The following is a 115,343-nucleotide window of genomic DNA, read 5'->3' as shown; positions in this document are numbered from 1 at the left end:
TCACCATCGTGCCCACCACGAGATCCGTGAAGCTCGGATCGACGTAGAACGCCGACGGGTAGATCCACGCCAGCGTGCTCATCGTGGCGGCCATCTCCGGATCCGTCATCACGGGCAGATCGAGCAGCTCCTCGATACGGCGGCCCTTGACGAGATCGCGCACCTTCTGGAGCTCTGCGAGTACCACCTCCTTCTCAGGCTTCGTGCGGAGCTCGACGCCGAAGAGCCCCACGCACTCGACACAAAGGGCGATGCCTTTGTCGTTCTCCCCCCGCGCGAGGCAGAGCTGCATTCGAAGCCGATAGAAGGCCGCCTTGTCGAGCTTGGTCCGGGCACGATCGACGTTCGCGCACTCCCGCTCCGCATCGTCCAGGTTGCCGCTCAGGAACAAACACTCCGCGAGCTCCGTGTGGAGCTCGCACGTGAGCGCGTAGTGGGTGTCCCAGCTCTCCTCCGAGAGGAGCTCGGCCGCGGCGGACAGGTAATTCACTGCCGAGCGGTACGCCGAGGACGCCTTGGCCCTCTTTCCCGCCGTCAAATTGAGCTCGGCGAAGCGGGTCTTCTCCTCCACGCCGCCGACGAGCGAGGCGCCGAGGTTTATCTGGTTGACGATGTCGAAGATCTTCTCCGCGAGCTCCTCCTCCTTCTTTGTCCTCTTGAGGAGCAGCCGCCCGATCTTGAGGTGCACCTCGCCGCGCGTCTCCTCGGGGATGAGCGCATAAGCGGCCTGTTGAACGCGGTCATGCAGGAACTTGTAGCCGTCCCGCCTGCTCAGCAGGAACCCTTCGCTGACGGCGGGCTCGAGGTCGGCGCGCGTCTCCTCCAGCGCCTTGCCGCAGATCATCGCGAGGACGTCGTCGCTGAGCTCGTTGCCGATGCACGCCGCGAGCTTCATCGAGGCCTGCGTCTGCTCGGGCAGGCGCAAGAGCTTGCTCACGAGGAGCTCGACGACGTTGTCCGTGTAGTTCTTCGCGCTGATCGCGTCGACATCCCAGATCCACCCGACCTCCGCGCCCCGGAAGCCGATGAGCCCCTCCCGGTAGAGCTCGCCCAGAAACTGGGTCGCGAAGAACGGATTGCCGGCGGTCTTCCGGTCCAGGAGCTCCGCGAGCTCCGCGGCGCGCGCAGGAGAACAGCGGAAGGTGTCGGCGACAAGCTCGGTCAAGCTCGCGAGCGACAGGGACCCGAGCGAGAACTCGGTGACGCGCGCCTTCGCGCTCCGGATCGCGCCCACCGTCGTCGTCAGGGCATGCGACGGGCTGACCTCGTTATCGCGGTACGCGCCAATGACAAGGAGATGCCGCGTCTCCGGGTGCGTGATGATGTGTTCGAGGAGCTTGAGGCTCGCGAAGTCCGCCCATTGAAGATCATCGAGGAAGAGCGCCAGCGGGTGCTCGCGCTGAGCGAAGACGCCGATGAAGCTCCGGAACACTGCATGGAAGCGGTTCTGCGCCTCCGTGCTCGGCAGCGGCGCGACGTCGGGCTGCTTGCCGATGAGCAGCTCCATCTGCGGGATGATATCGATGATCAGCTTCGCGTTCGCGCCGAGCGCATCGAGGAGCTGCCGCTTCCACGCGCCGAGCTGCGCCTCGTTCGCGCTCAGGATCTGGCGCGTCAGCTCCCGGAACGCCTGGCTGATCGTGAAATAGGGGACGTCCCGCTTGTACTGGTCGAACTTGCCCTCGAGGAAGAAGCCCCGCTCGCGGACGATAGGCCGATGAACCTCATGGACCAGCGACGATTTCCCGATCCCCGAGTACCCGGAGACGAGCGCGAGCTCGGCCACGCCGTCCGCGACCACGCGCTCGAAGGCCGCCAAGAGTCGCGCACAGTCCGCCTCTCTGCCATACAGCTTCGCCGGGAAGCGCAGCTCGTCCCACACGTCCTTCGCCCCGAGGGGAAAGGGCTCGACTGTCGCCTTGGCCTCGAGCTCGGCGAGGCAGTGCTCGAGATCGAGCGCGAGCCCCCGCGCGCTCTGGTAGCGATCATCCGCCTCCTTGGCCAGGAGCTTCATCACGATGGCGGCGATCACCGGCGGCACGTCCGGTGCCGCCTCGGTGAGGGGGCGCGGAGCCCTGGCGACGTGGCAATGAACCCACTCGAGGGCGTCCGTAGCGACCAACGGCAGCTCGCCGGACAGCATCTCGTAGAAGGTGACGCCGATGGAGTAGAGGTCCGCGCGGTGGTCGATCGGCCGGTTCATGCGCCCGGTCTGCTCGGGCGCCATGTACGGGAACATCTCGGCAGAGACGCTGAGATCGTCGCTTCGGCTTCGAAGACCCTTGGCTCGCGCGCCAAACGTCGGCTCGCGCAGCTTCACCGCTCCGCCCTCGCTGCCTCCGACGATGTTCTGAGGGCGGACGTTCTGGTGAATGATGTTTCTCTCGTGGAGCTCTGCGAGCGCGGACGCAAGCTGAATACCGGCATTGACGAATTGCTTAGAGTCCACTTGTCCTCACCGGCACAGAACGACAGCCGACCTGTGCATTCACAAATCACGCCTATGGTTCGACATAGACTATTAGGCGCAACACGAGACCACTGTCAACAGAGGTTTGCGGCTGCGACGATTTTGTGCGCCAGATATCATTCCTCAGCGATTTCGGCTCCCCGACCGGGGAGCCAATAGCTTTCCACAGTGGACATCGTCGGCGTCATCACACCCGGGACGCCTGATCGAGGCACGCCGTCAGCCGCTTGGCGAGGGGTGCGACGTGCGGCGCAAAATGCATGGTGATGTGGTTTCCTTCCGCATCATGGATATCGACCCCCCCAGAGGTGAGATCGATCCACGCGAGCTCCGGGGTGTTGGGGGTCACCGAGTCGCGCTCGCGAGCGCGGAAAAAGTTGATGCGTCCCGAATACGGCCTCGGAGCGTAGGCCCTCATCGCCTTCACGTTCATCTTGAAGAGGTCCAAAAACGGTCGAAGCTCGTCGACGCCGAAGTCCGGCGGCAATCGGACAGCGTGACGGCCGTGCTCGAGGAAGTAACGCATGCGTTCGTCCGGATCGAGCCGCCTCAGATCGTCCGGCGAGACCGTGAGCTTCGCACCTGCGCCGAGGAAGTAGGATAGAATGGCCACTTCATCCTCTTCCATGTCTGGGGATGGCAAATGGCCCGGCCCGCCGGCGTCGAGGAGAGCGAGGAGCGCCACATCGCGGCCCAGGCCGTGGAGCACCTGGGCCATTTCGAACGCCACGACGCCGCCGAACGACGAGCCACCCAGGTAATACGGCCCCTTGGGGTCGAGCGCGCGGACCGCGTCGACATAGCGCGCCGCCATCTCCTCCACGGTGAAGAGGGGGACCGACGCCCCGTCGAGGCCCGACGCCTGAACGCCGTAGACAGGCTGATCCGGCGGGAGGTGCAGAGCTAGCTCACGATAGATATAGACGTGCCCGCCGGCGGGGTGCACGAGGAAGAGCGGCGGCTTCGTGCCGCCGCGCCGGAGCTCGACGAGGTTTTTGGGGAGCTCGCGCGTCGCGCGGGAGGTCGGCCCGGGCGACGTGCTCGCGTCCTCGAGCGACGCGGAGAGCGACGCAATGGTGGGCGACTTCAGCAAGCTGTGTTGGTCGAGCGGCTTCTGGAGAGATTGGCGCAGCCTCGAGATGACCTGGATCGCGATGAGCGAGTCCCCGCCGAGCTCGAAGAAGTTATCGTGAACGCCTGCGCGATCAATGCCCAGCGTATGCTGCCAGACCTCGGCGATCGCGCGCTCCATCTCGGTTCGGGGCGCGACGTACGCCGTCTTCAGCGAGCGCCGAGCGAAGAGGGCCCCCGCACCGCCCTGGCCGCCACGGCCGCTCGGGGTCTCCCCTCGCGCCTCCGCCGGCGCACCTGCGCCCGCGAGCGCCGCGTCGACGGGCTTCTGCGCGACGATCAAGGCATAATCCGAGGCGATCCTCCTCTCGCTGCTCCTAGGATAGGCGTGGACGCCCCGGAAGCCCTGCCGCCGAAAGACGTCTTCCCACCCCGCCGCGTGAAGTAACGGGGAGTGCGCCCTGATGTCCTCATCGGCGAAATACCAGAGCCCCTCCTCGAGCCCCCATATCATCGTATGCCACCGCTCGATCTGCGAGGCTTCGAGGAGGAGCGCTATACCGCCGGGCGCGAGCAGCTCCTTGATGTGCCCGACCGACTCGTCGAGCCTCCTCGTCGCGTGGACGACGTTGAACGCCAGCACGATATCGTAGCTGCTCTGCTCGTACCCCTGCTTCGCCACGTCGGTCGAGATGTCGAGGACGCCGAAGCGCATGAACTCGATCCCCAGCTCGACCGCCCGGCGCCTCGCGTTGACCACGAAGTAGTTCCCGATGTCAGTGAAAGTGTAGTCGATGTCGCGCCCACGCAGGCAGGGGATGAGCGGCCAGGTCAGGTGCCCAGCGCCGCCTCCTAGCTCGAGGATCTTCAGCCTGCGGCCCCCCGCCCTCTCCAGGACGTGGGAGAGCACCTCCCTCGTCAGGGCCTGGTACATGGGCGCGCGCGAGAACCGGAGCCCATTCTTGATCATCGGCGAGAGGAGATCGGCGCCCCCATCGGGGTGGAGCACCTCAATGGGGTTCATGTCGCCCGACAGGGCGCGCCCGTAGCTGCTCACGCAGTAATCAAGGAGCTCGAAGTCGCCCCGGAAATCGGGGTACAAACAGCAGAGCTCCTCCGTCAGCGCGGCCGGGGCCGGCACGTCGCGCTCGCTCACCAAGAACGTGATCGTGTCACCGTTCACGCCCACGATCCCGTCGTCCGCCAGTGTCTTCACGAAGAACGCGAAGAATTTCTCATACTGTGGCGTGATCCTGAGCCGCGTCAACAGATCCCGCCCGTCGTGCTTGCTGCCGCGGCTCGTATCAACGCCGCCTGCGCGGAGGAAGGCGCAGACATGGCTGGCGCATATCCTGTGTGCCAGGTCTCGTAACCCTGCCGGGAGCGCCTCCGGCTTCGCGTCCTGCTCCAGAAAGGTCTCCAGCCGATCGATAGCCGGGGCCTCCTCGTCCATATCGATGGTCGGCCGCACGAGCGCCGCCGCTGCCGCGCCGCTGCGGCGCTCCCGCGGAGGGTCAATCCAGTAGCGCTGCCGCTGGAAAGCATAGGTCGGCAATGGCACTCGACGGCGCCGCTCGCCGCGGTAAACACCCTCCCAATCCACAGGGACTCCCTGGACCCACAGCGCTCCAAGCGCCTCCATGGTGTACGCCGAGCCCTGCGTGGAGGCGCCCGACGAGCTGAGCGAGCTCTGGATGATTTGCCCCGGGGGCACGCCTGGATGGCGCCTCGCGAGGTTGCTCAACGTTGCGCCCGGGCCAACCTCGAGCAGCGCCCGCGTGGGATCGCTGAAGAGCCGCGAGAGCCCGTCGGCGAAGCGCACCGTATGGCGGAGGTGTCTTGCCCAGTAGCCCGGATCCGTGGCCTCCTCCGCGGTTACCCACGCGCCTGTGACACTGGAGAGATAAGGGATCTCGGGCGCCGAGAGCCTCCGCCGCTTCACCTGTTCAAGAAAGGGCGCGAGGACAGGATCCATCATCGACGAATGGAACGCGTGGGAGGTGCGCAGGCGCCGCGCGCCCACGCCTCGCTCGGAGAGCCTCCTCTCGAGCTCCGCCACGGCGCCCATAGGCCCCGAGAGGACGGAGAGAGAGGGGCCGTTCACCGCGGCGAGGGACACACCGTCCGTCGCGAGCGCCTGCGCCTCGGCCTCCGGGAGCGCGACCGCGATCATGGCGCCAGCGGGCAGCTCCTGCATCATGCGTCCTCGCGCGGCGGCGAGCGAGAGGGCGTCCTCCAAGGTGAGCACGCCGGCGACGCACGCCGCCGCGTATTCACCGATGCTATGGCCGATCATCGCCTGGGGGCGCACTCCCCAGCTCATCCAGAGCCGGGCCAGGGCGATCTCGATCGCCACGAGCGCGGGCTGGGTGATGGCGGTCTGATCGAGCCTCCTCGCCGCGCTCTCCGCCTGCGCTTCGCTGGGAAAGAGCACGCTCCGCAGGTCGAGGCCGAGCGCAGGGGCGAGGCTCTCTGCGCATCGATCGATCTGCTCGCGGAAGGCGCCCTCGTCGCGGTAGAGCTCCACCGCCATGCTCACGTGCTGCGCGCCCTGCCCAGGGAACATGAAGACGACCGGCCGCGCCGAAGCCGCCTCCCGGCCCGAGAAGACGCGGGCCGGATCCAGCGTGGATACGGAGAGCGCCGCGTCGCCCGCCTCCTCGCACAGAATAACCCTCCTGTACGCGAACGCCCTCCGGCCGACCGAGAGCGTATAGGCGGCGTCGGCCAGATTGAGATCTGGATCCCGCTTCAGGCGCTCGCCGAGGTTCGCCGTCATCTTCTCGAGCGCGTCGGCCGTCATCGCTGACAACGCGAGCAGCTTCCAGGGCCTGGACACGCCCGACGGCTCCGCGGGCGGAGCCTCCTCGAGGACGACGTGCGCGTTGGTGCCGCCCATGCCGAACGAGCTCACGCCCGCCCTGCGCGGCGCGGGCCCGGCCCTCCAGCTCGAGAGCTTCGCGTTGATATAGAACGGGCTGGCCGCGAAGTCGATCGCCGGGTTCGGCGACTCGAAATGAAGCATCGGCGGGAGCTCTTTATGCTTGAGCGCCTGTATCGCTTTGATGAGGCCCGCCACTCCGGCCGCCGCGTCCAGGTGGCCGACGTTCGGCTTCAAGGAGCCAACGGCGCAGAACCCCTTCCTCTGGGTGCCCGCGCGGAACGCCCTCGTGAGCGCCGCAATTTCAATCGGATCTCCGAGGGCCGTGCCCGTGCCGTGCGCCTCCACGTAGCCAATGGTCTCCGGGGAGACCTCCGCGGCCTCGATCGCCTGCGCGATGGCCTCGGCCTGGCCCTCCACGCTCGGCGCCGTGTAGCCTACCTTCGAGGCTCCATCGTTGTTGATGGCCGAACCCTTGATCACGGCGTGGATGTGATCGCCGGCGTCGATCGCGTCCGAGAGCCGCTTCAATACGACGACCCCAACGCCGCTCCCGCCCACCGTGCCGCGCGCTTTGGCGTCGAACGCACGGCAGTGCCCGTCGGGGGAGAGGATCATCCCCTCCTGATAGAGATACCCCGACCGCTGCGGGACGCTCACCGCGGCTCCTCCGGCGAGCGCCATATCGCATTGATAGGTCAAGAGGCTGTGGCAGGCCATGCAGACGGCGACGAGGGACGTCGAGCACGCGGTCTGGACCGCGACGCTCGGCCCGCGGAGGCCCAGTTTGTACGAGACCCGGGTCGCGAGGAAATCGCCGCCGTTCGCGAGGACGAGCTGGTATTCCGTCACGCGTCCGCGAAACTCCGCGTTCTCATGAATGTTCTTGAGGAAATACGTGCTGCTCCCTCCGCACCCGGCGTAGACGGCGGTCGCGCCGCCGTACCTCTCCGCGGAGTAGCCCGCGCTCTCCATCGCCTCGAAGGCGTGCTCCAGGAACAGGCGGTGTTGTGGGTCCATCATCTGCGCCTCCGTCGGGCTCACCCCGAAGAGAGCCGCGTCGAAGAGCTCGATATCCGAGAGGACGCCCTTCGCTCTTACATAGCCCGGATCGCGTAGCAAGGCGGCATCGACCCCCGCCGCGAGGAGCTCCTCGTCCGAAAAGAACGAGATGGACTCCACCCCGTCCCGCACGTTCCTCCAGAGCTCGTCCACGTCGTTCGCGCCCGGGAATCGACCGGACATTCCGATGACGGCGATGCCATCATTCATTGGGCTCTGTTCAACGTCTCTACTCATGATCCTTTGCCTCCTTGCGCAGGGGCCGCCGGAGCCGCTTTGCCGCAGCTTTTTGCTGCATGACCCGCTCGCGGAGGTTCGTGAAACAATGTGCCTCGCACGAGGTTTGGGCCAGGTGCCTCGATAGAGCGCTCACGGTGGGGTAGGTGAAGAGATCGACCATCGGAATATCTCGCCCGAGCGAGGTCGCGAGCCTGTCGTGGACCTGCGCTAGCCGCAGAGAGTGGCCTCCAAGGTCGAAGAAATTGGCGTGGAGGCCGACCTCGTCGACGCGGAGGACATCGCGCCATATCGACGCGACGAGCCGCTCCAACTCGGTCGCCGGCCCAGCGCCGTCCGAAGCCGCGCGCGGCTCCGCGGGTTCTGGAGGAGGCAGCGCGCGGCGATCGATCTTGCCGCTCGGGTTGATGGGCAGCTCGCTCATCCGGACGAAGGTCGCCGGTATCATGTGCTCGGGCAGGTACTCTTTGAGGTGGTCTTTGAGCCTTCGCGGGGCGTCGTCGTCCTCGCCGTCCGCGAGGACGAGATACACCACGAGGCGTTTTTCGCGCACCGTGTCCTCGTGGACCGTGACGACGGCCTCCTTCACCGCGCGGTGCTGCCGGAGGATGGCCTCGATCTCCCCGAGCTCGACGCGGAATCCTCGAATCTTGACTTGAACGTCGATGCGGCCGAGAAACTCGATGTTCCCGTCGGGCAGGTACCGCGCGAGATCGCCCGTTTTGTACAGGCGACCGCTCGGCTCTACCCAGGGAGGGCTCTCGATGAAGCGCTCGGCGGTGAGGTCGGGGTGATTGAGGTACCCCCGGGCGAGCCCCTCTCCGCCGACATAGACCTCGCCGACGACGCCGATGGGAACCTGGCGCAGATGACCGTCGAGCAGAAAGACGCGGATGTTATCGATGGGCCTCCCGATCGGCGGCGGCGGGGCGTCGGTGCGCCGCTTCGAGGGGATGAGCCCCGTCGTGCTGTAGACGGAGTTCTCCGTCGGGCCGTACGCATTGAAGAGCGCGAAAGGCAGCGACGGCGGGGGATAGTCGTGTAGCCTGTCGCCGCCGGTCACCATCGCGCGGAGCGCGCCGCCTGCCGGCCATTCGAGCGGGAGGACGCTCTCGGCCAGCGGCGTCGGCAGGAAGGTGACGGTTATGGAGCTCGCCACGAGAAAGGAGCGGAGCGCGGAGGGCGCGATGCGCGTGTGATCGTCGGGGATATGGATGCTGGCTCCGGCGGCGAGGAATGGATAGATCTCCCCTATCGAGGCGTCGAACGCGGGCCCCGCGACCAGCGTGCCCCGGTCAGAGTCTGAGAGGCCGAAGAACCGGCGATACCAGGCGATGAAGTTGATGAGGCCGCGGTGCTCGATCTTCACTCCCTTCGGCCGGCCTGTCGAGCCGGACGTATAGATAATGTACGCGAGAGCGTCCCGCGCGACCTCGCCGGGCGGTTCCTCCGCGCTATGAGCCTCGATCTCCGCCCAGCCGTCGTCGAGGCAGACGACGTTCGCCGCGTGCTCGGGGAGAGCGTCGGCCAGGTGCCTCTGCGTGAGCACGGCTCTCGCGCTAGCGTCCCGCAGGGTGAAGGCCGTCCGCTCCCTGGGAAACGATGGATCCAGAGGCACGCAGGCGCCGCCCGCCTTCAGGATCCCGAGGAGCCCGACGATGAGCTCGGGGGATCGCTCGGCGCATATCGCGACCGTCACCTCGGGGCCGACGCCCAGGCTTCGCAGATGGTGGGCGAGCTGGTTGGCGCGCCGGTTCAGCTCGCCGTAGGTGAGCGTCGCCTGGGGCGATCGTGATTCATACGATACGACCGCGATAGCGTCCGGAGAGCGCGCCGCCTGCATCTCGAACATATGATGAATGCAGACCTCGCGCGAGCGGTCCACGAGCGTCTCGTTCCACAATGCCAGCTGGCGAGTCTCCGCCTCGGTCATGATCGGCAGCTCGGACAGGCGCCGATCCGGATCGGCGACGATACCCTCGAGCAGGACGCCGAAATGGTCGGCCATGCGAGCGATCGTCGAGGCGTCGAACAGGTCGGTCCGGTACTCAAAGCGGCCGATGAGGCCCTCGGGTCGTTCGTCGAGCTCGAGCGTCAGCTCGAATTTGGCCGTGAGCGTGTCCACCTCGAGCTGGCTCACGCTCCAACCCGTGGCGAGCGTCGGCATGAGCGGCTCCAGGACGAAAGCCACCTGGAAGAGGGGGTTCTGCCCGGGCGCCCGCGACGGCTGGAGCTCCTCGACCAAGCGCTCGAACGGCACGTCCTGGTTCGAATACGCGCTGAGGCTCGCGTCCGCCACGCGCGCGAGGAGCTCGCGGAAGGTCGGGTCGCCGCGCAGGCTCGTGCGCAAGACGATCGTATTGAGAAAGAAGCCTATCAGATTCTCGATCTCCGGCCGGCTGCGGCTCGCCGTCACGGTACCCACGAGGATGTCCTCTTGCCCTGAGGTGCGGCAAAGGAGGATGTTGAACGCCGTGAGCAGCGTCATGAAGAGCGTGGCGCCCTCGCGCTGCCCGAGCGCCTTGAGCGCGCGGGTGAGATCGCTCGAAATGGCGATGAGGTGCCTCGATCCGCGCGACGACTGGACCTTCCGCCGCGGCCGATCCGTGGCCAGCTCGAGCACGGGGAGCTCGCCGCCGAGCTCCCGCTTCCACCACGCGAGCTGCGCTTCAAGCCCGCTTCCGCGCAGCCATTGCCGCTCCCACACAGCGTAGTCGGCATACTGCACGGGCAGGGCGGGGAGCGTGGGGGGCCTCCCGGTCGAGAACGCCGAGTAGAGCGCCGAGAGCTCGGGGAGGAATACGCTGTACACGGAGACCGCGTCCGCGATGATATGATGTAGCGTGAGGTAAAGCCGGTGCTCGTCATCGCTCATCTTGACGAGCACGCCGCGCAGCATGGGGCCGGTAATGAAATCAAATGGGCGCAGGGCATCTCGAAGGGCGATCCTCTGCGCCTCGGCCTCTCGTTCGTCGGGAGTGAGGCCGGCAAGATCCATCACCGGGAGCTCGATCGTCGCCTCCGGGTGGATGATCTGCACCGCCTCGCCGCCCTCGACGCCGAAGGTCGTCCTCCACGCCTCGTGGCGTCGGATGATCTCGTTCAGGCTGCGCTCGAGCGCCTCCACGTCGAGCGCACCTTTGATGTGGAGGGTGGCAGGCTCGTTATACACGGGCGAGCTTGGATCGAGCCTCGCGAGGAACCAGAGCCTTCGCTGCGCGGAGGACAGCGGGAAGCTCCGACCCCGCGGGACCGGCACCACGGGCGCGGCCTCTCGGCCCGCCTCCTCGCCGCGGCGCGCCTCGATGATCTTGGCCATTTCAACGATCGTCGGCGCCTCGAACAGGGCCCGGAGCGGGAGGTTCACCTGGAACCGATCCCGCACCCTCGAAAGGATCCGGGTGGCCAGGATAGAGTGCCCGCCGAGCTCGAAGAAGTTATCCGAAGCGCCGACAGCCAGAAGCCCGAGCGCGTCGGCCCACAGAGCCGCGAGCGCCGCTTCCATGGGCGTGTGAGGCGCGACGAAGCCCGGATCGAGGTCGGACCTCGTCCTGTCAGGCGCGGGGAGCGCGCGACGGTCGACCTTGCCGTTCGACGTGAGCGGCATCACATCGAGCAGAACGAAGCTCGACGGCACCATGTAATCGGGGAGGCGGCTCTTCAGGAAGCCGCGCAGCTCCGCGGAGAGTCCGCGCCGAAGCGTCCCCTCGGAGCTCGGCGCGTGAGGGCCGGAGCTGCGATGGTCCACGACATAAGCGACGAGGTTTTTATCACCGTGGGTATCGCCTAGCGCGATGACGACGACCTCGCGCACGGAGGGGTGCTGCGCGAGGGCGGCCTCGATCTCGCCGAGCTCGATGCGGAAGCCCCTGATCTTCACCTGATGGTCGATGCGGCCGAGGTATTCGAGTTCGCCGTCGGGCCTCCGGCGCGCGAGGTCGCCCGTTTTGTAAAGGCGAGCGGAGGTACCCGTACGGAACGGATCAACGATGAACCGCTCACGGGTGAGCTCCGGCCGGTTGAGATAGCCGCGCGAGACGCCGGCGCCTCCGACGTACATCTCACCCGGGACGCCGAGGGGCACAGGCTGCATGGCCTCGTCGAGAATGTAGATCGACAAGTCCGGGATCGGAGCGCCGATCACACTCCCAGGGTTATCGAGATCGGCCAAGGACAGCGGGCGGTAGGTGACGTGCACCGTCGTCTCCGTGATGCCGTACATATTGACGAGCGCCGGCCGCGAGTCGCCGTGCCGGTCGAACCAGGGCCGGAGGCTCTGGAGCTCGAGCGCCTCTCCGCCGAAGATGACCAGGCGGAGAGCGAGCTCTCGGGCGCCGCAGGACGCCTCCTCCGCCAGGATGAGCTGGCGGAACGCGGATGGCGTCTGGTTGAGCACGGTCACGCCCTCCGCAGCGAGGAGCTCGTAGAACGCCTCGGGCGAGCGGCTCACGCAGAAGGGGACGACCACGAGGCGCCCGCCGTGGAGGAGCGCACCCCACATCTCCCATACCGAGAAGTCGAAGGCATAGGAGTGGAAGAGCGTCCAGACGTCGCGCTCGTCGAAGCGGGACCACGACCGCGTCGAGCTGAACAACCGCGTCACATTCGCGTGACTGACGACGACGCCCTTGGGCCTCCCGGTCGAGCCGGACGTGTAGATCACGTAGGCCGCATCGAAGGCGGACGCCCCGCCTTCGAGGTTATCTTCGTCCGCCTTCGGCGCGGCGGCCCAGCCCGCGTCAATGCACAACGTGCGAGCGCCGTGCGGCGGGAGCGAGCCGAGGAGCGCCTCCTGCGTTATCAGGACGGGCACCTTCGCGTCGTCGAGCATGAAAGCGAGGCGATCCGGCGGATACGCCGGATCGAGCGGCACATAGGCGCCGCCCGCCTTGAGGACGCCGAGGAGTGCGACGACCATATCGAGCGAGCGCTCCAGGCATAGCGCGACGAGGACCTCCGGCCCCACGCCGAGCGCTCGGAGGCGGCGCGCGAGCCTGTTCGCGCGCCGATTCAGCTCGTCATAGGTCATCTCCGCGCCGTTACACCGGAGCGCGACGGCGTCGGGCGAGCTCTCCGCGTGCGCCTCGAAGAGGCGATGGATGCACGGCCCTGGCGCGAGATCCGGCAAAGCGATGGGCGCCGCGAGGAGGCTCCTCCGCTCGACGTCCGTCAAGATCGGCAGCTGCTCTATCTTCCGTTCGGGCGCGGCGGTGATCCCCTCCAGGAGGATCCGATAATGGTCCGCCATCCTCGCGATCGTATCGGCGTCGAAGAGATCGATGCTGTATTCAAGGAGCCCGACGAGGCCCTCCGGCCTCTCGTCGAGCTCGAGGGATAGATCGCAGCGCGAGGTCCCGTTATCGATGTCCATGCGTGTCATCGTCCACCCCGAGTCCATGACGGGCATGGGAGGATCGAGAAGGAACATGACCTGGAAGAGGGGGTTCTGCCCGAGGCTCCGCTCCGGCGAGAGCTCTCTCACGAGCTCCTCGAACGGCAACTCCTGGTTGGCGTACGCCCCGAGCGTCACCTCGCGCACCTGATCGAGCAGTCCCCGGAACGTCAAGCTACCGGAAACGCTGGTACGCAAAACGAGCGTGTTGACGAAGCATCCGATCAGCGAGCGAAGATCCGGCCGGCCATGATCCGAGACGACCGTCGCGACGGGGATGTCTTCCTGCCCCGTATAGCGGAAGAGGAGGGCCTTGTACGCCGCGAGGAGCGTCATGAAGAGCGTCGCGCCCGCGCGGCGCGAGAGCGCCTTCAGCGCCTCGGTCAGCTCCTTTGACAGCGAGAAGTAATGGCGCGCGCCTCGGAATGTGCCGATCGCGGGGCGCGGCCGATTGGCGGGGAGGCTGAGCTTGGCGACGCCGGCCAGTTTTCGCCTCCAGTATTCCGCCTGGCGAAGGAGACCCTCCCCGCGCAGCCATTGCCGCTGCCAGGCGGCAAAGTCGGCGTATTGCAGGTGGAGAGGTGGGAGCGGTGAGACCACGCCTGCGGCGAACGCCGCATAGAGCACCCGGAGCTCTGCCAAGAAAGCGTTATAGAGCGAGACGCCGTCATAGAGGATATGGTGCAGCGCCAGGTAGAGCCTGTGGTCAGCCTCTCCCAGGCGCATCAGGGTCGCGCGGATCAGCGGCCCCTTCGCGAGATCGAACGGACGCCTGAGCTCCTCGGTCGCGAGCGTTCGCGCCTTGCCCTCCCGCTCGCCCTCGGGGAGGCTCCGGAGGTCGATCTGGGAGAGGGTGAACGCCACATCGTCGTGAATGACCTGAACCGGTCGTCCTTCCTTGAGCGCATACGTGGTCCGCCACGCCTCGTGGCGCCGGATTATCTCGCGGAGGCTCGAGGACAGAGCGGACGTGTCGACATGGCCCGGCATTCGAAGGGTGAACGGGTCATTATAGACGGGTGCGTTCGGCTCGAGCTCGGCAAGGAGCCACATCTGCTGCTGGGAGAAGGAGAGCGGAAGGTCCTCGTCCCGCGACGCGCTCGTGACCGGGGGAGGCTTCGACCTGCTCTCGTCGGAGGTGCGCGCCTCCACGCGCTTCGCGAACCGAGCGACGGTCGGCTCGTCGAGCAAGGAGCGGAGCGGCAGATCCACCTGAAGCGCGGCGCGGACGCGGGAGATGATCTGAACCGCCAGGAGCGAGTGGCCGCCGAGCTCGAAAAAGTCGTCGTGAATACCCACGCGCGCGAGCCCGAACACCTCAGCGAAGATGCCGCTCAACACCTCTTCAACAGGCGTGCGGGGCGCGATGAAGCCCTGTGCGAGCGCGGACGTGCTCCGGTTTGGAGCGGGCAGCGCGCGGCGATCGACCTTTCCGTTCGCCGTGAGCGGGAGCGCGTTCATGAGAACGAACTCGGAAGGTATCATGAAGTCGGGCAGCTTCTGCTGCAGGAAGTCGCGGAGCCGCGCGACGAGCTTGCCGGCGATCATCCCCCGGAGCGGACTGTTGCCGTAGGTTCGCCAATGCCTCCGAGAACGCGGAGGCTCGCTCCTGGCCCGCGCGCTCGCCGAGCGCGTCGCCGCGGCACCTATGCGCCGGAACACGACATCGATGAGACCTGGCGCGCCGGGCGTCGTTCGGAGGGTATGCACGTCGTAGCCGAGCTCTGCCGCGAGCTCCCATAGCTCTTCAGGATCCACCCCGCAGGCCGGCTGGCTCTTCAGAGCGAGGCGATGCTCTCCGGCCGTCTCGACGCTGCCATCGCCAGCGCTCGCGAGCCATTCCACCGTCTTCATCGCCGCCGCGACGCGCTGATCCGGGAGCCGGCAAAAGCCCACCGTATCCGGCGCGCCGCTGCCCAGCGCCTGGCGCATCTCCGGCAGCGACAGCTCCGGCTCCGATGCGTCCATCCACATCACGTCCGAGAGGGGGTTCGACGCGCTCCCCACCTCGATGATGGCGTCGTAGCGGAACATCGTTATTTCATTGTGGTGGCGCCCGCGCTTGTTCAGGATGCGCACGCCGCTCACCTGTGGGAGCCTCGCCTGGATCGCGTCGAAGAGCTCGGGGCTGACGAGCAGCTCCTCTTCCCGCTCCGCGCGCGACCACACGCGCTCGGCGAGGTCTTTGCGGGAGAGCGCGTCGGGCGCCTGGTAGAGCTGCACGGACGCGTGATAGGCAGAGAGCAGCGGGAGACTCCGCACGTCCCCGATGAAGACACGGCCGCCCGGCGCCACAGCCGCGACGGCCCCCTCGATGACACGCAAGAAATATTCGATACTCGGGAAATACTGAGAGACCGAGTTGAGGATAACAGTGTCCATCGACGCCGGCTCGATGCCGGCAAAATCATCGGCGCCTCTGTGATCGAGAGTCACGTGCGGCAGCGAGGGCGCCCTGCCTCCCGCGTTGAGCCGCTCGCGGAGGCGGGAGAGCACGCTCCGAGAGAAATCGGTGCCTGTATACCTGGTGCACGCGGGAGCGAGCCGCAAGAGGAGCAGGCCCGTCCCGCAACCGATCTCGAGCACGCGCGAGGGCTTCGTGGCGAGGATCCGAGACACCGTCCCGTCCACGAACTCCCTCATCTGTTCCTCGGCTATCGGCAGGCCCGTATAACTGCTGTTCCAGCCGACGGTATCGAACGCCGGATCCCGCGACTCGTCGTCGACTGTATATGTGTCCTCGTAGAGCGCCTGCCATTGCGACACAACCTCGCCGTCCAGGCCGCGGGGCTCATCGTCCTTCCATGTCTCGGGGTGCAGGTTCTCGACGACGTACGCGACGAGGCGCCTCGGGTCGGGCCCGTCCTCGCGGGCGATGACGACGGCTTCCTTGACGGCGGGGTGCCGCCGGAGGACCGCCTCGACCTCGCCCGGCTCGATCCGATAGCCACGGATCTTCACCTGCTGATCGATTCGGCCGAGGAACTCGATGGCGCCGTCCTCCCGGCGGCGCGCCAGATCGCCCGTCCTGTAGAGCATGTCGCTCGGATCATCGCTGAACGGGCTCGGGATGAAGCGCGCCTCGGTCAGGTCAGGCCTGTTCAGGTATCCTCGCGCGACGCCCGCCCCGCCCGCATAGAGCTCTCCGGGCGATCCTTCCGGAACCGGAGCGAGGCGCTCGTCCAGCAGATAGACCTGCGTGCCGGCGATTGGATAGCCAATAGGGACGGAGTCCCCCACGCCGGCGAGGTCACCGATCGTATAGCAGCACGTGAACGTCGTGTTCTCTGTCGGGCCATAGCCGTTGATGATCCGGCACCCATCGAGCGCCGCGGCGGCGCGTCGGACGTGGGGCACGGAGAGCACATCGCCGCCGGCGAGCAGCTGGCGCAGGCCGCGGAGATCCTCGAGCCGCTCGTCGACCATCAAATGGAACAGGCCGGCGGTCAGCCATAGCGTCGTCACGCCATGGCACCGAAGCGCCTGCCCCAGCTCCTCGAGGGACGGCTGGTGAGGAGGCATGACGACGAGCCGCCCGCCGTTCAAGAGGCAACCCCAGATCTCAAAGGTCGAAGCGTCGAACGAGAGGGGAGCGAGCGCGAGGAACACGTCCTCCGCGGTGAGCGTCACGTAGTCGGGGCCTCGGCAGAGTCGGACGACCCCTTGATGTAGGACCATGACGCCCTTCGGCTGACCCGTCGACCCCGACGTGTACATCACATAGGCGAGGTCGCCCGGCGAGACATCGATCCCTGGTCTCTCGGTGCTCTCCTGTGCGATTGTCTCCCAATCTGTGTCCAGACGGACGAGTCGGCCTGCCAGGCGGCCGACGCTCCCTTGGAGGAGGCGCTCTTGGGTCAGGACGACCGACGCCCCCGTGTCCTCCACGATGAGGGAGAGGCGGTGCTTCGGGTGGCTCGGGTCCAGCGGGACATAGGCGCCCCCGGCCTTGAGCACACCGAGGAGCGCCACGATCATCTCGATGGATCGCTCGAGGCAGACAGCGACCGGGATGTCCGCGCCGACACCCAGGCTCTGCAAGTACCGCGCGAGTTGATTGGCCTTGCGATCGAGCTGATGGTATGTGACGCATTCATTCCCGAAGACCACAGCTACGGCGTGGGGTGTGCGCTCCACCTGGTTCTCAAAGACCTCATGGATGGAATGGTGGTTGCGCTCGTCGCTCATACGCCTCCCTTCATCGATGTCCGCACCAACTGTGAGGGAAACTCGAACGCGTCAGGGGCGGTCTGGGCGCTCGCCAGTGCGCCTGCGTGTCAGCAGGCGTGAACACCCGCGGCATCAAACCGCGCCATGTTGCGTCGGACACGCTCGCGGCTATCGGGGCTGGCCGACGTCGTCACCATACCCTCTGGCGAGCATGATACTCTGGATGCCGTGCGAAACCCATTCCCGCCCTTGACCGAAGACTTCGTGGAAGCGACCACCAGGATACCACAGTGCAGCGGCACAAGGGACGGAACTTCTTGAAGATTCCGCGCAAGTGGGTGGATGTGGTGTGGGGCGCTTGTCGCGCCGCGCCGCGCCGCGTCGGAGACGAGGGGAGCGTGCTCGTCCTCGTCATTCAGCGAACAGCGACAAGGTGATTCTGGACACACGACCGCAGCGAATACGGGCGAAGCTCAGGGGCAGCACGGTCACGCCGCAATGACCACTGTGCGACCACCGTAGACGTGCTTCAGAGGGCCGTAGAGTGTTGTGGATCACCGTAGAGGGTCGTGCGCCACCCTCATAACTTCAGGAAACATGCCCCATGCGCCGAAGTAGGGGCAGGTAGGGCAGGACAGCTCCCGAGTCGAGAGCCAGGCCTGAACGTCAGGTCGTGAAGTCCGTCGCTCGGCCTCGCCCGACTCCGCGCACTGTCAGTATCGATGTCGAGGAGGCGCCTTTTCGGCTCACGGCAGGTCAACGTCTGCGTAGAACGGGACGCGGCCATACGAGCGCTCGCAGGACTCGTAGCCCCGACGGGCGTCTTCATCGCTCTCATTGAGGTAGGTTCTGCGCATTTCAGGAGAAATGCAGTCTCTGGTGGCGGCGCGAAGGGCCTGCCGAAGAGCCTGGGCAGAGATCGCCCACACCCGAGCCGCCTTGTCCGAAGCGGTGACCACGCGCTGCCCGTCGGCGCTGAACGCCGCGGAGAGAAGCGAGCCCTCATGGCCCCGGAGCACGACGGGCGCGCCGCTGCCGTCCGCGTTCCACACCCGCGCCGTCCTGTCGTGCGAGGCCGTCACCACCCGCTGCCCGTCGGCGCTGAACGCCGCGAAGCTGACCCCCGCCTCGTGGTCACGGAGCACGATGGGCGCGCCGCTGCCGTCCGCGTTCCACACCCGCGCCGTCTTGTCGTGCGAGGCCGTCACCACCCGCTGCCCATCGGCGCTGAACGCCGCGGAGAGCAGCGAGCTCTCATGGCCCCGGAGCACGACGGGCGCGCCGCTGCCGTCCGCGTTCCACACCCGCGCCGTCCTGTCGTGCGAGGCCGTCACCACCCGCTGCCCGTCGGCGCTGAGGGCCGCGGACCAGACCGGGGCCTCGTGCCCCCGGAGCACGACGGGCGTGCCGCTGCCGTCGGCGTTCCACACCCGCGCCGTCCTGTCGTGCGAGATGGTGATCACCCGCTGCCCGTCGGCGCTGAACGCTGCGGATCTGACCCAGTCCTCGTGGCCCCGGAGCACGACAGGCGCGCCGCTGCCGTCGGCGTTCCACACGCGCGCCGTCTTGTCGTTCGAGGCCGTGACCACCCGCTGCCCATCGATGCTGAACGCCGCGAAACCGACCCCTGCCTCGTGGCCCCGGAGCACGACGGGCGCGCCGCTGCCGTCCGCATTCCACACACGCGCCGTCTTGTCGTGCGAGGCCGTGACCACCCGCCGCCCATCGATGCTGAACGCCGCCGACCAGACCGGGGCCTCGTGGCCCCGGAGCACGACAGGCATGCTGCTGCCGTCCGCGCTCCACACACGCGCCGTCTTGTCGTTCGAGGCCGTGACCACCCGCTGCCCATCGATGCTGAACGCCGCCGACCAGACCGGGGCCTCGTGGCCCCGGAGCACGACAGGCATGCTGCTGCCGTCCGCGCTCCACACCCGCGCCGTCCTGTCGTGCGAGGCCGTGATCACCCGCTGCCCATCGGCGCTGAACGCCGCGTACCCGACCTCTGCGTCGTGGCCACGGAGCACGATGGGCACGCCGCTGCCGTCCGCGTTCCACACCCGCGCCGTCATGTCGTGCGAGGCGGTGATCACCCGCTGCCCATCGGCGCTGAACGCCGCGTACCCGACCCCTGCGTCGTGGCCGCGGAGCACGACAGGCGTGCCTCCGTCATTCCCATGGTCGTGGTCGCAACCGGTTTCTGCGTGCTCGGACTCATCGGCGTGAACAGGGCCACTCCCCGCGTTCCACACCCGCGCCGTCTTGTCGTTCGAGGCCGTGACCACCCGCTGCCCGTCAGCGCTGAACTCCGCGGAGTTCACCTCGCCCTCGTGGCCCCGGAGCACCAGCGGTGCTCCGCTGCCGTCCGCGTTCCACACCCGCGCCGTCCTGTCGTGCGAGGCCGTGACCACCCGCTGCCCGTCGGCGCTGAAGGCTGCGGAGCTCACCGCGCCCTCGTGGCCCCGTAGCACCACCGGCGCTCCGCTGCCGTCTGCGTTCCACACCCGCGCCGTCTTGTCGTTCGAGGCCGTGACCACCCGCTGCCCGTCGGCGCTGAAGGCTGCGGAGCTCACCGCGCCCTCGTGACCCCGGAGCACCACCGGCGCTCCGCTGCTGTCTGCGTTCCACACCCGCGCCGTCTTGTCGTTCGAGGCCGTGACCACCCGCTGCCCGTCGGCGCTGAACGCCGCGAGCACAACCGAGCCCTCATGGCCCCGGAGCACCACGGGCGTACCGCTGCCGTCTGCGTTCCACACCCGCGCCGTCTTGTCGTTCGAGGCCGTGACCACCCGCTGCCCGTCGGCGCTGAACGCCGCGAACACGACCGAGCCCTCGTGGCCCCGGAGCACCGTGGGCGTGCCGCTGCCATCCGCGTTCCACACCCGCGCCGTCGTGTCGCTCGAGGCGGTGACGATGCGCCGCCCATCGGGGCTGAAGTCAGCAAGCAACACGTCGCCCCGATGGCCGCGCATCGTGAGCATCGAAGGAGCCGAGGCCAGCACATCGCGTGTCAGATCGGTCCAGCCACGTACGCCGTCCGCGTCCCTCACCTCGAGCAGCAGCTGCACCGCTGACTCCGGCTGGTTTCGCGCCAGGAGCTCACGGGCGCCGGCCATCAGCGAGGAAGCTCGCGCTAGCGCCGCCTGGGCCGCCGCCTCTCGCTGCGCATCCTCCGCCCTTCGCGCGGCAGCTTCCGCACTCCATGCCGCGCCCCGCTGCTCCAGCGCCCAGACGAGGATCGTCGCCATCACCACCGCGGCTGCAACGGCCGCAATCGCCACCAGCCTCCGCCGCGACACACGCTCCTGGGCCGCCCGCCGCACCTCTTCCACTCCCTGCGTCAACTTGGCCTCTTCCCGCTCCCGTTCCTGCCGTCGCTCGCCTCGAGCACGACGGTAGCAGGACGCAACCTGGTACGCGCCCCGGTTCCGCCACCCCGGGGAGCGCCCCGCGCTCCGCCGAGCAGAGGTCTGGCACTGCTGCGCACGCACCGCCTTGCGACGCGAGGGGTCCCGACCGCCTGCCGGCGCTCTGTGTTGGGTGAAGGGGGAATTCCCCCGCCCTGCTGGAAAGATGGAACGACCGGCGGGAGGCACAGGCCGGGCGCGGCGTGCGCCGGTCGCCGCTGCTGCCAGAAACCACCGATGTCCCTCCCTCGGTGGTCGCATGACGACGCTGCATCGCGCTCGTGTCATCCGGCGCGGGCGCTTGCTGTGCGGTCCGCGCTCGACGTACGACGCCACGATCGCCCCCGGGAGCAAGCCCATGTCCAGACCGTCGATTCCAGCGCTCGTCACCCGCCGCGGCTGCGCCGCCGCCGCCTTCTCCGCCATCGCCCTCACCGCCGCCCCCGGCTCGGCGGCCTCGAGCCGCACGAGTTATGTCGTCGCCGAGATCACGAGCGCCAACGCGGGCCTGTCCTCGAGCGCTCGGTCCGAGAAATACGCCGAAATGAAGGCGTCCCCGTTCACGTTCTTCCGCGGCTCGAACCACCTTTACTGGAAGGATCTCGGCAGCTCGCCCCAGCTCGTCACGTATGGCGGCGCGAGCTCCACCAGGACGTGGCTGGGCGGCGACATGCACGTCAACAACATGGGCTCGTTCGATGACGACCAGGCCGACGTCGTTTATGCCGCCAACGACTTCGACGAGGCGGTCATCGGCGACTACCAGCTCGACGTCTGGCGGCTCGCCGCGAGCCTCGCCCTGGTCGCGCGCGAGAACGGCGGCTACAGCCTCGCCGACCAGAGCTCGCTCCTCGACGCGTTCACCGAGGCGTACCTCGACGCGATCGCGAGCTACGCCGGGAACAGCCAGGAGACCACACGGAAGTTCACGGCGAGCGACACCTATGGCCTGCTCGACGACTTCCTCGACGACGTCGAGGCGTCGAACAGCCGGGCCGAGATGCTCGATGATTTCACGATCAAGGTCGGCGTCGTCCGCACGCTCGACACGGGGGGCAACCCGGATCTCGCCCCGGTGACCGCGGCCGTCGACACCGACGTCCGGGGCCACATGTCGGCCTATCGCGCCACCCTGAGCGGCGGCGGCGCCGGGCTGCCGGCCGCCTACTTCGCGGTGAAGGGCGTGGCGACGATGACCCGCTTCACCCACCTCGCAGAGCAGTGGGGCGAGATCCTGGCGACGCAGCACGCGCGCGCCGACGAGGACTGGGACGCGGCGGTGTTCCCGGACTCGGTCGACGGGGAGATCGACGCGCTCACCGACGGGGATCACGCAGGATTCCGCGCCAAGGTCCGCGCGATCGCGCTCGACTACGCTGACCAGGTGGCGCTGGATTACGCGAGCTTCTGCGCCAGCTTCTGACCGGCGCGCAGACGGGATCCGGCTGGACTCAGGCGGACCGCCGCCGCCGGGGAGCCTCCTGCACGAGCGGCTCGAGACGGCCCGCGCCGGCGAGCCGGACGATGCTGCGAAAGCGCGGACACTCCATGTGGCTCGGCGCGGAGCACGCCGCCGCGTGGCGCAGGCCGTCGCGCAGGGCGACCAGGCGCTGGATGGTCCGGTCCAGCTCCTCGGCCTTGGCCGTCAGCCGCTCTCGCTCGATGCGCGGCCGGCCGTCGGGCGAGAACATCCGGGCGATCTCGTCCAGCGAGAACCCCGCCACCTGGCCGAGCGCGATCAGCGCCAGGCGCTCCAGCACCCCGGGGTCGAACAGGCGCCGCAAGCCCCGCCGCCCGGTGGACGCGATCAGCCCCTTCTCCTCGTAAAACCGCAGGGTGGAGGCGGGCACGCCGGAGCGCCGAGCCACCTCCGCGATGTCCAGCTGCTTCACGCTTGACCTCAAGTTGACTTGAACTTGCAGACTACGGCACATGAGTTCCGACTGCAAACCCAAGGAGACACCTATGTCAGAAGCCCATCAGCCGAATCGCGACCAGGCCACGCTGTGGAACGAGGCCAGCGGGCGCACCTGGGTGGAATTGCAGGAAGTGCTCGATGGCATGCTGGCGCCGCTCGCGGCGCCGCTCATCGACCAGGGCTTCCCCGGCGACGGCGGGCGCGTCCTCGACGTCGGCTGCGGCGCGGGCGCCACGTCCCTCGCGATGGCCCGGCGCCTCGGGCCAGCGGGCCTCTGCCTCGGCGTGGATATCTCCGGGCCGCTCGTGGCGGCCGCCAGGGCACGCGCCGCCGCCGAGGGGCTGGCGTCCGCCGCGTTCGTCCAGGCGGACGCGCAGACCCATGCGTTCGAGCAGGGCACGTTCGACGCGGTGATCTCGCGCTTCGGCGTGATGTTCTTCGACGATCCCGCGGCGGCGTTCGCCAACATCCGGCGCGCCGCCCGGCGCAAGGCGAAGCTCTCGTTCGTGGCATGGCGCAGCGCGGACGAGAATCCGTTCATGACCGAGGCCGCGCGCGCTGCGGCCCCGCTCCTGCCGAGCTTGCGCGTCCCGGACCCCGACGCACCCGGCCCGTTCGCCTTCGCGGACAGAGAGCGGGTGCAGCGGATCCTGGACGCGAGCGGCTGGACCGACGTCGACATTCGCCCGATCGACGTGCCGAGCGGCGTCGCGGAGAAGGACCTGCTCGCCTACGTCACCAGGCTCGGACCGGTGGGTCAGGCGCTGCGGGACGCGGACGAGCCGACGCGCGCCCGGACGGCCCAGGCGGTTCGCGCTGCCTTCGACGCGTACGTCCAGGAGGGCGCGGCCCGCTTCACCGCAGCCTGCTGGCTCGTGAGCGCGCGCGCCTAGAGAAATCCTGCCAGAGCAGCCGGTCGATGACGAGCCGTCGCCCGGCGCGCCGCGCCCGGCGACGGGCCGAGACCGACATGCCGCGCGTCGCGAGGCGCCGGGCCGCACCTCAACCAAGATCGCCGGTGAAGCGGATCGGCACGCGAAACGCCGCGAACATGGCCTTCACGTGCCTGGGTGAGAAGAGCGCGCCGAGCGTCGTGTCCTCGACCCCGCGGCGCTGCACCAGCTCGTGGAGCTCGAGCAGCGAGTACGCGCAGAAGAGCTCGAGGCGCTTTCCGATGTGCTTCAGGATTCTGCCGCGATTCCTGTAATACGGCGCGTAGTCGCCCTTGTACCGAAGATCGAGCGCTTCGATGCGGACCTCGTACTGCACGTAGGAGCGCTCCCCGAGCGCGCGATTGCAGAGGAGCTCGGCTTCGACGTGCGCGCCGGTGTCGTCCACCACAACCCCGGGCCCATCCCCGAAGACCCAGAGCCCGTCGAAATGGGGCGCTTCGGCCTCTCGCGGCTCCTCGTGCGTCTTCGGGTGTCCGGGCGACACGGAGAAGCACGCTCGAAACTCGTCGCGTATCTCGGCGCTGCGCGCGCAGAGCGCCTCCATCTGCCGCTCTTTCGGAACCGAAAACAGTTTGGCCGTTTTGCCCATGAGCAGTGCTCCTCAGAGTTGTCTCGCCCGCAGCCCGAGAGTGCCCGATTCAGAACCTCCCATTCTACCCGATCGCAGAGGGCTGCGAGCGCCGAGCCAACGCGTCCCTGGCCGCTCCTCGTCCAGGCTACGGGCGGATCAGGTCACCGCGCCGCGCCGGTGGAATTCCGGCTTGTCCCAGGCGCCGCTCTCCAGAAGGTCGCGCATCGCTTCCACCGCATCCCAGACGTCGACGAAGCGGGTATACAGCGGGGTGAAGCCGAAGCGCATGATGCGCGGCTCCCGGTAGTCGCCGATCACGCCACGGGCGATCAGCGCCTGCATCACCGCGTAGCCCTGCGGGTGCTCGAAGCTGACCTGGCTGCCGCGGCGGGCGGCGTCGCGCGGGGTGACCAGGGTGAGCGGATGCTGGCCGCAGCGGGCTTCCACCAGCTGGATGAACAGCTCCGTCAGCGCCAGCGACTTGGCGCGCAGCGCGGCCATGTCGGTATGGCGGAAGATGGCAAGCCCGCACTCCACCAGCGAAAGCGCCGTGATCGGCTGGGTGCCGCACAGGAAGCGGCCGATGCCGTCGGCGGGGGTGTAGGCGGGTTCCATCGCGAACTGCCGGGCATGGCCGAACCAGCCGGACAGCGGCTGCCCGAAGCGGCTCTGATGACGCGGCGCCACCCACAGGAAGGCCGGCGCGCCGGGTCCGCCGTTCAGGTACTTATAGGTGCAGCCGACGGCGAAGTCGGCCCGGGCGCCGTGGAGGTCCACCGGCACGGCGCCCGCGGAATGCGCCAGGTCCCACACGGTCAGCGCGCCGGCTGCGTGCGCGAGCGCCGTGACGGCGGCCATGTCGTGCATGTAGCCGGACTTGTAGTTGACGTGGGTGAGCATCAGCACCGCCACGTCGCCGCTGATCGCCTGCGGCAATTCCTTGGGCGAGTCGATCAGGCGTAACTCGTAGGCTGCGCCGCCCATCTTCAGCAGCTCGGTCAGGCCCTCGGCGATGTACAGGTCGGTAGGGAAATTGTCGCGTTCCGACACGAGCACCCGGCGCTCGGGCGCGGTGCTCTGCTGATGGCGCAGGGCGGTGGCCAGCACCTTGAACAGGTTGATGGACGTGGTGTCGGTGACCACCACTTCGCCGCTGCCGGCGCCGATCAGCGGCGCCAGGAGGTCGCCCAGGCGGCGGGACAGGTGCACCCAGCCGGCCGTGTTCCAGCTACGGATCAAGCCGTCACCCCATTCCGCTTCGATCACTTCCCTGACACGGGCCAGCGACGCCTTGGGGAGGGCGCCCAGCGAGTTGCCGTCCAGGTAGATCACATCGCCCGGTAGCGCGAACTCGTCACGCAGGTGGCGCAGCGGGTCGCTTGCATCGCGGGCAAGGCAGGTGTCGCGGGTGGTTCGCAGGCTCATGTCAGGCGTCCTTCGGTTCCGCGGGGCAGGGTTGCGCAGCATGGCACGGACCGGACTGGCGCCCAGGTGGCCAGTTGGAGCGGCAGGGCGATCCGTCCGTGGTCGCGAAACTACCGTTCGCCGAGGCGGGCGGCGAGCGCCTCGGCGAGCGCGGGGAGCCGCGCCGGCGGCGACGCCGAGGCCGCTGGTCGTCGCTCATCCAAGGTCAGGGTTGGATGGTGACCTTGGTCCCGACCGGCACGAGCGCATAGAGCACATCGACATCCTCGTTGGTCAGGCCGATGCAGCCGTCGGTGGGCCCCCAGAGCTTCTGAAGACCGGCGGCGTTGGCGAGACGGATCCAGGCGCGCGCCAGGCCGGCGAGGCGGGGGTCGCTGCCGTGGATGCCGATCGCGCCTCCCGGCTTCTCGATGCCCTTCGCGCGGGCGCGATTCAGGTCATCCACGTTCGGGTACGAGACGCCAAGGAAACGATAAAACCGCTTGCTCTCGCGCTTGCCCGTACTGGAGCAGCGCGACCACGGCCGCGCGCCCGCACGTGAACGAGCTGGTAACGGCGCGCTCACCTCGTCCGCTTCAGCGCCGCCTTGAGCACGTGCTCCGCGATGAGGTAGCCGAACCCCTCGCCCTCGATGCGCCGGATCAGCTGGTCGCGCGTGGTCCGGAGCGCCGACGCCGTGGCGTTCAGGTTCCACCCGTGCGCCGCGAGCTGCTGGAGGAGCCGGGCGCGCCTCACCTGCCCCGCCGCGAGCCGGTACGTCTTCGCGTACTCCAGCGTGCCGTCCTCGCGCACGATCGCCTCGCCGATGTGGTTGTCCAGCGACGGATCGAGCTCGGTCATGAACCGCTGCAGCGAGAACGGCCCCGCCCGGTACACGCGCTCCGCCGCGATCGGCCGGCCGAGGAGCCCCGCGGCCGTGTCCACGTGCAGCGCGCCGGCCTCCGCCCGCGCCCGGCCGAGCGCGGCCCGCAGGTCGTCGAGCGAGCCGATCTGCGCGGCGTCGAAGGTGTGCTCGAGCGCCTGGCTGTCGCCGTTGTGGCGGGCCGCGTAGAGCAGCGTCTGCTCGTAGAAGTCCTCGATCAGCGTGCGGTGCAGCGCGCGGTAGTCGTCGGGGTGCGACACAACGAACACCGACGCGAGCAGCTCGCCGACGAAGAGCAGGACGCCGCACTGGCCCTCGTGGATCTCGAAGACGCGCAGCGCGTCCTCCAGGCTCGGGATCGCCCGGCCGGAGAGCGATACCTCGGTGCGCGGGTCGAGGCCGCGGGAGATGGCCCGCCGCGAGTACTCGGACCAGGCGATCTCGGGGGCGTTGAAGTGCAGCGCGAGGAAGCCCTCCATCGCGAGGTGCAACGGCAAGAGGCGCAGGCGGTTCCGCTCGGCCGGGTCCTCGCCGCGCGCCTCGCGCCGGGCCATGCGGTGGAGCAGCTGGACGCCGCAGCCCCACCTGCTGAGCGGGTTTCGGACCTCCGGCCCCGCGAGCGCCGCGCCGTAGGACGCGACCGGCGAGCCGTCCTCGGTCCACCCGATCACGAGCGCGTGCGGCACGTAGGAGCAGTAGGCCGTGCCGTCACCGAGATCGACGATCGACCAGGCGTCCTCGTGTCTGCGGCCGGCGATGCGCAGGTCGTCCCGCGGCGCGTCCCGGAGGAGCGGGACCAGGCGCACGCCCGCGAAGACCTGGGCGTGCGTCGCGGAGAGGCCCCGGAGCGAGAGCGATCGGAGCAGGGCCGGCGCCTTGGCCATCAGGGCACCTCGAGCGCCGCGGCGGGCGCCTCTTCTGCGGGCTCGGCGGCTGCTGCCGGCTCCACGGCGTCTGCCGGCTCCACGGCGTCTGCCGGCTCCACGGCGTCTGCCGGCTCCACGGCGTCTGCCGGCTCCACGGCGTCTGCCGGCCCCGCATCCGCAGCTGGCTCCGCGGCGCCCGGCGTCCGGGCGTGCCGCGAGAGCAGCGTGGCCGCGCGCTGCGCGAGGTAGCGCTCGAGCTCCGCGAGCGGCGCCGTGCCCTCGGCAAAGCGGGCGAAACCGAGGACCGTCGGCAGGTCCTCGGCGTCGCGCAGGCCGACCGTCGGGATCGACGGGCCGAGCGCGCGGGGCGCGTAGCGCTCGCTGTCGAACACGGGGTTGATGTGGACGATCGACGTGCGCTGCCCCGGATCGAGCCGCGCCCGGAAGCAGCGGGCGACCTCGGCGGCGGCGCCGGGCGGGTCGTTCTCGAAGCCGTCCGAGAGGACGACCACCACGTCGGGTCGCCAGGCGAGCGCGTCGAGCAGCGGCGTCGCGAGATCGGTCTGGCCGCGCGCGCCGACGAGGATCTCGTCGGGCGTGGGCGCGGTCCAGAAGGCGCGGTACTCGCGGGCGGCGGCGCGGAGCAGGTAGCTCACGCCGAGCGCGACGGCGAGCGGGCGGCGGCGCTTCTCGCTCGATCCGGACGCCGAGTAGCTCCGGTCGAGCACGGCGGCGACGCGCCCGAGCGCCGCTGGGCTCTTCCTGAGCGCGCGGGCGGCGGCGCGCTCGAGCGCCGCGTGGAGCTCGTCGCGGCGCTCGCGCCGGACCTTCTCGGGCAGCGAGAGCGCATAGAGCGCGACGCGCGTGAGCGGGGCGCGGCCGAGGTCGACGGCGAGGTCGACGTCCTCGCGCCCGGCGGCGCGCTGGAGCCGGAGGCGCTCGCCCTCGGTCATGCGCGGCGCGGCGCGGCGCAGGAGCTCTTCGCGAGAGACGCCGCGGGCGGCGGCGAGCCCCTCGGCGACGGTCAGCGGCAGGTCGAAGATCGCCTCTTTCGCGTAACGCGCCTGCCGCGCGCGCTCGAGGAGCGGCGTCTCGAAAGGCGCGCGACGCCCGGGCTCGAACAGGAAGGGCCCGACCTCGCCGGGGAGCTGGAGGTGGGCGTGCACCGCGAGCGCGCGGAGGTGGGCGCGGTACTTGACGGCGTCGAACGCCGGGTCGGGCCGGCCGGCGAGGTAGCCGCGGATGACGGCGCGCGCGCGGCGGTTGTTCACGCGGCGCTCCCGGAGCTCGCGCAGCGCCCGGAGCGCGCGCTGCGGCGGGAGCTCCCGGAGGGCCGCCGCGATGAGCGAGCCCTCCTCGCCCCGGTCGGGAGCGGGCGTCTCGGCGCCGGTCGCGAGGAGGTTCACGGCGATGCGCGCCTGGTTGAAGTGGTTGATGCCGGCGGCGAGCGTGCGCGCGTAGAGGCGGCGGTAATTGCCGAGGATGTACTCGTGGAGGAACTCGATGGAGACGGCCTGGCCTCCGGAGGTGCCATAGAACTCGGCCTGCCCGGTGCACGCGAAGCAGGCGTTGATGAACATGACGAGGTCCTCGCGCTCGACGCGCTCGGTGTGGAAGCGTGCGGGGGGCGCGGTGGGGGCGGGGGGCATGGCAAAGAGCCGCCCGGGGAATGGTGGGGCGATCAACCTACGACAGTTTCCAGACTGGGATCGGAAATCGCCCCGGAGTCCCACGGGCGGCAACCGGCAGCATACACCTGGAGGGGCACCTCGAAGGACAAGATCTCCCTTGACGACAAGATCATCGCTGGCAGCGCTGAACGTCTCCACCCTGCCTGCCATGTCTTCGTCCCCCGCTCCGAATTCAGTCAGGGCAAGGGTGGCGAAAAACGGACAGACATCCACCTCACGAAGCAGGCCCTCATCGCCTGGGAGGGCACGAAGCCTGTGGTTGCGACCTTGATGTCCCGCGGACTCCTTGTCCCTTGATCGCTTTCCCCGAGGGAGGCAACGCGGCGTGTGGGGCGCGAGCCGCCCCTGGCACGCGTGCCCGCACGGAAAAGTTCTTGGTACAGCGTCACTTTTCCAAGAGGAGGCGAATCGAAGATTTCCTATGTCAACAGGCACGTGCGGCGTGGCTGTACGATGAGAACGTTCACACGGGGCGCTTGACATTCGGATCGCATTTGGATTCTCTAGCCCTTCGGATCGAGTTTGGATTTCCTCGCCCTGTTGCTCCTCGGAACGCCTGAGGCGTAGTTTTGCATGCCAGCTGCTGCGTGGTGCGCGACCCGTGCGTCGGCACGTGCCGCTTGCTTGGGACACCACGGTGACAATGCCAAATGCGCCAAAGCGCTTGTAGCGCGGTCCATGGAACTAGCGCGGGCCATGGAACTCGAGTTTGACTTTTACGCACGTTGGAGGTCCTCATGCCCTCAAAGAACTGGCCTGCCGTCCTTTCGCTCTCGGTCATCTCTGTCCTCCCCGCCGCGGCGTATGCCAGCGACCCCGCTGACCTTCCCCTTCCGCCCAGGGGCTTCGATGCCAGGGACGCGAGCATTCCCCATGGGAAGGTGGACGTCTCCGTCAGCTATCCGACCCGAAATTACGGAATGCGGAAGGTGACGGTTTATATGCCGCCGGGGTATTCGACGAACCAGAAATACCCTGTCGTTTACCTGCATCATGGAATCGGCGGCAATGAGGTTTCCTGGATCGGCCAGGGGAGCAACGAAGGCAATGCCGACAATATCATGGACTATCTGTACTCGAAGCAGATGGCCAAACCCATGATCGTCGTGATGCCCAGCGGCAAGATGGACGGAGCGGACGATTTCGCGCGCTTCGCAAACTTCGGGGACGTCCTGCTCAACGACCTGATCCCCTGGGTCGAGAAGACTTATTCCGCTGCCACCGATGCCGATTTGCGGGCCATCTCCGGCCTGTCAATGGGCGGGGGGCAGACCTTCAACTTCGGGTTCCCCAATACCGATGTCTTCCATTACATCGGACCGTACTCGGCTGCGCCCAATACCCAGCAGCCAAGTCAGACCATCAAGGATGTGGCTGCGGTCAAGAACAACGTGAAGCTCATCTTCATCTCTTGCGGCAGCACAGACGGCCTGATCGGCAATAGCAGAAATTATCACGACTTCCTGGATCAGAACAACATCGAGCATATTTACCAGATCGAGCCGAACGAAGGCCATACCAAGACCGTCTGGAACCGCAGCTTTTACAACTTCGCCCAACGCATTTTCCTCGACGGGGGCGCGACGGGCGCCGGTGGGGCGGGCGGGGCCGGTGGGGCCGGTGGGGCGGGTGAGACCGCGGGCAACGGCGGTAGCGCAGGGGACGGAAGCGGAAACGGCGGTAGCGCAGGGGACGGGAGCGGAAGCGGCGCAGGCGCAGGGGACGGAAGCGGAAACGGCGGGGGCGTGCCCGCAGGTGGTGCCGTCACGACAGGCGGTTCTGCAACGACTGGCGGGCAGGTTTCGAGCAGCGCGAGCGGCGGCACCGACCAGGGTACGCCTGCGACGGAGGACTCTAGCTGCAGCGTCTCGGTCCCCGGGTCCGAACCCGGAACGCCGCCTTGGCGCTTCGGGATCCATCTTGCGGCGATCGGAGCCATGCTCTTCGGAGCGCGAGCAAGACGGAATCGAGGCTGAGCGGCCGAGCGTCGCTTCGAAGTCGATCTCGCCTTCGTCGGGCCAGGGTCCTGCGGTCCGAGATAGGCCGGACACGCGGGATGCAATCGGATCTCGTCCGAGAGCTTGTTCGAAGCGTCCTCGCTTGGACGAGCTCAGCGTGGCGTGTAGAGGATCTCGGCGACCCACGAGAATTCGGTGAAGTTCACCGGTGGAATCCGCAGCCGATGCTGGTGAAGCATGGCAAGGAGCGCCCGGGGAATGGTGGGGCGATCAACTACGACAGTTTCCAGACTGGGCTCGGAAATCGCCCCGGAGTCCCACGGGCGGCACGGGCAGATTACGTTGGGAAGGGCGCCTCGCAGAACTGGCTCGAGGGGGCGCCTCGCAGAACTGGCTGGAGCGCCCGCGCGATGCGGCGCGCGGAGCCAGTTTCCGACGTCGGCGTGAGACCATCGGAAGCGCGCCCACATGATACCCTCGCGCCGGCCAGTGCGCGGTCGGGGCTCCCTCTCTCTGCTCGCAGCATTCCTCCTCCACGCGGGCGGCGTCATCGCGGCTCGTGTGCTCGTGCCGGAGGGCCTCGAGGCGCCGGCGCGGGCCGGCGCGAGCGACCAGCTCGAACCGCTCCTGGTGCTGGACACCGATGTCTTGCTGGACGAACGCAGGACGCCGGAAGCCCGTGCGACGGAGCCCCGCCAGGTCCTCGCCCGGGCAACGGGCGTCGATCCCGGCTTCTCGCATGCCGCGCCGAGAGAGCGCGGCCGAGCGCTGTCCGAGGCGCCTCCTGCGCGAGCATCGCGCTCCGGCGCGGCGACCCACGATCACGCGCCGCCGGACGCGGCTCACGCGCTGCCGGACGCCGCCCACGCGCCGCCGGAGGCTGCCCACGCGCCGCCGGACGCCGCCCACACGTCCCCGGGCGCGCCCGACGCGCCTCCCCCCGCCGCGGCACCTCCAGGCCTCGGCGGCGCGCCGATCTGGGCATTGCCAGGTGTCTTACCGGTGGAGCCTCCGGTGCGTCCCCGCGCTGCCGAGCGCCCCCTCGCCCCGGTGCGCCCCGTCCCGGAGCGCTCCGCACGGAGCGACGCGGCCAAGGACGGGCGACAGCCGGTCCTGGTCTTCCCCGCGGCGGGCGTGCTCGCCTCTGCTGTCGCGGAGGAGGTGTCGTCGTCCGCCGTGCCGCCGGACTCCGAGAGCTCGTTCGAGCTCACGCTGGACGCGAAGGGACGGCTGGTCTCGGTGCGCTTCCTGGAGGCGAACACGGGGAACGGCGACGACTTCCGGCGCGTCGCCCAGGCCGTGTTGAAGCGCTTCTCCGCGCGTGCGCTGGCGATGAACGGCGACTTTACCGCCGGGAGCAGGGTGACGGTCCACGTGACCAGCCGGGTCGTCATGCCGGATGGGACGTCGCACGGGATCCCGACGCCGACGAAGAAACCTGGAGACGGCAGGTCGATCATCCGCGAAGACTCGCTGGACGATCGCTTCAGGTCGCCTCATCTCGCGCCGTCGCCCGGCGTGAAGCTGCCCAAGCTGACGTTTCTCTTCGATCTCGCGAACATCGGCGCGCAGCGCCGGAGGGTCGTCAGCACGCGGGTCGAAGCGGTGCCCGCCGCGCCGCCCTAGCGCGAGCAGGCGTCTACTCCGGCCAGACCTCGATCCAGACGAACAGCACCTGCCCGGCGGCCTGGTTCTCGACCGCCACCGGATAGACCGTGCGCGCTCGGAGCGCCTCGACGAGGTGACCGTGGTGGATCGCGAATCGCCCGATGAAGTCGTCGTTCACGAGATCCCTGTCGATGAGCTCACCGCTCAGGTGGACATCCGGCGTGAGCGGCACGCGGTACCAGGTGGGCGGGCCTTTCCAACCCGGCGTGCAGGTGTCGCGTTGCCCCGGGCGATCGAGCGCGCGCCTCCCGAGCGACCGGCCGCCCGCGAACAGCTCCGCCGAGCCGAAGGGCTCCGGCGGCTCGGTCCCCGCCCCTGCCGCCTCCGCCGCGAAGCCGGCCACGCTGGCGGCCGCCGCGACAGGGTGCTTCGTGCGGAGCAGGCCGCCGATGGCGGTGAGCGCCTCCGCCGGGACCGCGCCCATGCCGTCCCACTGACGGCCGTCCGCCTTGGCCGGGCTGACGACGGCGCCGTCGATGGAGATGCGGACATGCGCCGGCAGCGGCGGCGCCGCCGGCTTGCACGCCGCGCAGCCAAGGGCGATCCCGCACAGCGCGGCCGCTCCGAGAGGACGTGACGCCATGCCTCGAGAACCTATCCCGGCGGCCGCGCCGCACCAACACCGAAGCGCGCGCGGGGGCGCGGCCGGGTGCGCTGGTCGCGCCGCGGCATCTCGCGGCGAGCCTGCATCCTCCTGAACCGGCGACGTGGCGCGCCCCTGCAATCACGACGCCCTGGGCTTGCCGCATCGACGGGCGCCCCCGCGGACCGTATGCTGTTCGAGCTCACGGAGGCGTTGATGCAAGCCCAATGCGTCAGAATACCGTTGTTCGCCGGAAAGACCCAGCGCTTCGTCGACTGGATGCGGGAAGCAAAGAGCAGGAAGCGAGAGATGCTGGAGTCGATGAGCATCGAGGGCGTTTGCGCGGAAGCCATCTTCCTCGAGGGGGGCGAGACCGAGGACTCGATCGTGTTCTATATGCGCGCACACGACCTGGCTCGCGCACAGCAGGCATTTGCGTCGTCGGAGCTCGCGATCGACAAGGCCACCAGGGACATCATCGCGGAGTGTTGGGACGTCGCACGCGCCCGACCTCTCGACGTATTGCTCGAGCTCGAAGCCCCCGAAGGGTCGGGGCCCGGCTCTTCATAACCGGCTTCTGGAGAGAGGGAGCCTCGGCGCGGTCTGGACGTCAACCGCGCTGGAGCCGGAGGAGGCGCTCCAGCGCCTCGACATCAGCGCGATCCTGAGGTCGATCTGCGGCGCGGGCGGCCATGCACGCCGACGGCGTAGGCCCCGATTACCAAGAACTTCGCGTCAGCGGCGCACAGGGCGGAAATCAGATCGAGGAAGCCTTCGTTCATGGGCGGATCCCGGGAAGGCCAGCTCGAACAGCTCCTGACTTAGCTTCCAGGTGACCTCGGCACGCTGGCGGATGGGGATGGAGCTCCAGAAGAGGGCGTCCGCTTCCGCTTGCGCCTCGTCCTCTCCCTGCCGAAAGACGCGCATCATCCAGCCCGCGCGAGCCAACCGCCGCGCTTCCGCAGCCTCATCACCTGCGCTCATGGCCACACTGTACCATGCCGCTTGGCGCAGCCGATGGACAGGCCAGCGCAGCTGCGACCGCATCGACCAGGCAGACGTCCACAGCGCCGTCCACGCAGCTTCCGCCCGATGGACACGGCTCTCTTCCGCACAGCATCTGGGTGCCGCCCGGCGCAAGCGCGGCTCACCCGCGGCTCATCCGCACGATCGCCTCCGCCAGCGCGCCGTCGTCCGCGCCCTCCGCGTCGCCCGAGAGCGCCTCCTCCGCGGCGGCGAGCGCCGCGTCGCGGAGAAGGTAGAGCTCGGGCTCGGGGATGCGCTCGCGCGCGGCGAGGACGCCCGGCGGGACGCCGCGCAGCATCTCCAGGACCAGGCCGAGGCGGCGGCGGGCCTCGGGCGGCGGCGGCGCGCCGAGGCCGAGCCGCCGCCGCGTGGCCCGCGGCGCTTCGGCGAGGCGGCGCGCGGCAGCCTCGGCGACCTCCGCGGCGAGCGCGCTGTACGCCGGCGGCGACGGGAGCCGCGCCTCCATCCAGACGAGCAGCCGCACGAACTCGCGCGCCCCCTCGAACGCCCGCCGCCCGTGCAGCATGCGCCGGTTGTCGACGACCAGGATGTCCGCCGGGCCGAGCGACAGCTCGATCACCTCGCGTCGCGACGCCTCGACGAACCGCGCGAGGCGCGCGGCGATCACGTCCCCCGGCGGCACGACCGGCGCGTGCGTGAGCGCGAGCGCGCCGCCGCGGAGCGACACGGTGGGCCCGAAGAAGTCGCCGAAGACGAACGGGATGCGCCTGTACACCGTGAAGAGCGCGCGGAAGAGCTCGGGATCGGCGCGCTCGATCGCCGAGAGCAGCGGCCAGCCGTCGAGCAGGAGGCAGCCGCCGCCGCGCTCCGCCGGCCTGACGCAGGCCATGATCTGCACCGCCGGAGGCGCGCCCGCGAAGCACTGGCTGTCGGTGTGGAGCGGCGCCGCCGCGGAGCTCGCGGCGAACGACCTGCCGCCCGGCACGGCCTTGATCGGCTGCCGCTCCACAAGGAGCGGCCTTGCCCCGAGGAGCCGCTCGGCGAAGCTCCACGGCGCCCGCGCGGCCTCCTCCGGCGCCAGCGCCGCGTCGCCCCGGAGGACCGAGAAGCCGCGCGCCGCGAGCTCGTCGAAGAGCCTCGCCGGACCGCCCTCCGGCCCGGGCCAGATCCATCGCTCGCTCATGGGCGCGCTCCGCGAGGGGGCTCGAAGGGCAAAATCAGACTATCTATCCAGCACAACCAGGCCCGCTGGCGGCGCCGTCCACCCCGCTCACGCATCGAGGAAGCGAGCCTCCCGGAAGCCGGCCCGGAGCAGATCGCGCGGGATGGGCACGATCCGGAGCAACGGCGCGCCCTCGGGCACCTCGATCGGCGCCCCGAGCCGGCGCACGTGGAACACCGCCGGGGTCGCGAAGAAGGCGTCGGTGGCGACCACGCCGCGCATCACGTCGTAGCCATCGCCGTGGACGCCGTCGAGCAGGCTCGACCAGCCCGGCGGCGTCCGGGTGAAGGCCCACGGCTTCACGAAGAAGTGCGGCTCGCCCGGCGGATGCGGCGTGAAGTACTTCGTCAGATACCAGAGCGCCCCGCGGTTCGCGGCGAGGAAATCGTCGCCGAAGGTCCGCGCGAACGCGCGCTCCACCGCGGCCGCCCCGTCGGCGAGGCGCGGCGCCTCCGGCGCGACGGCGAGCGTGTGCCCGTCGAACGTCGCGCGGAACGGGACGGCGTTCCTCACCACGATCGACGCGAGCCGCCGAGCACCCCCGCGCCAGGGGACCGGATCCGGCCCGGCCGCGGTCGTGACCTCGGTCACCTCGGTGATCTCCGGCGCCGCCGGCCCGGCGACGACCAGCCGCACGCGCGCCGGCCCGGCGCTCCCCTCGTCCGCGCTCCCCTCGCGCGTGCTCCCCTCGCGCGCGCTCTCCCTGCCCGCGCTCCCCTCGCCCGCGCTCGCGTTCCGCCCACCCGCCGTGCCCCCGACGAGCCGCCGGTACTTGCGGGTCACCTGGCCCTTCTTCACCGCGAAGTACTTCGCGTCGTAGAACTCCGCGTGCGCCCGCCCCACCTCGGGCGCGTCCGCGAGCGAGCACGCCTCGATCTGCACGTCGGGGAGCACGGGCGCGATGCAGCCGATCTCCCCCTCGAGCTGCAGGCGCTGCGGGGCCTCGTCGCGGACGCGCAGCTCGACCACCAGCGGGACGAACGCGCCGTCGTCGGCGAGGTACGCCTCGCTCACCTCGATCAGCGCGTTCCGGCGGTTGGCTGCCCCCGCGACGCGCAGCCACAGGCCCGGGTCCGGGCGCACCAGCAGCCCGGTCCACAGGCGCAGGCGGGGCGGGCCCAGCCCCTTCCGGCACGTCCAGGCGAGGCCGCCGCGCAGCGCCCGGTGCCATGCCCCTTCCGGCGCCAGGAAGCCCTGCGAGACCAGCCGGGTCAGCGCGGCGCGGTGGGCGCGGGCGAGCGCCTCGCGGTGCTCGCCCGCCGGCTCGGCGCGGAGCGACCCAAGGCGCCGCCGCACCTCGATCGGCCGCGCCAGCGTGATCTGGAGCCCGAACGCGTTGCCCTCGAGCAGCGGCACACACGCCTTCGCCACCCGGAGCGGCACCGCGCCGTCGAGATCGCCGGTGCGCCGGGTGAGCCGGCACAGGCCGAGGGCGTCGAGCACCTCGAAGCGGGCGTCACCCGCCGCAGCCACCACCACCGCCGCAGCCGCCGCCACCGCCGCAGCCGCCGCCGCCACCGCAGCTCGACGAGCTGCAGCTCGATCCGCCGGACGAGCCGCCCCCCGTCGAGACCGGGGGGGGCGGGGTCATCGCGTAGACCATCGGCCCGAAGAGCGGCGACATCGCGAGCGCCGCCGTGCCGCTCGCGGCGACCGTCAAGCCGATGTCCACCGCCTCCCGGCGGCGGCCGCTCGCGACGTCGGAGCGGAGCGAGACGGTCGAGTCGTCGAGCCACCTCAGGTAGTCCGACTTCATGGTGCTGTAGGCGCTCGCGGTCCGCGCCACGATCCACGTGGCGACGAGCAGCGCGATCATCTCCACCACCAGGAACGAGTAGGGCCGGTCGAGCTCCTCCGCGCGGATGGCGCGGATCAGCCCCACGCCGAGCAGGCCGACGCCGACCGCCCACACCACGGCCGAGAGGGCCGTCATCGTCCCCCGCGGGCGGAGCATCCCCGCGGCGGCGAGCTCGCCGCGGAGCTCCTGCTCGAAGCGGGCCGCGATCTGGTCGGCGGAGGCGCGCACCTGATCGAGCGAGAGCGTCACCGTCTGCTGGCCGTGCGCGCCCCTCGACGAGAGCGAGCTGAAGAACGACGCGAGCACCCGGTCCGGCGGGGGCGAGCCGACCACGAGGTGGAGCGCCTGCGGCGCGTCCTTCGCGTCCCCCGCGGGGACGAGCCAGCCCGCGCCCATCGCGACCGCGATCAGCGTGGCGGCGACGCCCTTGTTCCCGTCGCGGAGGTACGCGATCGCCCAGTACTCGTCCGGCTGCGGGATCCAGCCCGCCGAGAGCCGCTGCCGCCACGCCGGTGAGCGGTACGACGCGCCCCCCGCGGGGACGCTCGCCTGCCCCGCTCGATCCAGGGAGGCGCCGACGGCGCTGCGCACCACGATGGCGATGATGAGGCCAGAGACCGAGAGCGCCAGATAGAAGAGCAGGAACGCCGGCCCCGACGCCATGTTGAACGGGAAGAAGTCGAAGATCTCGTGGATCATCGCGCCGCCTCCGGGTGCTCCAGCCGGTCGACGTCGTCGACCGCGCGCGCGAGCAGCTCCGCCAGCGCCGCGTAGGCCGGGCCCGGCGCCTCGTGGACGCGCTTCAGCGGGGCCACGTCGACGCCGAGCAGCTTGCCCGCTCCGGCGAGCACCGTGCCCAGATCGTCGCCGCCCTCGATCCCGTGCAGGCCGAGCAGGGCGTGGAGCGGGCCGCGGATCTGCTTCACCTTGCGGGAGACCGCGCCCTTCAAGGCGTCGTCCGCGCCCATCCCGTCCACCACCGCGCGCCGGAGGCGGATCTGCGCCTCGCGCAGCTCCTGCTCGACGCGCAGGCGGCGGTTCTTGCCGTCGATCACGAGCGCCGAGAAGGGGTCGCGGCCGGAGAGGAGCACGTGGCACCGGCGGATGTCGTCGTAGAGCAGCGGGAACACGTCCGCGGCCCGCGGGATCTCGGCGGCGGTGAGGATCATCGCCTCGATGCGGGCCGCGTAGCGCGCGATCTGGAGCGCGTTGGCGATCGCGTCGAGGCTCTGGCGGGAGGCCTCCTGGAGCACCACCATCAGATCGACGTCGCTCTGCCCGTCGCGGTAGCCGCCCCGCGCCGCGCTCCCGTACACGAGCAGGCACGAAAGCTCGTCGCCGAGCGTCCGCTCCAGGCTCTCCTTGAGCTCGACGAGCCGCGCCTGCACCGGCGCCGGCAACCTGGAGACAGCGCTCCCCGTGGCGATGGATCCCTCGTTCATGGTCTACCTTCGCGGCTCGATGAGCCGGACCTCGGCGCTCGAGCCAATCCCCTTGATCGCCCAGACTACCCGACCTCCCGGCAGCCGCTCTCGTCGAATGAACGGCAGGAGCCTGGGCCTGACGCTCCCGTCGCCCGAGGGCCCGACGAAGCGGGCGCGGAGCAGCAGGCGGTCGACGATCGCCTCGGGCGCGAGCCGGGCGTCGTCCACCGCCGCCGCGGCGATGCGGAGCGCGTCCGCGACCGCCGTGAGGCTCGGGGCCCGCGGCGACGCCTCGACACACCGGGCCCCGAGGCGCGCGGCCGCCTCGCGGTGAGACGAGAGCCGCGGCAAGAGCGGGAGCGCGTCGTCGACACGCTTGCGCTGGAGGATCGCGCGCGACCGGGCGACGTCCTCGGCGTCGAACGGAGCCACGGCCTCCGGCGGAGGATCGACGGGTGAGGTGAGCAGCTCGGCCACGCGGGCCTGGACCTCGGCGAGCGCCGACGCCTCGGAGCGTGAAGCGTCAGGAGAATTTTGCAGCAAGATGGCGCGAGAGGCGGGCAACCCCGGTCGGGTCGGCGCCAACCTGGGTTCGGCCGGTGTGGGCCCGGCCAACCTGGGTCGGGTCAACGCCAACCTGGGTTCGGCCGGTGTGGGCCCGGCCAACCTGGGTCGGGTCAACGTGGGTCGGGACGGCGCGGACCGGGCGATCGCCCTCGCGGTGGCGATCTCGGCCGCGAGCGCGGCAAAGGGCGGGAAGTCACCGTCGCGCTCGAGGAGGATCGGGAGCGGCCCGCTGCGAGCAACAACCTGGGCCAGCAGATCGAACACCGGCGCGGGGACCGGATGGGCATGCGTGTCGAAGTAGAAGCCGTGCTCCACGACGCCGCCGGCGATGTGGATCATCGCCACGCGCTCGAGCGGGTAGGAACCGACGAGCTCCGCGGGATCGACGCCGGCGTTGACGGCGTTCGCATAGACGTTGCCGACGTCGAGGAGCAGATCGCACCCGGTGCGGGCAACGACCTCGGCATAGAAGTCCCCCTCCCCGAGGGCGTCGCCCGGGAACCGCAGCATGCACGCCGCGTTCTCGAGCAGCAGGGGGATGTCCGGGAGCGCCCGCCGGGCGGCGGCGACGTTCCGCGCGACAGCGCGCGCCGCCTCGAGCGTGTACGGCAGGGCGGTGAGGTGGCCGATCTCCCGGCCGCCGCCGCGCACGAACGCGACGTGCTCGCTCACGACCGGGGCCGAGAGCTCCCGGCAGAGCGCCCCGAGGCGCCGCGCGCGATCCATGTCGATGCCCGAGGCGCTGCCGAGCGAGAGCTTCACGCCGTGGGGAACCACCGGCCAGATGCGCGCGATGGCCGAGGCCTCGCGCCGCGCGGCCGGGCTCGCGAAGCAGGCCTCGGCGACGACCTCGACGAAGTCCACCGCGCCGGGCGCGGACAGCAGATCGGCGGCGAGCTCGGGGCGGAATCCAACGCCGACGGCGCCGGCGCCGGAGAGGGGCGATCTGGGGGCGGGCACGATCACGCGGGGACCTGCCTCAGTCTGCCCTCGCGGAGGGATCCGGAACAGAGGCCATCGGGATCGGCTAGAAGTCGAGCTCACCCGAGATGCGAGAGGCAGCACCCATGCGCGTGGCGATCCTCGACGACTACCAGGGCGTGGCGCTCGGGATGGCCGACTGGCGAAGCCTCCACCCGGCGGCAGAGGTGCAGGCCTTCACCGACCACCTCGACGACCTCGAGGCCCTGGCCGCGCGGCTGCGCGCCTTCCAGGCCGTGGTGCTGATGCGCGAGCGCACGCCGTTCCCGCGCGCGCTGTTCGAGAGGCTCGACGGCCTCCGGCTGCTGGTCACGGCGGGCATGCGCAACGCCTCGATCGACCTCGCGGCCGCGACCGAGCGCCGCGTCCAGGTCTCGGGCACCGACATGCTGCCCTACCCGACGGCGGAGCTCACCTGGGGGCTCATCCTCGCGCTCTTCCGGCACATCCCGGCCGAGGACCGCGCCGCGCGGGAGGGCCGCTGGCAGACGACGCTCGGGCTCGGCCTCAAGGGCAAGACGCTCGGGCTCGTCGGGCTCGGCAAGCTCGGCGGCCAGGTCGCGCAGGTGGGCCGCGCCTTCGGCATGGAGGTGATCGCCTGGAGCCAGAACCTCACCGCCGAGCGCGCCGCCGAGGTGGGCGCCCGGCTCGTCCCGAAGGACGACCTCTTCGCCGGCGCGGATGTCGTCAGCGTCCACCTCGTGCTGAGCCCGCGCACCCGCGGGCTGGTGGGCGCGGCCGAGCTCGGGCGGATGAAGCCGACCGCGTTCCTCGTCAACACCTCGCGCGCCCCCCTCGTCGACGAGGCGGCGCTGCTCGCCGCCCTGCGCGCCCGGCGCATCGCCGGCGCGGCGCTCGACGTCTTCGAGCCCGAGCCGCTGCCCGCGGATCACCCGCTGCTCGCGCTCGACAACACGGTGATCACGCCGCACCTCGGCTATGTCACCGAGGAGGGCTATCGCCTGGTCTATGGCCAGGCGGTCGAGGACATCCGCGCCTTCCTCGATGGCAAGGTGCTGCGGCCCTTGAACCAGCTCCCGGTCGATCCGGCCCCGCTCGGATAGGCTCCGCCGCCGCGCCCCGCGCGTCAGAGGAACTGGCTGCTCCACTTGCGGAACGTCATGATGCCTTTCTCCCCGGCGCACAGGACGGGCTGAGCTCGGTAGATCTTGTTCTCCCAGATCGGGATGTCCTCCTCGACCTGCCGGCAGATCTCCGCGGCGAGGGCCTGGCCGAGGCGCTGCGCGCCGTCGTTGCGCAGCCAGAACGCGAAGCGGATGTCGACGAGCTCGTCGTCGATCGGGGTGACGGTGTTCACGAAGAGGAGCTCGACGATCCCGGTGAAGCGGATCGTCCCGTACCCCATGCCGTGGCCTTCCCATGTGATCGTGCCGTCGACCACCCGCCCTCCCGGGCCCTTCTGCTTCACCACCGACCGCGATCGGAGGATGTGGCCCTCGATCTCGATCTCGGTCCGGGGCGGCTCGAGCATGGCGTGCACGGCGACGAAGTGGGCCGGATCCACGATGTTCTCGAGGGTCTCCTGGACGTGCGTCCGGACCCTCCAGCGCTTGATCAGGCCCAGGGACCACTCCGTCGAGCGCGCCTCGGCGAGCGGCGGGATCTCGAAGGCGGCGGGCTCGCCGCCGAGCGCGTGGTGGACCAGGATCAGGCCGTCGAGCTCCCGTACCTCCCAGGCGCGGGTCCTCGCTTTCGGCGGGATCGTGTCCGCATAAGGGATGTGCACGCACTTCCCTTCGCCGGAGATCACCCATCCGTGGAACGGGCACCGGATGCCGCCCTGCTCGACGCGGCCCCCCACCCCGAGGTGCGCGCCCATGTGAGGGCAGTGGGCGTCGAGGACCCGGGCCTGTCCGTCCTGCGTCCGGAACAGCACCAGATCCTGCCCGAAGCAGCGGAGCGACATGGGCCCGCCCGTGGACAGCTCGTCCGAGGCGGCGACCTGGAACCAGCCTCGGGGGAAGGGCTGCAGAGGGATTCGAGCGCTCATGTGGGTCTCCTCGGCTCAGCGTCTGTCGGGGTCGCCCGCGCGCTCATGCAGCGCGGGGCGGAGGGGCTTCATCGTGCCGGTGATCGCGGCATGAGCTCGTCACTCTACCAGCAAACCTCGCAGGCGTGAGTGCGCCGAGGCACTGGCACGCTCCCGCGCCGCGCGCTGCGCGCCTGGCGAGCGGCCGTGCTCCGGCGGACACTGCGGCTCTCCGCGGCGTGTCCGCCGGCCGCCCGGAGGCGAGCTGCTGCGCATCACGGGCGAGCTGCGCTCGCGCCGGAAACTGCCGAGCGCAGTACGCGGATGGCCCCCATGCTCGGCGCGCGGTAGGCTCGTGGGCGTGTCAGGAGCGCGTTGGGCTCGCCGCGCGAGGAGGGCGACGCAGGCCGTCGTCGCGGCGACGGGGCTCGCGCTGCTCGCGCTGCGCTACGTGATCCCCGCCCTGATGATGCAGGCGCATCCCATCGGGTCGACGCCGTCGCCCTACGGATATGTCGAGTACGTGCCGCCGGAGCCGGGGCCGCGCCCGCTCCTGCTCGTGCTGCACGGCGGGAGCAGCCGCGGTGACGGTAGGCACCCGCGCGCCATCATCCACCGCCTGCCGCCGCTCCGTTATCTGGCGCGCGCGCGCCTGTTCGGCACATCGTCCCCGCTCGTCGACGCCGGCGTGCTGATCGCCGCACCGCAGTCGCCCGGCGAATGGGACCCGGCGACGATCGATGCCTTCCTCGACTACCTGCTCGCAGCGCACGAGATCGATCGCGACCGCATCTATGTCACCGGTCCGAGCATGGGTGGATGCGGAACCTGGCGTTACGCCGCTGTCCATCCGGAGCGGCTGGCGGCGGCGCTGCCCATCTGCGGCGCTTGCCCGCAGACGGGTGAGCTCGCGGCGGGTCTGCGCACGCTGCCGGTCCGCGCGTTCCACGCCTTCGACGACGAGGTCGTGCCGAACACCATGTCCGCGACCTGGGTGTCCGCCATCGCCGCGCTGCGGGGTACCCGGAGCGGCAATCCGATGCTGAGCTATCCGCCGGGGTCCGATTCGACCGCGGTGTTCTATGGCGGCGGGGTCGTCTGGCGTCCCGGCACCGGCGCGTCCGCGGACGAGGCGCTCACGCTCACGGAGTTCGCGCGCGGCGGGCACGCCGTGTTCGTCGACGTCTACGCCGAGGACGCGACCTGGCGCTGGCTGTTTGCGCAGCGCCGCGGCGCTCGTGCGCAATGAACGCGCCTGTCAGCGCCCCGCCGAGAGCTGCTCCAGCCCCTCTTCCACGCCGATGATGGGCGCATACCCGAGCTCGGCGCGGGCGCGGTCGGTCTTCACCGTCACCGAATGCGACATCATGGCGACGGCGAAGCGAGTCATCGGCGGCGCCCGGCGGACGCCGAGGAGGCGCCATGCGCCCTCGATCACGGCCGCGAGCGGGAGGGCGACGGCGCTCGGGACGCTGCGCCCGGGCAGCACCACCCCTTGCGTCCGCGCCAGCGCCGTCAGGAAATCGCGAAACGTGCGCGTGCCGTCGTCGGCGACGAAGTAGGCGCGCCCGCCCTGACCGCGCTCCAGGGCGAGCAGCAGCGCGTGCACGAGGTTCGCGACGTGCGTCGTCGACGTGCGCGCGCCGCCGCCGTCGAGCCAGGCGAAGCTCCCCTCCCGCGCCATGCGCAGCACGATGGGCAGCACCGTCGCGTCCCTTGGCCCCCAGACGAGGCGCGGGCGAATGGAGACGGTGGTCATGCCGCCGGGTTCGTTCGCGGCGAGCACGCGCCGCTCCGCCTCTGCCTTCGTCTCCGAGTACAGGAAGCGTTGCCTCTCGGGATAAGGGTGCGTCTCGTCGATATCGATGAGATCGTGGCCATCGAAGAGCGCCGCCTCGGTGCCGACGTGGACGAACCGGCGCACACCGGCGGCGCGCGCCGCGTCGAGCACCCGCGCCGTCCCCTCCACGTTGCCCTCCCAGAACTGCGCGCGCGTCCCCCACTCCTCGACATACGCGGCGCAGTGCACTGCGGCCTCGGCGCCCGCGAGGTCCTCGCCCTTCAGCGTCCCGAGGTCGGCCGCGACCGGCGCCGCGCCATGACGTCGCACGACGTCGGCGCTCCTCGGCGAGCGCGCCAGCGCGCTCACCTCGTGACCGGCGCGCACGAGCCCCTCGATGAGATGGCCTCCGATGAACCCCGAGCCCCCTGTAACGAAGACCTTCATGGCCGCCACGATGCGCGCTCTCTCCCCGGATGTCCAACGCGGCCAGCGGCGGCGCCGGGACGGGCGCAGTGGTACACCAGCTCGAACTGCCGGGGAGGAGTTGACTGGATCGCTGTGCCCGCGGTCAATCGGCTGGCTGGACCGCCCAGTTGTACGAATGTACATCTCTGGAATGGCGCGTCGCTACTCCGTCGCAGAAGCTCGGGCCCATCTCCCCTCCATCATCGAGCAAGCGCAAGCGGGTGAAGTCGTCGAGCTCACCCGGCGAGGTCGCCCCGTGGCGGTCGTCCTGTCCCGGGCGGAGTTCGAGCGGCTGCGCTCGGATCGACCCAGCTTCGGCGACGCGTACCGTGTGTTCCGGAAGAGGCACGACCTCGAGGAGGTGGGCATCGCGCACGACTTCGCCGCGTCCGTTCGCGACCGTTCGCCGGGTCGACAGGTGAAGCTGTGAGCTCGCGCTTCTTGCTCGACACCTCCACGATCTCGGAGCCGATGAAAAGCCGCTCGAGCAGAAAGAAGAAGTAGGCGCCGAGTCATCGTATCGACAGCGAAGCCAGGTATCGCCGCGCAGCCCCGCGCGGCAGCCGCTCAAGGGCAGCGCAGCTCAGCCGAGGAAGTCGAGGACATCCTCGTTGAACTTCTCGGGGTTCTCGAGCCACATGAAGTGGCTGCCCCCCTCGTCCGCGCCGAAGAGGATGAGCTCGGCGCCGGGGATCTGGTCGGCGACCCACTGCTGGGAGATGGGGTTGAAGATGCTCGCCTCTCCGCCGACGACGAGCGTGGGCACGTCGATCCGCGGGATCACGTCCCTCCAGTCCTGCTCGGCTTGGTCCACGAGCAGCTTGGCGGCGTACGCGCGCGGGAGCTTCAGGTTCTGCTCGACGACCAGGGCGAGCTGATCCGCCGGGTAGCCGGGGGTGAACATGGTGGCCACGAGCCCGTAGGTCGTGGCGATCCCGTCGGGCCCGCGAAGCGCGGCGGCCGTCTCGTGGAGCGTCTGCGGGGTGAACAGGGCCCCCGCCTCGGCCGCCTCTTCCGCGGACCAGTCGGGCCAGGCCGTCATCGCCGGGCCCACGTCGACAAGGATCAGACGGTCCAGGGAGTGCCCCCCATAGTTATCCCAGTAGCTGTAGAGCGCGCCGCAGCCCATCGAGTGCCCGAGGACGGCGAGGTGCTTGAACCTCATCCCGCAGATGAATTCGTGAAGATCCCTGCTGAAGCGCGCGATGCGGTAGCCGTGCTCGGGCTTCTCCGACTCGCCATGTCCGCGCCAGTCGAGCGCGAAGACATGGTGGTGCCGCGCGAAGGCGAGGATCTGCGCCCTGTACAGCGCGGCCGACTGGGACCACCCGTGCAGGAGCAGCAGCGGCCTCCCCCTCCCCGCCTCCAGGTAGTTGAGGGCGACCCCGTCGCTCGTCGTGAAGGTCCCGGAGCGGATGCGCGGCGCCGCCGACGCCTCGCCACCAAGCAAGCGCGTGGCGGCCAGCCCCGCGCCGAGGCCCACCGCCTGCTTCAGCACCTGGCGGCGGGTAGGGGTCGAGCTGGACGAAGGTGCTCCTTGCTTCTTGTCGGTCATGGCTCTTGATCTCCACTGCCGGCCGCGCGCGCGAGGCTGCCCCTCGATCACGCGCTGTCACGGCCAAAAGGAAGAGTTCGACGCGACCGCGGCGATCGCCGGGATTGACGTTCATCTCGGCCGCGCCGTCGAGCTGATTGTTCACAAACGGACCAGGGCCGCAAGTAAATACTAATTATAAACGACCTGAGCAAATCCCCGACGCCGGCGTGTGTCTACGCAGGAGACAGGCCGCGCGGCGCCGCGATCGCGACGGCGCGCGCCGTGTCATGCCAGGAAGCGGATTGACCGGCGCTTCCACGGTATTCTGAGCCATGCAGCACGACCTCCTATCCAGTCTCGCGGCGCGCGCCGTGCCATTCTTCTTCTCCCTCTCGGCCCTCTCGGCGAGCTGCTCTCGCGGCGCGCCGGAGCCTCCGAGCGTCGACGGCACCGGCGGCACCGGCGGACATCCGGCAACCACTGACCCGACTCAAGGCAGCACGCACGCGTCCGGGACTGCAGGCGAGGCGACGACCGGCGCCAGCGTCCCGGGTGACGCTGGCCCGGACGCTCCCCCTGATGCGCCTGAAGATCCAGGCGACAGCACCTGGAGGGCCACGCGTTGGCTCGAAAGGTGCCAGATCGACGTCGCCGACGAGCCCAGCAAGGCGCTGCCGCTCTTGCGCTGGGAGCAGTGCCCGGGGAACGCTCCGGGCTGCACGTCGCTCGTCGTCGACTGGGACGCTGGCAAGTATCCACGAACCGCCTCGCCGAGCGTCGTTCGATGGGGCGACGGCTACCGCGTCGGGCTGTATCTCGAGTACCGGGGTGAGCGACGGACCGGCGTCTATGACGCCGACGGGACACCGCTCGCCGCATGGCGCTTCAAGGACCTCGAGCCGACGGTGCCCGAGGCCGACCCGAGACAGGAGTACTGCATACCGACGGTGCCCAACGTCGGTCATGAGCGGGTCTGGCTCGGCGCGCAGAGGGTGAGCGTCGAGGCGCCCGGCTCGGCCTACCTCGTCTCCGGCTACGACGCGCTCGCCACCGCGAGCCAACCCATCCCGGTCGACGCGCTGAGCCAGGGCCTCCACACGACCGACGACACCTTCGCGCTATCGGGGCCCGGGCCCGGCACGGTCAACATCTACGACAGGATCAGCGACCAGGCCAAGAGGTTCGGTCGCCAGCCAGGCAACGACGCGCCATCGTTCGACCAGATGTATCCAGTCGGCGATCATGCGCTCGGCCTGGCGGTCCTCGAAGACGCTACCTCCGAGGGGTGGATCTGGAACCGCCAGACCCACACCATCGAACCGCTGCTCCGGGCGGAGTCGCCTCGGGTCATCGCCGACATCAAGAGCGACGGGCAGACGCTCGTGTGGCTGGAGGCGGAGCCCTACTCCGACGACGGGCTCTACGGGGCGTCCAGCCTCTGGACAAGCCCCTTCGCGGCGACGAAGGCGGATCTCGCTCCGAAGGAGCGCCGGCCGGGCCCTATCATCGGATACCCCATCTCGGCCGCCGGGGAAGGCTTCTATGCCGTCTACGCGATCGGCGAGAAGGTGATCCACGTCTACCGCCTGTCCGACGCCCATCACTGGTCGTTCAAGACGCCCCCCGAGCTCTTCGACATCCAGGACATCGCTCACGTGGACTCCCGCGAGGTCTGGGTCTGGGTCCGGGGCGGCATCGTGCGCCAGGCGATCTCGGAGCTCGGCGCCGGCGATCCCGCCCCGTGATGTTCGACCCCCACCCCCGGGGCGAGCCTGGACGATAACGCGGCAAGTCCCAGGCGCGGTCCGCCTGCCCGTGCCAGGGCGCACCACCCTGGCGCCTGCGGCCGCGCAAGCGGCGGTACGGGTCCAGGGATCGCGCGCTCCCGCGACACCTGGCTGGCGGGAAGCCTGCCTGGCTGGTAGTAGCCTCGAGCTGGTAGCAACCTCGTGAGCCCCCTCCTCTCCGCCGCGGCGTCGTGGGAATGCGCATCACGCCGCCCGCTGGCTCGAGCGGAGAGGGGCTATTGCCTTGGAGAGCAGACATGTTGAAGGTGGCGATCATCCTGGGGAGCACGCGGCCGGGCCGCAACGGCGAGGCTGTCGCGAAGTGGGTGCACGACGTGGCGACGAAGAAGGGCGGCGCCGACTACGAGCTCGTCGATATCAAGGATTTCGACCTGCCGTTGCTCGACGAGCCGGCGCCCCCGTCGATGGGACAGTACACGAAGCCTCACACCAAGGCGTGGGCAGCGAAGATCGATTCGTTCGACGCCTTCGTGTTCGTCACGCCGGAGTACAACCACGGCACCTCGGGCGCGCTCAAGAACGCGATCGATTACCTGTACAAGGAGTGGAACAACAAGGCGGCTGGCTTCGTGAGCTACGGCAGCGCGGGAGGCTCACGCGCCGTCGAGCACCTCCGGCTCGTGATGGCCGAGCTCCAGATCGCGGACGTGCGCGCGCAGGTCATGCTCTCTCTGTTCGACGACTTCGAAAATTTCAGCGTGTTCAAGCCCCGCCCCCGCCACGAGAAGTCCGCCTTCGCCTTGCTCGATCAGCTGCTCGCGTGGGCCGGAGCGATGAAGACGCTGCGTACCGGGTGAGCAAGGCGCGCTCGCGGAGCCTCGAGGGCCCGACGACGCCGATCCGCAGCGGTTCTCGTGGCGTTCGCCGATTCTACCGCGGACGTTGCAGGAGGGTACCAGGAGAACCCCGTGGAGGGGAAATCGACGCCTGAGACCGCCGAGAGGAAACCAGCGCCGACCTCGATTGTGTAGGGTGTCAGATGGCGCAACTCTTGGTCGGCTCGTGGGGCTTCACGGCGGACGGGACCCTCGCTCGGAGGCGCCGGTGAACCTCGCCGCGCGACCTCATTTCGAGGGCCAGACCCGGGCGGAGGAGCTGCTCCCCCCTCCGGGGGACGGAGGCCGGAGCGCTCCGCCGGACGACATCGCCGTGCCTTCGGAGCGGAAGCTCCCACCCGCCGTGACGCAGCGCTCCGGCGAAGAGGCGCACGATATCGGCGCGCTCTACCGCAACCACCATCGCCTGGTGTACCGCCTCGCGCTCCGCTACGGCCGCGGCAATGTGGCCTGGGCAGAGGACGTGACGCAGGACGTCTTCCTCGACCTGATGAAGGCGCTCGAGACCCTGACCGAGCGAGACAACCTCGAGGGGTGGCTGTACCGGACGACCTCGAATCGCTGCCTGAACCGCCTGCGCCGAGACCGATTCCTGGCGCTCCCGCCCATCTGCTGGCTGCTCGGGCAAGGCGAGGGCGAGCGCAGCCCCCTCGATGAAGTGACGATCGCGCGCGACGATCTGCGCCGCGCGCTCGAGACGCTGGGCACGCTGCCTCCCAAAGAACAGGTCGCTTTTTCGATGTTCTATCTCGACGGCAAGGAGCAGGAGGAGATCGGGAAGATACTCGGCCACTCCAAGGGATACGTCTGCAAGCTGATTCAAAAGGCGGTTGCGCAGCTCCGCGACGCCGGATGGGAGGTGGGCCATGACGCGAAACCGTGATCTGCTCGCGTTGCTGCGCGAGGTGGACGAGCAGCTCGCCTCGGTGAAGCCGTCCCCTCGGCTCGAGGCGCGCCTCGTCGCGGAGCTCGACCGGCGCGGGCGGCGGCCTTTCATGGGCGGGAGCGGGGGGCGCTCGCTCGTGCTGGCGCTGGGCGCCAGCGCCAGCATCGTCGCCCTCGGCACCGCGCTCCAGGGCCTCACACCCGGCTCGATCTTCACAGAGCGCCCCGTCGAGCCAGCGATCGAGCTCGTGGGCGATCCGCCTCCCGCGGACGGCGGGCTCCTGGAGCGCACGCCGGCCCACGGCCCGACAGCGCCGCCTCCCCGGATCCGCGCCCCGCTCCTCCAGGAACCTCCCCGCCGGCTCGCTCCGGCGCCGCCCGTGCCGCGCAGCGCCGTGCCGCCGCGGGACGCGAACGACACCCCAGGGCTCCTGGACGACAGCCGGCTCCCTGTCGACCGCGCCTCGCCTCCGCCGGCGCGCGTGCGCGTCGAGCCGCTGACCCCCCCGCAGACGCTGGGCCGGAGATGGGTTGATGGCCCGGAAGGGCTATCTCCTCTCGCGCAGCGCGGCCCTCACGCCGCGCTGCGCCGAGGCTCCGGAGGCGTCCCCGCGGAAGCGGCCGCGCACGTGGGCGAGAGCGGAGAAGGTAACCGAGCCACGGACGCCGAAGGACCCGCGATCGAGGATCCGGCGGCCCCGCGGGACGAGGCGCTCTGCCAGACGGCGGACGCGTTGCGGCACGAGGCCAGGGCGCAGTGCGAGGCGCAGGGCCTCATCGTCGCGGACTTGACGCTGCTCGATCCCTGCGATCACGGGAGCTACCTCGACGCCGAGTACACGTGCGGGAGGATGGCGCTGACCACGTGCTGGAAAGGGGTGCTCGGCGACGGCGTCACGTGCTTCGACACGACGTATGTCAAGGACGAGGTCTACATGATGTGCAGGGAAAGGGACACGGAGCTCCGCTCCCTCGATCAGGAGCAGCCCGACGGGGACTGCGGTGACCACGAGACGACCAGGGTCTACTACGAGTGCTGCCCCTCGGGGGATCCGCTGCCTTCGCCGTCGTGCTGGACGAGCGAGATCGACTTCGGTGAGGCATGCCAGCCGTACGAGAGGCTGGATGCCGAGGCCGCGGCGCTCTGCAGGGGCAATGGCCACTATCTCTTCCGTCGCGTGTTCGGGGACAAACACGTCGCCTGCACCGACGCCACGGCCACGAGCCTGAGCTACACCTGCTGCCCCTTCTGATCGCGAAATCGCCCGCCCGAGGAAACCGCCGGCCTCGTCGCGGTTGATAGATGGAGAGCGGCACGACGGAGAGGGCGCGCTGACCCGAGCACGAGCGGCGCGCGCTCGCAGCTGTCCGGCGCAACGCCGGCTTTCACGGAGGATCACGATGCGGACTTCCCTTGCGATAGGTCTATTGCTCAGCGTCTCGATATCCAGTCTCCTCGTCGGCTCGGGGTGCACCATCACCCTGGCGCCGGATCCCGATCCACCAGCGGGCTCGACGGGCGGGGAAGGCGGGGACGCCAATCCTGGGACGGGCGGCGGCGAGGACCCGGGGTCGGAGGGCGGCGGGGGAACCTTGCCTCCCCCGCCGTCGGCGTGCTGGCTCGGGGACATGGGCGATGGGTTCACGTGCCACGACACGGCCACGCTCCGGGATCACGCCCAGGCGAGGTGCGCGAGGATGGGCGCGGAGCTCGCGAGCTTCGTGAGCGACACCCTCAACCCGAGCTGCGCCGAGCACGAGAGCAGCGAGGTGGTCTTCGAGTGCTGCGGCGGCGATCCGCCGCCTCCGCCGCCGCCGAACTCGTGCTGGAAGGGCGAGCTGGGCGACGGGTCCTCCTGCATCGACCTGGGCGCCATCAAGGATCGGGCTTACGCGATGTGCGAGAGCGCGGGCGCCCGGCTCACCTGGCTCGACGCCCTGCCGGACCCCGGGCGCTGCGGCCCGAACGAGGCCACCAAGGCCACCTTCGAGTGCTGCGGCTCCACGCCGCCGCCCCCTCCGCCGCGCGCGTGCTGGAAGGGCGAGCTGGGCGATCGCAGATCCTGCGTCGACCCCTCTGTCCTCAAGGACCAGGCCTATGCGGCGTGCTCGCGCACGGAGGGAGACCTCACCGTCTTCGATTACGAGCGGAACAACCCGAGCTGCGCGGCCCACGAGACCACCTGGGGCTACTTCGAGTGCTGCGGTAACGAGCCGCCGCCTCCTCCGCCGCCTCCTCCGTCCGGCGCGTGCTGGAAGGGCGAGCTGGGCGATGGCCTCTCCTGCGTCGACCGCTCGGTCATGAAGGATCGGGCCTATGCGACGTGCGTGAGCGCAGGCGCCAGGTTCACCTCCTTCACCTACGAGGAGGAAAACCCGCGTTGCACCGGCTACGAGACCAGCAAGGCCTTCTTCGAGTGCTGCGGTAACGAGCCGCCTCCTCCGCCGAGCACGTGCTGGAAGGGCGAGCTGGGCGATGGCCTCTCCTGCGTCGACCGCTCGGCCATGAAGGATCGGGCCTATGCGACGTGCGTGAGCGCAGGCGCCGAGTTCACCTCCTTCTCTTACGAGGAGGACAACCCGCGTTGCACCGGCTACGAGACCAGCAAGGCCTTCTTCGAGTGCTGCGGCGCCGAGCCTCCTCCTCCGCCGGAGGCCTGCTGGAGTGGTTCTCTGGGCGACGGCTCCTCGTGCATCGACATGGCCGCCCTCAAGGAACGGGCCTACGCCACGTGCGCGAGCGACGGCGCGGAGCTCGCGGCGTTCGACTCCGGGTACGATGGTCGCTGCGCCGCCCACGAGTCGAGCTACGCAAAGTTCACTTGCTGCGCCTCGAAGACGCCGCCCCCTCGGTAGCGCCGGCGCGACCGCGCGGAACCCCGGGCGAGCGTTCTCGATCCTCGAGCGCTCGCCGCTGCCATCGACAGGTTGTGTAACCCGCCGGCTCCGCCGGTGAGCGTACCGAGCGAGCCCATCGAGACGCGCGTACATCCCAGGGTCGTACGGCCGACAGCGGCCGCTCGGGATCGCGTCGCTGGAGGAGGCATGAGCAGCCCGCGACATGCGCTGGGCGCAGCAGGGCCGGGGCGCGAGCGGCACATCGCACCTGCACCGCACAGCTCGCCCGGCGCGGCCAGCGCGCAACGTGTTTGCACATCGGCGCGGCATCGGCTCTGATGGTCGAACTTCTTCCGAGGTTCTCATGGCCGTGGCACCGCCCCTCATCCGCGCACGACTCACGATCGATGGACTCAAGACCTCGCTCGAGGTGAAGGAGCTCTCAGGCGCGGAGGCGATGTCGGAGCTCTACGCCTTCGATATCACCGTCGAGTGCGCCGACACCGACCTCGACCTCGACGCGCTCGTCGCCGAGTCGGCCGTGCTGACGCTCGATCACGGCGCCGGCGCCCGCCACCTGCACGGGATCGTCAGCCGGTTCGAGCAGGTCCACACCTCGGAGCACCACGCCGCCTACCGCGCCACGCTGGTGCCGGAGGTCTGGCTCCTCGACCAGCGGTACGATTGCCGCATCTTCCAGGGCGTCACCACGGCCGAGGTCATCGAGCGCGTGCTGAAGCTCGGCGGCGTCCGGCGTTACCAGATCGTGCTCCAGCGCGGCTACGAGGCGCGCGACGTCTGCGTCCAGTACCGCGAATCGGACTGGGCGTTCCTCGGCCGCCTCATGGAGGAAGAAGGCATCTTCTATTACTTCGAGCACGCCGACGCTGGCGCGACCCTGATGATCTCCGACACGGCGCAGGTCCACTCGCCCATCTCCCCGAAGGAGCTCCGGTATCGGCCGGTGACGGGGGCGATCCACACCGGAGAAGGCATCGATTCGTTCCGCTTCGCGCAGCGGGTCCGGCCGGGGAAGGTCACGACGCGCGACGTGCCGTTCGAGAACCCCGCCTCGGTCGTGGACACGGCGGCCGAGAAGGGGCGGCACACGGACCTCGCCGTGTTCGCGTACCCGGCCAGCCCCGGCGCGGAGGTCCGCCTCGACGCGCTCCAGGCGACCGCCGCCGTGGGGCAGGGCGAGGCCTTCTCCGTGCGGCTCGCGCCCGGCGCGCGGTTCCGGCTCGAGGATCACCCGAGGGAGAGCTTCAACGCGGAGTACCTCATCACCCGGCTCCAGCACGCGGCCCGGTTCGACAGCAAGGAGGGGTACCGCTGCACGTTCGAGTGCGTCCCTGCCGGCGTCGCCTTCCGGCCCCCGTGCAGGACGCCAAAGCCGCGCATCGCCGGCCCGCAGGCCGCGACCGTCGTCGGGACGCAGGGGGCCGAGATCGAGACGGACAGCGACGGGCGCGTGAGGGTCAGGCTGCACTGGGATCGCAACGGCAGCGCCTCGGAGAACGCGTGCTGGGTCCACGTCGCTCAGATGGCGTCGGGGGCCGGCTACGGGGCGATGCACATCCCGCGCGTCGGGAGCGCGGTGCTCGTCGAGTTCCTCGACGGCGATCCGGACCGGCCGATCGTGACCGGGCGGGTGTACACGGTCGTGAGCCCCTATCCGTACGCGCTCCCTGCCGAGAAGACCAAGTCGGCCTTGCGGACCCAGACCACCCCGGGAGGCGGCGGGTACAACGAGCTCCGCTTCGAGGACCAGTCAGGCCGGGAAGAGGTCTACCTCCGCGCCCAGCGCGACCTCAAGGTCGAGGCCCTGAACGACGCGCGCCGCAACGTCGGCGGCGACGACGCGCTCGCGGTGACGGGCGACCGCACGAAGACCGTCGGCGGCGCGGAGACGGTGACGGTCGCGGGCGCGCGCACCGTGACCGTGGGCGCGGCCGAGACCAGAACGGTAACAGCGGATCAGACCACCTCGGTCGGCGCCGACAGCTGGCTCTCGGTCGCGGGCGATCACACGGCGAGCGTCGTCGGGGACCGCCGCGACATCGTCGCCGGGGACCGGAGCGCGTGCGTCGGCGGGGACGAGTCGGTCAAGGTGAGCGGCGATCGGACGGTCATCGTCACCGGGGCGCACGCGATCTCGTCCCTGGACGACGAGTCGAGGCGTGTGACGGGCAACCTCACCCTCTCGGTCGGCGGCACGATGCAGCAGGTCGTCGACGGGCACTGCACGCTCAGCGCGGGCTCGCTGGAGTGGGCGGTGACCGACGGCGCGCTGGAGATGACATGCGCCGGAGAGGTGCGCGTCGAGTCCGAGCAGGAGGTCCAGATCGGCGGACCCGATCTCGCCCTGTTCGCCGACTCGACGATCCGGATCCGGGCCCAGAAGAAGATCGTCCTCGAGATCGGCAATTCGACCGACGCCGAGGGCAAGTCCGCGAAGATCGAGATCACCTCGGACGGGATCTACGTGACCAACGGGAGCGCCACGGAGAAGCTCGACGGCGGCACCGTGCGCCTGAACTGCTGAGCGCGGCGCCGCGGCGGAGAGGGCTCGATCCGTGAAGCTTCGCAACGAGACAAGGCACCCGGCGGTGCTCCTCAGGACGGCGTCGGCGCGCAGCGACGACCACATGCTGGGCTGCGCGATCGCGCGGCCCACCTTCCGGGTCGCCGGCGGCGCGCTCGTCGCCACGCCCGATGAGCCGTGGCCGATCTCGGGCGAGCCCGTCGCGACGGCGCTCGGCAAGATGCCGGGGGACAAGCCGTTCTACATGGGCGGGATCGACGTGCTGCTCGGCGGGAAGGTGCGCCAGCCCGGCGGCGCGGCGAGGCCGCGCCTCGACGTCGAGCTCGAGGTGGGCCGGACCTTCCGGCGGCGGATCACCGTCTTCGGCGATCGCTCCTGGGTGCCCGGGGCCGGCGGCGCCCTGGTCCCGAGCGAGCCGGAGGCGTTCGTCTCGATGGAGCTCGACTACGGGCGCGCCTTCGGCGGGACCTGCCCCACCGACTACGGGCTCGACATGCCCTTCACGCCCAACCCGGCGGGGCGAGGGTTCTACCTCGACGCGAAGAGCGCGCTCGGGAAGCCGCTGCCCAACCTCGAGGACCCGAACCGGCTGCTCCGCTCGTTCGGCGACGCCCCCGATCCCGTCGGCCTGGGTTATTACCCGAGCGAGGGCGCGCTCCGCGTGAAGGCCGCGACGAGCGCTGCCGCGCCGGACCCGAGCCGGCTCACGCCCGACAGGGCGCCCGAATTCAAGGTGGGGCACAGGGACATCCTCCCCACGTTCTTCAACATGGGGCACCCGGGCATGATGATCGAGGCAGGCGGCGAGCCGAGGCCGGGCGACGGGATCCGGCTCACGCACGGCCTGCGCGGCGGGGATCTCGCGTTCGCGATGCCCGACCTGCGGATGCACATCCACGTGCAGCTCGAGGAGCGGGAGGTTGTCTTTCCCATGCACCTCGATCAGATAGGGATCGTCGCGGGGGAAGGGCGGGTTTTCTTCTCCCTCCGCTGCGTGTTCGAGTACCACGTCCGCAAGGAGGAGCGGCGCACGGCGACGCTGTACGACGGGCCGCCGCCGGCGGTGATCCCGGGGAGCTACCGGATCGCGCACGACCGGTGAGGCCGGCGGTCGAGGCTCGTCTCGAGGCTCCAGAGGTGGACGGTGTCACGGCGCAGCCTGGCATGTGCGTTCGGGTCCGCTTCAGGACCCGACTCGATGATCACCAACGTCGCTCACGGCGGGGCCCCGCAGGGTCCGGGGCCGAGGTGCACGGCGATCGCGGCCATGGGCCATTTCGCCCCGATGCAACCTCGTTGTTCGCCGGCCGCCTGCGGTCGGCGGCACGCTCAGCGACGGAAGACCGAACGGCGCGCTTGCGGACGGCGATGCACCGGGCTAGGATGCCCCCCTCACGATCGTCCCTGGCCCTCTATAACGACGCTTTCCCTCTTCCCTCGCCCGTGAGGGAGATTGCAGCTCGCTCGGACGACTGGACGACGCACCGTGTGATCGCGCGGGAGTTCCGCGCCGCACGTCTCCGTTCGATCCGTCACGGCTTCGTCGGATGGCAGGCCGGGTCCGCCGCAGAGCGCACCAGAAGGCCGTAAAAGAGCAGGATGGCATGGGAAATCGTCTCTACGTAGGAAATCTTTCGTTCAACACCACCCGCGAGACCCTCGAGTCCGCGTTCGCCGCGGCCGGCGAGGTCCGTGAGATCGCGATGCCGACCGACCGCGAGACGGGGCAGCCGCGCGGCTTCGCGTTCGTGACCATGGGCACGGCCCAGGCCGTGAACAGCGCCATCTCGCAGCTGAACGGCGCCATGCTCGATGGCCGCGCGCTGAAGGTCAACGAAGCGCAGGAGCGTCCGGCGCGCGGCTTCGGCGGCGGCGGTCGCGACCGGTACTGATCACGGGCGCGGCGTGGCGGCGCTCGTGCGCCGCCACGCCTGCGCTTTCAGGACGCACCATGAGGTGCTGAAGAACGCGCCTGGAGGCGCCGAAAGGCCGGTTCGGCATGCAGAGACAGGGAGCATTGAAGCGGCAAAAGGAACGCGAAAGGCAAGAGAAGCAGCGCGAGAAAGACGCGAACCGTCTCGCGCGCCGCACGGGAAAGGGCTCCGCCGTCAGCGGGACGCCGGGAGAGGATCCGGACATCGCAGGGATCGTCCCGGGGCCTCAGCCTGCGGTCACCGAGTGAAGCGCGCAGCGCCGAGCCAGGGCGCCGAGCGCGCCCCGTCAGAGCCAGCAACCGACCAGAACGGCTCGGCGCTGGCGGCCGTACGGCAACGATTCATCGAGCAGAGCGCAAACGCGCTGGGCCAGGCGTGGGCCAGGCGTTGGCGTCAAGACCTCCATCGAGAAGGCCGCCCCGCCGCCGGCGGATGGCCCGGCACGCTGCGTGAAGCACGAACTCAGGTGGAGATCACCCTTCCCGGGGAGCTGTGCCATCGCAAGATGCCCGCCATCACCGGCGTGGAGCGCGAGCTCGCCGCCCGGACCGCCTACTCAAGCGCGCGGGACGAGTGGCGAAGGCACACCGAGCCCGAAATCCCCTAGTCGGGTAGGCCGGGGTCGACTACCCCCCGGCCCCCCACAGATCCGGACGTGCGGAATTCGCGCATCCGGATCTTCGGGTGGTGGGCGTCAATTGTCTTCGTCGGAACCATCGATATCCCGGCCGACGACACCACGGTAGCCACAAGCGCCCTCTTGGTCTACGACATGGCCACAGCCATGATGTCCCCCCTCGTGCTCGCCGAGCCCGGCACCTACATAGATAGCGTGACGATCGCTCCCGACGCGACGTCCCTCGTCTACTGCCTGCGCCATGACGACGTGACGGATCTCCACGCCATCGACCTCACGGAGGCCGAGCCCGAGGACAGGCCGATCACCACCGACGGCAAGCGCTGCTCCCCGGCCTTCTGAAGCGTCGCTGGCGACCTCGACCTCTGTCCGCGACCGATACCGGCTCGCGCATCGCGCGGCGAGCCGGCTTCTTTTACTTGCGCGCCGGGATGCGGAAGACGAATCCGCTCGTGCTCGGTGACGCGACGGGGCCCGAGCCGACGTCGATGGAACCGTAGAAGGTGCCGGCGACCCAGAGCGTACCGCCGGAGGTGAGCGCCATGCCCTCGGAGGAGCCGGCGCTCGACGCGTAGCGCTGGAGCGCCGTGACCTCCGAGGACGCGCTCGCGCGCAGCGCGAACGGGGTGTAGTCGAAGGTGACGAGATCGTCGTAGCGACCCGCCGCGTAGACGCCGCCGGCCATGTCGGGCGCGAGGCCGTACATCGTGCCGCTCGGCTCCGGCGTGATCACCCACTCGGCCGTCCCGCTCTCCGTGAGCTTCGCGACGAACGGCGTGCCCTCGAGGTCCGCGTCCACCGTCGTCCCGAGCACATCGCTCTCGCCGCTCACCGTGCCAGCGAGGAACGTGCCCTCACCGACGGCGATCTCGTTGCCCATGTCGAACACGGGCCCGCCGAAGCGCAGCGCGAACCGGCCCTCCCCCGCGCTCGAGAAGCGGGCGACGAAGCCCATCATCGTCGAGCCTGCAGGCAGCGACAGCGCTGTGCCGTCGATGGTCAGCGCCCCGTCGGCGTAGCCCGTGATCGACACGTCGCCGCCCTCGTGGACGGCGATGCCGGCCACGGCGCTGCCGGCGCCGCCGGGGTTGTTGAACACCTTGGCCCAGGCGACGTCGCCGTCCGGCGTGAGCTTCAGGAGGAACGGGGACTCGCCATCCACCGCCAGGAGGCCGTCGCCAAAGTCGATGTCGTCGTCGACATAGCCACCCACGTACACATTGCCCGTGGCGTCGGTCGCGATCGCAAAGCAGCGATCCGCGGCCGTGGAGGCGAAGCGTTTCGCCCAGAGCACGCTGCCGTCGGCGTCGAGCTTGGCCACCATGGCGTCGGGATCATCCGTCGCGCCGGACAGCTTCGTGCCCCCGATCGTGACCTCGCCATAGAGCTCGCCCGCGATGAGCACATTGCCCGCTCGGTCGACGGTCACGGCCGTCGCCGAGGATTGCTGCGCCGTGACGATGGGCGCCGACCAGAGGAGATCGCCCTCGGGATCGAGGCGGACGAGGAACGCTCCCAGCTTGGTGATCGTCTGGTCGCCCAGCTTGATCTCGCCGAACCCCTCGCCGCTCACGTAGGCGCCGCCGTCGTCGGCTCCGGCGATCGCGATGTGAAACACCATATTGGTCGTCTCCCCCGCCGGGTGGAGGAAGATGGCGTCAGGCGCGGCGAGATCGACGCCGACGCCCGCCCCTCCACCGGTCGCGTCGCCCCCGGCCCCCGCGCCGCCGCCGGTGCCGGCGGCATCGCCGCCGCCGCCGCCGCCCGCACCGCCGCCGCCGCCGCCGCCCGCACCGCCGCCGCTGCCCGCGGTCGCCGCGGCGGCGCCCCCGGCTCCGCCTCCTCCCGGGCCGGACGGATCGCCGTTGTCACCACACGCCGCGCACAGGAGCCCCAGAGTCAACCAGGTCAAGATTCTCATCCACGCACCGTAGACGAGCGGAGCCCGCCCTCGCGCGTCCGTTGCGCTCCGGCGCTCGACAGAGCACGTTCGCCGCGCCAGACATCGCTGGAATTTATCAGCGAGGGTAAAAACCAGGGACAGACGCGCGCCAGTGCTCGATCCGTAGCTCCCCGCGGCAGCGAGGCGAGCCATCGCGCCGAGGCGCTCCTCGACGGCCGAGAGAACGCCTCAGGCGAACGTGCTCGCGTGATCGCGCGGGGTGCCGTCCACGGGACCCGGATCGAACGCGAACGGCGGGTACTGGTCGACCGGCGACGCATGATAGGCGGCGCAGGCAGGAGAGCCCGTCTTCTAGCGATCTCCGGCGCTGTGGGTCACGTCGATGCCTCGCAGCGCCTGCTGGGCGATGCTCAGGAAATCGGTCTCGGTGATGATCCCGATGAGCTGCTCCTCGTCGCCGACCACGGGCAGACAGCCGATCTTGTGATCGAGGAGGATCTGGGCTGCGTCGGCGGCCGGGGTCGTCGATCGCACGGTGCGGACACGCCGGGTCATGATCGACTCGATCGGGATGGGCTTGCCGTCGAGGCGGCTCACGTGGCGGAGCAAATCGCGATCGGAGACGATCCCGACGACGCGCCCCTTCGCGTCGACGACGGGAATATGCCGGATCTCCGCGAGCTTCATCTCGAGATTTGCGGCGCTGATCGTGTCGGCCTCCTTCAGCGTGATGACCGCGGTGCTCATGTAATCCTCGACCCTGCGATTCTTCTTGAGCTTCATCGAACAGACTCCTTGCGCTCTCGGCACGCATGAGTACGCCTGCCGTCGTTGCGAGCTCCGCTCCCCTGCGCCCGCTCGACGGAGCATGCAAGAGGCCGACCAGCGCGCGCCCGCGCCCGGAGCCGCTGCGCCGCCGGGGCGCTCGCGCAAGGCCTGCGGACGCGGTGAAATTGCTGCGCCTCGCGCCTCACCGGGCGCGCCGTCCGCCGGGACTCGGCCAAAGAGCGAGCGCTCGTGGAGATTATCGAACGGTCACCCTGAGCGGCCTGCTCTTCTCCGTGAAGACGACTCGAAGTTTTTCGAACGTTGGCATCCCGGAAAAGACTCCAAGCGTGAATCCGTTCGAGAATCCCAGCGGTTCAGCGGGCAAACCAAGAAGATTGTGCTCGATGCGTCCGTTGTCATTTTCGTCGTGGTGTACCACCAGCGCGTAGGCGTCATATGCGAGATCGGGAACCTTGAAATGCGCCTCCTTGGAAACGATTGGCATCCGAATCGAGCGCCAAGGCGGATCGGTGATCTTGTCATGGCGACGATAGACGCGGACGTAGGCATGGCCATTGTCGTTGCGAAAGCCGTTGGCAATGACTTCCATGGTTCCAGAGTTGTTCGTCGCCGCGGCATCGGTGCCAGGGACGATGGCAAATGTCGCGCCAACGATGGCGGTGCCCATCGTGACGAACCAGCGTTTCTTCATCCCAACACGATAGTCGTCGGGCAGCGTTCCTACCATGGAAGAACAGCAGGATAGGGCTCAGTTCTGGACAAAGACGCTCAACTGTCCGGAAACGGGCGCCCGTACGGCATCGGGAGTTTGCTGGGCGCGCTTCGGGGTCGGCCTCGCCTTCGATATCCGGTAGTGGTCGCATTTGCCCGGAGAGAGTTCACACGAAGGCGGGAAGGCGGGAAGATCATTGATCTCTTCTTCCCGCCTTCCCGCCTTCCCGCCTTCATGTTCAAACACGACCACTACCCGATATCCCCGCCGGCGCAGGTACCGAGCTCGTCACGCTCAGCGTGCCTGCCTGCGCTTCGACCCAGCCGCCGTGGGGGCTAGGGGCTGCCGCGCTCGACGCTCGACAGCACCCCTTCGGTGAGCCTCCGGAATACCGCAGCAAGCGCGTGGCTGTCGAGCCGCGCGGGGCGATCGAGCCACGTCATGAGCAGTTCGAGAAATCCACCGCTCACGTACTGCGCAATGAGCGGGCGCTCTTGTTGCGCCACCCCGAGGGCTTCGAGTTCGGCCTCTACCAGGCGGGTGAACACGTCGCGAAAGCGGCGCTGCATCCCGGGGCCGCTGCGATGGCCCACGATGGCGCGGAACAGCTTCACGTTGTCGCGCGCGTGTTGCACCATGGGCTCGACGAAGCCGAATGAGCCGGCGTGCTCCTCGCGCGTGGTCGCGAGCGCCGCGTGCAGCTCGTCGAAGCCGCTGAAGAGCAGCTCTTCCTTGTCGGCGAAGTGCGCGTAGAAGGTCGAGCGGCCGACGTCGGCGCGCGCGCACACGTCGCTCACGCTCACCGCGTCCCAGCCGCGCTCGAGGATCAGGTTGATGAGCGCGGTGCGCAGCTGACGGTGGGTGCGGCGCACGCGCCGGTCGGGGGCCGCATCGCGCGCACGAGGGGGCTTGGTGGCCATAGCAGAGCGGTTTCCGGACACTTCGGGCGCGGTGTCTCGTTTGGAGCGGGACGCGGCCCAGTGTCGATGGCGAGCGCGCGCCGTGCGCCCGATGGTAGGCGCCATGGCAGACCAAGAGCAACCTCGGCCTCTCATCGAACTGCGCGCCGTCACGCGCGCCTACGCCTCGCCCGCCGGCACCTTCCGCGCCCTCGACGCCGTCTCGTTGTCGCTGCCCGCGGGCGCGTTCGTCGCCGTCGTGGGCCGCTCGGGCAGCGGCAAGTCCACGCTCGTGAACCTGGTGGCGGGGCTCGACCGCTGCTCGGCGGGCAGCATCGACGTGGCCGGCACCGCCGTGCACGCGCTCGACGAGAGCGCGCTCGCGGCATGGCGCGGGCGCACCGTGGGCGTGGTGTTTCAGTCGTTCCAGCTCTTGCCCACGCTCACCGTGGCCGAGAACGTGGCGCTGCCGATGGACCTCTGCGGCACGTACCCGCCGCGCGAAGCGCGCGCCCGCGCCCTCGCGCTCTTGGCGCAGGTGGGCATCGCCGACCAGGCCGACAAGCTGCCTGCGGCGCTGTCGGGCGGCCAGCAGCAGCGCGCCGCCGTGGCGCGCGCGCTGGCCAACGATCCTCCCCTCATCGTGGCCGACGAGCCCACGGGCAACCTCGACGTGCACACGGCCGAGCTGGTGCTCGGCCTGCTCGCCGACCTGGCCCGGGGCCAGCGCACCGTGGTCCTGGTCACGCACGAGCGCGACGTGGCGCGCCGGGTCGACCTGGTGGTGAGCCTGAGCGACGGGCGCGTCGTCGACACCGTCGTGACCGGCAGGGCCGGCGGCGCCGGCGCGGGCCGTACCGGCAGCACCGCACGCGAGGCGTGCCATGCGTAGGCCCTGGTTGGGGGCGCGCTGGCGCAAGCTCTGGGCCGACGTGCGGCTGGAACGCGGGCGCATCGCGCTCATGGTGGGGGCGGTGGCGCTCAGCCTGACGGCGCTCGGCGCCGTGTTCGGCACCTACGCCGTGCTCGCCCGCGAGATGGCGCGCAACTACCTCGGCACCCGCCCGGCCGAGGCCACGCTCGAGATGCCGGCGGGCGTCGACCCCGCGCTGCTGGCCGAGGTGCGCGCCGATCCGCGCGTCGCCGAGGCCGAGGCGCGCGAGGTGGTGCTCGCCCGCGTGCGCGTCGGCTTTGATTTCCGGCCGCTCCTCCTGTTCGTGGTGGCGGACTTCGACGACCTGCGCCTGAACACCTTCCGCCGCGAGGGCGGCGCGTGGCCGCCGCCCCGTGGTACCGTGCTGCTCGAGCGCAGCGCGCTGGGCATGGCCGCCTTGCCCGAAGCGGCCGGAACGCCCGAGGGCGCCGAGCTGTGGGTCAAGACGCCGCACGGCTCGCTGCGCCCGGTGCGCGTGAGCGGCATCGTGCACGACCCGGGCTTGGCTCCGGCTTGGCAGGAGCGCGCGGTGTACGCCTACGCCACCGCCGAGACCGCGCAAACCCTCGGCGAAGAGCCCGCGCTGCACGAGCTGCGCGTGGCGTTCCGCGCCGCCCCCGGCACGACGGCCGAGGCCGAGGAGCTCGCCCACGCCCTCGCCCGCGACCTGGAGGCGCGCGGGCACGCCGTGCACGAGCTGCGCGTGCCGCCGCCGCGCCAGCACCCGCACCAGCGGCAGATGATAACGGTGTTGGCGCTGCTGTCGACCTTCGCTGCCTTGGCGTTGGTCTTGAGCGCGGTGCTCGTGGCCAGCTCGCTCGCGGCGCTCCTGGCGCGCCAGGTGCGCGAGATCGGGGTCATGAAGGCGTTCGGCGCGCGTGGTGCCCAGGTGGCCGCGCTCTACGCGGTGCTCGTCGGCGGCGTTGGCGCTGTGGCTACGGCGCTGGCCGTGCCGGCGGGCATTGCGGGCGGGCGCGCGTTCGCAACTGCCGTGGCCAGGATGCTCAACCTCACCCTGGTCTCGGAGGCGGTGCCGCTCTGGGTGTTCGCGGTGCAGGCGGGAGCCGGGCTCGTCGTGCCGCTCGTGGCCGCAGCGCTGCCCATCGCGCGCGCCGCGCGGGGCACGGTGCGCGCCGCGCTCGATGATCACGGCGTGCGCCTCGGCGGGCCGGGCTGGGTGCAGGCTCGGCTGCCCGTTCCGGTGCGCAACCTGCTGCGCAAGCCCGGGCGCCTGGCGCTCACGCTGGCGCTCTTGGCCACGGGCGGGGCGCTGTTCGTCACGGCGCTGTCCGTCTCGCGCGCGTGGGAGCGAAACCTGGACAAGATCTACGAGGCGCGGCACTACGACGTGGAGATCCGGTTCTTGCAGCCGCAGGGGGCCGACATCGCTTCGCGCCTTGCGGCCGTGCCCGGGGTGCGCGCGGTCGAGCGCTGGGGCTACGCGCCGGCGGCGCTCTCGGAGCCGGGGCGCATCGACGTCGTGCGCACCTATCCCGACCAGGGCCACGGTAGCTTGTCGGTGCAGGCGCCTCCGGTCGACACGACCCTGGTCACGCTGCCAATCTTGGCGGGCCGATGGCTGCGCGCGGACGACACCGACGCCGTGGTGCTCAACCACATGGCGGCGGCGCAGCTGCGCGGAGCCCAGCTCGGCCGCGTAATCGAGCTCTCGGTCGACGGTGTGGGGCGGCGGCGCGTGCACCTGGTCGGGATCGTGGAGGAGGTGGGCTCGCCCGCGGTGGCGTACGTGACCGCTGTGGCCCACAGGACCGGCGAAGGCACGCGCATGGTGCGGTTGAGCACGACGGCCAGCTCTCCCGCCGAGCGCACGCGCATCCTGCGGGCGCTCGAAGCCGAGCTCGAGGCGGCGCGCGTCGGCGTCGAAGTGGTGATGCCATTCTCCGAGCTGCGTACGGCGGTCGGCGATCACGTGGTCATCTTCATTCGCGCGCTCTTGGCGCTCGCCGTCATCTTCGCCGCAGTCGGGCTGCTCGGCCTCGCCACCGCCATGGGCACGAGCGTGGTCGAACGCACGGCCGAGATTGGCATCATGAAAGCGCTCGGCGCCACGCCGGCGCGCATCCGCCGGCTGCTGCTCGCCGAGGCCCTCGTGACGAGCGGGGCGAGCTGGGCGCTCGCCATGGCGCTGTCGGTGCCGGTCACGGCCGCCGTGGAGGCGTTCATCGGTCGGCTCGGGTTTCTTGCCCCGTTGCCCTTCGCGCTGTCGGTGCGCGGGATGGGCAGCTGGCTTCTGCTGCTCGCCGTCACCACGCTGCTAGCCGCCCTTCTGCCCATTCGGCGCGCCAACGCCCTGTCGGCGCGCGAAGCGATGACGGCGACCTGAGCGGGCCTCCTGCTCGAAGAGAGAAGAGCGACGCGCATCCTGGGGTGCTACGAGCTAGCCTGAAGGCTCGTGTTCGCGCCCCGGCTGCTCGTCGATCACGCCACCGACGCCGCGCCGGTCGACATCTGGCTGCTCGACGCGCCTCTGGATCGCCTCCTCGCGTGCGCGACGCACCGGATCGAGCGTCGCATCGGGCGCGTGCGTGAGGAGCGGGAGCGGATCGAGCCCTTGCAGCGCCGGGAAGTAGGACGCGCCGCGTCCCACGACGAGCAGCTTGAAGACCGAGTTCCCGACGAGCTCGGCGAACGGGCGCTGATCGGTGGACGCGAGGACCCGAGGAAACTCGCGGCCGGCGATCGCGCGCTCAGGACCGAAGTAGACGTGCTCGAGCCCGGCCTCGCGAGCCGCCAGCGAGAGATCGGTGAAGTTGACGTCGGCCGTCAGGTCCTGCGCGCCCGGACGCGAGTACGGGGTGTTGGGGCGCGGAAGATAGCTCCCTTCATCGCAGTAGATCCGGAAAGGAAACTGGCCCTGCCTGGCCCCCTGGATCAGGCCCCAGGTCGTGTCGCCGTAATCGATGGTGAGGACCTGGCCCAGGCGCAGGACCCTGGCGAGCTCGCCGATGAAGCGAGTCGCGTGAACGTTCACATAGATGATGACCCCGGACGGCTCAGCGGCCAGGGCTCGAGCCATTTCGGACGCGCCACGCCGCAGGACCTCCGCGAGCGAGCCAAAGCAGGCGGCCGGTACGAGCGCCTCGTCGAACCAGACCTGGTCGACCAGCGGCTCGCGCTGGGCCGCGGGGAGCTGGTAGAGGGCGGTCATCAGATCTCCCAGACAGCTCCGATCGAGCAGGAGCTCACCGCCGTGGCGGTTCTCGCCGAGGAGCTGGCGAAGACGCGCGTCGGCCTGGCGGCAGGCGTCCCGGAGCTCTGGGCGGAGCGCTTCGAGGAGCCGTGACTCGATGCGCGGGACGACCAGGACCGCCTCGGCGTCCCCGTTCGCCGAGAGACGGACCTTGTGGACTCCGAAGGCGTCCGGCAGCTCGTTGGTGACGACGAGCCCCACGAGCCCCTCAGGGAAGTCGCGGCGCAGGCAGTCTGCCGGCGCCCGCGCGTCTCCCACGAGCACGCGGGCGTCGGCGCCGAGCAGAGCCTGCTGCTTCTTGCGCAGGGAATCCGAGATCTCGTAGATGCGAACCTCGAGGACCTCCCTGAAGCGACGCCAGTCGTCGCTCGATCCGCTCAGGCTCCGGACCGCATCCAGGACGTCGCGGGCAAGGCGTCCGTTGCCCGCGCCGAACTCGACGAGCGAGAAGGGCTCATCCCGCCGCAGCTTGTCGCTCGCGCAAAGCTCTCTCCACACCTCGAAGGCCCAGGCGGCCACCCAGCGGCCATAGTGCGGCGTCAGGTTCTCGGGATGGGTCGAGAAGTGACCTTCTTGTCCGATGACGACGCGGTTGGCGTAGTAGCCCCAGCGCGGGTCGTGGAGGGCGTCGTCCATGAAGGCCTCGAAGCTGGGCAGGAGCGACACGGCCGTGGCGAGGGCGTCCGGCGCCAGGCGCCGTCCTCCGAAGAGCTCCGGATTGGCCAGCTCGCGGGCGGGGCGAGCGCGGGGCCAGCGATCGAGAGCGGCGAGCGTGCCCTCCTCCTCGGCGGGCGCGACGCCTGGGCACAGAAGCCGGCTCGGCGGCAAGGCGGCGAGGCACGGCAGGCGCGCTTCGAGCTCGGCGCGACTCCGGTAGGGCCAGCACTCGAACCAGGTGTCGGCAGCGGACGCGCGCGCATCGGCCCTGACGCCAGCGCTCTCGAGCAGGTCGAGCACCTCCCTGCGATCGACGTCGTTGACCGAGGGCGCCGTGCCGGCGTCCGCGGGCTCCGCGACGCCGACCACCCCGAGCAAACGTTCGATGAGGGTGCTGAGCGGCGCGGCACCTTCCTCGCCGCGCTCGAGCCGCAATCGGTCGCGGCGTTGTCGCAGCTCGACCAGGTTCCACCAGGGTCGCCGCGGATCATCGGACGCCAAGGCCTGTGAGGAATGGGGATCGCGGTAGCGCTCGACCCAGGGGCGATAGGCCCTGCCTTCTCGAGAACGAGCAAAGGTATCGAGGAGCGCCCGAGCCTGCGCGACGCCGCGCGCGGGATCCTCGCCGAGGTCCAAGCAACGCAGGCTCCTGCCCCGCGTGAAGCCGGCGAACGCCGCCTCGGGATCGGTGAGCGGAACGGGCAGCCCGAGCAGATCGCCGTCGACCTCCCAGTCCTCGTACGCCATGAGCTGCATGAGATAGAGCAAGAACCGATCGGGGCCGACGCCGCTCTCCAGGGTGCGCGCCGTCGTCCAGCGGAGCGCGAAGCTGCCGTCGCGATCCCGCTTCGCCAGGAAGTCGCCGTCGTTGATCACGACGTCGGCGATCATCGTCCCGCTCTCGAGGTCGTAATGGTAAGCCATGGCCGCGCAGAGCTCGACGAGGATCTCTCGAGTCGAGCGTGCCCCGAGGCTGATCCCCCAGGCACCGTCCTCGCTGATGACGTCGACTCGGGCGCGACCCAGACCGAAGGTCAGAGGGAGATAGCCGCTCGGCAGCCGAAAGCAGGCACCCGCTCCGGCGCCCCGGGCTTCGACGAGCTGATCGGGAGCCAGGAGATAGCGATCCAGCCGGCGCTCGGTAAAGGTGCGCGCGTGCTCGAAGCAGGCCTGAGGCACGCGCGCCTTGCTGCGTCCGCCGACGCCCGCCTGGTCGATGCCGAGCGGCAGGACCAGGTGGACGGGGCCGCGCCGATCCCGGCCGCGGACGTTCCAGGACAGGACACCGAGGTTCGCCTCCTCCACCTCGAAGTCTCCGAGCACCGAGGTCAGCGCGTCGACCTGCTCCTGCAGCTGCTCGACGCCGACGCGTACCGAGAAGGGCCCGGTGTAGAGACGAGACGGATCGGGGGTGATGAGGTTATCCCGCGACCAGCGGCTCGAGAGGAGGGCCGAGGGAACCAGGGGCACGAGCCCTTCGCCGGGTTGAGCCACGGAGGCGATTCTACCGAGATCGCCCGGCGCGGGCGAGCGCCTGGATGTTCGAGGTCCGGGATCGAGAGGGCTCAGTGTGCGTGTAAGATGCCTGAATCATTGGAGTCTCGGAGTCGCGAGCGTGGAGCCAGAATCAAGCTCCAACGAACAGGCGTTTGCGGCACTGCGCCCGAGCCGCAGCGGGGGCGAGGTCCCGGCGCAGTCCCGCAAACGCCTGTTCGTTCTGCCAACCCGGAGCAGGTCCCGCGATTGGGGCTTGACGTCTCCGAAACGTTTGGATTTCCTTCTCCCGGATGGATATGACGACGCTCTCCCTCCCTCGGACGACGCTCGCCGATTCCGTGGATCAGGTCCTCCTCCGCGGCGCCCGCGCGGTCCTCGAACAGCAGCGGACCGACGGGACCTGGCAGGGTTTCAACGACGCGGGCGTCGTCTTCACGAGCGTCGCCCTCGTGCACGAGCGCTGGCTCGGCGCGCTCGACGAGGAGGACGCCGCGCTCGGCGTGAAGCGCCTCCGCGCCGAGCAGCGCGACGACGGCTCCGTGCCGCCCTGGCCCAGAGCGCGCGCGGGCCAGCTCGACGCGACGTGCATGTGGTACGCGGGGATGCACGCGGCCGGCGTCGATCCGGCGGATCCCGCGTTGAGCCGCGCGCGCTCGTTCATCACCTCCGAAGGCGGCTTTGGCCGGGCGAGCCTCTCGGCGCGCATCACCCTGGCGCTCGCGGGCGTGATCCCCGCAGACACGCTCCCCGATCCCGGCCTCGCGTTTCGCTTGTTGCCCGGCAGCGAGCGTTTGCTGGCCAAGGCCCTCGGTGTGAACACGCTCGTGTGGATCCACCTGGCGACGGCGGTCTTCGACCTCTTGCACCACGGCCCTGGCGAGGCAAAGGGGCACCCGATCCGAGCGCGCGGGCGGAGGAGCGCAATCGAGTACTTCACGAAGAGGCAAGATCCATCGTTTGCGCTCATGGGCGTGGGCCCAGCCACGCTCACCGCGGCCATCGTCCTCGCGGGCTTCGGCGTCCCGCGAGACGACCAGCGCATCCGCGGCGCGCTCGCCTACTGCGATCAGCTCAAGCGGAGGACCGAGGCGGGGCTCGAGGTGAGCCCGTTCCTCAGTGATCACTGGGATACGGCGCAGCTCGTCCACGCGCTCGTGAAGAGCGGTATTCCTGCGTCGCACCCCGCGATCACCTCGGCGATCGGCTTTTTGGTGCGCGGGCGCGCGACGCAGCCCGGGCCCACGGACTGGCAGACACCTCCGCGCGGCGCGCCCGGGACGGGCGGTTGGGCGTACCAGCGAGGCAACGGGCGCAATCCCGATCTCGACAGCACGGCAGAGGTGCTCGCCGCGCTCGCGCTCGCGTCACCACGCCAGATGTTCGGAGACGTCATCCACGCAGGCGAGGCGTGGCTCGTGGCCATGCAGAACCCCGACGGCGGGTGGGGCTCGTTCTCGACCGGCCGCCCGGCAGCGCCGCCCGGCCCGCTCTACATCGATCCCGCGTCGCTCCCCGCGTCGCTGCGCCCGCGCACGCCGGTCGGCCGCGCGCTGCGCCGCGCATGGATGCTGCAGGCCGAGGCGGGCGATCCCTCGAACGCCGACATCACGGGGCGCGTGCTCCGCGCCCTCGGCGCGCTTGGCCACGACGCGACGAGCCCGCCCGTCGCGCGGGCCATCGCGTTCCTGCGACGCCACCAGGTGCCGGAGCTCGGCGCGTTCTGGGGGCGGTGGGCCTGCAACTACCTCGCGGGTACGGCGTACGTCCTCGCCGGGCTCGGCGCCGTGGGGATCGATCACCGCGCGCCGTGGGTCGCGCGCGCCGTCCAGTTCGCGCTGTCGCGACAGAACGCGGATGGCGGCTGGGGAGAGGACATCGCGAGCTACGCGGATCCCGCCGAGGCGGGCCGCGGCCCGTCGATGCCCACGCTCACAGGCAACGTCCTTCGCGGGCTCCTCGCGGTCGGTCTCCCGCGAACGCCGGAGCTCGATCGCGCGGCGAGCTTCCTCGTCGATCGCCAGGAGGCCGACGGCCTCTGGGTCGACGACAGCTGTTACACCGTGCTGTTCCCGCACATCGCGTACGGCCGGAATCCGACGCTCCCGCTCTGCTTCGCCCTCGAAGGGCTGAGCGCGTGGCGGGGTGCTCGATAGGCCCGGATCACCGGAGAGTTGGGGGGGAGTCGACCGCGCGCGCCTGCGCGGAGAGGAGGAGTGTGCATTCATGACGACGAACCCGAGGCCGATCGCGCGGCCGGCGGACTGGCCTGCTCCCGGGCCCATCGATCTCGACGTGCACGACCGGCCGCACGCCTCATCGGATGTCGAGTGGTGGTACGTGAACTGCCATCTGGAGACGGAGGGCGGCCGTCGCCTCGGCGTCTTCGCGGCGTTCTTCCGGCACCGCGTCGCGGACTCACGGCACGCGCACTTCGTGACCTGGGCCCTGACGGAAGGAAACGGAGGGTACGCTCCCACGGTCCGCGTCGATGACGCCACCCGCGAGCTCGCGCTCCTGAAGGTCGATCAAGCGAGGTCGCTCGACGAGCGGAGTCGCCGGGCGCTGCGCGAAATCCTCGCGCGCGGCGCCGTCCCTCTGCCGACACGCCGCATCGATGGCGCCGCGCGCGTGGACGACGGCTCGCTCTCCTTGTCGTATGGCACTGACACCTTCAGGAAACGGGCCGACGGCGACTACGAGCTGACGCTGCGCGACGACCAGACGGATCTCCGCGTCGATCTCGTCTTCCACCCCGAAAAGCCCCCTGCACGGCAGGGCGATGACGGGGTGATCCGCGGAGCTGGCTCGGAGCAGATGTTCTATTACTTCATCCCGAGGTGCGCGGTCCGCGGGACGATCGCCGCGTCCGGGCGCGAGGAGGCCGTGGCGCGCGGGAGCGGCTGGTACGATCACGAGCTCGGCTTCGTCCCGGAGGGCTCGGCCGCCGGCGGCGAGAACGCGTGGACGTGGGCGTCGCTCCAGCTCGAGGACGGCACCGACGTGAGCATCTATCTGATCCGCCCGGCCGAGCGCGGGGGGTTCGTCGAGGATTGGGTGGTGGTGAGCGACGCGGCGGGGCGCGTGCGCCGCTCCCGGCGCGTGTCGATGCGCGTGGAGTCCGCGTGGCGGAGCTTGCGGACCTTCGTCGAGTATCCCGTTCAGATGACCTTCACCTGCGAGGAGCTCGATCTCGAGATCAGCGTCCGAGCGGTGCACGCGGATCAGGAGGTCGTCACCATCCTCTCCGAACCGTCGTTCTGGGAAGGGCAGGTGGTCGCCGCCGGCTCGCTGCGCGGCGCCGCCGTCCGCGGGCGTGGCTGGGTCGAGCTCCGCGGGTACGGCGCCCGGGATCTCGACGCATTCCTCCGCTCGGTGGGCGACGAGGTGCGGCGCGTGCTCGCCGAGACCATCCCCTCGCGCCCCGCGGAGGACCGCCTGCGAGCGCTCGTGACCGGCTCGCACGCGCGCCCGCGCGACGGCTTCGATCGCGCGACCTTCGAGGCGAAGCTGATCGCGCCCATCCGCGAGATCCTGGACCGCGGCGGCAAGACGTGGCGCTCGTTCGCGATCCTCGCGTGCGTCGAGCTCGTCGGCGGCGACGCGCGCCGCTTCCGTCACTGGCTGGCGGTGCCGGAGCTCATCCATACGGGCTCGCTCATCGTGGACGACGCCGAAGATCGCTCCGTCGTCCGGCGCGGCGGCCCGACCTGCCACCTGATGCACGGCGACGCGACGGCGATCAACGCGGGGACCGCCGCCTATTTTTTGGGCGAGCCGCCGGTCCATCGCGACGCCATCCCGGATCGCGACAAGCTGCGCGTCTACGCGCTCTACTTCGAGGCGATGCGCGCGGGGCACGCCGGACAGGCCCTGGATCTCGCCGGCCTCGCCCCGACGACGCTCGACGACGACGAGCTGGCGCGGCTCTCGAATCGCCTCCTCTCGATTCATCACCTGAAGAGCGCGGTGCCTCCGGCGTCGATGGCGCGGATCGGGGCGATCCTCGGCGGCGGATCGGACGCGCAGGTCGACGCCGTGGGCCGCTTCTTCGAGGCGCTCGGCCTCGCCTTCCAGATCGTCGACGACGTGCTGAACCTGCGCGGCTTCGCGGGCGACTTGAAGACCCGCGGCGAGGACGTGATGCACGGCAAGCTCACGCTCCCGATCCTCGACGCGCTCGGCTCGCTCCCGCGCGCCGATCGCGCGGCGCTCGCTGGTGCGATCCTCGTGCGCCCGACCGAGGGCGACGAGGTTGGTCGTATCCTCTCGATCGTCGAGGCGGCAGGGGCCAACGAACGCTGCATGGCGCGCGCGCGCGCCATGGTCGAGGTGGCGTGGGCGGAGCTCGATCCGCTCGTTCCGGATTCCCAGGCGAAGATCGCCGTGCGCGCGTTCGCCTGGTACCTGCTGGAGCGGCACTACTGAGCGTGTGCGGCTCGGCTCACGCGACCCGGGCTCGACGCCGGCCGGTGTTCTGGGGTGAGTCGCCCGGGGGAAGGCGATGTGGGCGTCGACGGCGTGAAGCTCGACGTGGACGCAACCGGTGAGAGGGGCTTACGCGTCCAGGCGCCGCCCTTCTTCACGTCCCTCTTCCGTCCCTTCTCATATCCCGTGCCACGCGCCTCGCCGCCGCACGTCAGCCGCGCAGCGGCACTGGCAGAGAAACTTACCGGGGCGAGAAGAAGGATGTCTCTGCTACCAGAAGGTTTGTTACGCTGGCGAGCACGATGGCCCGTGTTCTCCTCGCATGGATCGGGAAGACAGACCTCAGGGCGGCGTCGGGCGACGCCGCGGTCGGCGCAGGCCCCATCGCGCACGCCGTCGCCGAGCGCGAGTTCGACCACCTCGTCCTGCTGAACAACCATCCAGGAGAGGAGGTCGCGCCGTTCACGCGATGGCTCAGGAAGAAGACGAAGGCGAGCATCGTCCTCCGGCAGGAGACGCTCTCCACCCCGACGCACCACGCGGACATCTACCGCGCCGTCATGGAGGCTGTGGCCTGGTCGATCGAGCAGTACGGGAAGAGGGCCAAGCGGACCTTCCACCTGAGCGCGGGCACGCCGGCGATGGCGGCCATCTGGATCCTCGTCGCGAAGACGCGCTTCGAGGCGGAGCTCATCGAGTCATCGCCCCAGACCGGCGTCCAGACCGCCGACGTGCCCTTCGAGCTCGCCGCGGAGCTGATCCCTGCCGCGGTCCGCCGCACCGAGGAAGACCTGGCCCGCCTCTCGGGCGGCTTCCGGCCCGATGAGCCGGGGTTCTCGGACATCGTCCACCGGAGCGAGGCGATGAAGCGGCTGCTCCACCGCGCGCGGCAGGCCGCCGGCACCACGGCGCCCGTCCTCATCCAGGGCGAGTCCGGGACCGGAAAGGAGCTCCTCGCCCGCGCCATCCACCAGGCGAGCCCACGCGCCGCGGGCCCGTTCGTGGCCGTCAACTGCGGCGCCCTGCCCCGGGAGCTCGTGGACTCCGAGCTCTTCGGGCACACCCGGGGCGCCTTCCCGGGCGCCGCCGCCGACCACCAGGGGCACCTCGGGCGCGCGACCGGCGGGACGCTCTTCCTCGACGAGGTCGGCGAGCTGCCGCCCGATGCGCAGGTGAAGCTGCTCCGCGCCCTCCAGGAGAAGAAGATCCGCCCCGTCGGCGGCAGGCAGGAGGTCCCCGTCGACGTGCGCATCATCGCCGCGACCAACAGAGATCTGATGCGTGAGGTCGGCCAGGGTCGATTCCACGAGGATCTCTTCTACCGGCTGGCCATCCTGGTCCTGCACACGCCGCCCCTCCGCGAACGCGAGGGCGACGTGGGCCTGCTGACCGACCAGTTCCTCGCCCGCCTCAACAACGAGGCGCGCCCCGGAGGCATCCCGAAGAAGCTCTCTCCCGCCGCAAGGAACCACCTGCTCCGTCACCCCTGGCCGGGGAACGTCCGGGAGCTCGAGGGGACCCTCTGGCGCGCCTTCGTCTGGGCGCACGGGCCGGTGATCGATGTCGTCGAGGTCCGCGAGGCGCTGTTCGTCCGCGAAGACACGCCGCGGGACGCGGTGCTGGGCCAGCCGCTCGGCGACGGCTTCAGCCTCGAGGAGACCATTGCCCACGTCGTCCGGCACTACCTGGAGCGGGCCATGAAGGAAGCGAACCACAACAAGACGCGCGCGGCGGCGCTCATCGGCTTCAGGAGCTACCAGCGCCTGAAACAGTGGCTGGACAAGTACGGGGTGGAGGCGTGATGGGACGGGCCGCGCTCGGCCGAAGGGCGTGGTCTCCGCGATGGTGGGCGGAGGATTGGACGCTCTTCTGACTGTTTGCCGCTCTAGCCGTAGGTCGCGACGCCATTGGCGTAGGTGATCGTCCCTTTATCCCCGAATTTGCGCCCATGGTTCGCGGCGTAGCCGGCATGATCGGCCGTGATGGTCACCGTGATCGTGCGGTTAGCGGACTGGTCGAGGAAGAGCTGATGGCAATCGTGGTGCCGCTCGCCCGTGCACGGCCAACCGTTCATTTCCACGTCGAGGTTCCCTTGACGCTTGACGGAAGCGAACATGACCTCTTCCGCGTGGTAATGACCGTCGCTCTCGTACGTCTTGCCTTTGACTGTCACTGAAATCGGCATGTTACCCCTCCAGGATGCTTTCGCATTCGAAACGATGCCCTTGTCGTGCATTGTTTCGTCGCAGTGCATAGCATCTCAGGCTGGGTTGCGAGGGTAAAGCAAATTCGAACCATGGTCTGTTCGGCGCAAGGCTCGTGCGCTTGGGCGCTGGTTCCGGCCCGCTTGGTGTTGACGATCACCATCGTCGATGCCGACAGCGCACCTGGATCCAGCTCTTCGATGGTGGGCGGTCGGCTTGCCGCGGAGCGCCATCGTCGACACGTATTCTGCCCCACATCGACGGTTCCTGGGGCGGAAATTTCTGTGGGTTGATGTCTTGTTCCAGCTCGCAGTCTCATGGGGCGGCCTGACGGTCGTCTGGCAGGCGAGCGCCTCTCTCGGCGCGGAGCCCTCCGCCGCAGGCCATCCCTGCTCGCGCTGGTTCTCCAGGGGAACAGGTGTCTCCTTCAGAGAGACAGGGAGCGCGGCGGCCCCGTGCTCTTCTCCGGAGATCACGGGAGCGATGAGCCTCGTTTTCGGCGCGAACACGGGGGCTCGTCGGGGGGTGCGCGACCCGCTCGCCGTGGCATGACGCTTGCGAAACCTGTCGCTGTACGCCGCGCTTCTCGGCGACAACGCCGCTTCGACCACCGAGCCATGCACGTCGTGCGTGGGCCGATTTCACCCAACGGAGATGAACATGACGTTCAATCGAACGATCGAGTCTGCTCGCGCCAAAGATCATGCGACCGGCAAATCGCTCCTCGTTTCTCGGCGCACGATCCTGGGCCTGCCGCTGCTGGCCGCGCCGGCGCTGCTCACAGGCTGCACCGCCGAGACGCTCCTCAGCGCCGGGTTCACCCAGGACACCGCATCTCAGCCGCCGAACGCACAGCAAGCGGTCGGCACCGTCGCGACGGCGCTCGGCAACGGCAACGTGACGGTGGCCGCTTCTCCGGCTGGTGAGGCCAACGATCAGTGGGTGCTCATTCAGCACCCGAACTTCAACGACGTGACGTCGATCCAGGGTCGCTTCAGCGCCTTTCGCGGAGATGGTCAATACATGGCGACCGCCAGGCTCTTCATTCCAGGCGCGGACGGCGGAGTCCCGACGCTGCAGTTCGAGGGCTTCAACCAGCCGCTGAGCGACTTGAACAGCTTCTTGCACCTCGACTTTCTCACGAACGGAACGGTGCGCGTCAACGACGATAGCAACTTGATCTTTGGGACGTATCAGCGCGGGCAGGTGTTCAGCGTACAGGTGACGTTCAACATCGGCGCGAGCGCGGCGACGGCGACCATCACCCTCCTGGGGGCGGCATCCGGCAGCCTCGACGTCGCGATCCCGAGCTACTTTCTCAACCAGGCGCGGAACTTCGGCGCGGTCAGAGCCTGGATGGGCGCGAACTCCACGGGCGCCTTCTACGTGGATGATCTCTCGGTCATCTTCGTGACACCGTAGGCGTGCCGTGAGGGACGCGTGAAGAGCGCGACGCCGAGCGCTCCTTCGAGCGCTCGAAGGTGGCGCCCCTCGGCAGGGAGCAGCGGGCACCCCGTCGGTACGGCCGGATGACGCTGGCCGGACTCCTGGTGGGTGGAGCTACGCGCCGGAGGTGGCGGCGTCGCTCATGATCCAGGCAAAGCGGTCGTCCACACCCGCGCTCCCGCCGCTCTCCTCGCGCTGATCGGACCACGAGAAGCGCTCGCTCACGCGCGCCTTCGCGCTCGCGTCGCCCCTCCAGGCGAACCGATCGCCAACCACGGTCTTGCTGGTCTCGTCATCATCATCATCGTTGTCGCCCGTGTCCCCCACGGGGTCCCCGAGGTCGTCGTAAACGCCGCTCCTGCTCCCGAGCGCGAACGGCCCGAAGCTGTACCCGTCCGAGCCCGCGTCGAGATCCCCGAGGTCGTGGTACTGCGCGTCGATGGAGCTGTAGACCTTGCCGCCGATCTTCTTCGAGTATTTGAACCCGTTCGCCAGGGCCGTGTACTTCAGGATGCTGCTCACCTTCCGCGACTGCAGGAGGTTCTGCTCGGTCACCTTCTTCCACGTCTTCACGGCGATGATCGTGTCCTTCACCGACTTCGCCGCGGCGCCAAGGCTCTTCCCGAGCTTCTTCATGCGATCGGCGGCGCTCTCGCCGAGCTCCGCGGCGCCCTGCTTGAACGACCTCCACACGCTGCCGTCAGCGGCCTCCGCGAGCTCCTCGAGCAGCTCGTCGCTCTGCGATCGCAGCCGGCTGAGCGAGTCCGAGAAGCTCTCCGCCGCCTGCTTGCCCACCTTCGACGCGACGTCGTCGGCCGCCTCCTCGGCGGACTCCTTGAGGATCTTCGCGAGCGTCTCCTCGGCGCTCTCCCGCGCGAGGGCCTTGCCGGCCCGCTTGAAGAACGGCTGCGCGAGGTCCGCGCTCCTGGCGGCGGCCATCTTCGCGCCCTTCACCAGCCCCTTCCCCGCGGCCTTCGCGCCCTTCCACAGCTTGCCCGCGATCTGGCCGCCGAACTTCATCAGGATGTCCATCGCGATCTCGATCGCGATGTCGACGAGGCACGCGATGAAGTCGGTCCAGGTGAAGCCGGCCTTGGCGGTGCCCCAGACGATGGTGAAATCGAGCGGCAGGCTGACCGGGCTGTTGCACGCGAGGTGGAGCGAGAACGGCACGGTCTTGAACGGCGAGCACGCGAGATCACAGGTCGTCTCGCCGAAAATAGGGTTATCGCATCCGATCGTGACCCCGCTCGTCCCCCAGACCGAGATGGAGCTCCCGAAGAGGATGGTCCAGGGCAGGAGCGGATTCCACCCCTGGACCACGTCCACGTGCGGGACGACGAGGCTCGCGTCGCTCCCCCGCCCCATCCAGTGCACGCCGTCGAGCTGTATCTCGTGCTTGTTCTGCTCCGACCAGAACGAGAAGAGGTGCGTGCCGCTGACAAGCCCCGTCTGGAAATGAGGCCAGTACTTCTGGGGCACGTAGGCCCCGGGCGGCGGCATCGGCCACCAGAACAGGGCCTCGTGCCACGAGAGGCCGAGGAACACGTTCCACCGCGTGACGGTCAGGCAGCCGTACGACATTGTTCGCGCTCCTTCATCGAGTCGATCGAGCCGCCGAGGTCCAGCGCACCTCGCGCCGCAGGTTCATCATCTGCTCCTCGGTGAGATCCAGGGCCACGGGGGCCCGGGCGCTCCAGACCACCACGACCTCGCCCGGGACCGGCCGCACGACCACCGAGCAGAGGTGGGACTCCGCCTCGGTGAGCGCCCGGCCGGGCGCGAGCTCCAGCATCACCCGGGGCACCTCGCCGGGCAGGTGGAAGGAGTAGACTTGCCGGTTCGGGTGCACGTGATGCAGCTCGAAGTACTCGTCCGGCGCGAGGTCGGAGACGCTCATCCCGGGCGACGCGACCTGCGCGTACTCCGGCCGGAGCGGGCCGCCGGGGTCCTGATAAAGCGGCGGGATCGAGAGGACATCCCGGGCGGCCCAGCCGCGCTCGACCTCGGCGGGGAGCTTGCCGTCGCTCTGGCAGGTCGGGGCAAGCCCGAGGTAAGCGAGCCGGGGAAACCAGGCCATGGACTGGTAATCCCAGCCTGCCGGCAGCGGCGCATGGATCCACCGGTATGGCTTGCCCACGGCGAGGCGCTGCGGCGTCAGCGGGTCGAACGGGAACTCGAGGTTGGGGATCGGCCGCCCCGCGAAGCCCTCGGCGTCGATCTCCATCAAGTACCCGTAACCACAAGGATTTCTCGGGTAGTGGTACACCGTGTCGGCGAGCCGATCGATGCCTCGGCGGGCATCCTGGACGAGCTGGCCGAGGAGGTCGCCGTTCCGGCCGAGCGCCGTCAGATCGACGCCGCCGTAGGCGTAGTCGTAGCGGATCGGGACCACCTCGATCGGCGCAGGCTCGGAGAAGCGCGGCCGGCCCGCGCGGTCGATCTCACCCACGCGGTCGCCGTGGACCACGATCTCGCGGTGGTGCTTGCCGAACCGGACGCTCGCGGTGAGCGTGCGGGTGTCGGGCTTGTAGGCGTGGGCGAAGGCCTGGATGACGACGTCGGTCGCGCGCCGAAAAGGGAGCATCTCGTCGACGGCGATCGGCGGAGAGACCCGCGGCGGCTTGCGATCCTCGCTGTACGGGATCTCGTCGTCGTGCAGGACCTCCTGCTGCGCGGGGGCATCGAGCTCGCAGCGCCCGTTGTGGATCCGGTAGGTGCGCTTCGAGATCCAGGCGATCCACCGCCGCCCGTCGGGCTCGCCTTGCAGGAGCAGCTCGGTCTTGCGGCGCGGTCTGCGCGCCGGGGCGCGCGCGGCGGGCGGCGTCGGGTCGTTGCTCACGGCCGCTGCTCCGCGCTCACTCTGCCTCGTAGATGCGCCACCGGCCCCGCCAGAAGTTCTTCTCCGGCTCCTCCGCGTCGCCTGGCTGGCGCCGCGTGTCGGTGAGCAGGGGCTCCATCTGATCCCAGAAGCCCTGACCCACCGCGGGGCCGAAGATCGCCATCACCGTGTCGCGCATGAGCTCGTGGCGCTGCGCCTCCGGCAGCACGTGAAAAGGGTCGGTGAGCCGCTTCATGCGGTCATGGTACTTGGCGCGCGCGGGCGGCCACTCGGTATTTTGTTTTGATCTCCCGCCGCCGGCGCACACCCCTGGCCGAGCTCGTCGGCCAGGTTCCGAAGCCATCCGCGCACCGCCACACACCGGCGACGACTCCAAGGGTCGTTGCGGCCCGCGATCGCTGGATGAGCCCTTGACCTCGGGAGGCGCGGTTGCGACCGTGCACGACGGGGACATGAGCGAGCCGAAGGGGACACTCCCGGTCGACGACGCGCAGGCCGCGCAGTTCGCGGCGCGCGCCTTGCCGTTCTTGCCAGGCACCGCGGGCGGCGTCGCGTGCGCGTCGCTCACGCCGGCGGCGTCGGCGACGGCGGCGCAGGCGACCGTGGACACGGTCCCGTGGCGCCACGAGGGCAAGCTCCGGTTGACGGTCGTCGTGAAGGCCAGCTTCTCGCTCGACGCATCGCCGATGCGGCCGGCGGAGGTGGCGGCGCCGTTCCAGGCGAAGGATGTCCACGACCGCCGCGGCCCGATGACCCACGTGACCGCGGCGAGCGATCGGGTGCCGTACCGCCAGTACGTGGACGTGACCGCCCTCGGGCACGCCGCCGCGCCGGGCGGCCGCGCTGTCGCCGAGATGAGCGCGCGGTTCGCGCTCGTCCAGCGCGAGGCGCCGGGCCTCGACAAGACGGTGCGCGTCGTCGGCCGCCGCAAGGAGGCCGGGGCGGCGCCGGAGCCGTTCGTCCGGATGCCGATCGTGTACGAGCGCGCCGCCGGCGGCGTCGGCGTGCCCGAGAACCCCCTGGGGTGCAGCGAGCGCGACGGCGAGCTGCCGAACGTGCTCGACCCCGTCGATCCGCAGAGGCCCGCCGGCTTCGGTCCGCTCGCGGCGGCGTGGCCGGCGCGCAGCCGCCGCCTCCCGGCCGGCGCCCGCGCCAGGCTCGACGCCGAGGTGATGGAGGTGCCGGGCGCCTTCGACTGGTCGTACTTCCAGTGCGCCCCGCGCGACCAGTGGGTCTCCGCGCTGCAGCCGGACACGGTCGTCGTGCTCGAGGGCTTCCACCCGGATCGCCCGCGCATCCAGAGCGCGCTGCCGGACGCGCGCGTCGCCGGCGCGGTGTACGGCCTCGACGACGCCGATCCCGACGCCCCGGCGCGGCTCGCGTTCCACGCCGACGGCCTCCACGTCGACGCGGATCGGCTGCTCTGCACGATCACCTGGCGCGCCCACGTCGAGCTGCGCGACCCGGCGCAGCGGGAGCGACTGGTGGCCGTCGCCGGCGTGGGCATCGGGAGCGCGCCAGCGGTCCCGCCGCGGCGCCCGCCGGTCCAGCGCCCCGCGGCGGCCGCGCCAGCCGCGCCGTCGCGCTCCGGCGAGCCGCGGCGGCGGGAGGGGTCCGGGGGCGGCACGCTGGCGCTCGACGGGCCCGGCAGCGCGCCGGGGTCGGGCACCTTGCCCGCCGCCCGCCACTCCGCCGCCCGCGGCCACGACGCCCGGCCCAGCGGCGGGAGCGGTGCTCGCCGCGCTCGACTTCGATGGAGCCCCATCGCAGCCGCCCGCCCTCGCGGACGCGGCCCCGCGCGCCCCGGCCCCCGCGCCGGCGCCGCAACCGCCGGCCCCGCTGAAGGAACCGCCGGCGCCGAGCGCAGCGCGCCCGGAAGAGCCGGTCACGATCGAGCGGTACGCCACCGTCTGCGCGGAGCTCGCCGAGCGGGGCGCGCTGCGCGGCGAGGTGCTCTCCGCGCACGACCTCGACGAGGGCACCTGGCGGAAGGCCGAGCGGCGCTGGCGCGACGAGCTCGAGCGCGCGCTGAAGCACGGGGACCGCGCGCTGCGCGAGCGCTTCGACGACGCCTACGTGACCGCCTGGGAGCGGCGCCACCCGGACCGATTCGGGGCCGAGCAGTACGCCCGCCTCGTCAGGGCCGAGCGGCGGGGCAAGCTCGCGCTCGAGATCGCGGAGCAGGGGCTCGACGCGCCGCTCGGCCTGCGGCTGAAGCGCGTGTGGCAGCGGCGCGTCGCCGCGCAGGCCGCGCTGGCGGGGCAGGTCGAGCGCGCGCTCTCGGCCCTCTGATGCGCGGTCGACCCGCGCGCGGCACGCCGCACGCAACGCTCAGCAGTTCAGCTTGATCCGCTCGCCGAGCAGCTGCACGTCATCGTTCGCCGCGATCTGCACGTCGCCGCGCGTGGCCTCGAGGTTCACCTGACGGGCCTCGGCGCGCAGCTCGCCGCGCGCCCGCGTCGTCACGTCGCCGGCGACCGTCTGCGCGAGGTCGCCGCCGGTCTCGTGCACGATCCCGTGCTCGGCGCGCACATGGAAACGATCGCAGTCGACGCGCACCGCGCCCGGCGACTCGAGCTCGAGCTCCGCCGCCCGGATCCGCAGCACCGGCCCGCGCTCGGTGAGGCGCACGTCGAGCTCGATCTCCCCGGACGCGCTCCGGATCGTCACCCGCTCCTCGTCCCCTGCCGCGGATCGCACCTCGACGACGCGCCCCGACGGCAGCTCCACCCGCCGGCCCTCGGCGTCGCGCCGCGTCTGCTCCGCGATCCGCTCGATCAGCGCCGGCAGCTGGTCGACCTGCTCGGGCTCCGTCACGATCTCTGGTGCACGAGCTTCGTACGAGGGCTTCATCGCGGCGCGCTCGCGGGAGAGTCTCCCGCTTCCTGGATCGAAGGAGAGCGCACCCGGGCGCGCCGGGCAATCGCAATCTGAGCGTCCCGGGGTGCGACCGCGGACACCACGGCGCAGGACCCGTCCACCGCCTTGCGGCTCCCGGCATGGTCAATCGCTGGCACACAGCACGTGGAGGATGACGAAGCGTCGTTCGGTGCGGCGCATGCCCACGAGCCTGGACCGCCGCGGCTTCCAATTTGTCCAATACGGCGGCGCGCGCGGGCAACAGAATCGGCGCATGAAGATCATCCACAAGATCATCCTCATCCTGGTCATTCTCTCTCTCGGAGGTTGCATGCCCCATACCACCCAATCGACCTCGGCCATGGAAGGCCCCAATGCCACCTCGGCCGTCGTCCGCTACCAGGTCACGGACGTCGATCGCGCCGTTCGCTTCTACACCGAGCGACTCGGCTTCACGCTCGACCTGCAGGCCGGCACGGCGTTCGCGACGGTCTCCCGCGGTGACTTGCGCTTGCTCCTGAGCGGCCCCGGCAGCTCCGGAGCGCGCCCCATGCCCGATGGCCGCGCTCAGGTCGCGGGCGGCTGGAACCGCATCGTCCTCTACGTCGACGACCTCGCCGCGATCATCGAAGCACTCCGCGCGGCCGGCACACCCTTCCGAAACGACATCGAACGCGGCGTGGGGGGCGCGCAGATTCAACTCGAAGATCCCGACGGCAACCCGATCGAGCTTCACGAGGCGCCGGAGGAATCGACCTCGGCCGCGGGAGGCCCCGATGCCACCTCGGCAGTGGTCCGCTACCAGAACACGGACGTCGATCGCGCCGTTCGCTTCTACACCGAGCGACTCGGCTTCACGCTCGACCTGCAGGCCGGCACGGCGTTCGCGACGGTCTCCCGCGGTGACTTGCGCTTGCTCCTGAGCGGCCCCGGCAGCTCCGGCGCGCGCCCCATGCCCGACGGCCGCGCTCAGGTCGCGGGCGGCTGGAACCGCGTCGTCCTCTACGTCGACGACCTCGCCGCGATCATCGAAGGACTCCGCGCGGCCGGCACACCCTTCCGAAACGACATCGAACGCGGCGTGGGGGGCGCGCAGATTCAGCTCGAAGATCCCGACGGCAACCCGATCGAGCTTCACGAGCCATCGGCGGGTTAGCTATGCGCCGATCGCGCTGCGGCGCATCCCGACACCGCGCTGATCCTTCGCGGTCATCGGGTCAGGACGCCTCCGGCTCGCGCGTGTTGCCGGTCCCTTCCGCGCGCCCCATCCGGCGCGGCTGGCCCGGCGATGGCGATGTGGTGCAACTTGACGCGTTCGCGGGATGACTGGGCGATGAGCGCGGTCGGCGAATTGCCGGAGAGGGCCACGAACTCGCGGATCAGGTGCGACTGATCGCAGAACCCCGACACGGCAGCGAGCCGGGCCCAGTCCGGCTCGCGCTCCCTCTCGGCCTGCGAGAGCGCCCGCCGAAAGCGTGTGATCCGGGCGAAGGCCTTCGGGGCGAGGCCGGTCTCGGCGGTGAACACGTCGACGAGCCGGCGGTGGCTGATGCCGAGCGTGGCCGCGACGTCCGCGACGCGCCTTTCGCCTCCCTCGAGCGCCGCGATCGCGTGCGGCACCAGGGGATGACCGGGGCGCGCGTTCGAAAGGCGGTCGAGCAGCGCACGCTCCAGCAGCGCGAAGCGCGCGCGCGGCTCAGGCGCCGCGCACAGGCGTTCGCGGAGCTCCGCCGCTCGCCGCCCCCAGAGCTCCGCCAGGTCGGCGTGCGTGTCGATCAGCGCGCCGGGCGGCGCGCCGAGGAACGGCCACGCGCCGCCGGGGCGGAAGTGGACCCCGACCATCGACGCGTGCTCACGCGTGTCCACGCCGAAGGCGGACTGGTACGCGCCCGACACGACGGCACCGGAGTAGCGTCGAATGGCGGGGCCGTCGTAGATGCGAACCTCGTCCTCGTCGAGGTTGACGACCAGCTGGAGGGTACCGGAGGGCAGGATGCGCTCGGCCGCGTGAGGCGGAGCAGCCGAAAGGTACCAGAGCTCGGCGACGTGCGCCGAGAGCGGCGGACCCGGCACGTGGCGGACATACAACACGTGGACACTATGGTCGACAATCACGTCGCCGGCCACATCGCCGCGCGGCGATCGCGAAGCCCGGGGACTCCCGTCGCACCTTCGCCTATGCTGGCGTGAGTTCCGGGTGAGCCTCCGGAAGATCCACCTCCACACTCCTCGACAAGGGCTGGAACGAAATGATGAAACACCTGCGCAAGATGCTCGACTCCCAGGCGCCTGCGGCGACGCTCCTTGTCCGCCTCTCGGTCGGGGCCGTGTTCTTGTCCGAAGGGATCCAGAAGTTCATCTATCCAGCGGAGCTCGGCGCCGGACGGTTCGTCAAGATCGGCATCCCCTGGCCGGAAGCCATGGGACCTTTCGTAGGGGTTGTCGAGATCGTCTGCGGGGCGCTCGTGCTCGCGGGGCTCCTGACCCGGTTCGCCGCCGCTCTGCTCGTCATCGACATGGTCGTGGCGCTGGTCTCGACCAAGCTTCCGATCCTGCTCGGCCGAGACATCCTCGGCTTCCACGTGCGCAAGCTGCCGCAATACGGCTTCTGGAGCATGGCCCACGAGGCGAGGACGGACTGGGCGATGCTGCTGGGCGCGCTCTTTCTCGTCGTCGTCGGCGCGGGGCGCTGGTCCGTCGACGCGCGCCTGGCACGACGCCGAAACGCGCCGTGAATGAATCAACCACCTCTCCCACGTCGGTCCGGCGCTGGACGGGGCTGATCTGTACGAGCTCGTGTGGCTGATTCTACGCCTCGGCGTGACGGCGTTCGGGTGCCTGCCGGCACGAGCGCGCGTTGACGTCCGCGAGCACCGGATCCAAGCCCACTGGAACAACAGTGAAGCTGTTGACGCGACGTCCCGGACATTCACAGCGCCAGGGAAGATCGGTGTCTGGACACGGCGAGCTCGGTTTCGCAGGTTGACGACCGCACCATCGTGCCTCTCTGATAAGACACCGCTTGAAATCGAGGCGGAGGAGGAGAAGAAACGATGAAGAACATCGTTGGTTGGCTCTGTCTCGCCGCGCTGACGGCGCTCGGCTGCCGCAACGCACCCCCGGCGCCCTCCGCGGAGCCGCCGGCGGTCGCACGCCCAACCGCTCCGCCTGCGGCGGAGCCCGCCGGTCATCCAGCGCCGGCCGTCCCGGCGGCGCTGGATCCCGCGGTCGTCGAGGCGTCCACCGGAGGCAAGGCGGAGGTCACCGAAGGTGTCGTGAAGGTCTCGTTCCCCAGGAACGACGTCAAGGTCGAGGTGGATGGCTGGGCCATGCCGCCGTTCATGGGGCTCACCTCATGGGCTGGGTTCACCCCCGGCCAGAAGGCGGGCATCGAGGCGATGGTGATGGGCGATCTCGTCCTGTTCGAGGACGAGGTCAGCGACGCCATGAGCGCCGCCCTCGACGCCGGGCTCGAGGTCACAGCGCTCCACAACCACTTCTTCTACGACCGGCCCAAGGTCTACTTCATGCACATCGGCGGCGAGGGCAAGCTGGACGCGCTCGGCAAGGGCGTGCGCGCCGCCCTCGACGCGACGCGGGCCATCCGGCAGAAGATGCAGAAGCCGCGCGAGCGCCTCGACGGGCAGCCCATTCCGGCGAAGAGCGCCATCGATCCGGCCAAGGTGGAGGCGGCGCTCGGCGTGAAAGGCACCGTGAAAGACGGGATGGTCAAGGCCGTGATCGGCCGGCCGGCTGCCGTCGCCGACTGCGGCTGTAAGATCGGCAAGGCGATGGGCGTGAACACATGGGCCGCGTTCGCAGGCACGGACGACAACGCCGTCGTGGATGGCGACTTCGCGGTCACGGAAGACGAGCTCCAGCCCGTCCTGAAGGCGCTCCGCGCGGGCAAGATCCATATCGTGGCGATCCACCAGCACATGGTCGGCGAGGAGCCGCGCATCCTCTTCTTCCATTACTGGGGGCGTGGCCCCGTCGCCGAGCTGGGCAAGGTGTTGAAGGGCGCGCTCGGTTTGACCAAGAGCCAACCATGAATGCGGGCTGACGGGCTCATGTTCGAGCGGGACGTCCAGCTCCCGGCCAATCATGAGCAGCACGAGCCGCCTAGGGTGCGCCGCTGCCCCCGGTCGTCACGCCGGCGACCTGGGCTGAGGCGGCGTTCCGGGCTGCTGTTCGCGCTGCGTTCGGCGCCGCGAAGCGCGCGAACAGAGGTGGAATCACGATGAGGTTGAGCAGCGTCGAGCTCGTCAAGCCGCCGAGGATGACCGCGGACATGGGGGCCTGAATCTCGTTACCCGGCTCGCCGGCCGCGAGGACGATCGGAACGAGCGCCAGCGCCGCCGTCAGCGCCGTCATCAAGATCGGTACGAGTCGATCGACGCTCCCCTGGATCACCGCATCGCGCAGCGGGAGCCCCTCCACCGTCAGCAGGTGCCGGTAGTGGGTCACCATCATGATGCCGTTCCGGGTGGCGATCCCGAAGAGGGTGATGAACCCGACGAGCGAGGCGATGCTCAGCACGCCGCCCTCGAGCCAGACCGCGACCGCGCCCCCGACGAGCGCCAGCGGCAAGTTGAACAGGACGAGCGCCGCGTCCCTGGCCGATCGGAAGGCCATGAGCAGGAGCGCCGTCATCCCGACGATCGCCAGCGCCGAGAGGGCCAGGATCGTGCGGCTCGCCGACGCCTCGCTCTCGAACGCCCCGCCGAGCTCGACGCGGTAGCCAGGCGGCAGCTTCACCCCTCCGCGCACGGCCGCGAGGACGTCCTCGGCGGCCCCCCGGAGATCGCGCCGGGCCACGTTCGCCGTCACGATGATCCGGCGCTGCACGTTCTCGTGGTTGATGAGGTTGGGCCCCATGGTCTTGTCGAGCGCGGCAATGCCCGCGAGCTCGGTGAAGCGCTCGCCGCGGACGTCGACCGGCGTGGCGGCCATCAAGGCGAAATCCGACCGGTAGGAGCTCGGGAGCTTCGCGACCACATCGTAGACGCGCTCGTGCTCCCAGAAGAGGCCGACCTTGCTGCCGACGAAGGCCATCTCCACGAAGCGCGAGAGCTCCCCAGGGCTCTTGCCGAAGGCGGCGAGCTCGGTCGCCTTGGGACGGATGACGAGCTGGGGGATCTCGGTCTGCTGCTCGACCGCGAGGTCGACGACCCCGGGGACGCCCTTCATGGCCGCCTCGGCCCCGCGCGCGAGGGCGCGGAGCTGATCGAGGTCGTCGCCGTAAATCTTGAGGGCGAGGCTCGCGCGCACGCCGCTCACGAGGTGCTCGATGCGATGGCTGATCGGCTGGCCCACCGTCACGGCAAGGCCCGGGATCGCGGCGGCCTGCTCGCGGATCTGCGCCAGGATCTCCTCGCGCTCGCCCTTGGAGATATCGAGCCCGACCTCGAGCTCCGAGAAGTTGACGTCGAGCGCGTGCTCGTCCCGCTCGGCACGCCCGGTGCTCCGGATGACGGAGGTGACCGCCGGGTGGGAGAGCAAGAGCCGCTCGAGCCGGCCGACGATCTGGTCCGATGTCTCCAGCGAGGTGCCGGGCGCGGTCGCGGCGGCGATGTTCAGCGAGCCCTCATTGAACTCGGGGAGGAAGCTCCTGCCAAACGAGGCCAGGGCGACGACGGCCGCGACCGCGCCGGCGAGCGAGGCGAGGCCGATGGGCACGGGGACGCGCAGCGCGGCGGTGACGACCGGGCGGTAGCGCGCCTTGAGGAATCGCACCAGCCACCCTTCCCGGTGCGCCGCGGCGCCGTCCGTTCGGCCGAGCAGGAGCATGCAGAGCACCGGCGTGATCGTCAGTGCCACGAACAGCGAGGCGCCGATGCTGGTCACGTAAGCGACGCCGAGCGGGCGCAGGAGGCGCCCCTCGATGCCGCTCAGGAAGAAGAGCGGGGCGAAGACGAGCAGGATGATGAGCGTCGCGAAGACGACCGAGCTCCGGATCTCACGCGACGCCTCGTACACCACGTCGACGACAGGCCGCCGCTCTCCCGGCGGCAAGAGCGCGTTCTCCCGCAGGCGCCGGTAGACGTTCTCGACGTCGATGATCGCGTCGTCCACGAGCTCGCCGATGGCGATCGCGAACCCGCCGAGCGTCATCGTGTTGATGGACGCGCCCGTGGCCCGGAGGACGAGCAGCCCCGCGAGCAGCGAGAGCGGCAGGGCGAGCAGCGAGATGAGCGTGGTCCGCCAGCTCATGAGGAAGAGGGTGAGGATGATCGCGACGAGGATCGCCCCGTCGCGGAGCACGGTCGTCACGTTGCCGAGCGCGACGCGGATGAAGTCCGCCTGGCGAAACCCCTTGCGGTAGAGGGACATGCCCTCCGGCAGCGAGGCCGCGATCTCGTCGAGCGCCTGGTCGACCCGATCGGTGAGCTCGAGCGTGTTCGCCTGGGGCTGCTTCTGGACCTTGAGCACGACGGCATGCCGGCCGTCGACGGCCGCCTCGCCGCGCCGGATCGCCTCGCCCATGGCGACCGTCGCGATGTCGGCCAGGTGGAGCGGGACGCCGTCGCGCTCGGCGATGACCACCTGGCCGAGCGCGTCGATCGAGCTCGGCCGGCCGAGCCCGCGGATCAGGTACTCCTGCGCGCCCGCGACGTAGAAGCCCCCGGACGTGCTCTCGGAGACCCCCTGCAGCGCCTCGAGGACCTGCTCTGTCCCCACGCGGTGCTGCATGAGCAGCTCCGGGGCGAGCGTGATCTCCACCTGCTTCAGCGCACCGCCGATCGGGACCACCTGCGCGATCCCCGGCACCGCCAAGAGGCGCCGCCGGACGAACCACTCGGCCGTGTCCCGCAGGTCGCCGCCCGAGATCTTCCCCTCGTCGCCGACCAGACCCACGAACATGATCTCACCCATGATGGACGAGGCGGGCGCCATCAGCGGTTCGATGCCCTCGGGGAGCGAAGAGCGGGCGGACGAGAGCTTCTCGGCGACGACCTGCCGCGCCACGACGGGCGAGACATCCCACTCGAACTCGATCCAGAGCAACGCGATCCCGACCGCGGAAGACGAGCGGATCCGGCGCACGCCCGACGCGCCGTTCAGCGCCTGCTCGAGCGGCGTGGTGACGAGCTTCTCCACCTCCTCCGGGGCGAGCCCTCCGGCCTCGACGACGACCGTGACCGAGGGCGCCGAGAGCTCGGGGAGGACGTCGAGCGGCAGGGTGGCGGTGGCATAGGCGCCGGCGCCGACGAGCACGAGCGCAGCGGCGATCACGAGCCAGGCGTGGCGGAGCGAGCCGCGGATGATGGCGTCGAACATGGCGGGGAGCTCCTCAGCTAGTGGCGGTGGGACTCGACGGTCCCCATCAGCGAGGCCAGGTGAACGTCAAAGCCGCCTCGGGTCACGATGCGCTCGCCCTTCGCGACGCCCGAGCGCACCTCCACGAAGGCGCCGTCGGCGTCGCCGAGCGTGACGCGACGCTTCTCGAAGTGCTCTCCGTCGGCCTGGACGAACACGTACGGGCGGGTGTCGATCTCGACCACGGCCGCCCTGGGGACCGCGAGCGCCGTCCGGGGAGCGCCGAGCCGGGCCGCGAGCACCACGCTGGCGCCGGGCCGTAGATCGTCCTGGGGTGGGGCCGCTGCCTGGGCCGGGGTTCCCCCTCCGGCCGGCGCGCCTGCGCTCCGGAGCGGCGGCACGTCGGCGATCCAGGTCGCGATGCGGGAGCCTGCGTCGATGACCGGCAGCAACGACAGGAACCGAGCGCCTCGCTCCTCGATGTCGAGGCGCTCGCCGCTCGGCAGGCGCACGGCCGTGGGCCTCGCCTGCTCGAACGTCGACGCAGGGCGGGCGACGAAGCGCGCGCGGATCCACAGGTGATCCGTCCCGCCGATGCGCACGAGCGGCGCTCCGGCCTCGACCGGCTCGCCGTTCGGAACGAGGACCTGCGACACGATGCCGTCGAGGGTCGACTTGATCGTGATGCCGCCTGCGCCTCCCGGCGACAGGACCCGCCCAATCCGGCCCTGCGCCGAGCGCAGCCTGGCTTGCGCAGCGTCGAGCTGGTTCCTGAGCTCGATGAGCCGTCGCTCGGGCACGAGGCCGTCCTTCGCGAGCGGCTCGATGCGGGCGATCTCTCGCTCGATCTGCTCCTTCTCCAGCCTGGACTCCTCGGTGGCGAACTGGAGCCGCGTGTAGTCGTCGCCGGCCACGGTGGGCGCGATCGCGCCGAGCACGTCCCCCTTGGCGACGCGGAGCCCCTCCGCGAGGGCGCGCTTCGGGTCATGGAAGAAGCGCCCGCCCGTCGGAGCGCCGATCGTGAGCTGGTCCGAGGCGGCCGGCTCCACGGTGGCGGCGATCTCGATCTCCTTGGACATCGGACGCGCGTCGGCCCACGCGGTCCCGAAGGGGATCTTCCATTGCGATTCCTTGAGGAAGGTGATCGCGCCGCCCCCTGCATCCGGCTCCGGCGACGGCGGCGCGGCGGCGACCGTGATGGGACCGCAGTCGAAGACGTCTGTCTTCCCTGCGTACTCGTACGCCATCTCGAGGGTGTACGAGCCCGCCGCGGGCGCCGGCCCCTCGGGCGTGAAGATGCCCGGCCGCTTGACGCCCTGGATGCTCGTCTCTGCTGCCACGCCCGCGGACGTCTTGAAGCGCACATGGAAGGTCCCCTCGGTGACCGCCTGGAATCCGTCGAGCCGGGTGACGTGCGCGTGGTAGGGCACGGGCTTCCCGGGGACGGGCGGCGGGAACTCCACGAAGAGCTCGTGGAGATCGGTCCACTTCGTGATGGCGAGCGGCTCCGGCTCGCTCTCCTCGACCCCGTGGCCATGGCTGTGGCCGTGGTCATCGTGGCTGTGCCCGTGCTCACCGCGATGGCATCCGATCGCGCCAGGAATGAGCGCGCAGAGGGCGAGCGCTGTCGCGCGGGTGTAGCGCCCAGGGTTCATCGTGTACCTCCCGCGGCGTCGCCGCATGCGTGATCCAGCGTTGCGTCCAGCATCGTGCCCGTGGCGCGCATCCAGGCGAGCCGCGTGAGCGCGATCTCTTCCATCAGATCGATGCGCGCGAGCTGCGCCTCCTCGGCCGCGCGCAGGGCGTCCAGGAGCTCGGCGATCGACGCCTCGCCTGCTGCGTAAAGCCTGCCTGCCTGGCTCTCGAGCGCCGCGGCCTCCGCGACGGCGCGCTCGATCTCCGCGACGCCGGCCTCGAGGATGCCGAGGCGTGCGGCGGCCGCCTTGGCGCGGGCGGCGCTCTCGCGTTTCAGGCCGGCGGCCGTGGCCTGGGCGACGGCCTGTTCCGCGTCGGCTCGCGCCGCGTCACCCTGGCCGTGATCGAAGAGCGTCAGCGGGACGGTGAGCCCGAGGGACAGCCCGTGCCCCGTCTCCTGCGCCGCGCCGGAGAGCGCGCGGTAGCCGACGAAGACCTCGATGTCCGGAACCCAGCGCCGTCGCGCGGCCTCTGCTTCCAGTCCACGCGCGCGCGCGGCGGCCTCCAGGCCCCGGATCCGGGGCGGCGCCGGGGTGGCCCCGCCCTGCGCGGCGGCGGCGGCCTGCACCGCTGGCCCGCCGGCGATCGTCGCGAGGCCTTCGGGCGGGAGCGTCACCTCCTCGCCGGTCCACGCCTCCAGGAGCGCCCGGGACGCGGCGGTCCGGGCGCGCGCCGACGCGAGGAGCCGCCCGTGCACGCGGGCCTGGGTCCGTTGCCGCAGCAGATCGTAGCTCGCGCTCTCGCCTCCCCGGGCGAGCCGCTCGATGGTCCCGGACAGGGCGTCGAGCGCCGCCTGCTGCCGCGCGAGGACGCCGAGCCGCGCCTCATCGACGGCGGCCGATACATGGGCCTCCCTGAAGGCCAGCGCCGCGTCGAAGCGCGTCGCGTGAGCCTCGGAGAGCGCCTGCTCGCGGAGGGCGCGCGCCGCGTCCTGCAGCACGAAGCGCTGGCCGCCGAGCCCGAGCGGGACGGAGAGCCCGACGACCGTCTCGCTCTCACCCGGCCCGCGCAGCGTGCGCTGGTGCTGGAGGGAGAGGGACGGGTTCGGCAGCACGCCGGCCGCGGTGACGGCAGCCTCACCTCGGAGGCGCTCCGCGCTGGCCAGCGCGGCGCTCGGGCCCTCGCGACAGATCCGGCGCGTCGCTTCGGTCTCGTCGAGCGGAGGAGCTGCCTTGGTCTGGGACGAGCTCAGGCCCAGCGACAGCGTGACGGCGCAGGTGACCGCAAATCTACTACGACTTGTAGTTTTTGAAGGTGTGCTGAGAGCGAACCGCGTGCGCATGGGCACGACCTCCTAGTGAACGAGCCAGCCGAGGAGCGTCTCCACGGCGTGGTGGACCAGGTCACCCGGCCACACGGCAGCCAGGAGTGCAGCAGCGAGCGCGCCGGCGCCGACCGCCACCGTGTCATTGCCGAGCCGGGGCGGTGTCTTGTCCTCCCCCTCGCCTGCGTCGAGCAGGGCGTGCACGCGCTGCTCCAGCGCGGCGCCGGCGGGCGCACCGAGGGCGAGCACAGGTGGCACCACGTCGAGTGCGCCGGATGCCCATCGTTCCCTCTCCACGGCGACGAGCGCGGCGGCGACAGCGCCGGGGTCGCCGAGCTGCGACGCGGCGTGGGCATCGCACGCGCGCTCGGCCGCGTCCCGCCAGGCATCGATGAGCTGGCGTGCGCCCGGCATGGGGAAGAGCGCGGCGGCGAGCCGAAGCGCAAGCAGGGTCAGCGTGTCGCGCCGCGCGGCATGACCGGCCTCGTGGTGGGCGATGGCCTGGCGCGCCTCCTCGTTCAGGGTGCCGAGCAGGCCCCGGTCGATGACGATGACGGGCAGGAGCGCTCCCACCGTGAAGGCGCTCGGGGCGCCGCAATCAGCGGTCCGGATCGGGACGCCGGCGATATGCGAGGCGGGCAGCTTGCGAATGGCGCGAGCCAGCCGGGCTGCTGTCACAGCCTCGCGGAGGACGCGGATCACGCGTGGCGCCGTGAGCGCGAGCCAGGTCGCTACCAGGAGTGCGGCCGGGGCAGCCAGGGGCTGCGCGAAGTCGGGGTGGCGCAGGCACAGGTGCGGATGGTGCAGTCCGTGCGCAGCGCAGTGGCAGGCCGCGGAGAACGGCGCCGGGAAGGCAAGGGCGATACAGCCGACGAAGGCGACGAGCGGCGGGGCGAGCACCGCTGCCGCGTGGACCGCCGGGGATCCGGCGCGCTCGGCCGGCGCGAGGCTGCGCAGGACCCGCGCAGCGCCCCCCACCACGAGGGCGCCCACGAGGCCGAGCGCAGCAAAGACGACCGCGAACAGGGCGAGGAGCGAGAGCGCGCTCATGTCGAGCGTCCCTGCCGCCGTCGGGCGATGAGCGCGGAGAGCTGATCGAGGAGCGTCGGATCCGCGCGCTCCGCCGAGTCGAGAAAGGCCATCAGCACGGCGTCGCTCGGCTGCGTGCTCGCGGCCGTGAGCGCGCCAGCCGCTTGCTCGCCCAGCCAGACCTCTCGCGAGACGCTGGGACGGTACAGGAACGCCTTGCCCTCCTTCTCGCGCACCACCAGCTCCTTGTCGTGGAGCCGGTCCAGCACCGTGAGGACCGTGGTGTACGCGAGCGGGGGACGCCGCTGGATACGGCCGAGCACGTCACGCACGGAGAGAGGCGCGGAGCTGCTCCAGAGCACGGACAGCACCGTGGCCTCCAGCTCGCCCAGCGATCGGGTGGTCGAAGCGGGCACGTGCGGAACCTACTACGGTGCGTCGTTGATGTCGACGGGACGGCTCAGGGGCGGTGGGTGCGCGGCGCACAGGGCGTCCGTGTCGGGGAATCAGGTCAGACCCAGGGGCTCCGGTTTCCCTACGAGCAGGAACGCACCGGAATATTGATCTTCGTCGCGGTTCTCGGCCAGGCGCTGCGCTCAGCCAACACATGGGATTGAGTGTGTTCAACTTCGAGCTGGCGATCTCGGCATCGACAAGAGCAATGTCACCCGGCTGATACAGCGCCTTCGCGAGGACGGCCGGGTGGAAGCGAGGAAGACGGGCGGGTCCGCCGCCTGCGGCTCACCTCGGCCGGGCTTCTTCTCGAAGCACCACCACGGCGTCTTCACGCACATCGGGTCAAACACGCACTTTCACGTCGTCCTGCCGGAGCGACCGCTGATGGGCCACGTGGACGGCGTGACGCTCGCTCGCGGCGCGCGGGTCCTCCTGCCGGCGCCTTGAGGGTTCCGGCAGAGCAGACGCCCTATCCTCGATGACGGGAGGCATGCATCGCGACGGCAATGCCGTCCTGGAGCGTGCCCTTCGTGACGATGCCTTGCAGCGGTGCGTCGAGTTGCACGAGCGTTCGGGCCACCTCCGAGCCTATCCCGGTGATCACCGTGCGCGTCCCCAGGAGCCGCAGGCCGCTGGCCGCGACGAGGAGCATGGTGGCGACGCGCTCGTCCACGTGTTTGAGGCCGGTGATATCGATGATGACGAACTCGGCGCCTCGGCTGCTCGCGCCGTGGAGCATCGCATGGTTCGCCTGCTGAGCCCGGTCGCTGTCCATCGTACCGATGAGCGGCATGACCAGGATGCGATCCGTGATCGGAATGAGCGGCGTGGAAAGCTCGAGGAGCCGGCCGCGCTGCGCGGCGATGATCTGCTCGTGCAGCGCGGTCCTCTCCGCGTTCGCGTGCCCCTTCTCGACGAGCTCGCGCTCGAGCCCCTCCTTGGCCTCGCGCAGCTCGTCCGTACGGGTCATGAGCTCGACGAGGAGCGCCTCGCGCGCGGCCTCGACGGCGACGCGCTGCCGAACCTCCGACTCCAGGCTGGCATTCTTCTCCTGCAACGCTCGCGTCATGCGCCGGACGGCGATGTGCGGGCGTATCCGCGCAAGGAGCTCCTCCGTATCGAAGGGCTTGCTTATGTAATCCACGGCGCCCGCCTTCAACCCTTGCAACCGGTGCTCCCGATTGTTCAAGGCGGTCATGAACACGATCTGAGTGTCGGCGGTCTGCGGGTTGGCCTTCAGGCGCCTGCACACCCCGAAGCCGTCGATATCTGGCAACATGACGTCGAGGAGCACGAGATCCGGCTGCTCGCGCTCGATCAAGCTGATCGCCATGTTGCCATCCGTGGCGACGGCGAGGTCCAGATGCTCGCCCGACAGTACGTCGAGGAGCGTGTCGAGGTTGGCGGGGTTGTCGTCGACCGCGACCACGAAACCATTGAATTGCGTCAAAACCTTCCCCCAAGTGCCTGAAAAACGCAGCGTGGACGCTATCAAGGAGCGTGACGACTGTAAAGGGCCAAGCATGCAGCGTCGCTCCGAGTAGCGCGGCTCCGACGATCCCTGCAGGTGCTGACACGACGTATCTGTAACTTGCTTCACGTCGACAATGCCAGGACAGATCGAACTGTACGTGTGCCAACGTATACGGCCTCGCGTAACGCTGGTCACGACCTGGAAACGCTGTAGTCAGCGTGCGCCCGCGCACGTGCGTGGGGTGCGCAAGTGTGGCAGTCGCGAAGCGTCTTTCAAAATTGCATTGACTTGTGTTGCCGTGCCCAGGCTAGTTTAGCGCGCACTCGGCTATCGTGCCGCGGTGCAGATGCAGGGGAGGGGTTCGGGCATGGAACTGACGGAGTATGCGCTGGGGGATATCGCTTACGAGGGAAGCGAGACGCGCGTCTGTCGCGCGGTGCACCTCCCCTCGGGCGCGCAGGTGGCGATCAAGTTTCCGCTCGCCGAGGTACCCAACCCGCGCGTCATGGGGCGACTGGTCCACGAGCATCAAGTGCTCCAGCAGCTCGCGGCTGTGCCAGGCGTGGCACGCGTGCATGCGTTCGAGCAGCGGAACGGCACGGCGGCGCTGGTCCTCGAGAACCCTGGAGCGAGCTCGCTCGATCAGGTGCTCGCCAGGCACGGTCGCCTGCCGGTGGCGGCCGGGCTGCGGTTCGGGCAACGCCTTGCTCAGGTGCTCGAGGGCGTGCATGCCGCCGGCGTGATGCACAAGGACGTCAAACCGCAGAACCTGCTCGTGGATGACACGTACGAGCAGGTCACCCTGCTCGACTTCGGCATCGCCTCGCTGCTGTCCCAGGAAGCGACCGAGGCGAGCATCCCCGAAGCGCTGGAAGGTACCCTGGCGTATATCTCGCCGGAGCAGACGGGGCGCACGGCGCGCGCGCTCGATACGCGCACGGATCTCTATTCGCTGGGCGTGACGCTCTTCGAGGTGCTCTCGGGGCGGCGGCCCTTCACGGACCGCGATCCGCTCTCGCTGGTGCACGCGCATCTGGCCAAGAGCCCGCCTCCGCTCGACACGATCGCGCCGGAGGTGCCGAGCGGCGTGTCGGCGATCATAGCGAAGCTCCTGGCGAAGGATCCCGAGCGGCGGTACCAGACAGCCAGAGGCGCGGCCGAGGATCTGGAGGAGGCGCTCCGCGCGCTCCACCAGCGCGGTACGGCGGCGCCCTTCTCGCTTGGAAAGAAGGACTTCTCACGGAAGCTGCGGTTGCCGCAGGTGCTCGTGGGGCGGGAGCAGGACGTCGAGCGGGTAGGCGAATCGTTTGCCCGCGCCGAGCGGGGCGCGGCGGAGCTCTTGCTCGTCGGCGGACCGTCGGGCATCGGCAAGACGGCGCTGGTGCGCACGGTCTACCACGACATCGCGAAGGCGGGGCGCGGCCTCTTGATTGCAGGCAAGCACGACCAGCTCGCGCGGTCGACGCCGTACGCCGCGATAGCGCAGGCATTCGGGGGGCTGATGCGTCAATGGATCTCGAGCCCGAAGGCGGTCCTGGAGACCTGGCGGGATCGGATCCGGAACGAGGTCGGGGACAACGCGCGGTTGATCGCAGACGTGGTGCCGGAGCTCGACCTCGTCATGGGCAAGCTGCCGCCGGTGCCGCCGGCCGAGGGCGAGCAGGTGCTCAACCGGCAGAAGCTGACGTGGTTGAACTTCGTTCGAACCGTCACGACACCGAACCCGCCGCTCGTCATGTTCCTGGACGACATGCAGTGGGCAGACAGCGCCACGCTGATCATCCTGCAGACGCTGCTGACGGACGTGGAGCGGAGGTCGCTGCTGGTGATCGCAGCCTACCGTGACAACGAGACGCCGCCCGAGCATCCGCTGTGGAAGCTCGTGGAGGCAGTGGAGGCGAGCGAGGCCAAGGTATCGAGGCTGACGGTGGGCCCCCTGTCGGAAGAGCAGGTGCAAAAGTGGCTTTCGCGCACGCTCGAGAGCGAGCCGAAGCGCGTGGAGCCGCTCGCGCGTGTGCAGTGGCAGAAGACGCGTGGAAACCCGTTCTTCCTGGAGCAGCTGCTGTTCTCCCTGCACCGGCAGAAGCTCCTTGTGAGGGACGCGGAGAGCGGGGAATGGCAGTGGAACCAAGCGGACCTGGAGCGAGCGCAGATCACCGACAACGTGGTGTCGTTGCTGACGGACAAAGTACGAGAAATGCCGGACGCGACACAGCAGCTCATGGGGCTCGCGGCGTGCGCGGGGCACACCTTCCATCTCCACGATCTGGAGCGATTGAGCGGGTGGGAGCCCGCCCGGGTGACGGGAGCGTTATGGCCGGCGCTGCAGGAGGAGCTGGTCGTGCCGGTCGACGGGGCTTATCGCCCCGCGCAGGCGCTCGGAGGGGTGGGCGACGGAGCGCTGGACGCTTCGTACCGGTTCTTGCACGACCGCGTGCAGCAGGCGAGCTACGAGCGGATCTCGCCGGAGCAGCGCGTCCTCGCGCACCTCGAGATCGGCCGTCGGCTCTGGGCGCGGTACCGCGCGGAGGGGGGCACGGCTCAGCAGCTCCTGGAGCTCGCGCGGCACATGAACCAGGGTTCGGCGCGGCTCACGTCCGTGGAGGAGCTCAATGACGTCGCGCGGATGAACCTGGAGGCCGCTCGCGTCGCGAAGGCCGCGAGCTCCCACCGCCTGATGGCCAGCCTCCTGGAGAACGCGCAGGCGCTCCTCGGCGAGCGGGCCGCCAACGAAGAGCTGGCGCTGTCGGTGGAGATAGCGCTGGAGCGGCTGGAGGCGGCCTATCTGCTGCGAGATTTCGAGGACGTCGAGGCACGCGCGCTCGACTTGCTCGCGAGGCCTCTCGGGGCGGTGCCCTGGCTGTCGGCGCAGGAGATCCGCGTCCGCTGCTGCCTGGCGACGGGCCAGTACGCGCGGGGAATCGGGCTTGGTATCGCGGCGCTCGCGGAGCGGGGCTTCGCCTTCCCCGAGACGGACGAGGCGTGTCAGCCGGCGCTCCTCGACGAGTCCGCCGCGCTGGATCGATGGTTGGAGCAGGACCTCGGCGCGTTCGATCGAATGCCGCCGGAGCAGTCCCCGGAGCACCGGCTCATCGACGCCCTGATGACGCAGACGCAGCTCTGCTCCATCTACGGCGGCCGGCCGATGCTCTACACGCTCATCATTGTTCGCCTGGTCTCCGAGGCGGTGCGACGGGGGGCCCTCACGCCAGCGGCCACCCTCATGCTCTGCAGCTTCGCCAACGTGTGGTCGGTGGCCACGGGCATGTATCGCCGGGTCTTGCGGTGGGTCGAGCCCGGGGTGCGCGCCGCGGAGCGGGTGGGGTCCCCGATGCTCCCCGAGTGCCTGGTGCTTCATGGTATCTACATGGTCTATTCCAGACCTGTCGACGAGACGGCTGCCCTCTATGAGCGAGGCATGGCGACCGGCCTGAAGCTCGGTTCGTTCCAGGGCACGAGCTGGGGCCTCCTCGCCGAGCTGTTCTATCACCGCGTCTGGCGTGGCCTGCCGCTCGGCCAGGTCGACGCGCAGGTCAAGGCTCGCTGGGATCTCGTGCAGCGCGCGGGCGACGCCGTGGGGAGGCACCACTTCGAGGCGATCGCGTCCTATTGTGACGTGCTGATGACCCCTGACGGCGCCCCGAAGCTCCTGGACGACGAGCCGCTCTCGCGAGGTTCGCGCTCCCTCCTGGCCGACGGGGACGGGTTCACGGGAGGGCTCGCTCGCACTCTGGAAGTCTATCTGTTCTGCGTCACCGGCAGGTGGGAGCGAGCGTTATCGCGGGCGCGGGAGGCAGACCAGTCTCGAGCCGACATCCTCGGCATGCCGCCGGTCACGGATATCCCGTTCTTCCTCGCCCTCTCGGCGGCGAAGTGCTGGCATGACGCCGCGGGCGCCGAGGAGCAGGCGAGGCTGCGGGAGCACATCGACCACGGCCTCGAGCGGCTGCGGTACTTCGCGGAAGGTTGCGCGCCGAACTTCCTCCACAAGCTGCGCCTCGTCGAGGCCGAATACGCCCGCGTCCGCGGCGAGACCGAGGAGGCCATCGCCAGGTACGACGAGGCCATCGAGCTCGCGCGCGAGCACCGCTTCCTGCACATCGAGGCGCTTTCGATCCAGCTCGCCGCCGAGTTCCGGCTGCAAACGGGCAAGAGGCACATCGGCGCCATGTACCTGCGCGAGGCGCGCGACGCCCATGCGCGCTGGGGCGCGGCCAACGTGGTCGCCCATCTGAACGCGAAATACCCTGCTCTGCTCAGGGCGGCCATGCAGGGGGCGCCTGTCGAGCGCGCGATGGTGGCGGCGGCGACCACGGCGACCACGGGCGCCTCCACGGGCGCGAGCCTCGACGTGAACACCGCGGTGCGCGCGGCGCAGGCGCTCTCGAGCGAGCGCGACCCGGAGCGCGTCGTGGGCCGGCTGATGGAGCTTTTGCTGGCGAACGCGGGGGCGCAGCGCGGCGCCCTCGTCCTCCGCGAAGGGGAAGCGCTCTCCGTCGTGGCGCGGCTGTCGGTGGAGGGGGCTCGCATCGAGACGGGGCTGTCGGAGCCGCTCGGGCAAAGCCACGACGTGCCGGCGACCATGGTGCAGTATGCAGCCCGCACGGGCGAGCCGGTGGTGACAGGCGACGCGACGAGCGAGGCGCGCTTCGCCGTCGACCCTTACCTCGCGTCGCGCGCGGTGCTCTCGCTGCTGGCCCTGCCCTTGACACACAGGGGCCATCTCGTGGGCGTGCTGTACCTCGAGCACCGCGACGTGCCGTCGGCGTTCCCTCCTGCGCGCGTGGAGTTCCTGTCGGTGCTGGCCTCGCAGGCGGCCATTGCCGTCGAGAACGCCGTCCTGTACCGGGACCTGGAGGCCAAGATCAAGGAGCGCACGGCCGAGCTCCAGATCGCCAAGGAGGCGGCCGATCGGGCGAACCGGGCGAAGAGCGATTTCCTCTCGAGCATGAGCCACGAGCTGCGCACGCCGCTCAACGGCATCCTCGGTTATGCCCAGGTCCTCTCTCGCGCGCCCGAGCTCTCCCTGAAGAGCCGTGATGGGGTGCAGGTCATCAAGAAATCGGGCGAGCATCTCCTCTCCTTGCTGGAAGACGTGCTGGACCTCGCGAAGATCGAGGCCGGCAAGATGGATCTCGTCGCGACGAAGTTCGATTTCCAGGCCCTGGTGCGCACGGTGGTGGATCTGTGTCGCGTGCGCGCGGACCAGAAGGGCATCGCCTTCACCCATGAGATACGCGGCGGAACGACGTCCGCGTTCTACGGCGACGAGAAGCGCCTGACGCAGGTGCTGTTGAACCTCCTGAGCAACGCCATCAAGTTCACCGAGCGAGGAAGCATCACCCTCGTCGTCGACGAGCTGAAGCGCGGCCCCGGTGAAGGGAGCACGTTGCGGTTCCGGGTCGAGGATACGGGCCCCGGGATCGCCGCGGAGCACGTCTCGCGCATCTTCGATCCCTTCGAGCAGCTCGGAGATCACAAGGCGAAGAGCGCCGGCACAGGGCTCGGCCTCGCCATCACGAAGAAGATTGTCGACCAGATGGGCGGCACGATCGAGGTCGAGAGCGAGCTCGGCCGAGGCAGCGCCTTCATCGTGACGCTCGCGCTCGCGGAGGGGCCTGCCTCCGCGCGCGCCGACAACGCCCTCGGATGGCATACGATCACCGGGTATCGCGGAGAGCGCCGCACGATCCTCGTCGTGGACGACAACCCGCATAACCGTGCCCTGATCAGCGATTTGCTGGTCCCGATCGGCTTCGAGGTCGTGGAGGCCGAAGACGGTGAGGCGGCGCTCCGGCTGGCCATGGAGCGGAGGCCGGCGCTCGTCTTGATGGACCTGGTCATGCCGGGCATCGACGGCCATGAGGCCACGCGCCGCCTGCGGCAGATGCCCGAGCTCGGCGAGGTCGTCATCCTGATCTCGTCCGCGAACGTGTCCGGAGCCGAACAGCAGGAGAGCGTCCGCGCCGGCTGGAACGACTCCTTGCACAAGCCCGTGCAAGCGGGCGAGCTCTTCGACAAGATCCACCGCTTCCTCGGCGTGGAATGGATTCACGCCGAGGAGAAGGCCCCTGTCGCGGCGGCGAGGGAGAAGGGTCCGCTGGTGCCGCCTTCGGCCGAGGAGCTTGCCCTTCTATCGCGGCTCGTGGCGTCGGGGCGCGTCCGGAACGTGGTGGCGGAAGCGGTGCGGATGGAGGAAACCGACCCGCGGCTCGGCCCGTGGCTCGAGCAGCTCAGGGCGCTCGTGCGGACGTACCAGATGCGAAAGCTGCAAGAGTTCGTCGATGGGTATGCCGCAGGCACGGCGCTGCCCAGGAGGAGCGCTAGCACTCCGGCAAATTGACCCCCACCTCCACCGGCAGCTCGAGCACGTTGACCGCGAGCCCCCCGCGCGCCGTCTCCTTGTACTTCGACTCCATGTCTGCCCCGGTGTCGCGCATCGTCTTGATCACCTTGTCGAGGCTCACGAAGTGCGCCCCATCCCCGTGCAGCGCCATGCGCGCCGCGCTGATCGCCTTGATCGCGGCCATCGCGTTGCGCTCGATGCACGGCACCTGGACGAGCCCGCCCACCGGATCGCACGTCAATCCGAGGTTGTGCTCCATCGCGATCTCGGCCGCGTTCTCCGCCTGCTCCGGCGTGCCGCCCAGCACCTCGGCCAGCGCGCCCGCGGCCATCGAGCACGCGGAGCCCACCTCGCCCTGACACCCCACCTCCGCGCCGCTGATCGACGCGTTCTCCTTGTAGAGAATGCCTATCGCGCCCGCCGTGAGCAAGAAACGGATGACCCCCTCGTCCGTCGACGTCGGCACGAAGCGCCGGTAATAGTGCAGCACCGCCGGGATGATCCCCGCGGCGCCGTTCGTCGGCGCCGTGACCACGCGGCCCCCGGCGGCGTTCTCCTCGCTCACCGCGAGCGCGTAGAGGCTCACCCAGTCTATCGCCGTCAGCGGATCCCGGAGCCCCGCCTCGGGGCTCTCGATGAGCTTGCGGTACAGCGCCGGCGCGCGGCGCACCACCTTGAGGCCGCCGGGCAACACGCCCTCCGCCCGGAAGCCGCGCCGCACGCACTCCTGCATCACCCCCCAGATCCGCAGGAGACCCGCCCGGGTCTCCGCCTCCGGGCGGAAGATCTTCTCGTTCTCCAGCATGACCTGGCTTACCGACAGGCCGCTCGCTGCGCACGCCGCGAGCAGATCCGCGGCGCTGTGAAACGGATACGGCAGCGGCGTCGTGTCCGCTTCGATCGGGTTCTCCCCCTTCGCCGCCGCCTCGTTCACCACGAAGCCGCCGCCCACCGAGTAATACACGCGCGCGCGCAGCGGCGCGCCCCCCTCGTCCAGCGCCGTGAAGCGCATGCCGTTCGGATGAAACGGCAGGCTCCGGTGCAGGAAGGCCAGGTGTCCCCTCACCTGGAAGCCGATCTCGTGGCGGGAGAGCAGCGACAGCCGGCCGCTCTGCCGCACGCCCTCGACGATCGCGCCCGCCCGCTCGACGTCCACGCCGTCCGGCGTCTCGCCCATGAGCCCGAGGATCACGGCCTTGTCGCTGCCATGGCCGCGGCCGGTGGCGCCGAGCGACCCGAACAGCTCCACCGACACCGCCGCGGTGCGGGCGAGCAGGCCCGCCTCGTCGAGATCCACCGCGAACATGCGCGCCGCGCGCATCGGCCCGACCGTGTGCGAGCTGCTGGGCCCGATACCGATCTTGAAGAGGTCGAAAATGGTGACTGCCATGTGACGTGGAACGCCGTTCAGCAGGATCTCCGGCGCCTTTGCCGGAGCGCGCTCGACGCTCGACGGTACACCCTACCCCGGTGCAGGCCGGCGCGCAGGGCGGCTCGCGCCGCGAGCACACAGCACGTCACCCCGCCGCTCCACCACGCGCGCCTTTTGGTATGCTCGGGGGACGTCTTCCCGCATTTCCCTCACCCTCCAGAGATGGGGATCCCCATGCGCCATGCCCCGGCCGTGCTCCTCGCCGCCTCCCTGCTCGCCCCCGCCGCCGCGCGCGCTGACGGCCCCTCGCCCCCGCCCGCGCAGAGCGCACAAGCGAGGCCGCCCGCGCTCGAGGTGACGATCGACAGGTCCAAGGTGGACCTCAAGGGCCGCCAGATCGAGGTGAAGCTGTCGCGCGCCGCCAGCAAGGTGCGCATCAAGGTCCTCGGGCAGTCGGGCGCGGTCCTGGCCGAAGAGGAGAAGCCGTTCGGCGGGGCCGCCGCCGGCTCGCCGCTCGCCGTGAGCTGGTCGCCCTCGAGCGACGAGCCGGTCGCGCGCATCGAGGTGTACGGCTACGACACCGAGGGTTACTGGGCGGGCATCGCGATCATCCCCTGGAACGTGAGCATCCCCCACGAAGAGGTGCAGTTCGAGACCAACTCCGACGTCATCCGCGCCCCCGAGGTGCCCAAGCTGGAGGCGAGCCTCCAGAAGATCTCGGAGGTCGTGGCGAAGACCAGCGAGCTCGGCAAGATCGCGCTGTTCATCGTCGGCCACACGGACACGGTCGGCAGCGTGGAGCACAACCTTACGCTGTCGCGGAAGCGCGCCCGCGCGATCGCCGCCTGGTTCAAGGGCCGCGGCGTGAAGCTCCCCATCGCCTTCGAAGGGCTCGGCGAGTCGGCGCCGCTCGTGAAGACCGCGGACCAGGTGGACGAGCCGCGCAACCGCCGGGTCGACTACATCCTGTCGGTCGAGCCGCCGCGGCTGCCGTCGGGCGGCGCGTCCTGGAAGGCGCTCTGAGGCGAGGCGGCCCCGTGAAGACCACCGTCCTCGCCCTCGGCAGCCGCGGCGATGTCCAGCCCGCGATCGCGCTCGGCAAGGCGCTCGCGGCCCGCGGCCACGCCGTCAGCGTCCTCGCCGGCAAGAGCTTCCAGCCCTGGATCGAGGCGCACGGGCTCGCCGCCATCCCGGCGAGCGTCGACTCGGTCGACATCATGGAGAGCGACCTCGGCAAAGAGTGGGTGTCGCGCGGCACGAACCCCATGGCCCAGTCGCGCATCCTGCAGCGGCTCATCGACCGCTTCGGCGCGGAGATGGCCGACGACGCCCTGCGCGCCTGCGAGGGCGCCGAGCTCATCCTGAGCAGCTTCACCTCGGACACGTACGCGGCCTCCATCGCCGAGGCCTCCGGCGCGGTGCAGGTCAGCATGCCGCTCCAGCCCTCCATCCTGGCGACGCGCCACGGGCCGACCGCGCTCGCCGCCCCCGTCCCGCGCCGCGACAGCGTGCTCAACCTCCTGTTCGGCAAGCTCCTGATCGAGCCGACGGTGTGGCGCTGGTACGGCGGCGTGACGGCCCGCGTGCGGCAGAGGCTCGGCCTGCCGCCGCAGGATCGGCGAACGTACATGGCCGCGCTGCGCCGCATGCTTGTCGTCCACGGCTACAGCGCCCACGTCGTCCCGCACCCGCCGGACTGGCCGCCCAGCTACCACACGACGGGCTACTGGTTCCTCGACGAGGGCGAAGAGTACCGGCCGCCCGAGGCCCTCGAGCGGTTCCTCGCGGCGGGCGAGCCGCCGATCGCCCTCGGCTTCGGCAGCATGACGTCCCACGATCCCGGCGCCACGACGAGGCTCCTCGTCGACGCGGTCGCGCGGAGCGGCCAGCGCGCCGTCCTGCTCTCCGGCTGGGCCGGGCTCGGCGACATGGCGCTTCCCGACACGATCCTCCGGCTCGACGCCGCGCCGCACGACTGGCTCTATCCGCGGGTCGCCGCGGCGGTGATCCACGGCGGCGCGGGCACCGTGGCCGCGTGCCTGCGCGCCGGGCGGCCCGCGGTGGTCGTCCCGCACCTCGCGGACCAGCTCTTCTGGGGGCGCCGCGTCGAGGAGCTCCGCGTCGGCCCGCGCGCCATCCCGCGGCCACGCCTCACCGCCGACGCGCTCGCGGCCGCGATCCGGACCGCCGCCACCGACGCCGGCATGAAGCAGCGCGCCGAGGAGCTCGGACGCAAGATCCGCGGCGAGGACGGCGCGGCCACGGCGATAGGCCACATCGAGCGGCACCTCGCGGCGCGCGGTGGTGTGACAGCGTAGGAATCCATCATCCGAGGACATCGACCCTCGGCCGCCCACAGCGTCGCGTGTACCTGGCGCGGCCACACTGTAGGCAGCGAGCGGGCACCGTGAAAGAGCCTTTTCAAAGTCTCGTCGCCGGGGTCCGAGCTCATGTACGCTCGTCCGATCAGCGCAGCGGGCGCTCCATCCGGCGAGCGGCTCGGATACCGCCCCTCCCTCGGATACGCCCCTTACCTGGACGAGGCCATGATGCAGCCAGATCTTCTCTCCGGCACACCCGCCCGCGCCACCGCCCGCGCGAGCGCGCCGCCGTCGGCGCGTGGCTTTCCGCTCGTCGGCGTGCTCCCGCATTTGCTGAAGGATCGGCTCGATTACCTCGTCTCGGCGAGAGAGCAGCTCGGCGATCTGTACACGATCGATCTCGGGTTCGCGCGGATCGTCGCGCTGAACCACCCCAGACACGCGCAGCACGTCCTGCGCGACAACGCGCGCAACTACCGCAAGGGAGGCGCGATATGGGAGAGCATCCGCTCGCTCATCGGCAATGGACTGCCCACGAGCGAGGGAGATCTCTGGCTGCGGCAGCGGCGGATGATCCAGCCGGAGTTCCACCGGGACCGGCTCGCGGCGATGTGCGACCTCATGGTGCAGGCGATCGACGACGGCATGACCGGCTTCGGCGTGGCCGCCGCCGCGGGGCGCCCTGTCAACGCCGAGCGGGAGCTCCCGCACATCACGATGAAGGTCATCCTCAACACCATGTTCGGCTCGGGGATCACCAAAGAGGAGGCGGAGTCCGTCGGCGGCTCGATGCAGTACGCGCTCGACTACATGATCCTCGGGGCCGCGCTCCGGGCGCTGCCGAGCTGGATACCGGCCCCCGGCCGGCGCCGCTTCGAGCGGTCGGTGAAGACGATCGATGAGAACGTGTTTCGCTTCATCGCGCAGCGCCGCGCGCAGCCGGGGCGGGGCGGCGATCTGCTCTCGATCCTGCTCGCCACGGTGGACGCCGAGACCGGCGAGCAGATGTCCAACCAGCAGCTGCGGGACGAGGCGGTGTCGATGTTCCTCGCCGGGCACGAGACGACCTCCGTCGCCCTCGCGTGGGCGCTCCACTTCCTTGTCGAGAACCCCGACCTCCTGGAGGCGCTCGCGGCAGAGGTCGATGCGGCGCTCGGCGACAGGCGGCCCGGCTTCGCGGACGTCCCCAGGCTGCCGCTCGCGCTCGCGGTCGTGCAGGAGGCGCTCCGGATCTACCCGCCGGCGTACTGGATACCTCGCACCGCGATCGAGGACGACGAGATCGACGGCTTCCACATTCCCGCCGGCACCCTGGTGGGCGTCATGAGTTATGTCCTGCACCGGCACCCGGACCACTGGGAGGCCCCGACGCGCTTCGACCCGGGCCGGTTCACGCCCGAACGCGCGCGCGCCCGGCACCCGCTCGCGTTCATCCCGTTCGGGATCGGGCAGCGCCAGTGCATCGGCAAGGAGTTCGCGCTCATGGAAGGGCAGCTCATCCTCGCCCGGCTCCTCCAGCGCTACCGGGTCAGCGCGGTGCCGGGGCGGACGACGCGGCTGCACGTCGCGACCACGCTGCGAACGTCCGGCGGCGTGTGGCTCCGGCTGGAGCCGCGGGCGGGCAGATGACCGGCGGCGCGGCCAGCTCGGCCGCGGCGACCGGCGCCGTCGCCTGCACATCCTCCGCAGGCTTGCTGCAGGCAGACAGCCGCAGGGAGGAGGCCCGAGGGCCAGCATGACAAAACGGACCGAGCGGAGCATGGGGAGCGCGTTCTTGGGCAGGCGAAAAGCGACGTCGAGTAAGCTCGGCAGGCTCCACCCAGGTCGAGCAGCACGCCGGGCAGGCTTGCGCGTCGGGATTCCCTGTTCGCTCGCTACGGGGGGACATGTACCCTGCCCTCCAGGAGGTCTGCAGCGATGGCCAAGGTGACCGCTCTGGGAATGGACACGATCACGGAGAAGTCGGGCCATCAGATGACCGGCATGGCCGTGAGCGTTTGCCTTACGCCGGCGGCGCCGAGTCCGGTGCCGATCCCTTACCCCACCATGGGCACCGTCGCCGAGGGGATCATCGATCCATGCATGCGCACCAAGATCGAAGGCGCGAAGATCCTCACGGTGGGCGGCTGCATGAAGGCCTGTCACGGTAACGAACCGGGTACGCTGAAAGAGATCGTCAGCCTCAACACGGCCGGGCCGTGCTTCCCCTGGCTCGGGGCCCCCAACGTCCTCATCGAGCTCGGCATGGCCGGAATCACCGGCAGCATGGGCCAGATGAACAAGAGCATCACCGCCGGGGCCGGGGCGACTGCAAGCGGCGCAGGCGGCTCGGGAGCTGGGGGCGGCGGCGCAGGCGGCAGCGCAGGAGGCCCCGCTGGCGGCGGGCCGCAGGGGGCACGCAACGCGGGAGGTGGGGGCGGCGGCTCGAACACCGGCTCGGGCCCGCCGAGCCCGCCCGCCTCGCCGAAGGCCGAGGGGCAAGCGAGCGGCGGGCACCCCGTCGACGTCGCCACAGGCACCATGTTCACGGCACAAACCGTCGACTTCGTGTTGCCCGGGCTCTTCTACGTGCAGTGGGATCGCGCGTACCGCAGCTCGAACGTCGCGCGGCGCGCCGGCATCGGCTGGGGCTGGTCCCATAGCCTCCACTACATCGCCGAGCGCCAGGGCGACTGGCTCCTGCTCACCGACGACGAGCTGCGCACGACCCCCATCCGGATGCCGGCCGAGGACCAGTTCACGCGGCTCCCCTTCGGGCGCAACGTCGTGCGCTTCGGGGACGGAATCGGTATCGATTGCGACGATGGGCTGCTCCGCGTGCTGATGCCCGACGCAGCGCACCGCACCTACCGCCTCGCGCAGCTGCGCGACGGACACGGCAACGTCGCCACCGTGACGTGGGGCGGCGAAGAAGTAGTGGCCATCACCGACACGTGCAACCGTCGCGCGGAGCTCACGCGCGACGGACGGATCAAATCGTGGCGGCTCACGGCGAGCGACGCAGAGGGCCGCGAGCACCAGCGCACCCTGGTGGTGTACGAGCTCGACGAGCGCGGCGACCTCGTGCGTGTCGTCGACATGGGCGGCGTGGAGTGGCGCTACGAGTACGACGAAGAGCACTACCTGGTGCGCGAGATCCAGCCCGACGGCGTGATCTATCACTTCCAGTACGAGCTCGTCGGCGGCCAGAAGCGTTGCGTCGAGACCTGGGGCGAGCTCGTGGGGCAAGACATCCTCAACGCGCTCGGCGCGCCGGAGGCCGGCGACACGGGCGCGCCGCGCGGCATCTATCACACGCGCTTCCGTTATGGTCTGGACCCGCTCGAGACCGCGATGATGGACGGGGCTGGCCACGTGCATCGATATCGGGTGAACCCGCTCGGCCAGGTGCTCCAGTACATCGACCCGCGGGGCTACGCGCGGGACTATCGATATGACGATTCCGGCCGGCTCCTGTCGAGCACCGACGGCGCAGGACGGACGCGGCGGAGGCAATACGATGTATTCGGCCGCCTCACCGGCATCGTCAAGCCCGGCGGCGCGGCGCTGCGACGGCGCTACGACGACGGGGCACGGCAGTCGATCACCATTTACGAGGATGGCGCGCGCACCATCCAGCGCGAAGGCGAGCGCGGGAGGATCGAGCAACTCGACGAGGCAGGCCGTGTGACGACATGGCGGATGAACGCCGCGGGCCTGGTGACGCAGGTCGACCATCCGGGCGGCGCCACCGAGACGTTCTCGTACGACGCGCACGCGAACCTCGTGCGCCATGTGGACACGATCGGCATCACCTTCGAATATACATGGGATCTGTGGGGCCGGCCCGTGCGCATCAGGGGCGAGAGCGGCCAGACCTACGAGCTCTTCTACGACAGCCGGAACGAGATCGCGGAGATCGTCGAGGAGAACGGCAGGCGCACGACCTTCGTGACCGACGCGATGAGACAGCTCATCGAGGAGCGCACCACCGAGGGCGCGATCACGACGAGCCGCTATGTGGCGGGCGTGCTCGTCGAGCGGATCCGTCCGGACGGCGGTCGCTTCCGCTTCGGATACGACGGGCTCCTGCGCCTGCGGTGGATCGAGAACCCAGCCGGCGAGCGGTACGTGCGCGAGTACGACGCATCCGGCAACATCGCCCGGGAGACTACGTTCGCAGGGATCACGACCGAATACGAGGTTGACGGCGCCAACCAGATCGCCGCGCTCGCCCGGGATGGGCTGCAGATCCGGTTCACCCGCGACGAGGAGGACCGGATCATCGAGAAGGAGTTCTCCACCGGACGGCGAGAGCGGTTCCGCTACGACAGGCGCGGGGGCCTCCTCTGCGCGGAGGTCGGTGGGGTCTCCGTCTCGTACGAGCGGGACCCGGAAGGGCGCGTGCTGCGGGAGGTGCAGGAGGCGTCTGGCTGGCGCTATGCGGTGGAGTACCGGTACGACGAGCTCGGGACGCTCGTGGAGCGCAAGTACTCCACCGGATGGAGCGTGGGGTTCGTGCGGCGGCCGGAGGATGGGCAGCCCACGCGCATGTCGCTCGTCGGAAGCGACGCCGGGCTCGCGGGGGGCGACCCCGGCCGCGCAGGCACCGGCGCGGCGCTCCCGTGCCTGGAATTCGCGTACGACGCGCGTGGATGGGAAATCGAGCGCCGGCGCCTCGACGCCCCCTGCTGCGTCGCGACGGATAGAGATCCCTTCGGTCTGCCCACGCTCGTACGCCTGCTCGACGCGAAAGGCGCCGAGCGGCAGGCGCGAGCGTTCGAGTGGAGCCGGCTGGGCCCGCTCGCCAGGATCATCGATGCGCAGCGCGGCTCCCGCCGCTACACCCTCGACGTGATGGGGAGGCCGGTCGAAGCCGAGGGGCTCGACGTGCGCGAGCGGTTCACCTACGCGCCGCAGGGCACCGCCGTGCCAGCCGACGTGCCCTTCGCCCTCGGGCGCGATGGGCGGCCTATCGCGAACGGGCGAGCTCGCCTGAGCTGGGACAGCGCCGGCCGACTGGCGGCGCGGCATGCGGACGAACCGCTGCAGAGCTGGCAATACCGCTACGACGAGAACAACCAGCTGATCCGAGCGGTGCGCGGCGACGGGCTCGAAATCCGCTATCTGTACGATCCGTTCGGCCGCCGATTGGCTGTGGGCTTCAACGACGGCACGAGCGTCTGGTTCGGCTGGGACGGCAACAGCATCGTCGAGGAGCTCCCCTCCTCGGGCGCGCCTGTGCGGCGCGTGTTCGCGGACGACGGCTTCACGCCGCTCCTCGAAAGCGGGCCCGACGGCGCCTGGCAGCTCGTGCTCACCGACGCCGCGGCGGCGCCGTGGCTCTACGCGGCGCCGGATCTGCAGTGCTCCACGATCGAGATGAGCACGTGGGGCGAGGTGGCGTCGAGGACAGGGCAGCCGGGGCAGCTGCGCTTCGCGGGGCAGCGCGCCGATGAGCTGACGGGCCTCCATTACAACAGGCATCGTTACTATGCGCCGGATCTTCACGTCTTCCTGACGCCCGATCCGCTCGCCCTCCTCTCCACGCTGCAGGACGTCGGGTACGTCCCGAACCCGACGATCTTCATCGATCCGCTCGGACTGCTGACGATTATCAATGGATCGCCGGGCGATCCCGTGATGGAAGATACCATCCGACAAATGAAGGCTCAGTATCCGGACGCGAAGGTCATCCGGAGCGACAAGCTCGGCAAGTCACCCTCAATCTGGCAGAGGCTCTCGGGGACGGGAAAGAGCGCGAACATGATTGATTCCAACGAAAACCATGTATTCGTCACGACGCATGGAGCGCCTGGACGCGCACAGTGGAAGGGCAAGAAGGGTGGCTACGCCACGGGTGACGAGATTGGGATGCAGCTCAACAAGGCGGGGTTCAAGGGCAAGGGCGCGCGCGTGGACACTACCATATGCAACGGCGCGACTCCCGGAGAGAACGACGCGCCTAGCATCACCCAGGGAATTGCAAATCAGACGGGAGCGACGGTGTGGGGCGCTCTGGCCGATGATCCCGGGGCGGCGCGGAGGGGAACACCGATGACGAAGCATCCGATCACCTTCGTCAAGCCGCGGCCGTGGTACAACTTCTGGTCTCCTACCGCGAAGCAGAGTGACGGCTCCGACTTCGTCATCGAAGACAAAGAGTACATCACCGACAAGCAGGGTCACCTCTACTACGGCACGATGAGCGGCACACCGAACAACCCAACGGTGCACGGCGGGAAGTACGTGCCCACAGCGCCGAAGCGATAGCCCTATGCCTGTATGGCCCATCCTGCCTTCGCCGCCTCCGCAGCAAGCGGATGTGGACCGCGCCCTCGGCAGCGCGACGGCGGCGTGGCTCGTCGCAAACGATCGCCGCCGCGCTCGCGTCCCTCGTTCGGAGCTCGACGCGCTTCGTCCGCTGCTTCGCCTGCGAGGAGGTATGTCCCCGCGTAGCGAAGGCGCAGATCTACAAGAGGACGCGCTGGCGCCAGTCACGGTGGAGTTCGAGCGCCATGGGCGGCCACTTGCCGCGCTCCGCATAGGCGCAGACCTATCAATCCAGCTTGGATGGGATACCGCCGCGCACGTGGACGCGCCTGGCGCACTCCGCGCATGGCTCACCGCGCACGGTGTAGCCGTACCGCGCCCTGAGCCAGGGCGCGGCCAAGCGCCCGCAGGCTTGGCGTCAGGAGGTGCGCTCGTTCCTCCGGGGACAACCCTCGTTGCCGCAACGTCGTCGTCCTATCGCCGCCTTTGCACGGATGGCAGCCGGGTTTTCGCCATCGACGGCTGGAGGCTCGTGCGGCTGAAGAAGGACCACGGGGTCCTTGAGGTGTGCCCCGTCTTCAGGCCAGACACACCTATCGCGATCCGCAATCGCGCGGTGCTCTTGCTCGACCCGAGCGGCAGGCGCTGCATTGTAACGGAAGAGGGTGAGTCTCGCCCAGACCTGCGACCGCTCTGTGGCCTGCCGGCGTTACGCCTTCGCCATGCGCTGCCACGCTTCGCGGAGGCGCGCGACGCGGCGCTCGCCCGCCTCGTCCCGAACGACGCCGACTTGCTCCCACTCGACCCCGGCTACGACGCCTGCGACGCCTACGAGGCCTTCGGCGGCGAGCTGCCGGCCGCGCTGCGGCTGCGCTCGTTCTGGGGCTGTGACGTTCCCCGCGGGCTCCTGCACGAGGCACCGAAGCGCGGCGCTCCCCGGACCGTCGCGCTCGGTGGCCGCCCTGTCTGGCTGGGCGCGACCAGCACGGGCGTGCTCGTCGTCGCGGCGCGCGATGACAACGAGGTGGCCGTGCTCGCGGTCGATCAAGGCGGCGCGGCTCGCTCGCTGGGCACGTTCCGTGGCCAGGCGGATGACGTGCTCGCCGTGCTGCGGGTGGCTGGTGAGGTGTGGCTCCGCCTCGCGGCGCCGCCCGGCGACATCGTGGTGACGCTGGAGGGCGCCGCGGGCGCATAATGACAGCTGGGGCGGCAGATGCAGATTCGCGGTGTAGATGGGAGGGCGCTCGAGAGGGGGAAGAAGAGCCAGGCTGGCCGCGGCGGCATCGCTGCCGAGCGGGGGCCTCGGAGCGCCTCCACCGGTCGCGGGGACGCCGCCACTCGGGCCATCGGACACCAAGCCGAGTCCCCCCGCGGTCCGGAGGGCTACACCCCCGTGGGGCCGGAAACGTAACTCATGGCGGTGTGGCCCATAGTTCCTTCTCCGCCGCCGAACCAGGCTGACATCGATCGCGTGCTCGATGAGGCCACGGCGGCGTGGCTCGTCCGCGACAAGCAGCGCTGGATCCGCATCAGTCGCTCCGAACTCGGCTCGCTCCGCCAGTTGCTCCGCCTCCGCAAGAGCACGCACGCTTGCCTCGCGGCCTGCGCACGCCGGGTGACCCTCACGTTCGAACGTGCCTGTCGTCCGTCTGGCACGCTCTGGATCGAAGGGAATTGTACCGTGCGGCTGCTCTCGTGGAGTGAGTTCGCCGATGTGGAGGAGCCTGCGATGCTCGCGGCGTGGCTCGCGGCGCACGGTGTCGACGAACCGCTGCGGGCGCTGGAGCGGAGTTGCGCTCCCGAGATCGCCTCTGTGCTGAGCACCTGGCGTGCCGCCGCGCCGCCCGAGCTCTGCCGGTACGTTGATGCGTTCTGGCGGGACGGGCGTGCCGTGTTCGATGCCGAGGTGTATGGCGCCGCCCTAAAGGCTTTACGCGCAGTCCGAGGCGAGCCGGCCGAGATGGCCTGGGCGCTCGGTGCCTGGTACGGCGCGCGGCGCGGTCGCTGGGACGAGCCGTATGCCTTCGAGGCGGTGCCTGAGGCGATGCTTCGCAGCCTCGATGCCCACGTGGTGTTCGAGGCAGCGCTCGCGGGTGTGCCCGCCGCGGCGCGCACAGGGATCACGAGATTCTTGGTCGAACAGATCACCTGGCGCGCGCGATGGGGGATCGAGCAGCGTATGCCGCTGGAGGTGCGCGAGGCGCTCCTGGCCGCGGCTCGGGACTCCGGCGCTCAGGAGAACATCGTTCGCGCCGGGCGCCTGTTGTTCGGCGAGGGCGACCTCGCCCCGCCGGGAACCAAGCTTGTCGCGGCTTCGTCGGGCGGGCGGTTCAATCGTCTTTGTACGGATGGTGCCCGCGCATTCGGCATCGATGGTCAAGAGCTCGTACGGCTGGAGAAAGGTCACGGCACGACCGAGCTGACCAGGCTCCTCGCCCCCGGGAGCCCGCTCGCCGCGCGCGCGGGCAGCTTGTTCTTTCTCAGGCGCAGCGGAGTGCGCAGCATCTCCGTGGAAGGCGGAAATGACCACTCCCGCATCGGCCCGCTCTTCAATTGGCCATCCGGCCGCCTGCGCCGCACCCTCTGGCGCTTCGCGGAGGCGCGCGACGCGGCGCTCGCTCGCCTCGTCCCGAACGACGCCGACCTGCTCCCGCTCGACCCCGGCTACGACGCCTGCGACGCCTACGAGGCATTCGGCGGCCCGCTGCCGGCCGCGCTGCGGCTGCGCTCGTTCTGGGGCTGCGACGTACCGCGCGGGCTCCTGCACGAGGTGCCGAAGCGCGGCGCTCCCCGGAGCGTCGCGCTCGGCGGCCGCCCTGTCTGGCTGGGCGCGACCAGCACGGGCGTGCTCGTCGTCGTGGCGCGCGATGACAACAAGGTGGCCGTGCTCGCGGTCGACGAGGGCGGCCCGGCTCGCTCGCTGGGCGCGTTCCGCGGCCAGGCGGATCACGTGCTCGCCGTGCTGCGTGTGGGCGGCGAGGCGTGGCTTCACCTCGCTGCGCCGCTCGGCGACATCGTCGTGGCGCTAAAGGGTGCCGCCGGCGCATGACACCACTGCAGGGGCACCTCTGCTGCGGCACGATGAGCGGCACACCGAACAACCCGACGGTGCACGGCGGGCCGGCCGTCAGGTTCCGGGAGAGGCAGAACAGCGCGTTCATGCAGTGCGCGACCGCCAGCGGGAGGACGTTCCAGCGGACGATCGATCAGATCGCCCAGTTGGCGCTCCGCCGCGCGAGGGCGCGCGCCCACGAGGCCGAGGAGTCCAAGGGGCCGACCGGCCAGCTGCTGTCGGAGTTCCTGACGCGATCGAAGCCCTGACCGGGGCGTCAGCGCCCCGCGCGCTGGCGACGATCGATGAGCGCGGTCACGATCGGGAACAGCGGCAGCGCCATCAGCACGTAGAACCCCGGCTCATCGAACGCGGGCCCCCGCGGCCGGTAGATGCCGCCGCTGAGCAGACACGTCGCGAGGTACGCCGCCAGGATGGCCGCCCCGCACAGGCTCCACAGCCGCAGGTCGATCGGTGCTGGTGACGAGGCACGCGCGGCCCGCGGCGTGGCGTCCGGCGCGTCGAGGACGCCGCGCCACCGCTCGACGTCCCACAGCGCCAGCCCGACCAGGCCCGCGAACATCAGCGTGACGACGATCGCCGTCGGGACGACCGCCGTGCTCCAGCAGAACGCCAGGATCGCGCCCGTCACCGGCAGCGCCACGAATGCGCCGGCCGTCGCGAACCGCTGCGTCATGAGCAGCGTCGCGGCCACCAGCTGGACCACGCCCACGAACGTGTAGAAGTGCCCGGTCGCGTGGAACGCGTGCAAGAACTCGTGGAACGGGCCGCGATTCCCCGGATCCGTGAACGGCTCGCCGAGGATCTTCTTCAGCCCCGCCGGCAGGAACGCGAAGCCGATCAGGATGCGCAGGTTCACCACGGCGAGGTGCGCCCACCGGCGCTGCCGGAGCCAGGCGACCATCGCCTCGATGCGGTCCATCACGGAGTCCATGGGCCGCGCAGTGTAGCCGCCCCGCCGCGCCGCGCCGCGCACGCCGCGGATCTGCTACCCCTGCAGA

General features: G+C 70.1%; 77 protein-coding genes and 1 pseudogene (1 of these 78 running past the window's edge). 39 read left to right on the top strand and 39 right to left on the bottom strand.

Annotated elements, in window-relative coordinates:
* The 4 genes from WMF12_RS10060 to WMF12_RS10045 all read right to left on the bottom strand — a co-directional run.
* Nucleotides 1-2,449: the 5' portion of an AAA family ATPase gene (locus WMF12_RS10060; protein WP_437870342.1), read on the bottom strand. It extends 2,546 nt beyond the left edge of the window; only the first 2,449 of its 4,995 coding nucleotides appear in the window; it begins with the start codon at nt 2,447-2,449; its stop codon lies off the left edge, out of view.
* A 208-nt stretch (nt 2,450-2,657) separates the two neighbouring features.
* The gene (locus WMF12_RS10055) at nt 2,658-7,694 is read right to left on the bottom strand and encodes a beta-ketoacyl synthase N-terminal-like domain-containing protein (RefSeq protein WP_437870340.1); all 5,037 of its coding nucleotides are present in this window, start codon (nt 7,692-7,694) and stop codon (nt 2,658-2,660) included.
* Nucleotides 7,695-7,713: 19 nt separating this feature from the next.
* Complete coding sequence (locus tag WMF12_RS10050; protein ID WP_437870336.1) at nt 7,714-17,301, bottom strand: amino acid adenylation domain-containing protein; 9,588 nt, start codon at nt 17,299-17,301, stop codon at nt 7,714-7,716.
* A 728-nt stretch (nt 17,302-18,029) separates the two neighbouring features.
* Nucleotides 18,030-20,399 (bottom strand): WD40 repeat domain-containing protein, encoded by a 2,370-nt coding sequence (locus WMF12_RS10045; RefSeq protein ID WP_437870330.1) that lies wholly within the window; start codon nt 20,397-20,399, stop codon nt 18,030-18,032.
* A 649-nt stretch (nt 20,400-21,048) separates the two neighbouring features.
* On the opposite strand from WMF12_RS10045, the gene WMF12_RS10040 reads away from it, so the two are divergent.
* Nucleotides 21,049-22,113, top strand: a complete 1,065-nt coding sequence (locus WMF12_RS10040; protein ID WP_437870328.1) for a DUF2252 family protein — start codon at nt 21,049-21,051, stop codon at nt 22,111-22,113.
* Between the two features lie 28 nt (nt 22,114-22,141).
* Here the strand turns inward: WMF12_RS10040 and WMF12_RS10035 are convergent, their stop codons facing one another.
* Nucleotides 22,142-22,582 carry a helix-turn-helix domain-containing protein gene (locus WMF12_RS10035; protein ID WP_437870326.1) on the bottom strand — a complete coding sequence of 147 codons (441 nt, stop codon included), beginning with the start codon at nt 22,580-22,582 and terminating at the stop codon, nt 22,142-22,144.
* 73 nt (nt 22,583-22,655) lie between these two features.
* Between WMF12_RS10035 and WMF12_RS10030 the strand changes: the two genes are divergently transcribed.
* Entirely contained in the window at nt 22,656-23,501 is an 846-nt protein-coding gene (locus WMF12_RS10030; RefSeq protein ID WP_437873844.1) for a class I SAM-dependent methyltransferase, read from the top strand.
* Between the two features lie 109 nt (nt 23,502-23,610).
* On the opposite strand, the gene WMF12_RS10025 is transcribed toward WMF12_RS10030, so the two are convergent.
* The 5 genes from WMF12_RS10025 to WMF12_RS10005 form a co-directional block, all read right to left on the bottom strand.
* Nucleotides 23,611-24,105, bottom strand: coding sequence for a hypothetical protein (locus tag WMF12_RS10025; protein WP_437870324.1), 495 nt, complete (start codon nt 24,103-24,105; stop codon nt 23,611-23,613).
* 183 nt (nt 24,106-24,288) lie between these two features.
* A complete protein-coding gene (gene kynU, locus WMF12_RS10020) occupies nt 24,289-25,551 on the bottom strand; it encodes a kynureninase (RefSeq protein ID WP_437873843.1) in 1,263 nt (420 codons plus the stop codon).
* 211 nt (nt 25,552-25,762) lie between these two features.
* Nucleotides 25,763-26,122 (bottom strand): L,D-transpeptidase family protein, encoded by a 360-nt coding sequence (locus WMF12_RS10015; protein ID WP_437870323.1) that lies wholly within the window; start codon nt 26,120-26,122, stop codon nt 25,763-25,765.
* Nucleotides 26,119-27,303, bottom strand: a complete 1,185-nt coding sequence (locus WMF12_RS10010) for an ARPP-2 domain-containing protein (protein WP_437870320.1) — start codon at nt 27,301-27,303, stop codon at nt 26,119-26,121. The genes WMF12_RS10015 and WMF12_RS10010 overlap by 4 nt, the downstream gene beginning before the upstream one ends.
* Nucleotides 27,303-28,934 carry a hypothetical protein gene (locus tag WMF12_RS10005; RefSeq protein ID WP_437870315.1) on the bottom strand — a complete coding sequence of 544 codons (1,632 nt, stop codon included), beginning with the start codon at nt 28,932-28,934 and terminating at the stop codon, nt 27,303-27,305. The genes WMF12_RS10010 and WMF12_RS10005 overlap by 1 nt, the downstream gene beginning before the upstream one ends.
* Nucleotides 28,935-29,713: 779 nt before the next feature.
* Here WMF12_RS10005 and WMF12_RS10000 point away from each other — a divergent pair.
* Both WMF12_RS10000 and WMF12_RS09995 read left to right on the top strand, forming a co-directional pair.
* The gene (locus WMF12_RS10000) at nt 29,714-30,952 is read left to right on the top strand and encodes an alpha/beta hydrolase (RefSeq protein WP_437870314.1); all 1,239 of its coding nucleotides are present in this window, start codon (nt 29,714-29,716) and stop codon (nt 30,950-30,952) included.
* 543 nt (nt 30,953-31,495) lie between these two features.
* Nucleotides 31,496-32,560, top strand: a complete 1,065-nt coding sequence (locus WMF12_RS09995; RefSeq protein ID WP_437870312.1) for a hypothetical protein — start codon at nt 31,496-31,498, stop codon at nt 32,558-32,560.
* Between the two features lie 13 nt (nt 32,561-32,573).
* Here the strand turns inward: WMF12_RS09995 and WMF12_RS09990 are convergent, their stop codons facing one another.
* Nucleotides 32,574-33,185: a hypothetical protein gene (locus WMF12_RS09990; RefSeq protein WP_437745351.1), complete on the bottom strand. Its 612-nt coding sequence runs from the start codon at nt 33,183-33,185 to the stop codon at nt 32,574-32,576.
* A 189-nt stretch (nt 33,186-33,374) separates the two neighbouring features.
* On the opposite strand from WMF12_RS09990, the gene WMF12_RS09985 reads away from it, so the two are divergent.
* Nucleotides 33,375-33,755: a DUF6176 family protein gene (locus WMF12_RS09985; RefSeq protein ID WP_437870311.1), complete on the top strand. Its 381-nt coding sequence runs from the start codon at nt 33,375-33,377 to the stop codon at nt 33,753-33,755.
* Between the two features lie 165 nt (nt 33,756-33,920).
* Here the strand turns inward: WMF12_RS09985 and WMF12_RS09980 are convergent, their stop codons facing one another.
* The 6 genes from WMF12_RS09980 to WMF12_RS09955 form a co-directional block, all read right to left on the bottom strand.
* A complete protein-coding gene (locus tag WMF12_RS09980) occupies nt 33,921-34,169 on the bottom strand; it encodes a hypothetical protein (RefSeq protein WP_437870308.1) in 249 nt (82 codons plus the stop codon).
* A gap of 163 nt (nt 34,170-34,332) precedes the next feature.
* Nucleotides 34,333-35,355: a TauD/TfdA family dioxygenase gene (locus tag WMF12_RS09975; RefSeq protein WP_437870307.1), complete on the bottom strand. Its 1,023-nt coding sequence runs from the start codon at nt 35,353-35,355 to the stop codon at nt 34,333-34,335.
* 87 nt (nt 35,356-35,442) lie between these two features.
* The gene (locus WMF12_RS09970) at nt 35,443-36,912 is read right to left on the bottom strand and encodes a hypothetical protein (protein ID WP_437870301.1); all 1,470 of its coding nucleotides are present in this window, start codon (nt 36,910-36,912) and stop codon (nt 35,443-35,445) included.
* Nucleotides 36,851-37,891, bottom strand: a complete 1,041-nt coding sequence (locus WMF12_RS09965) for a hypothetical protein (RefSeq protein WP_437870299.1) — start codon at nt 37,889-37,891, stop codon at nt 36,851-36,853. The genes WMF12_RS09970 and WMF12_RS09965 overlap by 62 nt, the downstream gene beginning before the upstream one ends.
* Nucleotides 37,888-38,634: a nucleotidyltransferase domain-containing protein gene (locus WMF12_RS09960; protein WP_437870296.1), complete on the bottom strand. Its 747-nt coding sequence runs from the start codon at nt 38,632-38,634 to the stop codon at nt 37,888-37,890. Before WMF12_RS09960 ends, WMF12_RS09965 begins: the two co-directional genes overlap by 4 nt.
* A 3-nt stretch (nt 38,635-38,637) precedes the next feature.
* Nucleotides 38,638-40,149, bottom strand: a complete 1,512-nt coding sequence (locus WMF12_RS09955; protein WP_437870292.1) for a DUF692 domain-containing protein — start codon at nt 40,147-40,149, stop codon at nt 38,638-38,640.
* Nucleotides 40,150-40,250: 101 nt separating this feature from the next.
* Here WMF12_RS09955 and WMF12_RS09950 point away from each other — a divergent pair, with 101 nt between their 5' ends.
* Nucleotides 40,251-41,228 (top strand): D-2-hydroxyacid dehydrogenase family protein, encoded by a 978-nt coding sequence (locus WMF12_RS09950; protein ID WP_437870291.1) that lies wholly within the window; start codon nt 40,251-40,253, stop codon nt 41,226-41,228.
* Nucleotides 41,229-41,251: 23 nt separating this feature from the next.
* Here WMF12_RS09950 and WMF12_RS09945 read toward each other — a convergent pair whose 3' ends face one another.
* Nucleotides 41,252-42,175, bottom strand: coding sequence for a Rieske 2Fe-2S domain-containing protein (locus tag WMF12_RS09945; RefSeq protein ID WP_437870286.1), 924 nt, complete (start codon nt 42,173-42,175; stop codon nt 41,252-41,254).
* A 340-nt stretch (nt 42,176-42,515) separates the two neighbouring features.
* Here WMF12_RS09945 and WMF12_RS09940 point away from each other — a divergent pair, with 340 nt between their 5' ends.
* A complete protein-coding gene (locus WMF12_RS09940) occupies nt 42,516-43,403 on the top strand; it encodes a hypothetical protein (RefSeq protein ID WP_437870280.1) in 888 nt (295 codons plus the stop codon).
* Between the two features lie 9 nt (nt 43,404-43,412).
* Here WMF12_RS09940 and WMF12_RS09935 read toward each other — a convergent pair whose 3' ends face one another.
* Nucleotides 43,413-44,381 (bottom strand): NAD-dependent epimerase/dehydratase family protein, encoded by a 969-nt coding sequence (locus tag WMF12_RS09935; protein WP_437870278.1) that lies wholly within the window; start codon nt 44,379-44,381, stop codon nt 43,413-43,415.
* Here WMF12_RS09935 and WMF12_RS09930 point away from each other — a divergent pair.
* On the top strand, nt 44,332-44,832 hold the full coding sequence (locus WMF12_RS09930) for a type II toxin-antitoxin system Phd/YefM family antitoxin (protein ID WP_437870273.1): 501 nt from the start codon (nt 44,332-44,334) through the stop codon (nt 44,830-44,832). The two genes, WMF12_RS09935 and WMF12_RS09930, sit on opposite strands and share 50 nt — an antisense overlap.
* Nucleotides 44,833-44,985: 153 nt before the next feature.
* On the opposite strand, the gene WMF12_RS09925 is transcribed toward WMF12_RS09930, so the two are convergent.
* The gene (locus tag WMF12_RS09925; protein WP_437870270.1) at nt 44,986-45,957 is read right to left on the bottom strand and encodes an alpha/beta fold hydrolase; all 972 of its coding nucleotides are present in this window, start codon (nt 45,955-45,957) and stop codon (nt 44,986-44,988) included.
* A gap of 314 nt (nt 45,958-46,271) precedes the next feature.
* Here WMF12_RS09925 and WMF12_RS09920 point away from each other — a divergent pair, with 314 nt between their 5' ends.
* The 11 genes from WMF12_RS09920 to WMF12_RS09870 all read left to right on the top strand — a co-directional run bounded on the left by WMF12_RS09920 (nt 46,272) and on the right by WMF12_RS09870 (nt 57,764).
* Nucleotides 46,272-47,684, top strand: a complete 1,413-nt coding sequence (locus WMF12_RS09920) for a hypothetical protein (protein WP_437870268.1) — start codon at nt 46,272-46,274, stop codon at nt 47,682-47,684.
* Between the two features lie 299 nt (nt 47,685-47,983).
* Nucleotides 47,984-48,544, top strand: coding sequence for an NADPH-dependent FMN reductase (locus WMF12_RS09915; RefSeq protein WP_437745333.1), 561 nt, complete (start codon nt 47,984-47,986; stop codon nt 48,542-48,544).
* Between the two features lie 247 nt (nt 48,545-48,791).
* On the top strand, nt 48,792-49,466 hold the full coding sequence (locus WMF12_RS09910) for an RNA polymerase sigma factor (RefSeq protein ID WP_437870262.1): 675 nt from the start codon (nt 48,792-48,794) through the stop codon (nt 49,464-49,466).
* Nucleotides 49,450-50,721: a hypothetical protein gene (locus WMF12_RS09905; RefSeq protein ID WP_437870257.1), complete on the top strand. Its 1,272-nt coding sequence runs from the start codon at nt 49,450-49,452 to the stop codon at nt 50,719-50,721. The genes WMF12_RS09910 and WMF12_RS09905 overlap by 17 nt, the downstream gene beginning before the upstream one ends.
* A gap of 148 nt (nt 50,722-50,869) precedes the next feature.
* Entirely contained in the window at nt 50,870-52,324 is a 1,455-nt protein-coding gene (locus WMF12_RS09900) for a hypothetical protein (RefSeq protein WP_437870255.1), read from the top strand.
* Between the two features lie 346 nt (nt 52,325-52,670).
* Nucleotides 52,671-54,851: a type VI secretion system Vgr family protein gene (locus tag WMF12_RS09895; RefSeq protein WP_437870251.1), complete on the top strand. Its 2,181-nt coding sequence runs from the start codon at nt 52,671-52,673 to the stop codon at nt 54,849-54,851.
* A gap of 31 nt (nt 54,852-54,882) precedes the next feature.
* The gene (locus tag WMF12_RS09890) at nt 54,883-55,953 is read left to right on the top strand and encodes a DUF2169 domain-containing protein (RefSeq protein WP_437870247.1); all 1,071 of its coding nucleotides are present in this window, start codon (nt 54,883-54,885) and stop codon (nt 55,951-55,953) included.
* A 445-nt stretch (nt 55,954-56,398) separates the two neighbouring features.
* Nucleotides 56,399-56,743 (top strand): RNA recognition motif domain-containing protein, encoded by a 345-nt coding sequence (locus WMF12_RS09885; RefSeq protein WP_437745327.1) that lies wholly within the window; start codon nt 56,399-56,401, stop codon nt 56,741-56,743.
* A 107-nt stretch (nt 56,744-56,850) separates the two neighbouring features.
* Nucleotides 56,851-57,033: a hypothetical protein gene (locus tag WMF12_RS09880; protein WP_437328622.1), complete on the top strand. Its 183-nt coding sequence runs from the start codon at nt 56,851-56,853 to the stop codon at nt 57,031-57,033.
* A gap of 218 nt (nt 57,034-57,251) precedes the next feature.
* The gene (locus WMF12_RS09875; protein WP_437870243.1) at nt 57,252-57,392 is read left to right on the top strand and encodes a hypothetical protein; all 141 of its coding nucleotides are present in this window, start codon (nt 57,252-57,254) and stop codon (nt 57,390-57,392) included.
* A gap of 48 nt (nt 57,393-57,440) precedes the next feature.
* The gene (locus WMF12_RS09870) at nt 57,441-57,764 is read left to right on the top strand and encodes a hypothetical protein (protein ID WP_437870241.1); all 324 of its coding nucleotides are present in this window, start codon (nt 57,441-57,443) and stop codon (nt 57,762-57,764) included.
* A gap of 73 nt (nt 57,765-57,837) precedes the next feature.
* On the opposite strand, the gene WMF12_RS09865 is transcribed toward WMF12_RS09870, so the two are convergent.
* From WMF12_RS09865 to WMF12_RS09850, 4 genes are all read right to left on the bottom strand, one after another.
* Nucleotides 57,838-59,334 (bottom strand): hypothetical protein, encoded by a 1,497-nt coding sequence (locus WMF12_RS09865; RefSeq protein ID WP_437870237.1) that lies wholly within the window; start codon nt 59,332-59,334, stop codon nt 57,838-57,840.
* 342 nt (nt 59,335-59,676) lie between these two features.
* Nucleotides 59,677-60,108, bottom strand: coding sequence for a CBS domain-containing protein (locus WMF12_RS09860; RefSeq protein ID WP_437870234.1), 432 nt, complete (start codon nt 60,106-60,108; stop codon nt 59,677-59,679).
* A gap of 241 nt (nt 60,109-60,349) precedes the next feature.
* The gene (locus tag WMF12_RS09855; protein ID WP_437870231.1) at nt 60,350-60,805 is read right to left on the bottom strand and encodes a DUF2141 domain-containing protein; all 456 of its coding nucleotides are present in this window, start codon (nt 60,803-60,805) and stop codon (nt 60,350-60,352) included.
* 356 nt (nt 60,806-61,161) lie between these two features.
* Nucleotides 61,162-61,746 carry a TetR/AcrR family transcriptional regulator gene (locus WMF12_RS09850; protein ID WP_437870229.1) on the bottom strand — a complete coding sequence of 195 codons (585 nt, stop codon included), beginning with the start codon at nt 61,744-61,746 and terminating at the stop codon, nt 61,162-61,164.
* Nucleotides 61,747-61,849: 103 nt separating this feature from the next.
* Between WMF12_RS09850 and WMF12_RS09845 the strand changes: the two genes are divergently transcribed.
* Together WMF12_RS09845 and WMF12_RS09840 are read left to right on the top strand one after the other, a co-directional pair.
* Nucleotides 61,850-62,617 (top strand): ABC transporter ATP-binding protein, encoded by a 768-nt coding sequence (locus WMF12_RS09845; protein WP_437870225.1) that lies wholly within the window; start codon nt 61,850-61,852, stop codon nt 62,615-62,617.
* Between the two features lie 130 nt (nt 62,618-62,747).
* Nucleotides 62,748-65,003, top strand: a complete 2,256-nt coding sequence (locus WMF12_RS09840) for an ABC transporter permease (protein ID WP_437870221.1) — start codon at nt 62,748-62,750, stop codon at nt 65,001-65,003.
* Between the two features lie 54 nt (nt 65,004-65,057).
* Here WMF12_RS09840 and WMF12_RS09835 read toward each other — a convergent pair whose 3' ends face one another.
* Entirely contained in the window at nt 65,058-68,021 is a 2,964-nt protein-coding gene (locus WMF12_RS09835; RefSeq protein ID WP_437870215.1) for an SAM-dependent methyltransferase, read from the bottom strand.
* A 293-nt stretch (nt 68,022-68,314) separates the two neighbouring features.
* Between WMF12_RS09835 and WMF12_RS09830 the strand changes: the two genes are divergently transcribed.
* The 3 genes from WMF12_RS09830 (at nt 68,315) to WMF12_RS09820 (ending at nt 74,251) form a co-directional block, all read left to right on the top strand.
* Entirely contained in the window at nt 68,315-70,177 is a 1,863-nt protein-coding gene (locus WMF12_RS09830; RefSeq protein WP_437870211.1) for a hypothetical protein, read from the top strand.
* 70 nt (nt 70,178-70,247) lie between these two features.
* The gene (locus tag WMF12_RS09825; RefSeq protein WP_437870209.1) at nt 70,248-72,449 is read left to right on the top strand and encodes a polyprenyl synthetase family protein; all 2,202 of its coding nucleotides are present in this window, start codon (nt 70,248-70,250) and stop codon (nt 72,447-72,449) included.
* Between the two features lie 302 nt (nt 72,450-72,751).
* Nucleotides 72,752-74,251: a sigma-54 interaction domain-containing protein gene (locus WMF12_RS09820; RefSeq protein ID WP_437870207.1), complete on the top strand. Its 1,500-nt coding sequence runs from the start codon at nt 72,752-72,754 to the stop codon at nt 74,249-74,251.
* 83 nt (nt 74,252-74,334) lie between these two features.
* Here the strand turns inward: WMF12_RS09820 and WMF12_RS09815 are convergent, their stop codons facing one another.
* On the bottom strand, nt 74,335-74,634 hold the full coding sequence (locus WMF12_RS09815; RefSeq protein WP_437870203.1) for a hypothetical protein: 300 nt from the start codon (nt 74,632-74,634) through the stop codon (nt 74,335-74,337).
* 574 nt (nt 74,635-75,208) lie between these two features.
* On the opposite strand from WMF12_RS09815, the gene WMF12_RS09810 reads away from it, so the two are divergent.
* A complete protein-coding gene (locus WMF12_RS09810; RefSeq protein WP_437870200.1) occupies nt 75,209-76,075 on the top strand; it encodes a hypothetical protein in 867 nt (288 codons plus the stop codon).
* Nucleotides 76,076-76,213: 138 nt separating this feature from the next.
* On the opposite strand, the gene WMF12_RS09805 is transcribed toward WMF12_RS09810, so the two are convergent.
* From WMF12_RS09805 to WMF12_RS09795, 3 genes are read right to left on the bottom strand one after another with little or no spacing between them, the layout of a single operon-like run.
* Nucleotides 76,214-77,683 (bottom strand): hypothetical protein, encoded by a 1,470-nt coding sequence (locus WMF12_RS09805; protein WP_437870198.1) that lies wholly within the window; start codon nt 77,681-77,683, stop codon nt 76,214-76,216.
* Nucleotides 77,684-77,696: 13 nt separating this feature from the next.
* Nucleotides 77,697-78,941: a DUF2169 domain-containing protein gene (locus WMF12_RS09800; protein WP_437870195.1), complete on the bottom strand. Its 1,245-nt coding sequence runs from the start codon at nt 78,939-78,941 to the stop codon at nt 77,697-77,699.
* Between the two features lie 16 nt (nt 78,942-78,957).
* Nucleotides 78,958-79,176, bottom strand: a complete 219-nt coding sequence (locus WMF12_RS09795) for a hypothetical protein (protein ID WP_272101560.1) — start codon at nt 79,174-79,176, stop codon at nt 78,958-78,960.
* On the opposite strand from WMF12_RS09795, the pseudogene WMF12_RS09790 reads away from it, so the two are divergent.
* Both WMF12_RS09790 and WMF12_RS09785 read left to right on the top strand, forming a co-directional pair.
* Nucleotides 79,175-80,323: pseudogene (locus WMF12_RS09790) on the top strand (DUF2169 domain-containing protein); the annotation flags it as partial. The gene WMF12_RS09795 and the pseudogene WMF12_RS09790 overlap by 2 nt on opposite strands.
* Before the next feature lie 349 nt (nt 80,324-80,672).
* On the top strand, nt 80,673-81,233 hold the full coding sequence (locus tag WMF12_RS09785; protein ID WP_437873986.1) for a hypothetical protein: 561 nt from the start codon (nt 80,673-80,675) through the stop codon (nt 81,231-81,233).
* A 39-nt stretch (nt 81,234-81,272) separates the two neighbouring features.
* On the opposite strand, the gene WMF12_RS09780 is transcribed toward WMF12_RS09785, so the two are convergent.
* Nucleotides 81,273-81,794 (bottom strand): hypothetical protein, encoded by a 522-nt coding sequence (locus tag WMF12_RS09780; protein WP_437870192.1) that lies wholly within the window; start codon nt 81,792-81,794, stop codon nt 81,273-81,275.
* Nucleotides 81,795-81,972: 178 nt separating this feature from the next.
* Here WMF12_RS09780 and WMF12_RS09775 point away from each other — a divergent pair, with 178 nt between their 5' ends.
* Nucleotides 81,973-82,956, top strand: coding sequence for a VOC family protein (locus WMF12_RS09775; protein ID WP_437870189.1), 984 nt, complete (start codon nt 81,973-81,975; stop codon nt 82,954-82,956).
* A gap of 53 nt (nt 82,957-83,009) precedes the next feature.
* Here the strand turns inward: WMF12_RS09775 and WMF12_RS09770 are convergent, their stop codons facing one another.
* The gene (locus WMF12_RS09770; protein ID WP_437870187.1) at nt 83,010-83,927 is read right to left on the bottom strand and encodes an AraC family transcriptional regulator; all 918 of its coding nucleotides are present in this window, start codon (nt 83,925-83,927) and stop codon (nt 83,010-83,012) included.
* Between the two features lie 125 nt (nt 83,928-84,052).
* Between WMF12_RS09770 and WMF12_RS09765 the strand changes: the two genes are divergently transcribed.
* Together WMF12_RS09765 and WMF12_RS09760 are read left to right on the top strand one after the other, a co-directional pair.
* Nucleotides 84,053-84,535, top strand: a complete 483-nt coding sequence (locus tag WMF12_RS09765; RefSeq protein WP_437873842.1) for a DoxX family protein — start codon at nt 84,053-84,055, stop codon at nt 84,533-84,535.
* A 318-nt stretch (nt 84,536-84,853) separates the two neighbouring features.
* Complete coding sequence (locus tag WMF12_RS09760; protein WP_437870180.1) at nt 84,854-85,852, top strand: DUF1259 domain-containing protein; 999 nt, start codon at nt 84,854-84,856, stop codon at nt 85,850-85,852.
* Nucleotides 85,853-85,922: 70 nt separating this feature from the next.
* Here WMF12_RS09760 and WMF12_RS09755 read toward each other — a convergent pair whose 3' ends face one another.
* From WMF12_RS09755 to WMF12_RS09735, 5 genes are read right to left on the bottom strand one after another with little or no spacing between them, the layout of a single operon-like run.
* Nucleotides 85,923-89,081: an efflux RND transporter permease subunit gene (locus WMF12_RS09755; RefSeq protein WP_437870177.1), complete on the bottom strand. Its 3,159-nt coding sequence runs from the start codon at nt 89,079-89,081 to the stop codon at nt 85,923-85,925.
* Between the two features lie 17 nt (nt 89,082-89,098).
* A complete protein-coding gene (locus WMF12_RS09750; protein WP_437870172.1) occupies nt 89,099-90,715 on the bottom strand; it encodes an efflux RND transporter periplasmic adaptor subunit in 1,617 nt (538 codons plus the stop codon).
* The gene (locus WMF12_RS09745; RefSeq protein ID WP_437870168.1) at nt 90,712-92,037 is read right to left on the bottom strand and encodes a TolC family protein; all 1,326 of its coding nucleotides are present in this window, start codon (nt 92,035-92,037) and stop codon (nt 90,712-90,714) included. The genes WMF12_RS09750 and WMF12_RS09745 overlap by 4 nt, the downstream gene beginning before the upstream one ends.
* 12 nt (nt 92,038-92,049) lie before the next feature.
* Nucleotides 92,050-93,069 carry a M48 family metalloprotease gene (locus WMF12_RS09740; protein ID WP_437870166.1) on the bottom strand — a complete coding sequence of 340 codons (1,020 nt, stop codon included), beginning with the start codon at nt 93,067-93,069 and terminating at the stop codon, nt 92,050-92,052.
* On the bottom strand, nt 93,066-93,464 hold the full coding sequence (locus WMF12_RS09735) for a BlaI/MecI/CopY family transcriptional regulator (protein WP_437870161.1): 399 nt from the start codon (nt 93,462-93,464) through the stop codon (nt 93,066-93,068). Before WMF12_RS09735 ends, WMF12_RS09740 begins: the two co-directional genes overlap by 4 nt.
* 286 nt (nt 93,465-93,750) lie before the next feature.
* Between WMF12_RS09735 and WMF12_RS09730 the strand changes: the two genes are divergently transcribed.
* Complete coding sequence (locus WMF12_RS09730) at nt 93,751-93,951, top strand: hypothetical protein (protein ID WP_437870158.1); 201 nt, start codon at nt 93,751-93,753, stop codon at nt 93,949-93,951.
* 22 nt (nt 93,952-93,973) lie between these two features.
* Here WMF12_RS09730 and WMF12_RS09725 read toward each other — a convergent pair whose 3' ends face one another.
* Nucleotides 93,974-95,173: a response regulator gene (locus WMF12_RS09725; protein WP_437870156.1), complete on the bottom strand. Its 1,200-nt coding sequence runs from the start codon at nt 95,171-95,173 to the stop codon at nt 93,974-93,976.
* 172 nt (nt 95,174-95,345) lie between these two features.
* Between WMF12_RS09725 and WMF12_RS09720 the strand changes: the two genes are divergently transcribed.
* A complete protein-coding gene (locus WMF12_RS09720) occupies nt 95,346-101,321 on the top strand; it encodes an AAA family ATPase (RefSeq protein WP_437870154.1) in 5,976 nt (1,991 codons plus the stop codon).
* Here WMF12_RS09720 and WMF12_RS09715 read toward each other — a convergent pair.
* A complete protein-coding gene (locus tag WMF12_RS09715; RefSeq protein WP_437870151.1) occupies nt 101,302-102,714 on the bottom strand; it encodes an L-serine ammonia-lyase in 1,413 nt (470 codons plus the stop codon). The two genes, WMF12_RS09720 and WMF12_RS09715, sit on opposite strands and share 20 nt — an antisense overlap.
* A 216-nt stretch (nt 102,715-102,930) precedes the next feature.
* Here WMF12_RS09715 and WMF12_RS09710 point away from each other — a divergent pair, with 216 nt between their 5' ends.
* The 7 genes from WMF12_RS09710 to WMF12_RS09680 all read left to right on the top strand — a co-directional run bounded on the left by WMF12_RS09710 (nt 102,931) and on the right by WMF12_RS09680 (nt 114,590).
* Nucleotides 102,931-103,719 carry an OmpA family protein gene (locus tag WMF12_RS09710; RefSeq protein WP_437870149.1) on the top strand — a complete coding sequence of 263 codons (789 nt, stop codon included), beginning with the start codon at nt 102,931-102,933 and terminating at the stop codon, nt 103,717-103,719.
* Nucleotides 103,720-103,733: 14 nt separating this feature from the next.
* Nucleotides 103,734-105,014: a glycosyltransferase gene (locus WMF12_RS09705; protein WP_437870146.1), complete on the top strand. Its 1,281-nt coding sequence runs from the start codon at nt 103,734-103,736 to the stop codon at nt 105,012-105,014.
* A 231-nt stretch (nt 105,015-105,245) separates the two neighbouring features.
* The gene (locus tag WMF12_RS09700; protein WP_437870143.1) at nt 105,246-106,646 is read left to right on the top strand and encodes a cytochrome P450; all 1,401 of its coding nucleotides are present in this window, start codon (nt 105,246-105,248) and stop codon (nt 106,644-106,646) included.
* Between the two features lie 288 nt (nt 106,647-106,934).
* On the top strand, nt 106,935-111,269 hold the full coding sequence (locus WMF12_RS09695) for a PAAR-like domain-containing protein (protein WP_437870141.1): 4,335 nt from the start codon (nt 106,935-106,937) through the stop codon (nt 111,267-111,269).
* Between the two features lie 790 nt (nt 111,270-112,059).
* Entirely contained in the window at nt 112,060-112,464 is a 405-nt protein-coding gene (locus WMF12_RS09690; RefSeq protein WP_437745304.1) for a hypothetical protein, read from the top strand.
* A gap of 219 nt (nt 112,465-112,683) precedes the next feature.
* Complete coding sequence (locus WMF12_RS09685; RefSeq protein WP_437870134.1) at nt 112,684-114,318, top strand: hypothetical protein; 1,635 nt, start codon at nt 112,684-112,686, stop codon at nt 114,316-114,318.
* The gene (locus WMF12_RS09680) at nt 114,315-114,590 is read left to right on the top strand and encodes a hypothetical protein (RefSeq protein WP_437870133.1); all 276 of its coding nucleotides are present in this window, start codon (nt 114,315-114,317) and stop codon (nt 114,588-114,590) included. Before WMF12_RS09685 ends, WMF12_RS09680 begins: the two co-directional genes overlap by 4 nt.
* Before the next feature lie 8 nt (nt 114,591-114,598).
* Here WMF12_RS09680 and WMF12_RS09675 read toward each other — a convergent pair whose 3' ends face one another.
* Nucleotides 114,599-115,276 (bottom strand): hypothetical protein, encoded by a 678-nt coding sequence (locus WMF12_RS09675; RefSeq protein WP_437870132.1) that lies wholly within the window; start codon nt 115,274-115,276, stop codon nt 114,599-114,601.
* Nucleotides 115,277-115,343: the final 67 nt, after the last annotated feature.

Origin of the sequence: Sorangium sp. So ce363 (assembly GCF_051520435.1) — a bacterium.
Taxonomy (GTDB): Bacteria; Myxococcota_A; Polyangia; order Polyangiales; family Polyangiaceae; genus Sorangium; species Sorangium cellulosum_B.
The sequence above is the reverse complement of the archived record's forward strand: the minus strand, read 5'-3'. Positions and strand labels throughout refer to the sequence as shown.

Coding starts and splice junctions, on each gene's coding strand:
- WMF12_RS09965 (WP_437870299.1), bottom strand. CDS start 37,891: ATGATCCACGAGATCTTCGACTTCTTCCCGTTCAACATGGCGTCGGGG.
- WMF12_RS09820 (WP_437870207.1), top strand. CDS start 72,752: ATGGCCCGTGTTCTCCTCGCATGGATCGGGAAGACAGACCTCAGGGCG.
- WMF12_RS09985 (WP_437870311.1), top strand. CDS start 33,375: ATGCTGTTCGAGCTCACGGAGGCGTTGATGCAAGCCCAATGCGTCAGA.
- WMF12_RS09920 (WP_437870268.1), top strand. CDS start 46,272: ATGCAGCACGACCTCCTATCCAGTCTCGCGGCGCGCGCCGTGCCATTC.
- WMF12_RS09880 (WP_437328622.1), top strand. CDS start 56,851: ATGCAGAGACAGGGAGCATTGAAGCGGCAAAAGGAACGCGAAAGGCAA.
- WMF12_RS09710 (WP_437870149.1), top strand. CDS start 102,931: ATGCGCCATGCCCCGGCCGTGCTCCTCGCCGCCTCCCTGCTCGCCCCC.
- WMF12_RS09760 (WP_437870180.1), top strand. CDS start 84,854: ATGAAGAACATCGTTGGTTGGCTCTGTCTCGCCGCGCTGACGGCGCTC.
- WMF12_RS10050 (WP_437870336.1), bottom strand. CDS start 17,301: ATGAGCGACGAGCGCAACCACCATTCCATCCATGAGGTCTTTGAGAAC.
- WMF12_RS09765 (WP_437873842.1), top strand. CDS start 84,053: ATGAAACACCTGCGCAAGATGCTCGACTCCCAGGCGCCTGCGGCGACG.
- WMF12_RS09845 (WP_437870225.1), top strand. CDS start 61,850: ATGGCAGACCAAGAGCAACCTCGGCCTCTCATCGAACTGCGCGCCGTC.
- WMF12_RS09855 (WP_437870231.1), bottom strand. CDS start 60,805: ATGAAGAAACGCTGGTTCGTCACGATGGGCACCGCCATCGTTGGCGCG.
- WMF12_RS09680 (WP_437870133.1), top strand. CDS start 114,315: ATGACACCACTGCAGGGGCACCTCTGCTGCGGCACGATGAGCGGCACA.
- WMF12_RS09825 (WP_437870209.1), top strand. CDS start 70,248: ATGACGACGAACCCGAGGCCGATCGCGCGGCCGGCGGACTGGCCTGCT.
- WMF12_RS09795 (WP_272101560.1), bottom strand. CDS start 79,176: ATGAAGCGGCTCACCGACCCTTTTCACGTGCTGCCGGAGGCGCAGCGC.
- WMF12_RS09885 (WP_437745327.1), top strand. CDS start 56,399: ATGGCAGGCCGGGTCCGCCGCAGAGCGCACCAGAAGGCCGTAAAAGAG.
- WMF12_RS09695 (WP_437870141.1), top strand. CDS start 106,935: ATGGCCAAGGTGACCGCTCTGGGAATGGACACGATCACGGAGAAGTCG.
- WMF12_RS10000 (WP_437870314.1), top strand. CDS start 29,714: ATGCCCTCAAAGAACTGGCCTGCCGTCCTTTCGCTCTCGGTCATCTCT.
- WMF12_RS09930 (WP_437870273.1), top strand. CDS start 44,332: ATGAGATGGCCTCCGATGAACCCCGAGCCCCCTGTAACGAAGACCTTC.
- WMF12_RS09805 (WP_437870198.1), bottom strand. CDS start 77,683: ATGTCGTACGGCTGCCTGACCGTCACGCGGTGGAACGTGTTCCTCGGC.
- WMF12_RS09780 (WP_437870192.1), bottom strand. CDS start 81,794: ATGAAGCCCTCGTACGAAGCTCGTGCACCAGAGATCGTGACGGAGCCC.
- WMF12_RS09830 (WP_437870211.1), top strand. CDS start 68,315: ATGGATATGACGACGCTCTCCCTCCCTCGGACGACGCTCGCCGATTCC.
- WMF12_RS10005 (WP_437870315.1), bottom strand. CDS start 28,934: ATGCCCCCCGCCCCCACCGCGCCCCCCGCACGCTTCCACACCGAGCGC.
- WMF12_RS09925 (WP_437870270.1), bottom strand. CDS start 45,957: ATGACCGACAAGAAGCAAGGAGCACCTTCGTCCAGCTCGACCCCTACC.
- WMF12_RS10055 (WP_437870340.1), bottom strand. CDS start 7,694: ATGAATGATGGCATCGCCGTCATCGGAATGTCCGGTCGATTCCCGGGC.
- WMF12_RS09675 (WP_437870132.1), bottom strand. CDS start 115,276: ATGGACTCCGTGATGGACCGCATCGAGGCGATGGTCGCCTGGCTCCGG.
- WMF12_RS09700 (WP_437870143.1), top strand. CDS start 105,246: ATGCAGCCAGATCTTCTCTCCGGCACACCCGCCCGCGCCACCGCCCGC.
- WMF12_RS09900 (WP_437870255.1), top strand. CDS start 50,870: ATGCGGACTTCCCTTGCGATAGGTCTATTGCTCAGCGTCTCGATATCC.
- WMF12_RS09960 (WP_437870296.1), bottom strand. CDS start 38,634: ATGAACGAGGGATCCATCGCCACGGGGAGCGCTGTCTCCAGGTTGCCG.
- WMF12_RS09775 (WP_437870189.1), top strand. CDS start 81,973: ATGACGAAGCGTCGTTCGGTGCGGCGCATGCCCACGAGCCTGGACCGC.
- WMF12_RS09685 (WP_437870134.1), top strand. CDS start 112,684: ATGGCGGTGTGGCCCATAGTTCCTTCTCCGCCGCCGAACCAGGCTGAC.
- WMF12_RS09895 (WP_437870251.1), top strand. CDS start 52,671: ATGGCCGTGGCACCGCCCCTCATCCGCGCACGACTCACGATCGATGGA.
- WMF12_RS09945 (WP_437870286.1), bottom strand. CDS start 42,175: ATGAGCGCTCGAATCCCTCTGCAGCCCTTCCCCCGAGGCTGGTTCCAG.
- WMF12_RS10010 (WP_437870320.1), bottom strand. CDS start 27,303: ATGGCCAAGGCGCCGGCCCTGCTCCGATCGCTCTCGCTCCGGGGCCTC.
- WMF12_RS09905 (WP_437870257.1), top strand. CDS start 49,450: ATGACGCGAAACCGTGATCTGCTCGCGTTGCTGCGCGAGGTGGACGAG.
- WMF12_RS09975 (WP_437870307.1), bottom strand. CDS start 35,355: ATGAGCGAGCGATGGATCTGGCCCGGGCCGGAGGGCGGTCCGGCGAGG.
- WMF12_RS09935 (WP_437870278.1), bottom strand. CDS start 44,381: ATGAAGGTCTTCGTTACAGGGGGCTCGGGGTTCATCGGAGGCCATCTC.
- WMF12_RS09740 (WP_437870166.1), bottom strand. CDS start 93,069: ATGAGCGCGCTCTCGCTCCTCGCCCTGTTCGCGGTCGTCTTTGCTGCG.
- WMF12_RS09950 (WP_437870291.1), top strand. CDS start 40,251: ATGCGCGTGGCGATCCTCGACGACTACCAGGGCGTGGCGCTCGGGATG.
- WMF12_RS09915 (WP_437745333.1), top strand. CDS start 47,984: ATGTTGAAGGTGGCGATCATCCTGGGGAGCACGCGGCCGGGCCGCAAC.
- WMF12_RS10030 (WP_437873844.1), top strand. CDS start 22,656: ATGTCAGAAGCCCATCAGCCGAATCGCGACCAGGCCACGCTGTGGAAC.
- WMF12_RS09745 (WP_437870168.1), bottom strand. CDS start 92,037: ATGCGCACGCGGTTCGCTCTCAGCACACCTTCAAAAACTACAAGTCGT.
- WMF12_RS10040 (WP_437870328.1), top strand. CDS start 21,049: ATGTCCAGACCGTCGATTCCAGCGCTCGTCACCCGCCGCGGCTGCGCC.
- WMF12_RS09990 (WP_437745351.1), bottom strand. CDS start 33,185: ATGGCGTCACGTCCTCTCGGAGCGGCCGCGCTGTGCGGGATCGCCCTT.
- WMF12_RS09755 (WP_437870177.1), bottom strand. CDS start 89,081: ATGTTCGACGCCATCATCCGCGGCTCGCTCCGCCACGCCTGGCTCGTG.
- WMF12_RS10045 (WP_437870330.1), bottom strand. CDS start 20,399: ATGGCCGGCGCCCGTGAGCTCCTGGCGCGAAACCAGCCGGAGTCAGCG.
- WMF12_RS09720 (WP_437870154.1), top strand. CDS start 95,346: ATGGAACTGACGGAGTATGCGCTGGGGGATATCGCTTACGAGGGAAGC.
- WMF12_RS10025 (WP_437870324.1), bottom strand. CDS start 24,105: ATGGAGGCGCTCTGCGCGCGCAGCGCCGAGATACGCGACGAGTTTCGA.
- WMF12_RS09850 (WP_437870229.1), bottom strand. CDS start 61,746: ATGGCCACCAAGCCCCCTCGTGCGCGCGATGCGGCCCCCGACCGGCGC.
- WMF12_RS09715 (WP_437870151.1), bottom strand. CDS start 102,714: ATGGCAGTCACCATTTTCGACCTCTTCAAGATCGGTATCGGGCCCAGC.
- WMF12_RS09815 (WP_437870203.1), bottom strand. CDS start 74,634: ATGCCGATTTCAGTGACAGTCAAAGGCAAGACGTACGAGAGCGACGGT.
- WMF12_RS09980 (WP_437870308.1), bottom strand. CDS start 34,169: ATGAGCGCAGGTGATGAGGCTGCGGAAGCGCGGCGGTTGGCTCGCGCG.
- WMF12_RS09750 (WP_437870172.1), bottom strand. CDS start 90,715: ATGAACCCTGGGCGCTACACCCGCGCGACAGCGCTCGCCCTCTGCGCG.
- WMF12_RS09860 (WP_437870234.1), bottom strand. CDS start 60,108: ATGAAGCTCAAGAAGAATCGCAGGGTCGAGGATTACATGAGCACCGCG.